This is a genomic window from Caballeronia sp. LZ001 (assembly GCF_031450875.1).
GTDB lineage: Bacteria > Pseudomonadota > Gammaproteobacteria > Burkholderiales > Burkholderiaceae > Caballeronia.
The window spans coordinates 223704-339046 of the sequence record NZ_JARTVX010000002.1 but is presented as its reverse complement, the minus strand read 5'-3'; the positions used below and the strand labels follow the sequence as shown (position 1 = coordinate 339046).

The 115343-nt window shown below is 58.7% G+C and carries 91 protein-coding genes and 10 pseudogenes (2 of these 101 cut by a window edge); 40 read left to right on the top strand and 61 right to left on the bottom strand.

Annotation, left to right across the window (positions count from 1 at the left end):
• Window positions 1-146, top strand: partial view of a DUF3150 domain-containing protein gene (locus tag P9292_RS04020; protein ID WP_244797578.1) — the 3' portion only. Its footprint begins 934 nt before the window's first position; 146 of the gene's 1080 nt are visible here — the last part of the coding sequence; its start codon lies off the left edge, out of view; its stop codon occupies window positions 144-146.
• 83 nt (window positions 147-229) lie between these two features.
• On the opposite strand, the gene P9292_RS04015 is transcribed toward P9292_RS04020, so the two are convergent.
• The 3 genes from P9292_RS04015 to istA (P9292_RS04005) all read right to left on the bottom strand — a co-directional run bounded on the left by P9292_RS04015 (window position 230) and on the right by istA (P9292_RS04005) (window position 3437).
• A complete protein-coding gene (locus P9292_RS04015) occupies window positions 230-865 on the bottom strand; it encodes an XRE family transcriptional regulator (RefSeq protein ID WP_244797579.1) in 636 nt (211 codons plus the stop codon).
• A 259-nt stretch (window positions 866-1124) separates the two neighbouring features.
• Window positions 1125-1913, bottom strand: a complete 789-nt coding sequence (gene istB, locus P9292_RS04010; RefSeq protein WP_244797580.1) for an IS21-like element helper ATPase IstB — start codon at window positions 1911-1913, stop codon at window positions 1125-1127.
• 6 nt (window positions 1914-1919) lie between these two features.
• The gene (gene istA, locus P9292_RS04005; protein ID WP_244797688.1) at window positions 1920-3437 is read right to left on the bottom strand and encodes an IS21 family transposase; all 1518 of its coding nucleotides are present in this window, start codon (window positions 3435-3437) and stop codon (window positions 1920-1922) included.
• 341 nt (window positions 3438-3778) lie between these two features.
• Here istA (P9292_RS04005) and P9292_RS04000 point away from each other — a divergent pair, with 341 nt between their 5' ends.
• From P9292_RS04000 to P9292_RS03965, 8 genes are all read left to right on the top strand, one after another.
• Window positions 3779-4753, top strand: a complete 975-nt coding sequence (locus tag P9292_RS04000) for a hypothetical protein (RefSeq protein ID WP_309958091.1) — start codon at window positions 3779-3781, stop codon at window positions 4751-4753.
• Between the two features lie 228 nt (window positions 4754-4981).
• Window positions 4982-7663 (top strand): DNA topoisomerase, encoded by a 2682-nt coding sequence (locus tag P9292_RS03995; protein ID WP_244797582.1) that lies wholly within the window; start codon window positions 4982-4984, stop codon window positions 7661-7663.
• Window positions 7660-10251, top strand: coding sequence for an HD domain-containing protein (locus P9292_RS03990; protein WP_244797583.1), 2592 nt, complete (start codon window positions 7660-7662; stop codon window positions 10249-10251). Before P9292_RS03995 ends, P9292_RS03990 begins: the two co-directional genes overlap by 4 nt.
• Before the next feature lie 4 nt (window positions 10252-10255).
• Window positions 10256-10495 (top strand): hypothetical protein, encoded by a 240-nt coding sequence (locus tag P9292_RS03985; RefSeq protein WP_244797584.1) that lies wholly within the window; start codon window positions 10256-10258, stop codon window positions 10493-10495.
• A gap of 49 nt (window positions 10496-10544) precedes the next feature.
• Window positions 10545-11084, top strand: a complete 540-nt coding sequence (locus P9292_RS03980; protein ID WP_244797585.1) for a hypothetical protein — start codon at window positions 10545-10547, stop codon at window positions 11082-11084.
• Between the two features lie 77 nt (window positions 11085-11161).
• Window positions 11162-11803: an HAD-IB family hydrolase gene (locus tag P9292_RS03975; protein ID WP_244797586.1), complete on the top strand. Its 642-nt coding sequence runs from the start codon at window positions 11162-11164 to the stop codon at window positions 11801-11803.
• 590 nt (window positions 11804-12393) lie between these two features.
• On the top strand, window positions 12394-12708 hold the full coding sequence (locus P9292_RS03970; protein ID WP_244797588.1) for a hypothetical protein: 315 nt from the start codon (window positions 12394-12396) through the stop codon (window positions 12706-12708).
• Window positions 12709-12933: 225 nt separating this feature from the next.
• The gene (locus P9292_RS03965; RefSeq protein ID WP_244797589.1) at window positions 12934-13098 is read left to right on the top strand and encodes a hypothetical protein; all 165 of its coding nucleotides are present in this window, start codon (window positions 12934-12936) and stop codon (window positions 13096-13098) included.
• Between the two features lie 932 nt (window positions 13099-14030).
• Here P9292_RS03965 and P9292_RS03960 read toward each other — a convergent pair.
• Complete coding sequence (locus P9292_RS03960) at window positions 14031-14477, bottom strand: hypothetical protein (protein WP_244797590.1); 447 nt, start codon at window positions 14475-14477, stop codon at window positions 14031-14033.
• Window positions 14478-14931: 454 nt separating this feature from the next.
• Window positions 14932-15375 (bottom strand): CreA family protein, encoded by a 444-nt coding sequence (locus P9292_RS03955; protein WP_244797591.1) that lies wholly within the window; start codon window positions 15373-15375, stop codon window positions 14932-14934.
• Between the two features lie 233 nt (window positions 15376-15608).
• On the opposite strand from P9292_RS03955, the gene P9292_RS03950 reads away from it, so the two are divergent.
• Window positions 15609-16070 carry a carboxypeptidase regulatory-like domain-containing protein gene (locus tag P9292_RS03950; RefSeq protein ID WP_244797592.1) on the top strand — a complete coding sequence of 154 codons (462 nt, stop codon included), beginning with the start codon at window positions 15609-15611 and terminating at the stop codon, window positions 16068-16070.
• 360 nt (window positions 16071-16430) lie between these two features.
• Window positions 16431-18722, top strand: coding sequence for a heavy metal translocating P-type ATPase (locus P9292_RS03945; RefSeq protein WP_244797689.1), 2292 nt, complete (start codon window positions 16431-16433; stop codon window positions 18720-18722).
• 181 nt (window positions 18723-18903) lie between these two features.
• On the opposite strand, the gene P9292_RS03940 is transcribed toward P9292_RS03945, so the two are convergent.
• The 7 genes from P9292_RS03940 to P9292_RS03910 form a co-directional block, all read right to left on the bottom strand.
• Window positions 18904-19854 carry a universal stress protein gene (locus tag P9292_RS03940; RefSeq protein ID WP_244797593.1) on the bottom strand — a complete coding sequence of 317 codons (951 nt, stop codon included), beginning with the start codon at window positions 19852-19854 and terminating at the stop codon, window positions 18904-18906.
• Window positions 19855-19948: 94 nt separating this feature from the next.
• Entirely contained in the window at window positions 19949-20428 is a 480-nt protein-coding gene (locus P9292_RS03935; RefSeq protein ID WP_244797594.1) for a hypothetical protein, read from the bottom strand.
• A 102-nt stretch (window positions 20429-20530) separates the two neighbouring features.
• Window positions 20531-21880: an ATP-binding protein gene (locus P9292_RS03930; protein WP_244797690.1), complete on the bottom strand. Its 1350-nt coding sequence runs from the start codon at window positions 21878-21880 to the stop codon at window positions 20531-20533.
• Window positions 21880-22551 carry a winged helix-turn-helix domain-containing protein gene (locus P9292_RS03925; protein ID WP_244797595.1) on the bottom strand — a complete coding sequence of 224 codons (672 nt, stop codon included), beginning with the start codon at window positions 22549-22551 and terminating at the stop codon, window positions 21880-21882. Before P9292_RS03925 ends, P9292_RS03930 begins: the two co-directional genes overlap by 1 nt.
• 24 nt (window positions 22552-22575) lie before the next feature.
• Window positions 22576-23304: a cytochrome b/b6 domain-containing protein gene (locus P9292_RS03920; protein WP_244797596.1), complete on the bottom strand. Its 729-nt coding sequence runs from the start codon at window positions 23302-23304 to the stop codon at window positions 22576-22578.
• Window positions 23276-23764, bottom strand: coding sequence for a diheme cytochrome c (locus tag P9292_RS03915; RefSeq protein ID WP_244797597.1), 489 nt, complete (start codon window positions 23762-23764; stop codon window positions 23276-23278). Before P9292_RS03915 ends, P9292_RS03920 begins: the two co-directional genes overlap by 29 nt.
• 46 nt (window positions 23765-23810) lie before the next feature.
• A complete protein-coding gene (locus tag P9292_RS03910) occupies window positions 23811-24170 on the bottom strand; it encodes a DUF1924 domain-containing protein (protein ID WP_244797691.1) in 360 nt (119 codons plus the stop codon).
• A gap of 370 nt (window positions 24171-24540) precedes the next feature.
• On the opposite strand from P9292_RS03910, the gene P9292_RS03905 reads away from it, so the two are divergent.
• Window positions 24541-25038, top strand: coding sequence for a hypothetical protein (locus tag P9292_RS03905; protein ID WP_244797598.1), 498 nt, complete (start codon window positions 24541-24543; stop codon window positions 25036-25038).
• Window positions 25039-25167: 129 nt separating this feature from the next.
• Here P9292_RS03905 and P9292_RS03900 read toward each other — a convergent pair whose 3' ends face one another.
• Window positions 25168-26121: a cation diffusion facilitator family transporter gene (locus tag P9292_RS03900; RefSeq protein ID WP_244797599.1), complete on the bottom strand. Its 954-nt coding sequence runs from the start codon at window positions 26119-26121 to the stop codon at window positions 25168-25170.
• 200 nt (window positions 26122-26321) lie between these two features.
• On the opposite strand from P9292_RS03900, the pseudogene P9292_RS03895 reads away from it, so the two are divergent.
• Window positions 26322-26648: pseudogene (locus tag P9292_RS03895) on the top strand (transporter substrate-binding domain-containing protein); the annotation flags it as partial.
• Between the two features lie 593 nt (window positions 26649-27241).
• Here the strand turns inward: P9292_RS03895 and P9292_RS03890 are convergent.
• The 3 genes from P9292_RS03890 to P9292_RS03880 are packed head-to-tail and all read right to left on the bottom strand — an operon-like array spanning window position 27242 to window position 28943.
• A complete protein-coding gene (locus P9292_RS03890; protein WP_309958078.1) occupies window positions 27242-28120 on the bottom strand; it encodes an ADP-polyphosphate phosphotransferase in 879 nt (292 codons plus the stop codon).
• A 57-nt stretch (window positions 28121-28177) separates the two neighbouring features.
• A complete protein-coding gene (locus P9292_RS03885) occupies window positions 28178-28546 on the bottom strand; it encodes a universal stress protein (RefSeq protein ID WP_244797602.1) in 369 nt (122 codons plus the stop codon).
• Window positions 28518-28943, bottom strand: a complete 426-nt coding sequence (locus tag P9292_RS03880) for a hypothetical protein (protein WP_409015119.1) — start codon at window positions 28941-28943, stop codon at window positions 28518-28520. Before P9292_RS03880 ends, P9292_RS03885 begins: the two co-directional genes overlap by 29 nt.
• Before the next feature lie 67 nt (window positions 28944-29010).
• On the opposite strand from P9292_RS03880, the gene P9292_RS43120 reads away from it, so the two are divergent.
• Window positions 29011-29430, top strand: a complete 420-nt coding sequence (locus tag P9292_RS43120; RefSeq protein WP_342346307.1) for a hypothetical protein — start codon at window positions 29011-29013, stop codon at window positions 29428-29430.
• 810 nt (window positions 29431-30240) lie between these two features.
• Here the strand turns inward: P9292_RS43120 and P9292_RS03870 are convergent.
• The 6 genes and pseudogenes from P9292_RS03870 to P9292_RS03840 all read right to left on the bottom strand — a co-directional run bounded on the left by P9292_RS03870 (window position 30241) and on the right by P9292_RS03840 (window position 34618).
• Window positions 30241-31473 (bottom strand): molybdopterin-dependent oxidoreductase, encoded by a 1233-nt coding sequence (locus tag P9292_RS03870; protein ID WP_244797604.1) that lies wholly within the window; start codon window positions 31471-31473, stop codon window positions 30241-30243.
• Window positions 31474-31693: 220 nt separating this feature from the next.
• Window positions 31694-32494: pseudogene (locus tag P9292_RS43115) on the bottom strand (sulfurtransferase); the annotation flags it as partial.
• 27 nt (window positions 32495-32521) lie between these two features.
• Complete coding sequence (locus P9292_RS03855) at window positions 32522-33340, bottom strand: sulfite exporter TauE/SafE family protein (RefSeq protein ID WP_244797605.1); 819 nt, start codon at window positions 33338-33340, stop codon at window positions 32522-32524.
• 54 nt (window positions 33341-33394) lie between these two features.
• Window positions 33395-33850, bottom strand: coding sequence for a YeeE/YedE family protein (locus tag P9292_RS03850; RefSeq protein ID WP_244797606.1), 456 nt, complete (start codon window positions 33848-33850; stop codon window positions 33395-33397).
• A 1-nt stretch (window position 33851) separates the two neighbouring features.
• A complete protein-coding gene (locus P9292_RS03845) occupies window positions 33852-34286 on the bottom strand; it encodes a YeeE/YedE family protein (RefSeq protein WP_244797607.1) in 435 nt (144 codons plus the stop codon).
• 14 nt (window positions 34287-34300) lie between these two features.
• On the bottom strand, window positions 34301-34618 hold the full coding sequence (locus P9292_RS03840) for a metalloregulator ArsR/SmtB family transcription factor (protein ID WP_244797608.1): 318 nt from the start codon (window positions 34616-34618) through the stop codon (window positions 34301-34303).
• Window positions 34619-34701: 83 nt separating this feature from the next.
• Between P9292_RS03840 and P9292_RS03835 the strand changes: the two genes are divergently transcribed.
• Window positions 34702-35562 (top strand): MBL fold metallo-hydrolase, encoded by an 861-nt coding sequence (locus tag P9292_RS03835; RefSeq protein WP_244797609.1) that lies wholly within the window; start codon window positions 34702-34704, stop codon window positions 35560-35562.
• An 83-nt stretch (window positions 35563-35645) separates the two neighbouring features.
• Complete coding sequence (locus tag P9292_RS03830; protein WP_244797610.1) at window positions 35646-37316, top strand: bifunctional protein tyrosine phosphatase family protein/NAD(P)/FAD-dependent oxidoreductase; 1671 nt, start codon at window positions 35646-35648, stop codon at window positions 37314-37316.
• Between the two features lie 435 nt (window positions 37317-37751).
• Here the strand turns inward: P9292_RS03830 and P9292_RS03825 are convergent, their stop codons facing one another.
• Entirely contained in the window at window positions 37752-38315 is a 564-nt protein-coding gene (locus P9292_RS03825) for a cytochrome b (RefSeq protein ID WP_244797611.1), read from the bottom strand.
• Window positions 38316-38349: 34 nt separating this feature from the next.
• A complete protein-coding gene (locus tag P9292_RS03820; RefSeq protein ID WP_244797612.1) occupies window positions 38350-38724 on the bottom strand; it encodes a cytochrome b562 in 375 nt (124 codons plus the stop codon).
• A 151-nt stretch (window positions 38725-38875) separates the two neighbouring features.
• On the opposite strand from P9292_RS03820, the gene P9292_RS03815 reads away from it, so the two are divergent.
• The 10 genes and pseudogenes from P9292_RS03815 (at window position 38876) to P9292_RS03770 (ending at window position 52770) form a co-directional block, all read left to right on the top strand.
• Window positions 38876-39538, top strand: a complete 663-nt coding sequence (locus tag P9292_RS03815) for a response regulator transcription factor (RefSeq protein WP_244797613.1) — start codon at window positions 38876-38878, stop codon at window positions 39536-39538.
• Entirely contained in the window at window positions 39538-40887 is a 1350-nt protein-coding gene (locus P9292_RS03810) for an ATP-binding protein (protein WP_244797692.1), read from the top strand. Before P9292_RS03815 ends, P9292_RS03810 begins: the two co-directional genes overlap by 1 nt.
• Window positions 40888-41568: 681 nt before the next feature.
• Window positions 41569-42020, top strand: a pseudogene (locus tag P9292_RS03805) (acetyl-CoA C-acyltransferase); the annotation flags it as partial.
• A gap of 272 nt (window positions 42021-42292) precedes the next feature.
• Window positions 42293-44059, top strand: coding sequence for an arsenical pump-driving ATPase (gene arsA, locus P9292_RS03800; protein ID WP_244797614.1), 1767 nt, complete (start codon window positions 42293-42295; stop codon window positions 44057-44059).
• A 549-nt stretch (window positions 44060-44608) separates the two neighbouring features.
• Entirely contained in the window at window positions 44609-47545 is a 2937-nt protein-coding gene (locus P9292_RS03795; protein ID WP_244797615.1) for a Tn3 family transposase, read from the top strand.
• A gap of 458 nt (window positions 47546-48003) precedes the next feature.
• Complete coding sequence (gene tnpB / locus P9292_RS03790; protein WP_244797616.1) at window positions 48004-48357, top strand: IS66 family insertion sequence element accessory protein TnpB; 354 nt, start codon at window positions 48004-48006, stop codon at window positions 48355-48357.
• 31 nt (window positions 48358-48388) lie between these two features.
• Window positions 48389-49972: pseudogene (gene tnpC, locus P9292_RS03785) on the top strand (IS66 family transposase).
• Between the two features lie 113 nt (window positions 49973-50085).
• A complete protein-coding gene (locus P9292_RS03780) occupies window positions 50086-51111 on the top strand; it encodes a MerR family transcriptional regulator (RefSeq protein ID WP_409015123.1) in 1026 nt (341 codons plus the stop codon).
• A gap of 128 nt (window positions 51112-51239) precedes the next feature.
• Window positions 51240-51701, top strand: a complete 462-nt coding sequence (locus P9292_RS03775; RefSeq protein ID WP_280519449.1) for a GNAT family N-acetyltransferase — start codon at window positions 51240-51242, stop codon at window positions 51699-51701.
• 127 nt (window positions 51702-51828) lie between these two features.
• Complete coding sequence (locus tag P9292_RS03770; protein ID WP_244797694.1) at window positions 51829-52770, top strand: IS5 family transposase; 942 nt, start codon at window positions 51829-51831, stop codon at window positions 52768-52770.
• A 274-nt stretch (window positions 52771-53044) separates the two neighbouring features.
• Here P9292_RS03770 and P9292_RS03765 read toward each other — a convergent pair whose 3' ends face one another.
• The 3 genes and pseudogenes from P9292_RS03765 to P9292_RS03755 form a co-directional block, all read right to left on the bottom strand.
• Window positions 53045-54247, bottom strand: coding sequence for a PLP-dependent aminotransferase family protein (locus P9292_RS03765; protein ID WP_244797618.1), 1203 nt, complete (start codon window positions 54245-54247; stop codon window positions 53045-53047).
• 38 nt (window positions 54248-54285) lie between these two features.
• Window positions 54286-57238, bottom strand: a pseudogene (locus P9292_RS03760) (FAD-binding and (Fe-S)-binding domain-containing protein).
• The gene (locus P9292_RS03755; RefSeq protein WP_244797620.1) at window positions 57235-58269 is read right to left on the bottom strand and encodes a DUF1338 domain-containing protein; all 1035 of its coding nucleotides are present in this window, start codon (window positions 58267-58269) and stop codon (window positions 57235-57237) included. The pseudogene P9292_RS03760 and the gene P9292_RS03755 overlap by 4 nt, the downstream one beginning before the upstream one ends.
• 119 nt (window positions 58270-58388) lie before the next feature.
• On the opposite strand from P9292_RS03755, the gene P9292_RS03750 reads away from it, so the two are divergent.
• On the top strand, window positions 58389-59324 hold the full coding sequence (locus P9292_RS03750) for a LysR substrate-binding domain-containing protein (protein WP_244797621.1): 936 nt from the start codon (window positions 58389-58391) through the stop codon (window positions 59322-59324).
• A gap of 385 nt (window positions 59325-59709) precedes the next feature.
• Here the strand turns inward: P9292_RS03750 and istB (P9292_RS03745) are convergent, their stop codons facing one another.
• The 3 genes from istB (P9292_RS03745) to P9292_RS43110 all read right to left on the bottom strand — a co-directional run bounded on the left by istB (P9292_RS03745) (window position 59710) and on the right by P9292_RS43110 (window position 62595).
• Window positions 59710-60498 carry an IS21-like element helper ATPase IstB gene (gene istB, locus P9292_RS03745; RefSeq protein ID WP_244797622.1) on the bottom strand — a complete coding sequence of 263 codons (789 nt, stop codon included), beginning with the start codon at window positions 60496-60498 and terminating at the stop codon, window positions 59710-59712.
• A 2-nt stretch (window positions 60499-60500) separates the two neighbouring features.
• A complete protein-coding gene (gene istA, locus P9292_RS03740) occupies window positions 60501-62027 on the bottom strand; it encodes an IS21 family transposase (protein WP_244797695.1) in 1527 nt (508 codons plus the stop codon).
• A gap of 229 nt (window positions 62028-62256) precedes the next feature.
• Entirely contained in the window at window positions 62257-62595 is a 339-nt protein-coding gene (locus tag P9292_RS43110) for a transposase (RefSeq protein WP_244797696.1), read from the bottom strand.
• Between the two features lie 842 nt (window positions 62596-63437).
• On the opposite strand from P9292_RS43110, the gene tnpB (P9292_RS43105) reads away from it, so the two are divergent.
• The gene (gene tnpB / locus P9292_RS43105) at window positions 63438-63638 is read left to right on the top strand and encodes an IS66 family insertion sequence element accessory protein TnpB (protein WP_409015122.1); all 201 of its coding nucleotides are present in this window, start codon (window positions 63438-63440) and stop codon (window positions 63636-63638) included.
• 375 nt (window positions 63639-64013) lie between these two features.
• Here tnpB (P9292_RS43105) and P9292_RS03725 read toward each other — a convergent pair whose 3' ends face one another.
• From P9292_RS03725 to P9292_RS03690, 8 genes are all read right to left on the bottom strand, one after another.
• The gene (locus P9292_RS03725; protein WP_309958060.1) at window positions 64014-64958 is read right to left on the bottom strand and encodes a tetrahydrofolate dehydrogenase/cyclohydrolase catalytic domain-containing protein; all 945 of its coding nucleotides are present in this window, start codon (window positions 64956-64958) and stop codon (window positions 64014-64016) included.
• Window positions 64959-65034: 76 nt separating this feature from the next.
• Window positions 65035-65562, bottom strand: a complete 528-nt coding sequence (locus tag P9292_RS03720) for a hypothetical protein (protein WP_244797623.1) — start codon at window positions 65560-65562, stop codon at window positions 65035-65037.
• Between the two features lie 127 nt (window positions 65563-65689).
• Window positions 65690-68377: a DUF2169 domain-containing protein gene (locus tag P9292_RS03715; RefSeq protein ID WP_309958058.1), complete on the bottom strand. Its 2688-nt coding sequence runs from the start codon at window positions 68375-68377 to the stop codon at window positions 65690-65692.
• 3 nt (window positions 68378-68380) lie between these two features.
• Window positions 68381-71203, bottom strand: coding sequence for a type VI secretion system tip protein TssI/VgrG (tssI, locus tag P9292_RS03710; protein ID WP_244797625.1), 2823 nt, complete (start codon window positions 71201-71203; stop codon window positions 68381-68383).
• A gap of 39 nt (window positions 71204-71242) precedes the next feature.
• Window positions 71243-71638: a DUF4150 domain-containing protein gene (locus tag P9292_RS03705; RefSeq protein ID WP_244797626.1), complete on the bottom strand. Its 396-nt coding sequence runs from the start codon at window positions 71636-71638 to the stop codon at window positions 71243-71245.
• Window positions 71639-71648: 10 nt separating this feature from the next.
• The gene (locus P9292_RS03700; RefSeq protein ID WP_244797627.1) at window positions 71649-72317 is read right to left on the bottom strand and encodes a DUF3540 domain-containing protein; all 669 of its coding nucleotides are present in this window, start codon (window positions 72315-72317) and stop codon (window positions 71649-71651) included.
• 20 nt (window positions 72318-72337) lie between these two features.
• Window positions 72338-73345: a pentapeptide repeat-containing protein gene (locus P9292_RS03695; protein ID WP_244797628.1), complete on the bottom strand. Its 1008-nt coding sequence runs from the start codon at window positions 73343-73345 to the stop codon at window positions 72338-72340.
• A gap of 101 nt (window positions 73346-73446) precedes the next feature.
• Entirely contained in the window at window positions 73447-74394 is a 948-nt protein-coding gene (locus tag P9292_RS03690) for a hypothetical protein (protein ID WP_244797629.1), read from the bottom strand.
• A gap of 1139 nt (window positions 74395-75533) precedes the next feature.
• On the opposite strand from P9292_RS03690, the gene P9292_RS03685 reads away from it, so the two are divergent.
• The 4 genes from P9292_RS03685 to P9292_RS03670 all read left to right on the top strand — a co-directional run bounded on the left by P9292_RS03685 (window position 75534) and on the right by P9292_RS03670 (window position 79429).
• A complete protein-coding gene (locus tag P9292_RS03685) occupies window positions 75534-76319 on the top strand; it encodes a hypothetical protein (RefSeq protein ID WP_244797698.1) in 786 nt (261 codons plus the stop codon).
• 223 nt (window positions 76320-76542) lie between these two features.
• Window positions 76543-77403, top strand: a complete 861-nt coding sequence (locus P9292_RS03680) for an AAA family ATPase (RefSeq protein WP_309958053.1) — start codon at window positions 76543-76545, stop codon at window positions 77401-77403.
• A gap of 24 nt (window positions 77404-77427) precedes the next feature.
• Window positions 77428-78276 carry a hypothetical protein gene (locus tag P9292_RS03675; protein ID WP_309958051.1) on the top strand — a complete coding sequence of 283 codons (849 nt, stop codon included), beginning with the start codon at window positions 77428-77430 and terminating at the stop codon, window positions 78274-78276.
• Entirely contained in the window at window positions 78263-79429 is a 1167-nt protein-coding gene (locus tag P9292_RS03670; RefSeq protein WP_309958049.1) for a UvrD-helicase domain-containing protein, read from the top strand. The genes P9292_RS03675 and P9292_RS03670 overlap by 14 nt, the downstream gene beginning before the upstream one ends.
• A 289-nt stretch (window positions 79430-79718) precedes the next feature.
• Here P9292_RS03670 and P9292_RS03665 read toward each other — a convergent pair whose 3' ends face one another.
• Both P9292_RS03665 and P9292_RS03660 read right to left on the bottom strand, forming a co-directional pair.
• Entirely contained in the window at window positions 79719-80315 is a 597-nt protein-coding gene (locus P9292_RS03665) for a hypothetical protein (RefSeq protein WP_244797630.1), read from the bottom strand.
• A gap of 269 nt (window positions 80316-80584) precedes the next feature.
• The gene (locus P9292_RS03660) at window positions 80585-81085 is read right to left on the bottom strand and encodes a hypothetical protein (RefSeq protein WP_244797631.1); all 501 of its coding nucleotides are present in this window, start codon (window positions 81083-81085) and stop codon (window positions 80585-80587) included.
• A gap of 519 nt (window positions 81086-81604) precedes the next feature.
• Between P9292_RS03660 and P9292_RS03655 the strand changes: the two genes are divergently transcribed.
• A complete protein-coding gene (locus P9292_RS03655; protein ID WP_244797632.1) occupies window positions 81605-82042 on the top strand; it encodes a hypothetical protein in 438 nt (145 codons plus the stop codon).
• A gap of 308 nt (window positions 82043-82350) precedes the next feature.
• On the opposite strand, the gene P9292_RS03650 is transcribed toward P9292_RS03655, so the two are convergent.
• The 5 genes and pseudogenes from P9292_RS03650 to P9292_RS03630 all read right to left on the bottom strand — a co-directional run.
• The gene (locus P9292_RS03650) at window positions 82351-82632 is read right to left on the bottom strand and encodes a hypothetical protein (protein ID WP_244797633.1); all 282 of its coding nucleotides are present in this window, start codon (window positions 82630-82632) and stop codon (window positions 82351-82353) included.
• A gap of 1909 nt (window positions 82633-84541) precedes the next feature.
• Window positions 84542-85288: a hypothetical protein gene (locus P9292_RS03645; RefSeq protein WP_244797634.1), complete on the bottom strand. Its 747-nt coding sequence runs from the start codon at window positions 85286-85288 to the stop codon at window positions 84542-84544.
• Window positions 85289-86151: 863 nt separating this feature from the next.
• Window positions 86152-86520: pseudogene (locus P9292_RS03640) on the bottom strand (hypothetical protein); the annotation flags it as partial.
• A gap of 92 nt (window positions 86521-86612) precedes the next feature.
• Window positions 86613-86885, bottom strand: a pseudogene (locus tag P9292_RS03635) (transposase); the annotation flags it as partial.
• Between the two features lie 73 nt (window positions 86886-86958).
• Window positions 86959-87827 (bottom strand): annotated as a pseudogene (locus P9292_RS03630) (IS630 family transposase); the annotation flags it as partial.
• A gap of 973 nt (window positions 87828-88800) precedes the next feature.
• On the opposite strand from P9292_RS03630, the gene P9292_RS03625 reads away from it, so the two are divergent.
• A complete protein-coding gene (locus tag P9292_RS03625) occupies window positions 88801-89331 on the top strand; it encodes a transposase (RefSeq protein WP_244797635.1) in 531 nt (176 codons plus the stop codon).
• A gap of 187 nt (window positions 89332-89518) precedes the next feature.
• Here P9292_RS03625 and P9292_RS03620 read toward each other — a convergent pair whose 3' ends face one another.
• On the bottom strand, window positions 89519-90568 hold the full coding sequence (locus P9292_RS03620) for an IS110 family transposase (RefSeq protein WP_244797636.1): 1050 nt from the start codon (window positions 90566-90568) through the stop codon (window positions 89519-89521).
• Window positions 90569-90573: 5 nt separating this feature from the next.
• Between P9292_RS03620 and P9292_RS03615 the strand changes: the two are divergent.
• The 4 genes and pseudogenes from P9292_RS03615 to tnpC (P9292_RS03600) form a co-directional block, all read left to right on the top strand.
• Window positions 90574-91536 (top strand): annotated as a pseudogene (locus P9292_RS03615) (IS3 family transposase); the annotation flags it as partial.
• A gap of 41 nt (window positions 91537-91577) precedes the next feature.
• Window positions 91578-92000 (top strand): IS66-like element accessory protein TnpA, encoded by a 423-nt coding sequence (gene tnpA, locus P9292_RS03610; RefSeq protein WP_244797637.1) that lies wholly within the window; start codon window positions 91578-91580, stop codon window positions 91998-92000.
• A complete protein-coding gene (gene tnpB, locus P9292_RS03605; protein WP_014194162.1) occupies window positions 91997-92341 on the top strand; it encodes an IS66 family insertion sequence element accessory protein TnpB in 345 nt (114 codons plus the stop codon). Before tnpA ends, tnpB (P9292_RS03605) begins: the two co-directional genes overlap by 4 nt.
• Before the next feature lie 30 nt (window positions 92342-92371).
• Window positions 92372-93956: pseudogene (gene tnpC, locus P9292_RS03600) on the top strand (IS66 family transposase).
• 173 nt (window positions 93957-94129) lie between these two features.
• Here tnpC (P9292_RS03600) and P9292_RS03595 read toward each other — a convergent pair.
• From P9292_RS03595 to P9292_RS03550, 10 genes are all read right to left on the bottom strand, one after another.
• Window positions 94130-95074 (bottom strand): electron transfer flavoprotein subunit alpha/FixB family protein, encoded by a 945-nt coding sequence (locus tag P9292_RS03595; protein ID WP_244797638.1) that lies wholly within the window; start codon window positions 95072-95074, stop codon window positions 94130-94132.
• On the bottom strand, window positions 95071-95823 hold the full coding sequence (locus P9292_RS03590; RefSeq protein ID WP_244797639.1) for an electron transfer flavoprotein subunit beta/FixA family protein: 753 nt from the start codon (window positions 95821-95823) through the stop codon (window positions 95071-95073). Before P9292_RS03590 ends, P9292_RS03595 begins: the two co-directional genes overlap by 4 nt.
• Window positions 95824-95863: 40 nt before the next feature.
• Entirely contained in the window at window positions 95864-97642 is a 1779-nt protein-coding gene (locus tag P9292_RS03585) for an acyl-CoA dehydrogenase (RefSeq protein ID WP_244797699.1), read from the bottom strand.
• A 73-nt stretch (window positions 97643-97715) separates the two neighbouring features.
• Window positions 97716-99359, bottom strand: a complete 1644-nt coding sequence (locus tag P9292_RS03580; protein WP_244797640.1) for an acyl-CoA synthetase — start codon at window positions 99357-99359, stop codon at window positions 97716-97718.
• Between the two features lie 99 nt (window positions 99360-99458).
• Window positions 99459-100463 carry an NADP-dependent oxidoreductase gene (locus P9292_RS03575; protein ID WP_244797641.1) on the bottom strand — a complete coding sequence of 335 codons (1005 nt, stop codon included), beginning with the start codon at window positions 100461-100463 and terminating at the stop codon, window positions 99459-99461.
• A gap of 60 nt (window positions 100464-100523) precedes the next feature.
• Window positions 100524-101681: an iron-containing alcohol dehydrogenase gene (locus P9292_RS03570; protein ID WP_244797642.1), complete on the bottom strand. Its 1158-nt coding sequence runs from the start codon at window positions 101679-101681 to the stop codon at window positions 100524-100526.
• A 104-nt stretch (window positions 101682-101785) separates the two neighbouring features.
• On the bottom strand, window positions 101786-103285 hold the full coding sequence (locus tag P9292_RS03565) for an NAD(P)/FAD-dependent oxidoreductase (RefSeq protein WP_244797643.1): 1500 nt from the start codon (window positions 103283-103285) through the stop codon (window positions 101786-101788).
• 9 nt (window positions 103286-103294) lie between these two features.
• Window positions 103295-104182, bottom strand: coding sequence for an alpha/beta fold hydrolase (locus P9292_RS03560; protein WP_244797644.1), 888 nt, complete (start codon window positions 104180-104182; stop codon window positions 103295-103297).
• A 145-nt stretch (window positions 104183-104327) separates the two neighbouring features.
• Window positions 104328-105824, bottom strand: coding sequence for a cytosine permease (locus P9292_RS03555; RefSeq protein WP_244797645.1), 1497 nt, complete (start codon window positions 105822-105824; stop codon window positions 104328-104330).
• Window positions 105825-106273: 449 nt separating this feature from the next.
• Entirely contained in the window at window positions 106274-107638 is a 1365-nt protein-coding gene (locus P9292_RS03550) for a TetR/AcrR family transcriptional regulator (RefSeq protein ID WP_244797646.1), read from the bottom strand.
• A gap of 285 nt (window positions 107639-107923) precedes the next feature.
• On the opposite strand from P9292_RS03550, the gene P9292_RS03545 reads away from it, so the two are divergent.
• Window positions 107924-109024 (top strand): AraC family transcriptional regulator, encoded by a 1101-nt coding sequence (locus P9292_RS03545; RefSeq protein ID WP_244797647.1) that lies wholly within the window; start codon window positions 107924-107926, stop codon window positions 109022-109024.
• A 1027-nt stretch (window positions 109025-110051) separates the two neighbouring features.
• Here P9292_RS03545 and P9292_RS03540 read toward each other — a convergent pair.
• From P9292_RS03540 to P9292_RS03520, 5 genes are all read right to left on the bottom strand, one after another.
• Window positions 110052-110912 (bottom strand): NAD(P)-dependent oxidoreductase, encoded by an 861-nt coding sequence (locus tag P9292_RS03540; RefSeq protein ID WP_244797648.1) that lies wholly within the window; start codon window positions 110910-110912, stop codon window positions 110052-110054.
• 112 nt (window positions 110913-111024) lie between these two features.
• Complete coding sequence (locus P9292_RS03535) at window positions 111025-111318, bottom strand: hypothetical protein (RefSeq protein ID WP_244797649.1); 294 nt, start codon at window positions 111316-111318, stop codon at window positions 111025-111027.
• A gap of 19 nt (window positions 111319-111337) precedes the next feature.
• Window positions 111338-111676, bottom strand: a complete 339-nt coding sequence (locus P9292_RS03530; RefSeq protein WP_244797650.1) for a multidrug efflux SMR transporter — start codon at window positions 111674-111676, stop codon at window positions 111338-111340.
• Between the two features lie 146 nt (window positions 111677-111822).
• Window positions 111823-113262, bottom strand: a complete 1440-nt coding sequence (locus tag P9292_RS03525; RefSeq protein ID WP_244797651.1) for an aldehyde dehydrogenase family protein — start codon at window positions 113260-113262, stop codon at window positions 111823-111825.
• Between the two features lie 69 nt (window positions 113263-113331).
• On the bottom strand, window positions 113332-114204 hold the full coding sequence (locus tag P9292_RS03520) for a phytanoyl-CoA dioxygenase family protein (RefSeq protein WP_244797652.1): 873 nt from the start codon (window positions 114202-114204) through the stop codon (window positions 113332-113334).
• 348 nt (window positions 114205-114552) lie between these two features.
• On the opposite strand from P9292_RS03520, the gene P9292_RS03515 reads away from it, so the two are divergent.
• Window positions 114553-115343: the 5' portion of a flavin monoamine oxidase family protein gene (locus P9292_RS03515; RefSeq protein WP_244797653.1), read on the top strand. 571 nt of this gene lie beyond the right edge of the window; the window shows 791 of its 1362 coding nt (coding positions 1-791); its start codon is at window positions 114553-114555; its stop codon lies off the right edge, out of view.

Sequence of the window (115343 nt, the reverse complement as noted above, 5' to 3'; positions counted from 1 at the left end):
TGATCGGCGACGCAACGCCTAAAATTGAGGCAGCCCAAGCCACCGACCAAGGTGACGCTGAGCAACCTGCTTCGGAACCGGTGACCGCCGAGCCCGTTGCTGAAGCCCCAGTCGAGCCGCAGACCACGCTGGAACTGGTCCTGTAAAGTAAATCGCCCCAGTCTTCTTTCGAGAAAACTGGGGCGCTTTTTTTTGTACGGGACTGATCGAGCGACTACTTATCCACAGACTACTCCACAGTTTCTGTGGATTCCTGTTCTCCCGGCGGACCAGCCAACTCGGGCACTTCGATCTGGGCCTTCTTCGTCAGCACCCTGTTGAATTCACGTTCATACAGCGCAGCAAAACCGGCCCGAAGCTTGATCGGGAGCGCGTGCCACTCCTCCTTCGTCGGGGCGTATGCGGTCCACTGCGTGTCTGCGGTCATCTTGACGATGGAGAGCCACATTTGATCATCCAGCGCCTTCGAATTCATGAAGTCCGATGGATCGAAGAAGTCAGCCAGAATGTAGACCTGAATCGTGGGGAGCCCCAAGAATTCTGCGACCTTCGAGAGCTTGTCCTTCCCGAGAGATTTGATCGTCCGGTTCCCGTTGGTCATCGAGTTCCAGTAAATCGGCGTGACACCCATGATGTCGGAGATGGTGCGCTCTGGGAGGTCACGTTCGACGAGCGTCTTCTTGATCAAGCGGATCAATCGGAGGCCCTCAACCTTTCGCTTATCGACTGCGGGCTGCGACTCCGCCTCTGCCAACTCGAGTTGCTCCGGGGCCTTCGAACCTCGCCCTTTGACCGTTTTGGCCGAAACTCGACGCTTGGGAGAGGGCGTGTTGGCCGCCGATGCGGCTTGCTTTTTGGTGGTCATAGCTCGACTCCAGGAAGGCTACGGCTCGTTAATAGGGTCCGGGGTCTTTGTACACCTTGAGTCGGATGCATCTACCCCGCATTTTCTTAGCAATTCGATTCTACACACATAACAACAAGATACAAGCACTTTTGCCGCTGAAACAAGTGGCTTTTTCTTACGTTACGCCACCTATGTCACGGATCGTCGTAATGACGCCGGGGATGATCGCCGTAATGGCGCCAGTTTGAAGTGGAGTAAAACGCGGATTCGAACGTACTCAAGGATGCGTTTTTTTAGCCGATTTCGCAAGCCGCATCTGGTCGGGTTCGGGCATTGGTCTGGGCGCCCGGAAACTGTCACCATCAAGCACGATGCGATAGGCGCCGTGTCGTAGGCGATCGAGTGTCGCAGCGCCCAGGATGCGGTTGCCGGCGAACGCATCGCCCCATTCGCTGAAGTCGAGATTACTCGTCAGGATCGTCGCGGCGCTCTCGTACCGTTCCGCGATCAGGTCGTGGAAGTCTTCATCCTGCGGCGAGCGCAGCGGCTTGAGCGCGAAGTCGTCGACGATCAGGACCGGTACGCCTGCAAGCTGCTTCAGTTTGCGCTCATAGGTACCGGTCGCGCGCGCTGCCTGCAGACTGTTCAATAGCCTAGTCTGCGTGGCGAACACGACATCACGCCCCTGCCGGGCGGCGCAATTGCCGAGCGCCTGGGCTAAGTGCGACTTGCCGGTACCGGTTGGCCCGGCAATGAGAATCGCGACCTTCTCATCGATATAGCGACCGGTAGCGAGGTCGTGGATATGGGCTCGATTCAGGTTCGGCAGCCGGTCGAAGTCGAACGTTTCCAGGGTCTTGCCCATTGCGAAGCCAGCACGGGCCAGACGGGTGCGCAGCTTCTTCTGGTCACGTCGGGCGACTTCATCGTGCAGCAGCATGGCGAGGAACTCCGTGTAGGCGAGCTGGCCGTCAATGGCCTGCCGGTTGCGTTGCTCAAGGGAATCGAGCACGCCAGACAGGCGCAACTGCTTGAGGGTCGTGTTAAGTTCAGGACTGGGATTCATGCGCGTTTAGTGGATCAGCAGGGATTGGAGATTGCGACCGAAGCGGCCACCGTTGACGTAGGTATCGGTGAGCGTTTGCGGGGACTCTGCGATGGGCTCGCTCTCCAGACCTTTGTCCAGAATCGTCTTGACGGTTCGCCACCTCGGGCTGGCATGCGCTAGCGCCCGTTCGCATGCAGCATCCAGCCGGGTGTCACCAACCTTGCCGCGAAGCCGGATGATGCCCTGCGCGCCGCGCAGGTTGACGAGCACCTCATCGTTGAAGAGCGCTAGAACCAGCGCGTGGCAGGACGGACCGATTTCTTTGGCCTGCGCCAGACACCATTGCGGATCGTGTTCGAGCCACGCCTGTGCTGCCGGCGGCTGATGATCGCGAACGGTTGAGCGCGCACCGGGTTTGCGCAGCCGGGGATGGGTGGCGACGAGTTCGTGCTGATGGAACAGCTGCACGACCGTGTCTGTTGCCTTCACCCACAGCGTCTTGCCGACCAGGGCGAACGGCACCGAGTAGAGCGCCTTGTGATGCTGGATGTGAGCATCACGATGAACGGTGACCGTGGACCATGCTGCGAGCACCGGCGGCACATCGGGCAACGCCGTCAACAGCGGCTTCTCGATGGCGAAGCGTGCCAGCGGCTGTTCGCGTGTCGTGCCGTGTTCACGAACGCTGGCTTCCCGCATGATCCATTCGCGCAGTTGCCGATTGGCATCCGGAAGATCACGAAACGCGCGCAGCGGCATGAAGGACTTCTTGACGTATTTGACGCCCGATTCAACGACGCCCTTCTTCTGCGGGTCGTGCGGGGGACAGGCATCGATCCTGAAGCCATATCCTTCAGCGAGGCCCGCGTATGAGCGCTGGACCTCGGGGTCGTACGTGCATGCCCTGATGATCGCGCACTTCGCGTTGTCGATGATGATTCGCCCGGGGCAGCCGCCGAACCACTCGAAGGCGCGCCGGTGGCAGGCCAGCCACGTCTCGACGGTCTGATCGAACACAAGTTCGACATACTGATGACGCGACCAGCATAGCGTCATGACGAAGAACCACGTCTTGAGCGTGTGACCTGATTCGTGGATGAGCGCGGGACCGGCGCCGAAGTCAACCTGCGCGGCATCGGCCGGCGGGAAGTCCAGAATCGTCGTCGCGGTGACACTGCGTTCGGCCTCCAGATGCTTGAGGAAGCGGCGCACAGCCGAGTAGCTGCCGGTGTAACCATGGTTACGTTTGAGTGCACTGTGAATCGTCGTGCCCTGCACGTCAGCCGCGAACCAGTTGCGGATCTGCTCGCGAAAGGGCTCGAGGGTCGACACGCAGGTGCTGGGCAGATGCGGCGTGCGGCCGAACTGACCGGCGATCACAGTGTCTTGCGGCAGCGGCAGCGCCGGATCGAGCCAGCCGAGCTCTTGCGCGGTGCGCCTTACGGCGGTGAGCTTCTTGCGGCCCATGAGCCCGGCGCGCGCTATGTCGCGGTCGGAATCGCCTTGCCGCATACGGACAAGGACTTGGCGGTACTCAAACAATTCGAACCTCCGGTTGGCCATGGGCGCTCCGCTCAGAAAAGAGCGAAGCGTACCCAGCTGGGAAAGTTCGAACCGCGTTCTGCTACACGGCGCAGGTGGCGCCTATACGCCGATCATCGGGTGGCGCCATTACGGCGATCATGGACTGGCTCCATTACGCCGATCCTGCGCTGGCGCCTATGCGCCGATCATCAATTGGCTCCTATACGGCGATCCGTGACAACCTATGACAAACGATTGGTATAGCTTTGTCGTTTCGTTGTATTATCGATACGTGTTCAGTATAATTTCTGTGCGCGAACGTACCGATCAACTCAATCAGGAGATTCTCCATGCTGCCCATGGACGCCAAGAAGAACGCCGACTCCTATTCGTATCCGAACGGGATGCTGAATTCGGGGTATATCGGCGGTGTGCTCCGCAAGCCGGGTGATGGCGTGTGCTACATCCAGCAAACCCGCAGTGAAAACCACATGCTTCCGATCGAATTCGATCCGAAGAAGACGCCGCTGCCCCGAAACCTCCAGGAAGGCGATCTGGTCTTTGCGATCTGCCACGCCTTTGGAGACAAGGAAGGCGACCAACGCGTCGTGCGGCTTCGCAGTATTTCGTTCGAGCAGCCGAACACCATGCATATGGACAAGCGCTATGCAGAAGACCTGCTGCGCAAGTGGGGTACGCTCGTGCACGAAGCGGCGAAAGACTCTGGGGTTCCCAGCTCGATCAAGCGCCTCGAAGAGCAGTTCGGACGGCCGGAAGACACTCAAAAGCGACTCGACGCAATCGACTGGCGCGTCATGGGGCTGAACCGCAACGCGACCAACAACGTGCGTGTTGCTGGCTTCATCCAAGCGAAATCGCTTGAACGCAATCGCGTCGGCCCCGAAGGCAAGCCGCTCAACGATCGACTCGTGGTGCTGTTGCGCCAAACCAAGGACGCCGACAAGTGCCTCTCGATCCGCTGGTACGGGAAGAACCTTCAGCCGCTCGCCGACAAACTCCAGCGCGGATTTGCGGTCAGCGTCAGTGCTGAATTCCGGCTCGACGTGAAGGCCATTGGCGCCCCCGATCCGGAAACGAAGATCGCGCCAGTGTCGATCATTCCTTTTCTCCAGGCGAAGGATTTTCCGGCTCCCGTTCCTCCGGGTTCGGAATTCATCAAGGTCATCCCCGCGTGGGCCGTCGAGCTGTTCGAGCGCGAAGCACGTCCGGTCCGCGAAGCCGCAGCAACGGCCACGAGCGCGGAAACGCCCGCCGGCGGGGATGTGGATCGCACGGCACTTTTCGCCTCCGCCTTCAACCAGCCCGAGCAGTAAAGCGCGGAAGGCCCCTGTAAGTCTTGAGGGCGCAGGGGCCAACGCAGAAGCGGAGTAGGCTGCGCTCGCTGTAAGAACAGGCGCCGCAAGCCGATGTGGGCTGCCACATTCAGCAGCCTTGAACGGAACACCCTATCTTGCCCGGTGGCCGGCCGGCAAATTCAGCCACCCTGCGGCTGGCCCCCTGAGCAGTAATCACACACCCAAATTCAGAGGGGAACACAGTCGATGGGGAAAACTCTCATCATTGCCGAAAAGCCTTCAGTTGCTAAGGACATCGCTCTGGCGCTGGGGGGGTTCGGGCGCGTCGATAATTGGCTTGAAAGCCCGGATGTCATCATCTCATCGGCGCAAGGCCATCTGGTTGAGGTTTTCTCGACGTTGATGGACACATCCGGCAAGGATCTCCAGTCACTCCCTGTCATCCCGCCTTCATTCGATCTGCGCGTGATCGACGGTGCCAACAGGCCTCAACTATTTGCGCAACTCAAGCGTCTTATGTCTCGCCAAGACGTTGACGCCGTAGTTAACGCTTGTGACGCGGGGCGGGAAGGTGAACTGATCTTCCGCCTGATTTACAAGCTGGCGGGCTGTACGAAACCAATGAAGCGCATGTGGTTTCGATCAATGACCCCCGAGGCTATTCGGGAATCGTTCCACTCGATGAAACCTGGCGCGGATTTCGACGGGCTATCAGACGCCGCGTTCTGTCGCACCGAGGGCGATTACCTTGTCGGGATCAACGGGTCACGTGGCGTAACTCGCCTGTACGAACGACAGACGGCATCTGTCGAGAATCGTTCGGTTGGTCGCGTCCAGACGCCGACGGGTGCGCTGGTCTACGATCGGGAAATGGCTATCCGAACCTTTAGAGCCAAGGACTATTGGGAAGTCCATGGTCATTTCGGCGTCGCTGCCGGAAACTATGTCGGAAAGTGGTTCGATCCTAATTTTAAGGCCTCCGGCGAACAACAAGAGCTGGGTGAGGGCGGCGGCAGCGGAAAATCGGACGAGACCGCTAACCGGTTCTTTGAGAAGGACAGGGCGGACGCGATTGTCGCAAAGTGCAGCGGGACGAACCCAACCGATGTCCGCGAAGAGTCGAAGCCGACTGCGAAGGGATCACCGCGGCTATACGACCTGACGAGCCTACAGCGCGAGGCCAACCGCAAGCTGGGCCTTTCGTCCAAACGCACTCTCGACATCGCGCAGGCGCTCTACGAGAAGCACAAGGTCACAACCTACCCTCGCACTGACTCCAGCTTCCTGCCGGAGGATTACGTCGCAAAAGCGCAATCCACGATCGAGTCACTGGTGGGCACGACATACGAACCGCACGCGAAGCGCGTGATCGATGGTGGCTGGGTAAAACCGGACAAGAAGATATTCGACAACGGCAAGATTAGCGACCACTTCGCCATTATTCCGACGGGCAAGCGTCCCGAAGGCCTCACGCCGGAAGAGGGAAAGGTGTACGACATGATCGTGCGCCGCTTTCTCGCCGTGTTTCACCCGGCGGCGCAATACCAGGTCACAACCCGAATCACGGTCGTCGCTGGCGAGCATTTCAAATCATCCGGCCGCGTGCTGATCAGCGAAGGCTGGATGGCTGTCTACGGCGCAGATGTCGACGATGAAGATAAGAAGACGCCAGCCTTGGTGAAGTATGAAGCGGGCGAGGCGGTAACGACAGTCAGGATCGAGCTGAAGACGCTCAAGACGAAGCCGCCTCTTCGGTACACCGAGGACACGCTTCTTGCCGCCATGGAGAGCGCCGGCAAGTTCGTCGATGACGACGAGTTAGCGGATGCCATGAAGGAAAGGGGGCTCGGCACCCCCGCGACGCGTGCAGCGATTATTGAAGGGCTGCTCGCAGACAAAGACGGAAAGGGTAATCCGAAAGAACCGTATCTGAAGCGCGACGGCAAAAGCCTGGTGCCCACGCCCAAACTCATCAGCCTGATCGAGTTCCTGCGTAATAACGGGATCGAACTGCTTGCGTCGCCAAAGCTGACTGGGGAATGGGAGCACAAGTTGCGTCTGATTGAGCGGGGCGAATATCGACGCGATGCGTTCAACAACGAGATCGGTGATTTGACGCGCCAGATCATCGACGCAATTCGCAAGAAAGCAGCTGAGGTCGTAGTAAAGAAGCTCGACGCCAAATGCCCTCAATGCGGCGGCGAGATCGCGATCGGTGCAAGAACGTTTGACTGCGAATCGGCCTGCGGCTTCCGACTGTGGAAAGAGATTGCAGGGCGTCAACTGAAGCCATCAGAGGCCAATACGTTGCTGACCACGCGCGTGGTCATGAACCTCAATAACTTCATCAGCAACAGCAAAAAGAAGTTCACCGCGTGCCTGCGTCTCAATGACGAGCACAAGGTGGAGTTCTTCTTTGACGAAACTGTAAACACCACCGATGCATCTGGCAATCCGGTGCATTGCCCCGTCTGCGAGAAGCTGATGCGTCGGATTTCCGGTGCTAATGGTCACTTCTGGTCGTGCACTGACCGTGAAAATTGCAAGACGACACTGGATGACAGTGCGGGAAATCCCGTGCCGAAGGTGGCCGCTCAGCCTTGCCCCAAATGCAGCTCAGACATGAACCGCGTCCGGGGAAAGAAAGGTTACTTCTGGTCTTGTACAGATCGGGAAGGCTGCAAAAACACGATGGACGACAAGGACGGTGCCCCGGTGACCAGGCCCGATCCAATTGCGTGTCCGGATTGTGGAGCGCAGATGTTCAGGCGCGAGCGCCGCGATAAGAAGGGCTACTTCTGGGGTTGTAGCGCGTTCAAGAAGGATGGCGGTGGATGCGGCTGCATTTTGCAAGATGACAACGGCAAGCCGGTAATGAAAGCTGGTGCTAGTGCTACCGGTGCCACGAGCGAAGGAGCATTCCTGTGAACTCGAAGAACCGGATCTTCCGGGCCGCACTCATGGTCTTCGGCTTCTGGTGGATCATACTGACCCTGGTCGAGTTCGGCGGCTCGCCGCTCGAAGTGATTCAGAACTGGGGCTACGTGTCCTACTCCCTTGGGTACTGGTTAGCCGGCACCTTGGGCGGCTTCGGCATCGGCGTCTGGCTGATCTGGTTCGAACGAGTTCAGGCGATGAACCGGCTCTACAAGGGCCGGGGCGGCAACGCCGTCAACGGGATATGGTCGACACTCGGTCATGTCCCCATGTTGGCGCCCGCGTCCCCGCGCGTCCCGACTGCTTCTCAGCGCCTTCCGATTCAAAGCAAGATCGTGTCCGGCTGGGTAGAGAAGACCAAGGTCGAACACCCCGAGCATGCGGCATTCTTCCTTGCAGTATGGGATGTGTACTCTGCTCACAAGGGGCACCCGGCAACCCACCGGAAGGGCGGCCATGCAAATCGCCGGTTGTGGGAGCATTGCCTCGCGGTGACCGAGATGGCTCTCCAAGAGGCTGGAGCTTGGACATACGAAGGCGTGCACGCGAAGAAGCGCGGGAAAGCCAAGCGTCTCATCATCGCCAAGCGCAATCCGGAATATGTGTTTGATGCGGCAGACCCGCTGGTGCCGATCATCGCGCTGGCTCACGACTTCGGCAAACTCGAAGCCTATACGATCAACGAAGACGGCAGCATCGCCACGCGCGAAGAAGGGTCGAGTACCGACCACGATGACGACCGCATCTTTCATGACTCGTTGGGCGCCCGGATGCTCGCGCGTCTCCCGGAATATTGGAAGCTGTCTGCACGCGATCGCCGTGCCATCAACCTCGTGATTGGACATTACCATCATCCGAGCGCCTTTCCCGTGGATGAAAATGGCCTCGCAATAGATGACCGGATGTCGGCGTTGATGGAATTCCTGATCTATGTCGACAAAAAAACTGGGCTGATCGAGAGCGGCCGTGATGCCGCGGACGAGGATGACGAAATCACGGAAGAGCAAGCGACCTCTATCTACAACGCCTTTGTTGAAGTGGTCACGGAATTCGGCCGCGTCAACGGCACTGGCGACAAAGCGCGCGATGCCACGTTCAAGATCGGGCAAAAGCACGACGGGCTGATTGTCGTGAAAGAGCTTGAACTCCGGCGCCTCATTCTCGCGAAGCTTGGATGGTCTCTCGACGAGGGCGAATCCCGTTATCGCGTGACCATGAACCTTCTGTTCACGCTGGGCGAGAAGGGGTTGCTCTACGACCAGCACAACGGCATCGATTTTGCGCGCTACCACCCAATGTATGCGGTCTCTTTCCGCAGTAGCAAGAACGGGCAGCATATTTCGACGTGGGAACCTGTCGTCATCTTCAAACCGCTGACGACAACGCCTGAATTTGCGGAGCTAGGTGGCTTGCCGAATTTCGGCTCACGAATGGTGATCAATAAGCCTATCTATACGCACAATCCGGGCATTCGTGATCCCGAGGTGCTTCGTGACCTCGTCCGCCGCGCGTTTGGCGACGACGTAGCCCGTGGTATCAAGATCAGTGGCAGAAGCGAGACCAAGGCGCAAACGAAGTTGCGGCTTGAGAAGGGCCCGGTCGCGACCACCACAGAGCCTGCGGTGACACCTGCCCCAGCCGCGACACCTGCCGCGTCCCCCCCTGTGAACCAGTCTCCGGCGGCTGTTTCGGCGGCTGTTCCGGCTGCTGTTCCGGCCACCGCAGCGGTGAAGACGGCAGCGAACAGCGTATCCGAGAACTCGAGTGCCAACGTCAAAAACCCGGATGCGAGCGCAGTCGCGGCGCCGGTGGACGTGCCTTCCGTCCCAGTGAATGATTCTGAGGCACTCTCAGTAGCCGCGGATGCAGATGAGGATAACAACCACGAGCTCGACGCATCCGATATACCAACGATCGGGGGCGATTCAGACTCCGCTGTTGAGGGTGATTTGCCGACGATCGGACCCGTCGAAGCATCGCACGCTGAAGATCCGTTCGACGATATTCTGCCCAAGGCTGGCGAAGGCGCTGAAGACATGGGCTCGATATTTGATGGCGGAGACTTCGCTGACTTCCCGTCATCCTCAGTGGGTTTAGACGGCACTCCGCCACAGGCCTCAGTGCCAACGGTCGAGGTTCCGCCGGCGCAGCCCGCCGCTGAAGACTTTACCGCTAGCCAGGCTTCGGAACAGCCGCTGATCGTTGACCGGCCGGGGATCGCCATACCCGACGCCGATATGCCGAACGTCCGGAAGAAACAGTCACCCGAGAAGGAGGCTGCCGCGCTCGAAGCCCTGTCTGCGCTAGGAGCGATGACCGATCCGCTGTTATTCAGCAAACGAACACCAAAGGTTAAGCCAGTCAAACGTACCGCGACGAAAACGCTCGAACGGTTGAAGGATCTTATCGCCTCGAAGCAACTGGTCGTATGCGGCAACAGAAATGGCTTCAACTATGTTCTCGCCACTGACATCCCGAAGGTCGCGAGCGACATCGATATCGAGGAACTCGCCAAATCCGCCAAACTGCCAAGCATTGAGCCTCAGCCTGGCGCAATGATGGTCGGCATCCCGGAGTGACCACATGGATACGTTGCTGCGTAGGCCGACAAACGCTCGTGAGCAGATGCCGGAGACCACGGCGTTTATCGATGCGCTTCGCCAGGCATTCGGACGCGAGACCATCGACGACGCGTATAGCAAGGGTAGAAAGAACGGGGAGTTCTGGGCGATCGAAGGGGAATTTGTAGTTGGCCTGCCGCCGACCAGTGTGATCGAAAGGCATTCTCATCGGCTTGCGGAGAACAGTTCGCTTGTCGAGTAGATGCGGCTGTTGTGCATCACACGCACACGGTCAATGAGGAGAATCAACCATGCACTACGCCAGTGAAATCCAACATCTTTCCCGTTTCCTAGCGGCGCGGGGCTTTAAGGCCGAAGTTGTGCCCGGGTCAGTCCCGGGAGAGAGCGCGTCTCTCATTGCTTCGAATGGCAACGTGATCGAGCCGGACGCCGCTCCCGAGGGGGTAGCGGCAGCCGCACATCTGTGGTCCCTACTGCACGATCTGCGCGATAACGTCATCACCAAAGAGGCATTCGACAGTTTCGGCGGGAAGCGCTGCCGAGATCTCGTGCGGAGAGAATGGTCACTGTCGCCCAAGGCGCCGAAACCACAGAAACTGTTAGAGAGTCTCGCGGCGAAGTTGCACGGTGCGAGATTCAAGCTGTCACAACGGCGTACACCGCTTGTTGTGGTCGGAACGCGCAGCATCTGTTGGTTTGGAACGAACCGTGTCTATCGGGTATTCGACGATCACGGTGTTTTCACAACGAAGCAAAAAAAACGTGATTTCCCGTCGGAAGAGGAAGTGTTGAGCTTCTTCGAGTCACAGGGTATCTCTGTAACCCGATGAACCGCCATGCCCCGATGCGCGTCATAGCGCGCTCGGGGCTTTTCTTTTTTTTATCCCGCAAAACTTCCATTGCCTGAATGCCATCAGATCAGACAGTAGCCGCGTTCGACTTCGACGGCACCATCACCACCCAGGACTCGCTCAAATCTTTCATACGTCACACAGTGGGACGCACGCGCTTCGCATTGGCCGTTGCTGCCGCGCTGCCGTGGCTAATAGGGGTGCCATTGGGTCTCACCGATCGCGGCAGCGCCAAGGCCCGATTCCTCCGTCATGCTCTGCACGGTGTCTCTGTTGGTGCCTTACAAAGCGCGGCTGAACGCTTCTGCTCGACGCGGCTGTTGGAAATCGTCCGGCCAGAGATGCTTGTTCGAATCCGCGATCATCAATCTCTCGGACACACCGTGGTTATCGTAAGTGCCTCTCCATCGCTTTACCTAGAGATCTGGGCGAGAACCCACGATATCGATACGGTGCTGTCCACAGAGCTCGAGATCGGTGAGCGAGGCTTTTCCGGCCGGCTACTCTCGGCCAATTGCTGGGGACCTGAAAAGGTTCGGCGCCTGACGCGATGGTGGAATTCGATGCCTCCCTCGACACTATATGTGTACGGAGACAGTAGAGGGGACCGAGACATGGCCGCGATCGCTACGTTCGCATGGATTAGAGGAGAGCGGCAGTTACCTGCACTGGCCAACTGGACACAAACGTCGCGTTGACACCCGAAAAGAAAGGCCCGCCAGAAGCAGGCGGGCCGAATCCATATCAGGAGGAGACATGGAGGAGACGGAGTAAGTATAAACCCTCATGCCGACAATACAAGCTACATTTCGCGCCTCATTGATGTTTTGGGCGATACTGTTTATATTTACAGCACTGTGTTTACGTACAGGATAGCGCGAATGGAGCACCTTATCCGTGTGCAAAACGAGCGAGATCGAAAGCTCATGTGCTGGCTGCGGGAACGGGTCAGCGACGAATCGATTACCGCTGCTGCAAAGCGTTGCGGCGGTAGCTCGAAACCATATCTTTCTGCTGTCTGCCGCAAACTCGGACTGACGGCGCCTTCATATCTCTTGCACCGTCACGCAAACCCGAGTCCGATTGCCGAGAAATCGCTTGCAGCGATCCGGGAAATTCTTGCCGCGAAGACGAACGCTCCCGGCCGATCACCTTATTGATCGACTCGACTCGCCGATCTGAGGCTGCCTGGGACCACCGCATTTCCGTCGGGGCAAGCAAACTTTCCTCTAGTTGCCGCGAGTGCTCGTTTCCGCCCATACTCTCCAAAAACGATGAAGGAGAGCGTATGCGCCCCGAACAAATGCTGCCTGCGGAAAAAGAGGCCCTCGAACGACTTTTGGCAATCGCGTCCGGCTACACCGACCAGAGTCGCCGCGTCGCCGATTTCCTGCTGGCATGGTGGAACCCAGCGAACTGCGGCAGCTATGACATTACATCTGGCTGGGGTCTCGACGAGGACATTACAGAGGACGTGTGTACTGTGTTTCGGCTTGCTACGCGTGCAAATAGTTACCCAGACACCCTGGGATACGAATCGCAGTTCGAATCGGTGGTACGCGCATGGCGCCCCGAACTCGTTGACAATAGCGAGGCCGTGTAGACCTTTGCGCACAATCTGGGCGCAAACACCTTGTTTTAGCGAACGCTGCCTGCCCCAAAACGCTACACATCGTTGCTGTTGATTCTTGGCACTTATGGCGTGGTGTTGCGCGCGATCTACCGGATAATATGCTCGTCTATATCTCAGGAAGGCTCTCGGCGCGGTAGCGTCTACCAGAGGAGGTTTCAGCATGTCGCGCTATCTAGAGACGAGCGTAGCGCCATCTTGGCGAAAAAAGTAAAGCAGTTCCGCGAAGATCTAGGCGAGCTGGGTTTCGAGTCCTCGTTTTTTTATCGCTCGCCAGGATCAGCAGAAGCTCCCGTCGCCTATCTGCTGATTGGAGAAACTTCCGGCGACGTAGAGGAAGCGCGCACCGAGAAGGCCCGGTAACGCTGAGTAACAAACGCCGATGAGGTGTTGCGTGGTTCGACGGTCGGTTTCTGTTGCGCGAATTCTGGCCGTGCGCCTTGATCGACCGTCACCGGACGCCCGAAAAACGCAACAGCCCCAAACATACCAACAGCGGTGATAATTTATATTATGTCAAATTAATCAGGGCAATTGTCAAAAACCGACAGCCGAGTCGGCTTGGGCAACCAGACAGGTGTGACTTTGATTTCTGAGCAATTTTCCGGTTAGGGGCATCTAGGCATGGCGGGGGTCTGCCTTGTGGACCTGTATAAATTACCTTTGCAATCAAACACGTGCTGACTAACTGTTTAGTCTCGACAGCAGACCTCCAGATCGTGGAAGTGACAGCGACGTTACCGCTACTTCGAACTGGCATCGATAGCTGCGACAGGCGGCTCGGCCCCGTGGCGGTCTATGGTATCTGCGCGTTTCATGTTTCGCGGGGCATGTGCTTGATGTGGCAGGCGCCGACGCAATAACGACTGTGCACCCGAGGAGCCACCTGTGCTTTTCAAGTCCCAGGCTTCCTGGCGGGGTGCGTCCGATGCAACTGGAGCCTTGCACGGATTCCTGAATACTTATCCCGCGCCCGGGTCAATGGAGCGGACAGACCGCTGAGGCTGGCGATCTGCCTGCGAAGGCTTGGATGAATGCAGGCCAGTCCCAAGACGAAGAAGGCTCCGGGTAGCATCAAAAGGCCAACGATTGCTGCGCTTTTCAACATAACTCCTCCAGAAACCGCATTTGTGTCGCCATGGACCCAGCATAGGTTTCGTGTGTCCTGACAGATTGACGTGTGTCAAGACCATCGTAACGCGTGTGCTGTTCCTCGCATCCGATTCTCGTCGTCTGATGGAGCCGTTCGTTGAAAGTGAAAACGGCATCCCATTGGAGCATCATGAGTGGTCCAACTACATGAGGAGAGCAGGCTGACGCAGATGATTTGTAGAGAGTGTTATAAGAAGGGCGACGGCACCGATGGTGACACCGGTGACGATCAACCATATAGAAAGCACGTAGCCGATCCGCTTCCAAAACTCGGCAACGCGTTCTAGGAGAATCAAACTTGTATAGGAAGTTGTGTCGCCGGCGGCGTTGTGTCCTGTCGCCCGGTAGAAAAAGTACGAATGACGGGCGTCGTCGTCGGTCAGGGATGCGAAAAGCACGGAGCCCGGCGCTATGCGTCCGACTCTCCCGCACTCAGATGACATCATTCTAGTCACAATTGCGTTTTCCGTTGGATGATTGACGACCGCGCTCAGCCAGGTCGTGGCGATCGCCAACAACGTCTTCACAGCGGTCGCATATACGAATCCGGTTCGCCGATTTTGCCGGCGGCGATCGCTTTCGAGTTTCAACGCGCTGCTCCGTGACTATATTCACCCGGACTTTCTCGCTGGCAAGGGGCACATGACCCGGCTCAAGCGACGCGTAATATAGAGCCCTTGGACCTGGCATGGGCAGAAACAGGCGTCTCCCTCCTGGCTTGATCTGAATCAATAATTCAAATAATTCGCGCGACGCGAGTGATAGTTTGAATTCGACCGGGGTCATCCATGTTGTGATGCACCGGATTCAGTCTCGGTGCGTCTTCAAGGGGGCGACATGGTCAGGTGGCTTCTTATCGGATTTGCATTCATTGCATTGATCGCCATCGCGGCGTTTGCGGTGATGCAGTACGTCATCTGGCAGAATGCGGATTGAAGCGATAGCGGTCGCTATGGCAAAAATGGCAGCTTGAAGTCGACGGCTAACGGGAGTCGAGCAGATACGTTGCATCTATTCCGCAGTCGGCTTGCCACGCGCTGGCAGTCAGATGACGTCAACATGACCGGGCAGATCGCCGGCGAGTTCACTTTCCGTGTAAATAAGGTAAAGCATCACCAGCCGCTCTGAATCGAGGATGCGGATCACGTGCAGGGCTTTGAAGATCGGGGCTCGCGACTCGTCAAACACAATAGCCTGTTTTGGCACTTGCCCCGATACACTCAATTTCCCGACCTGATGACAGGAGACGTCGGCTTGGGACATTGACCTTGTTTGGGCGTTCCCGGACCGGTTGTCTTCGTGATTCCTGGAAAGGTAGCAGGTTACGCCCTTCAGGAGGGGATCGTCATATGCCGATATTTCTACTTCACCACCATAGCGTTGCGAATGGGTCGAAATTCTGGCGAGTTCTTCGCCGTGCGCAGCCTGGTTCGCGAATAGCGCTACCGCTATCACCAGGCTGCGCTGCAGCACAAGGTATCGTGTCATGAAGTATCTCCTCACCAGCGGTTGGACGCCGACATAAAGTCGTGAACATCTTTCGCGCGCCACTGGCATCACACTACGTCGACTCATCCATCAGAGCTTGACGCACGTCAAACGATTATTGGTCCCGGGCACCATGCTGGTGTGGTGAACACTCTTTTCTCTGGGCCAGCGCTTCTTCTGTATATATGCGTGGCAGTTGCCACGCGCCCGAGAAGCGGGGCCGGGAGGTATCCATGTTGATCTTTCTTGCTCGAGTATTTTCAACGTCGCTTCTCTTTAGCGCAATAGTTTGCGCCAACGTGTCGGCGCAGCCGCTGCCCGTGCCTGCAGAGCACAACGGTATCCGATATGTAACGGGCGGCATCGGAGAAGATGAAGTCAAGGCCTTTCGTTCAGTCGCACCCAGATACAACGTGCGAATCACGCTCTCGGCCAAGTCTGGTCATTACCTGTCCGATGTCGATGTGAAAATCTCGGCGAAAACACGATCTCTTCTGTCGGTGCGGACGGCAGGCCCATTCCTCTTTGTGCATTTGCCCGCTGGCCAGTATCAGATCTCTGCGCGTGACAGGCACGTGACAGAAACAAGGAAGATCGTGGTTCCGCCACGAGGCGGCATCGACGTTCATTTTTCCTGGGAGGATCCGGACAGGCATGACGTCATGCAGATATGTACTGGATGCCGCGCTCCTTGATCACCAGGTATTCTCCTTGGCGAACAATTCGTGCTCGCTACGGCATCAGCGCCTATCGGTCTGTTGCTCGGATATGGCATCTGCGCGTTGCTGATACGACGCCTGCCACCGATCTGTACCGTCTGCCGCTTGTTAGTGTTGTGCGCGGGTCGGTTCGATTATCCGCGCAATCAGTTTCAAGCTCGTCACATCGACGTTCAATGTTTCGCGATGAGCCTGCAGTCTGATCTTCCCGGAAATATCGGTTCGACGCAGGCCGCGTACCGCACGGATGCATTCATACCTTATGCTGAAAGCAGCGATTTCAAATCAGCTCCAGCTTTTTCATTTGAAACTCGAACCCCTTGTGATCTTTCCGCCATGCCACGTCCGTTTCACTCAGTCGAGCTTGTCCTGCTGGCCGTCTCGGCCGGAAGCCTCGTAACGGGCATCGTGCTTGCCGCGCTCGGACACGTCGCGCTCGCGCAGGTACTTTGGGCCGTTGGAACCTTGCCTGTCCTGCTGGCGCTGCTGGTGTCGACCGTCAAGGCGCTGCGGCGGCATGAAGCGGGCGTCAATGTGCTCGCGCTTCTTGCCATCGGTTTCGCACTAGGCCTCAGCGAGTTTCTCACCGCCGCCGTGATCTCGCTGATGCTGGCGAGCGGACGGGCGCTCGAAGCGTACGCGCAGGAGCGGGCACGCCGCGAAATGACTGCCTTACTAAGCCGCGCTCCGCGTCACGCCAACCGCTTTGAGGGCGGTGAGTGGCGCCGAGTCGAACTGGATGCGGTACATCCCGGCGATCGTCTGCTGGTCCGAAGCGGTGATCTCGTTCCTGTCGATGGCTCGCTAATCGGCCACGCTCAACTGGATGAGTCCACGCTCACCGGGGAGTCCATCATCCAGCAACGCTCACCCGGCGAACCGGTCAATAGCGGCGTCGTAAGTGTCGGTGCGGCGTTCGAGATGGTCGCTGCGGCGAGCGCGGCAGACAGTACGTTCGCCGGGATCGTGCGAATGGTGCAGTCAGCGCAGCGCGAGCGCAGTCCGGCAAGCCGTCTTGCCGATCGCTACGCGCTGTGGTTCGTGTTTGCCGCCCTTGCCCTTGCTGCAGGTAGCTGGCTGATCTCCGGAGAAATCACCAGGGCGCTTGCGGTGCTTGTCGTTGCAACCCCGTGCCCGCTGATTCTTGCGGTTCCCGTGGCCATTGTTTCCGGCATGTCGCGTTGCGCGAAGCGCGGCGTGCTCGTCAAAGGTGGGGCTGCATTGGAAAGGCTCGCGCAAGCGAGCGTGCTGTTCTTCGACAAAACGGGAACGCTGACGGGAGGGCACGCGCGCCTCGTCGCAATTGAAGCCGCTACCGGCACCTCTCCCGAGACGGTCCTGCGCCTTGCTGCATCTCTTGGCCAAGCGTCTGCGCACGTCATATCCGAAGCGGTGACTGTGGCTGCACGCGAGCGCAATCTCGTCTTGTCACTACCTGGCCGGGTCGAGGAGCAGCCCGGTGCCGGGGTAAAGGGCGAAGTGGATGGCCATTTCGTCGCGATCGGCTCTTATGTCTTTGTGGCGTCGCTCGCGACGCCAGCACCCTGGAGCGAAGTTTTCCTTCAACGCCTGACGTACGAGGGCGCTTCCGCCGTGTTCGTCGGGGTGGACGGCAGCATGGTCGGGGCCCTACAGATGGCTGATCAGATCCGGCTTGAAACCCCACGCGCGCTGCGGCTGCTCAGGCACGAGGGCATCAAACGGCTTGTCATGCTCACGGGCGACAGACGCGATGTGGCCGAAACGGTGGGGGCAATGCTGGGCGTCACGGAGGTGCGATCCGAGCTGTCTCCGGCGGACAAGCTTGCAGCGATCCAGGCGGCACGCCGTGAAGGGCCCGTTGTCATGGTTGGCGATGGCATCAACGACGCGCCCGCGCTTGCAGCTGCGGACGTCGGCGTTGCGATGGGCGCACGAGGCGCGGCGGCGTCCTCCGAGGCGGCGGACGTGGTGCTGCTGGTCGACCGGCTGGACCGGCTTGTCGAGGGGTTTCGGGTGGCGAAACACACGCGGCGAATCGCCGTCCAGAGCGTGATGGCGGGCATTGCACTGTCGGTGGCGGCAATGATCGTCGCCGCGTTCGGGTTTCTGCCGCCCCTGCCGGGCGCGTTGCTTCAGGAGCTAATTGATGTGGCTGTCATCGCGAACGCGCTACGGGCGTTGCGGATTCGTTCCACGGCAATGGTGGGCAGCCTTGCCCGTGACGACGAAGATCGCCTGAAGACCGAGCATGTTGAACTCGGCCCAGTAATCGAGCAGATCAGGGAACTCGCGGACAAACTGCCCGGTTTGCCGGGACCATCTGTGGCGGGCGCCCTGGCCAGCATGAACGATTTGCTGGCACACAAGCTCGTTCCGCATGAACAGCACGACGACCTGGAAGTCTATCCGGGCCTTGCAGCCCTTCTCGGCGGAGAAGACCCGATGGCGGCGATGAGTGCTATGCACCGAGAAATCTTCCGGATCTCCCGCTTACTTCGGCTGATGACGGACACAGTACCAGCCGCGGGACCCGATCCCGATTGCATCCGCGAATTCCAGCGCCTGCTGTATGGACTCGATGCGATCGTACGCCTGCATTGTGCCCAGGAAGAGGAACTGTTCCATACGCTCGGGGAAGGAGCGTAAAGACCGATTTCCTGTATGTGTGCGCTGGTATCGATGCGGGCAGCGAAATACATCAGGGTCGATTACCCGGCATCCTGACCGCGAATATAGGAATTCCGTCTGAGTTCAACGGCACTGTCGCGGCAGTGCAGGTTTGGTCCCACGATAATTGAAATTGCAATCGGTTTATGTGCGCTGCGGCTCAGGCGTCCTGTGTGCCGACGAGCAGTAGTGGGGATTGCGCAAGATGCGCGACTCGCCCCGCAACGCTACCAAACAGCCAACGTGATATACCACGCCTGCCATGCGTGCCCATCACAATCAGTTGCGCGTGACAGTTGCTGGCTTCGCGAACGATGGTATGGGCCACATCGTCGCTGGTACGCCGCGTCTTGACAAGTGCGGTACTCGACCGTATCGACACATGCGAAAGAACCGGCTCCGCGGCCGCGAGTGCATGCCTGCCTTCATCGAAGAAAGCGTCCTCCAGTGCGTCGATGGGAACGAAGTCGCTCAGCCGTACCGCGCGATCGATCACATAGATGGCTCGCAAAGAAGCGTCGGGTGCCGCAAACCGCACACCAAAGCGCAGCGCGGTTGCCGCATGTGGACTTCCGTCGACCGCGAACAGGATGCGCTCCGGCAAGTGTTCGTTCTCGACGTTATAGCCTTCGGGTACTACAAGCAGCGGGCAGTGCAGAAGCTTTGACAACGCCTCGGAGACGGTCCCCTCAACCCAGCGCGTCAGCCCATGGTGGTGGCGCGCGCCTACGACCATCAGTTCGGCTTGCCATGCATTGGCTGCATTCACCAACGCTTGAACAACGACCCCGCCGCGCTTCGAGAGGTCAACCACTTCCGTCTCGATGCGTACGTCACATGACGCCAGTACAGCTTGGGCCTGTTCGAGCGCCGCGGCCGCATCCTTCAGCAGTTCTTCGCGCACTGAATCGAGCGTGTGGCTGACATGCCGACCGCTCGGAAAGAGTGTATGCGGATTCTCGGCCACGCTCACGAGCCGGACTTCGCCACCGTGCGGCAGGAGGTGACTCGCGTACGCGAGCGCGTTCCGCGATGCTTTCGATGAATCAACGGCGATGAGTACTCGGCGTGGCAATGCAGGATTGATGTCGTCGGGTCCGTTCGAATTCATGGTTTACCCAGTAAGGTTATCGACCGCCATCCGTCAAGCCGGACGCTTTTGCCGCGGCTCGCTCAAGCCGGCATAGCCGGGAGACATACCAACTTCAGAAGCGATGGTCGTAGTTGAACCGGATCTTTGTCGGCTTCGGCTGATCCTTCTGCGTAACAGTCAGATCAACGTGATAAATGCCACTCCACGGCATCTGGAAGTCGTTGTCATAAGTGACGGCGCCGCCCACCTTGACGGCATCCAGACGCTTCTCCACAGGCTTCGTGTGAAAGTGTGTATCGTGGGCGCGGGGGCCTTTGACGCTGGCAAGTACGGTGGCGTCGCTCAAGCGTCTGCCCGTGGCCGCCTCAAAGATTGCGACGGTCAGATGGTACTGGTTGGGACTCGGAGCGGTGATGTTGCTTGCTGCGTTCGATCCGGATTCTCCCAGCTTGCTGGATGGAATCACGCCGTAGTGAACAGTGAGACCGTGTGCAGTGACACTGTGCGAGAGATCGTCTGCGTAAGCGACAGCGCATACGCCAAGAAGAAACGTCGTAAAAATCGCGCTGATCAGCTGTAGCCTGATTCGCATGTGCACCTCCCACCTGTTTGATCGTGCAGACTATGGATACCTTTGATCCAAGACTCCTCAATGGTATGGTCAGGCCTTGTGGGTATGGCGCCTTGATTCAGATCAAGCATTGCCAGCATGCCACTTTACCTCGACTTCGAGACCCCCGAGGGACTTCGAGCGACGCACGTCGACGGTTGCCGCGTGAAGGTCGACAATTCGCTGGACGATCGACCAGCCAAGACCACTTCCGCTTTCGTTGGTACCCGGAACCCTGAAGAAGCGCTCGCCCAACCGCGAGCGATCCGCATCGGCGAGTCCTGGGCCGCTGTCTCCAACCGACAGGGATGCGGTGGCGCCATCTGTCGTCGTTCTGATCAACACGGATGCGCCAGACGGGCTGTAACGGATGGCATTGTCCACGAGGTTGCGCACCAGGGCCGCGAGCAACATTTCGTCGCCTGCGACGTGGCAGGGTCTTTCGCCTTCGAATTCCAGTGACAGCTGCTTCGCGATCGCCGTTGGCGCCAGTTCTGCGACGACGCGCTGTGCAAGCGCACTCAGGTCCACCTTCGTGAGTGCGAGGGTTGCCCCGGACTCGAGTCTTGAAAGCACCAGCAGCTGGCTCACGAGACGCGTCGCGCGATCACACCCTTCGAGAGTGGCGCGTAACGCGTGCTGACGAAGGGCGTCATCCGTTTCGGCCAGCGCAACTTGAGCCTGCGTCCGAATCGCCGCAATAGGCGTGCGCAATTCATGTGCGGCGTCCGCAGTGAACCGGCGTTCTGCTTCCCATACCGTCTGGATACGCTCGAAGAGCTGATTGAGCGCGTCGAGCACCGGGGACAGCTCGGCAGGGGGTTGGGGCATCACGACGGGAGCAAGATCATCCGGGCCACGCTGGGCAATGCTTCGGCCCAGTTTCTTGAGCGGCGTCACCCCTTGCCGCACGGCCCACCAGGTGGCAAGTCCAAGAAGGGGCAGGGCGGCGGCCATAGGCCATAACGTACCGCGCAATACCGCTAGCAGTATCGCGGTGCGCGAATCGATACGCTCTCCGACATAGATGCGTGTATCTTCATCCGTCCCGCGCACGGAAAACACACGCCACGCATTACCATCAATCTGCACGGTGGCGAAACCCTGCCCGAACTCACCACCGGAGGGAATCATGGGCTCAGCCGGTGCATTGGCCGAACGCACGATTGCCTGTCCCTCATGAAAGATCTGGAAGGCAACCTTAGGCGCATACGGATGCGGTACGCGTGTATCGATCTCATCATCATCGTCAATCGATTGCGTCTGCTGGACAATCAGCAACGCCGCTGCCTGAGCAAGGTGGCTATCGAGCAGTTCGTCGAGCTCGCTGCGGGCGTCACGCCAGATGAACACCGCGGTAACCATCCATATGCCGATCACGCTCCCGATCACCAGGACCAGCAGACGCCCCTGCAATGAGCGCGGCAGGAGCATCACGTAGCGCAACCCTCTCGCATCAGTACGTACCCGACCCCACGAACTGTCCTGATCAGATCGCTGCCGAGTTTGGACCGCAGGCGATGGATGTGCACTTCAACTGCGTTGCTCTCTACTTCCTGACCCCAGCCGTACATGGCCTGTTCCAGCTGTTCGCGCGACATCACACGGCCCGCATTCAGCATCAGCACGTACAGGAGGTCAAACTCTCGGGTGGAAACGGACACGGTTTCTCCATTGCGGTAGACAAGCCTCGCTGCCGGTTCAAGTGTGACGTCCTGCACTTCCAGCTTTTCCTGCGGCTGGCCGTGCGCGCGGCGCACGAGCGCTCGCAGGCGGGCGGCAAGCTCCAGAAGGTCGATGGGCTTGACGACGTAGTCGTCGGCGCCGATGTCGAGTCCACGGACGCGATCGGGAACCGTGTCGCGTGCGGTCAGCACCAGTACGGGCATGGTCACGCCCGCGTGACGTACCGACGACAGGACGTCGATACCATCCTTGAGCGGAAGTCCGAGATCGAGCACGGCCGCCGCGTAGGACCGGGTACGCAGTTCCGTTTCGGCAGCCTGACCGTCGCGAACCCAGTCGACCTGAAACCCCGCTTGCCGAAGGCCCGCGCGAATTCCATCGCCAAGCAACAGATCGTCTTCGACGAGCAGGATACGCATTATGTCCTTGACCTTTGAGGGGCATCAATCGGCATCATCGCGGTCGGTCTGGTGTGAAGTCGCTGCGTTGCTACCGGGCGCTATTGGCGCAGGTGCGACTTGCCACTGCCACCACCAGAACGCAAGCACACTGGCGAGCACAATCGCCGCGACGCTTCGCCACACGCGCTTGATGCCTGCGTCGGGGTGCCCGGACTTATGTCCGCTCAGCATCGCGCCGACCAGGTTTTCCCGATGAAGCCAGCTGCTCACGACGACGCCGGCCACATGTACGCCAACCAGCGCAAGCATGATGCTGGCCAAAGCCTCGTGCACTTCACCTGGCCAGTTTCCTCCGACATCGTTATAGGTCGCCCAGCCCGTCATGGTCAATGCGCATGCCAAAGCTAGCATGGCGACGATGACGACGGCGCCGGCCGGGTTGTGTCCGACATGGCGTTGCGGGTGGCCACGCAATATCCCCAGGAGATACCTCCACACGGAGGCCGGGCCGCAAACGAAGCTGGAAAAACGGGCGTATTTCGTTCCGACCAGCCCCCATGCAAGTCGAAAGATCACGAGACCACCTGCCGTGTAGCCTAGCGCGACATGGACGAGCCGCCAATGCTCGCTTTCCGCGGTCAGCCATGCACCGGCAAAGCAGGCCGCGAACAGCCAGTGGAAAAGCCGTACGGGCGCATCCCAGACCAGAATGCGACGTTGCTTCGTATCGCCTGCGCTGCTGCTATTGCGGTATGCGGATGAAGTGTTCATTGAAGTTTCCTTGTTCGGCGCGGGTATGGCACGCCGCGCAATTTGACGCACTCTTGATCATGGGACGTTTCCACACAGCGGCGGGCACTTCTGCATGCTCCTGCCGGAACCAGTTCGCGCGGGTGATGCGATCTTCGGGCAGGAGAGCGTGCGCGGCCGCGTCTCCTGCCGAATTTGCGGCGAGCCACGTTGAGATCTGCCTGACCGAGTCTGCGTCGAGTGACGCATCGTTGCCGAAATGGTGCTGCAGGTTGTCGAGAATGCGCTGCCATGACGCGGCAGGCAGCATGCCCGGCGGATAGGCAATATGGCAGGTTGCGCACTCTTGCCGATACCTGGGCAGCACATTGACCTGACCAGGCGTCACTTCAGATTCGGCGGCGGCGATCGAGGCCGTCAGGGCAGCCACAAGCGCGACGGCACAAACATGAACAGGGCGGGGCACAAGGTGAAAAAGCATGGGAAGCGCTCCGGCGGAAAGAACCTTCGATAGTGGAGAAAGGCGCCTACGGCTTCAGCGTCAAAAGCCACGCAAGCAGATCCGCCTTCTCGGCTGCGCTGCACTCACGTCCGACGACGTCGTTGCAATTGCGACGGAACCATTTCTCGGTCTTGGAGGCGTCCGTAAAGCGCTCCGGGTTGAACGCAGGGGCCAGAGGTCCAATCGATTTACCTGTTACAGCATGCCTGCCAGCCTGTGTGGGCACTGCGCCGTGGCACGAAGCGCAACGCCACTCATGGCCATGTGACGCATTGAAGAACTGTTGCCCACGCGACGGGTCCGCTTCCGCATTGCCCGACTGGTTACGGTAAGAGACGAGAAGATCCGATGGCGTGGCAGCGTTGGCTGTCGACATTGAAGTCATGGCAAGGACCAGCAGAAGTGCCCCGTACAAACCCTGCGGCAAGAGAGGCGATTTGCTCACGAGAATCTCCGGTAGATGCTGATCATCCTGGGCGAACTTCCTTACCGGAGTCTTAACGCTTCAATCTCGCCGTTTGCTCACGATGCGATTGCTGTAACAGCGCATCGGCTCCGACTTCGGCTTTCCGAAGTCCGTTAGCGGCACGCGCATAACGGCGGAAATCACGCCTCCTCTCACCTTTTTGCGGGAGGTGCAGACCGTGCTCGCAGCGCGTCAATCCTTTGATGCGCGTCAAGGGGCGGCGCCGATCGGCGGGTAATGTTGAATAAAGACAGCTTCAATCCCGCTTGCCGCCACCGCGGAAACTTCCATGAAAAAGCTTCTGTTTCCTGTCGCAATCTGCATTGCGTTGAGTTCGCCGATGCTTCATGCGGCGTCAAAGGACGCAACTGCCGCACAAAGCACGTCAAAGGCCCAGAGCACGGATACGGCGGCATTCGACAAGAATCTGGCTCAATTCCAGGAGCAGATGAAGACGATGCAGGCGCAGATGAACCAGATCCGACAGGCGCAGGATCCGAAGGAACGCCAGAAGCTTCTGCAGCAACACTGGGCGACAATGCAAAGTGCGATGACCACCATGCACGGGATGTGGGGCTCCGGCACGATGGGGCACGGAATGATGGGGCAGGGGATGATGAGCGGCGGCTGGGGCCATATGGGAGGGTACTACTCCAGACTCAGTCCCGAGCAACTGCGGCAGCGTCAGTATATGACCGACCAATACCTGCAGATGCAACAGGAAATGATGAACAACATGATGTGGCAACAGCAGTATTCAACGCAGCCTCCCGCCTCGCCGCAGTGAAGTGCACGACGGCCGGTGGTCGGATTACCTGCAGGACTGGTAACTGCCGCCGATAAGCGCGGTTGTTCCCGGACTCCGCAAATCAAAAGGTTTGCTGTTTGAAGAGCGCACCGGGCGTAGTTTGGGTTGTCACACACCCTGTTGTATAGCGGCGCCGTCAACCCCGTTCAACTTGCGCGGATCCACATGGGTCATGACATTCAGCACGCGATGGCGGGCCAGCACATGCTGGCGCGCAGCGACCGCAATTTCGTGTCCCGCCTCAACCGAGATCGCAGCGTCGACCTCGATGTGCACGTCGACCACAATCATATCGCCCATTTTTCGCGTCCGAAGATCATGCACGCCGATTACGCCGGGCGTGGCGAGCAGCGTCTGGCGGACGGCGATTACCTCATGCTCGTCGGCCGAACGGTCCATCAGATCATGCAGGGCATCCCAGCCGAAGTGCCATCCCATCTTAACGACAAGCAATCCGACGATCAGTGCCGCGATCGGATCCAGTATCGGGTAACCAGCCAGATTTCCGACGATGCCAACTCCCACAACGAGTGAGGAGGCAGCGTCCGACCTGGCGTGCCATGCGTTGGCGACGAGCATGCTTGACTTCGCACGCGTCGCCGCCGCCAGCATGTAACGGAACAAGAGTTCTTTCGCAATCAATGCGCCAATGGCAACCCAGAGTGCGGCAATGTGAACGCGCTGTACGGTTGCGGGATCTTCGAGCTTGCGAACCGCGGACCAGAGCATGCCGATGCCCACTGCGGAAAGCAGGGCGCCCAGCGCCAACGACGCGCCAGTCTCGAAACGCTGGTGGCCGTATGGGTGCTTTTCGTCAGCGCCCTTCCCGCTATGATGGCTGGCGAAGAGCACCACGAAGTCGGCGACGAGATCGGACAGTGAGTGAACGCCATCGGCGATCAGGCCTTGAGATCCGGAAAAGATGCCGGCGATAACCTGGGCAAGCGTAAGGCACAGGTTGACGCCGACGCTCACCCACGTGCTGCGGGCAGCAACAGCGGATCGCTCGGCGGGGGAGTGTTCCGGATTCTCAGAGTCGTCGAAGAGTGCTTCGGATTTCATAAAGTAGGCCTTCCGGTGCGGTGAATGCTGGCCATCTCTCGCTGGGTGACAGCGGTCAAGGGGCAGCAGTTGTAGCGCCCCCGCTCTGGCACCGGGGAAGAAACGGCAGGACGCCGCCAGCAAGGTTCAAAGGTACAGCCTTCAATTTTGCTCGACGCTTCAGTTGCGTCAATGGCGAAACCCCGTTCCAAGGCAACGGCGCCGGCGACAGGGCAACAGCGCTGGCAGTCGACGACGTTCTGCTCTAAGGGCTGCGTGCGAACGCGAGCGATCCGCATACGTGGTAGGTCGTCGGTAAGACGGCGCAGATTGAACCGTATGCGTGCATGGTCCGAAAAGATGATCCGACGTTCAAGCAGCTCGTCGATGGTACGCTCGCAAGGCTGATGAAGAGCGGCGAATTCGCGCGTCTCTACGCAAAGTGGTTCGAATCGCCGATCCCACCGCGCGGCGTGAATCTCAAGATGCCGATGAGCGTCGAGTTGAAGGAGAACCTGACTGAACGCAGCGACCGCCCCACACAATGAGTAGAGGCGATCACCCGGACATGAGCGTGTCGTCGATCACTCGTTGCCCCGCGCTAAACCCTGCCATGAGTGCTGCCGCTTCTGTTCCAAACGGTTTCTGATTGTCATTCATCAGGCGAATAGGAGACAACAGCGCAGCAGGCAAGCCCTTTACTCCGATCGATACGATCGCGACATAGCCATCCAGTGGCGATGGAACGGCGCGGCGGGAGGATAACCATACGGGTTCGAGGGATACAGTTACTTCGAAGCAATTGTAGGGGTAAGTCCTTTGCATAGGGGGCGTGGATAGTCCTTCAACAGGGCCGAAGTGTACGCGTTATGCGTCATTTAAACCTGAAGGCGACATTAAGATACGCAGAATGCGTTTGCCGAAACGTCACCCGGACTACGCGCCGCGTTGCGAACTGATTTCAGAAATGCCGAATCAAAGAGTTGCTTTTCAAGCACCGATCTAGGTGGGCAGATTTAGTCCCATAATGTCACTCAGCTTTCATCATTGGGCGCCTCATAGGCTCCAAATGGCGTTCGCGAAGAGGAAGAACATAAACGTGTCTTCCGACTTTCGCCTGAGCGCGACTTCTTGGCGCTACCTATGACTGCTCCCGGTCGAGCCCCGCACGAATCTGGGCCAATTCATTGCGGCGCTGAGTCGTGGCTTCGGGATACCGAAGATTCAATTTCTCCAGCATGTTGAGAATGATCTGGGAAACTATTAGCCGAGCGTTTTCCTTGTCATCGGCAGGCACGACATACCACGGGGCGTTTTTTGTGCTGGTCGCACTGAGACACTGCTCATAGGCTTTCATATACTCCGACCAGAACTTGCGTTCTTCGACATCGGCGGTACTGAATTTCCAGTTCTTGTCGGGTTCGTCGATACGCGCGAGGAAGCGCTTTCTCTGCTCTTCCCTTGAAAGGTGCAGAAAGAACTTGACGATCCGCGTGTCGTTGCGATGAAGATGACTCTCAAGATCATTGATGGAGCGATAACGGCCCTGCCAGAGGGCCGCCTCCGCGCCTGGAGAGCCAGATAAACCCTCTGCGCGAAGTATCTCCGGATGGACACGCAGGATCAAGACCTCTTCGTAGTATGACCTGTTGAAAATCCCGATTTGTCCACGCTCAGGGAGGTCGCGCGTAGTACGCCAAAGAAAATCATGTTGAAGCTCAGTCGCGCTCGGATGTTTGAAACTGAAAACCTTGCAACCCTGCGGGTTGACGCCCGACATGACGTGCTTGATCACCCCGTCTTTTCCTGCCGCATCCATTGCCTGAAGTATGAACAGTACCGCGTAGCGGTTATCGGAATACAGGACGCTTTGCAATGCGCGCAACTGTTTGATGTGGTCCGCCAGCATGGCGTGATAGTGCTCTTTCGATCCGTATGCGGGTGCCACACGCGATGGCCATTTGGCCAGGTCAACTGCCGCACCTTCGTGGATGCGAAATGCATCTGAGTCGATCTTCATGCCTATCCTCCCGACCGGGACCGATTGAATACTTAAGCAATCCGCGTACCGGCCGGCTCAGACCGCTGGCGGTGAGACGACCGCACCAATCTCTCTTGAGCTTTCTGCATGGTTCCGCAGCGGCACAATGAGCACCGGAATGTCGGCGCTGCGCAAAAATGATTCGGCGGTACTGCCGAGCAGGATGCGCTCGACACCACTGCGGCCATGTGTGCCAAGCACCATCAGATCTGCGCCCCATGGCGTTCGGTTGTGCGCTGCAGGGTCATTGAACCCGGGGCCGGGCCAAACGATGTCCGGCGCGCTTTCGACCACGCTGACCGCGTGAATGGCAGCCCCGTCCATCGCAGCAAGACGGATCGCCTCGGCGAGTGCCGAAACAGCGATCTGACTGCCGTCAATTCCAACCGGGATGCGTCTGAACATAGGCGTTCAAGGGCGTGTGACCCTTCCTCCGAAGCAAGGCAATGATGGCGGCTTTGGCCGTCTCCAGCACACCAGCAAAAAAGAGCGTAGCAACAAGCAACGCCGAAATGGCCAACGGCCGCAGCGGCGCCATCATTACACCGCTGGTGGCCAAGCCAATCGTAAGTGCGATGTCGATTAGAGAGGACGCGACGAGCCATGCACCCGGACGTGAATGCAAAACGCCATACCGCTCGCGCGCCACATAGACGATCGCTTGGCTGCCGAATACCAGTGTGACGAAGGCGAGGGTACGCAGCGAGTCCAAGGTGAAATGGAGACCATAAAGCGCTGCAGCGATCACACCAGTACCCAACGTCAGCTGGCAGACGTCATATAGCGTTGCGAGCGGTGTCACGTATCGCGTATCCCATGCCGCTGGAGATGACGAGGGCGTCACTCGGTCGACTGTCAAGGCCATAGTAATGAAGTCCCCCGTCACGAGCAGCAATGCCATGAGCAGTGGCGTCAGGATAGCGTGGCCGGTCATCACAACGCCCGGCGGCGAGGAACAGCACCAGATGGAATTTTTTGGCGAGTGCATTCAGTACATAGGTTGTAAGTCGCTCAAACGCGCATCGCGCTTCGATAATCGTCGTGACGATTCAATTAAAACCAGGCTTCGCGAGGACAACCGCAGCGGCCGCTCTCGCGACATCGGTCGCTGTCGCCACTGCGATTCCTGCCTGCGCCTGACGAAGCGCGGGCGCATCGTTGAGCCCGTCTCCGCACATGGCGACCACGTGCCCGCGATCCTGAAACGTCCTGGACAGCCGGAATTTGTCTTCCGGATAAACCTCAGCATAGACGTCGGCGTCTTGCCACTGGCCGCCGCGATTTCTTGACCGACCGCCGGTGCGCACTCGAGTCCACCGCAGCGAGCATTCCAATACCCGTCGTTCAGTACGGCCACCTTTTGAACGTGCGCGTAACGGGCACCTCTGAGCCTTGAGCGTCCGCTTCAGGAACTCTCCTCGAATAGACCTTCTCGTGGATTGATCATCGTCAACCGGAAGGCGTTTATCACGAAGACGAGCGGTTCCATGAGAGTTGCACTCTCATACCGGCGGTGAGCCCCTTATCATTAACGGTGGCAGGGACGGGTTCCGTCGCACGCTGCGGGGTGTTGGGCACGTTCTCCGGACTGTTTGTCGACGAAGCCTGCGGGGCAGGCGGACGGCTCCCGACCGCCTTTGCGTGCGTGTCATCAGGTGGCGCAAGCGGAGTGTTCGGCGGCGTGATAGGACTATAAACCCAGGCGCCCGTGGGCTTGATACGGCGGCGACGGTGTGTGAAGTCAGCTACGGCTTCCCGTTGATCGCTGACAGGTACCGCGCTATCTCCTCGATCTTGTCGGCAGGAAGCGGCGCTGCATAGACCACCCGCATCTTGTCGACCTCAGCCTTCCACTCTCCGAACGACAAGGGCGGTTGTCGCAATACCATTCCGGGAGAGTGGCAAATTACGCAGTGGGCGTTGGCCAGTTCAGAGCCCGGGGCGGGCGGAAACGTAGTCCGACCGGTAGGCAGCGACACTTCGACCGTTTGCCGATCAGGGGCAGTCGGGGGCGGGGCGGCCCCCGTTGTCTCTGACACGGCGAGGCAAGTGAAAGTCGCCATGGAGAGAACGGCCATCTGAGCCTTCATACCATCTCCTCAAGCAGCAAACACATCAAGCTGTTCGACTGCATTACGCATGTAGCCGCCGGGGTTCCAGTTTGGCGTGTCCGGCTGGGCAATGCCTTCTGTGTTGGTCGCCTTCACCTTCAGTACGTACTGGCCGCCTTGTCGGGGTGAGAACTGCGATTCCCATCGGCGGAAGCTGTACTTGCCGAAGTCACGACCGAGTCGCGCAGGCGTCCACGTCGTCCCGTTATCGTGCGAAAAAAGGACCTCGCGCACACCGGCATCGCCCCCAAACGCGATCCCGCGCACTATCTGCGTCCGGCTCAGGTCGAGCACGGCGCCATCACCGAGGTTCGTGAAGAATGACCTCGGTACCATCGCGCCGATCGGAATCGTCTTTACGTTCGCCTGTCCTGGCGATACGTCTGCGTGAGGTGTATCCGGTATCTGGTAGGCCTTGGCCATCCAGAAGTTGGTATCCGGGGTGTCAATGACCTCGATATCCGCGAGCATCTTCATCCAGTACGTGGAGTACCATCCGGGTACGACGAGGCGAAGCGGGTAGCCATTCAAAAGCGGAAGGGGCTTGCCGTTCATGGCAAAGGCGACCATGACTTCGCCATCACGCGCGTGATCCACGCTGAGCGTCTTGACAAAATCGGGCGTGTCGGCAATGACGCCCGTGTCAAGGCCGTTGAAGCGTACCTGCACGGCGCCTGGCTTTACGCCGGCGCGGTCGAGAATGTCCCTGAGACGCACCCCTGTCCATATCGCGTTGCCCATTGCGCCGTTGGCCCATTCACCTCCCGCGACACGGGGCCTGAAAAACCCACGCGAGTTCCCAGCGCACTGGTTCACGGCAGCGATCTCGACGCGCTCGAATTTTCTCGACAGGTCGTCAAGACTGAGGTCTAGTTCACGGTTGACCGATCCCCGCACTTTCACGTGGAACGCCCGGGCATCAATGCGTGTAGGAATGCTTGCGAGGTGCCAGCGGACGAAAAAGCGATCGTTCGGCGTGAACACGCCTTCGTCGAAGACAGAGAATGGGGTCTCCAGGAGAGGCGGGCGGCTGCGGAGGAGCAGCATTTCGCCCTTTTGCGGAAACGCGGTTGTCAGTTCGCGCAGTCCGTTTTCGAAGGGAAGGGTGACCGCATTGGCGGCTTGCGTGAGCCTCGGCAGTCCCAATGCCAGACAACCTGCGCTTCCTGCCATGAGTGATTGCAGCACGCGGCGGCGCCTGGTATCGCATCGGTCGTTCATCACCGCTCCCTATCCTCTGTCCACATCCCGCTCTTGCGTCGGGACCTGACTCAATATATGCGCCGCGAAGCGCCTGCTCCATCAGGAATACCCGCAATCGCGCTATGCCGACAAGGTAGCCCGGCGGCCGGCGATGCACGACGGTGCAAATGCGAGGGTGGCGCATCGGTGCAAGCTTGCGGCTACCGAGTCGCGTGCCGGTTTCGCGGAAAATCAGGCCCTACGCCATGGCGACGACGCGATCGTCCTTGTACGGCAAACCCTGTTCGATGGGAAGGCGCGGGTCACGCGACCATTCGTTCCACGAGCCAAAATACAGCCTGACGTCTTTGATGCCCGCCTCCTCCAAGGCGAGGAAGGTATTCGAAGCACGGGCACCCTTGAAACAGAAGACAATGACAGGCGTGGCCCGGGAGATGCCGACGGTGGCGCATTCTGCAAGAATCTCCATGGGTGACTTGAACATCTGCCCCGTGGGTGTGGGCTTCATCATCCGGTACCACTCGATCCAGACTGAACCCGGAATACGCCCCTTGCGCGGGCAGAAGTCCTTGCCGTACGGTGAGGAACTTTCTCCAATCCACTCGTCGACGTCACGGACGTCAAGTTTGACCACGTCTGGCCTCGATACAGCATCTTTCATCGCAGTGAGATCCACAAGTATCCCGCTGCCTGCCGGATCGAATGGAAACGTCCCGGAATGCCTGGCAGGTACTTCGGTTGTGGCTGGCAAGCCTGCCGCGCGCCAGGCGGCAAAGCCGCCGTGCAGGACCTTGATCTTGTCCTTTGGATAGCAGAGATAGCGCAACAGCCCATAGCCGCGACATGACTGGCCGAAACCTGTTGCCATGGACTGTTCGTAAATGACAGCGGTTTCGTCTCCAGACAGGCCCGGGTCGCCGAATGCCCTCGTGAAGGTCTCGCGCAAGGCGGTCAACCCCTCGCGTGTCGATGTCGCGAGATACGTAAAGATCTCGTGGATGTTCACGGCGCCGGGCAGGTGTGCTTCGGCGTAGCTTGCCGCATCTCGCGCTTCTGATCGGAGAACTCAAACGGACATGGCGACCTTGGCGACCATGCCGACGGCAATGAGACCGGCGACGACCGCGAAGCCCTGTTGCAGCCTGTTGGCGCTCAACCGGCTGGCAACGAGCCGCCCGGCCAGCATGCCGCCCAGGGCGCCTGCAGCAAAGGGCACGCCCACTGGCCAGTTCATGTGGCCTGAGATCGCCGTCGAGATGACGCCGGAAGCGGACACAAGTGTGATGACCGCGAGCGATGTCGCCATGATTGCCGGTACCGGCGCATTGGTCGCTTTCCTCAGCGCAGGGACAATGACGAACCCTCCACCCACGCCAAGCAGGCCTGACAAAAAGCCCGCGCCGATACCCGCAAGGGCAAGTGCGCGTGTGCAGGCCGCGGTCCACACGAAACGGCCTGTGCCGCTATCGAGCTGACAGGGTTGTAAAGCAAAACCGCTGCGAACTTCAGGAGGCGTGACGACGGCAGCCTGTCGGAACATCCGGAGCGCGACGTACGCCAGCACGCCGGCAAAAACGAGCGTGAGAGGTCCGTTCGGCAGTCGATGGGCAAGCCACAGGCCGACGGGAGAGAACACCGTGCCTGTCACGGCCATCAGCGCTGCGGCGCGGTACCGCACGATGCGGGCCTGCAGCCCCATCAATGCACCAAACGCGGCGGAGATGCCTACGGCCAACAGGGCGATGGGCGCGGCCTCGGTGATGTCCAGATGCAGCACAAACAGCAGCAAGGGCACTGCAAGGATGGCACCGCCTGCCCCCGTGAGCGCGAGGATGAGGCCGACGACAAGACCGAGTGCGGCGCTGCTGGCAATCACGTGTTCCATCTGACAACCTCTGTTTATTCAACTGCGAGCCTTGGCAGTCGGCGCAGGCCGCACTCACGCGCGTTGCGTCGTGGCTTTCGTCCGCTCGATCAGTTCAAAAACGGCCATGCCGGCGACCATTGCCGCCACGAAACCGACGGCTTTGGGGTAGCCCGCGCCCAGCGCAACGAGCGCGGGACCCGGGCAGAAACCGGCCAGCCCCCAGCCGATACCGAAGGTGGCGCTACCCAGCACGAGTCTCGGCGTAATGGCCGTGCTGACGGGAAGTTGCATTGGCAACCCAAGGTATGACCTGTCACGGCGTCTGGCTGCGAAAAATGCAAGTGAGCCGACCGCGATGGCGCCAGCCATCACGAAGGCGAGTGATGGATCCCATCGGCCTGCGAGATCGAGAAAACCCAGCACCTTGGCCGGGTTCGCCATACCTGACACCATCAGGCCAACGCCGAAGAGAAGGCCGGCCAGCAATGCCGTAACCGGCGCGATGAGCGTTGTCTTGAGGGCTGCCATATCAGCCTCCGATCAGGTGACGTTGTACGAAAACAGTCAGAAATCCCGCGGCCATGAAGGTTGCGGTAGCGACGAGCGAGCGCACGGACCCTCGGGAGAGACCACATACGCCGTGGCCACTGGTGCAGCCGCTGGCATAGCGGGTGCCCATACCGACAAGAAGCCCGGCCGCAAGGATCGTGACCCAGCTCGCCTCGATCTCTGCCTGCGCAGGCTTGCCCAGCAGTCCTGCGATGACCGGCGCGCCCACGAGCCCAGCCAGAAACGCGAGACGCCAGTTGATGTCATCGCGCGGCCAGCCCAGCAGGCCGCCGAAGATGCCGCTGATGCCGGCGACGCGTCCGTTGACCAATATCAGCACAGCAGCCGCGGCACCGATCACGAGCCCGCCTGTCAACGAGAGGCCCGGTGTGAAATGTTCAAGATCGACCAGCATGATGAGCCTCCTTACTACTTCGGGCAGAACTGTTCATAAAGTACGGCCATCACGGCGAGCGCCTGCGGACTCGCCACCGAATAGAAGATGTTCTTGCCTTCCCTGCGAGTGGCGACGAGGTCGTTTTCCCGTAATACGCCCAGTTGCTGCGACAGCGTGGGCTGACGGATCCCAAGTTGCTCCTCGAGCTCACCGACCGACATCTCGCCTTGGGAAAGCTGGCACATCAGCAGCAGGCGGTCAGGATTGGCGAGCACCTTCAGCAGGGCGCACGCATTCGCGGCGCCGGCCTGCATCGTGGCGAGATCGATGGTCAAACGAGGTTTTTTCATGGGCGATGTTCAATCTATGTCAACATAGTATATTGCAAAATAGATTGTATGTGAATAGAATGATTTCATTCCCGGAGATAGCCATGCGGCCGACCATTCATCCTTTCTTTGACCCAGCCACCTGGACCGTGACTTACGTGGTGTTTGCCGAGGGCCATGCCGGGTGCGCCATCATCGACCCGGTGCTGGACTACGATCCCAAGGCTGGACGGACATCGACAGCCAGTGCCGACAAGGTGATCGCTTTCGTACGTGAGCGTGCGTTGCGTGTCGAATGGATTCTGGAGACACATGCCCATGCCGACCATCTTTCTGCTGCCGCGTATCTCAAGCGGGAACTGGGTGGTCGGGTCGCGATCGGCCAGCACATCCGGCGTGTGCAGGGGGTGTTCAAGACGCTCTTCAACCTCGAGCCGGCGTTCCGTCTGGACGGCTCGCAGTTCGACCACCTTTTCGAGGACGGCGAGACGTTTGCCATTGGAGAGCTGACGGGCAGGGCGATGCATGTGCCAGGGCACACGCCGGCCGACATGGCGTACCAGATCGGGGACGCTATGTTTGTCGGGGACACGCTTTTCATGCCCGACGTCGGCACCGCGCGGTGCGACTTTCCAGGCGGTGATGCGTATGAGCTGTATCGCTCGATCCGCAAGCTGCTGGCCCTGCCGGCCGACATGCGGCTATTCATGTGCCATGACTACCCGCCCGAGGGACGCGAACCGGCATGGGAAACGACGGTCCGCGCACAGCGGGAACGCAACATCCACGTGCACGACGGTGTAAGCGAAGAGGAGTTCGTTGCCATGCGCCAGGCACGCGATGCGACCCTCGCGATGCCGACGCTGATCCTGCCCGCGGTGCAGGTCAATGTTCGCGCGGGCGAGTTTCCACCACCTGAGGCGAACGGATTGCGGTACCTCAAGATCCCTCTGAATGCTGTCTGACGTACCACAGATCGTGCGCGTCCGGCAGGTGAGGGCGCATCCCGGTGTGATGTCCACAGTTCAACTGTTTCAGGAAGCAGGCCATGGATGTACATTCCCTCACTCCAGATGTTTCGGTCTCCCCGCAGATTTCCGTCGCTGACGTCTCGACGCTACATACGCTAGGATTCAGATCAATCGTTTGTCATCGGCCGGATGCGGAAGCTCCGGACCAGCCTAACTTCGATGTAATTGCGCAGGCGGCAAAGACCGCCGGACTGAAGGCAGTTCATCAGCCGGTGCCCGCAGGCCAAGCCTCAGATAGACAGGTGGCCGCCTTCGCAGCGCTTCTCGCGGAACTACCCAAGCCGGTGCTGGCTTATTGCCGCACGGGTACGCGGTCCGCGACGTTGTGGGCGTTGTCACAAGCGAACACGCTGAGCGTGGCGGAAATTGAGCGAACGGCGGCGAAGGCGGGCTACGAACTCGAGGCAGTGGTGCGGCGTATTGCCAATGCCGGAAAAGTACCGCCAGGCGTTGTCGAGGCAGAACATACTGTAGTGATTGTCGGTGGCGGTGCAGCCGGTATTGCCGTGGCCTCCAGCCTGCGCGCCCGCGATCCTTCACTGGATATCGCGATTCTCGATCCCTCCGACGTGCACTATTATCAGCCCGGCTGGACGCTCGTGGGAGCGGGAGTATTCGAAGCGGGGGACACCGCGCGCACGATGGCGTCGCGTGTGCCTCGCGGCGTGCGTTGGCTCAAAGCCGCGGTGGTGGCATTCGAACCGGACAGTCACGTGGTGGTGCTTGAGGGGTGCCGGAGCATACGCTATCAGCGGCTCGTCGTTTGCCCGGGCATCAAGGTTGACTGGCACGGTGTCGAGGGCCTCGTCGAGACGATGGGGCAAAACGGCGTGACGTCGAACTACCGTTTCGACCTCGCGCCGTATACGGCGGAACTTGTCAAGACGCTCCGCGGTGGCAAGGCACTGTTTACGCAGCCGCCGATGCCAATCAAATGTGCCGGCGCCCCGCAGAAGGCCATGTATCTCTCGTGCGATACGTGGCGCAGAAACGGTACCTTGCACAATACGCAGGTGCAGTTCTTCAACGCGGGCGCGGCGCTGTTCGGCGTGCCTGACTACGTACCGGCGCTGATGAAGTATGTGGAAGCGTACGGCGTTGACCTGCGTTTTGGCCATACATTGAAGAGTATCGATGGTCCTCGCCGGCGCGCTGTATTCGAACGCGCGTTGCCTGACAGCCGCAGGGAAACAGTCGAAACCGACTTTGACATGATTCATGTGGTGCCGCCACAGACGGCCCCGGATTTTGTTCGCGCGAGTCCGCTTGCCGACATTGCTGGCTGGATAGATGTTGACGCTGGCACATTGCGCCACAAGCGGTACGAGCACATCTATGCGCTGGGCGATGCCACCAGCACAACGAACGCCAAGACGGCGGCAGCTGCGCGCAAACAGGCACCCGTCGTTGCCCATAACGTGCTGGCGAGTCTTGGTCGCGCCAGCGGATTGGCGACCTACGATGGCTACGGTTCGTGCCCGCTCACGGTCGAGCGGGGTAAGGTGGTACTGGCCGAGTTTCTTTATGGCGGCAAGGTCGCGCCCAGTTTTCCCGCGTGGCTGCTCGACGGCACACGGCCGTCGCGTCTTGCCTGGTTTCTCAAGGAGCGGATCCTGCCGTCGCTCTACTGGGACGGCATGCTCAAGGGGCGCGAGTGGCTGGCGCGACCCGCACTTGATGATCGATAGCGCGACGGAAAGAAACCGTCCGATGGGAAGAATCGCGGCAGCATCGCGGTCAATGCCGAATCGGGCCTGGCCCACTGCCGCAAGTAGCTGTGTGAACAATCAAGGAAGGTGCCGTGGTCAGCCTGACCGAGATTTTTGACGAAAACAAGCTCTATCGGGTCTCTAAGGTGAGCCGACGGTCGAAAGCTGGTTGCGCACTATCAAAATCGTCGTCAGCGTTGCCCTTACTCCGTTTAACTGAATTTGCTTTCCTCGTGCTTTGAATTATCAGAGGAGTTCGTCGAAGACCGCTGCTCGTGACCGCGGGTACTCGTACCATGCCAAGAGCGAAAATGACCTTCGAAAAAGGCAGCGAGCAGTCGTTGCTATTTTCTGAATGCAGAGCGTGCCAGCGGCTTGTCCAGTCGCATTTGATCTGATTACCGCGCGGACGACTCAACCTCGATCACTTGTTGGCATCTTCTGCTCGACACGCCTGGGCAAAGGCAGGATCCGGGGAAGAATGTTTTCCGACTTGAGTACCCGGTGCGCCAGCGCCCCCAACACGTGCAACCCGACGAGTGCAGCCAGCCCGTAGGCCGTCAGCGCATGCAACTCCCCCAACCAGTGCGACAGATCGCGGCTTTTCGATACCAGCGTTGGCAGCGAGAAGAGTCCGAAGCAACTTGCCACGTGTCCTGCAGCATTGGTCTTCAGCCAACCGAGCAGCGGAATAGCGAGCATCAACACGTAGAGGAGGTGATGAACGGCCTTCTCGGCGAGGTAAGCGGGCGTACCGGGCCGGTTGGTCGACGGCGGCAGCCGTCGCCGCATCCGCAACCGGTTCGCGACGCGAACCGAGACCAGAAAGAGGATGACGATGCCGATCGACTTGTGGAGTGTTAGCAGATCCTCGTTGTCGTCGAGCATCCAGCCGATGATCAGATTGCCAAGCAGCGCGACCGTCACCAGCCAGTGCAGCAAGCTGATCGAGAAGGGGTAGCGGGACGTGTGTTTCATGTAGGGATTCCTGTGCAAACGCGTTTCAGGTTTGTCAGCCCAGCAGGTCGTGATAATGCTTCCTCGTACCGTTAATCCGGCGCAATGCGCGCTTGGCGGCGTCCATGTCGTCTGCCTGGATTGCACGGTCGACCTCGGCCAGTTCCTGCTGCAGCGCCTGCATGCCCTCATCGTAGGTGGATGGGTCGCTGCGATAAGGCTGATGGCTTGCCCGCTGCGCGTCGCTTTCGAGCCTGGTCACGTAGCCGCGCAGCTCGGGTATCGTGGTGCTGGACATCGCGCCCTGCATGGCCAATTTCATGTCCTTCATCAGTGTTTTGATCTCGCCTGCATGGGCCAACGGCGCGGCCACAAGCAGCGAGACGCACAGCAACGTGCGGAAATGTGGGGGGAACGGCAGCTTAGCCATGGGCATTGATCCTGTAAGGACGGTGAATGCCCGCGAGAATAAGCAGGTCAGGTTAACGGAATCTTAACGAACCGCCATGGCGGCGCACGGGCTTGATACACGCCCGTTTAAGCGGTTATCGTTGCCGCCTGGAACGAACAGGAGCACCACGATGCGCGTATTACTGGTCGAGGACGACAGGCTGATTGGCAGCGGCGTGGAAGACGGCCTGATCGAGGCTGGCATGACGGTCGACTGGGCGTGCGACGGCAAGCACGCACAACTAGCGCTGGAAACCACGCCATACGACCTGGTCGTACTCGATCTTGGCCTGCCCCGCGTGTCGGGAACCGAACTGCTCGACTGGATTCGCAAGCGCCGTGATCATACTCCCGTGCTTGTCATGACCGCGCGCGACACCGTTGCCGACCGGGTGAGTGGCCTGAGCGCCGGCGCCGATGACTATCTCGGCAAACCGTTTGACCTGACGGAACTGGTCGCGCGTTGTCGCGCGCTCGTGCGGCGTTCGCAGGGCCGAAGCACGGATACGATTGAATACGGCGACCTGCTGGTTGATCCCGAGCGCCTGACGGTTATGCGCGGAAGCGAGCGCATCGCGCTCAGTTCGCGCGAGTGCGCACTGCTGGTCGAACTGCTGGCGAATCAGGGCCGTCCTCTTTCTCGCGCGCGTCTCCAGGACAGCCTTTACGGCTGGAACGAGGAGATCGAAAGCAATGCGATCGAGGTGCATATCTCGAACCTGCGCAAGAAGCTTGGCGCCCAGTTGATCCGGACGATCCGCGGCGTCGGCTATGTGGTGGAGAAGGCAACGTGATGCGGTCGATCCGGCGACGTCTGACCTTGCTGGTGTTATCTGCCATCGTACTGGTGTGGTTGTACTCGCTTTATTCGAGCTATCACCAGGCAATCCATGAAGTCGAGGAATGGGACGAAACACGCATCGAACAGGTCGCCCGTGCGCTGCTCGTGCTCGACGTGCGCGATCTGCCGGCTTTTGCGGGCGCGAGCCTCGCGCCTCGCGACGACGACGGAGACAACGATTCGTCAATGCGGCTGCTGTATGAGGTGACTGCTGCAGATGGACGGTTGCTGGCCGCGAGTCCCGGTCTATCGTCGCTTGGCCTGCCGGCACGGCCTGCCCAAGCATCCGGCCTGCTACGGGTCGACGATGCGAAGTGGCGTGTCTACGTGCTCGGCGATACCGCGCGCGGCCGTACCGTGCGAATCTTCCAGCAGCGCATGCATCGCTCGGAGCTCTCCTCGATGGTCGCGCTGCGCATCGCCCGTCCACTCGCTTTGGTGTTGCCTGTGCTGGCCATGCTTGTCTGGTTTGCGATCGGCCGCAGCCTGACACCCTTGCGCACACTATCGGAAGCGATCGAGGCACGATCACCCGACAGTCTCGACGCCGTCGCGGACAAAGGCGTTCCAGACGAGGTCTTTCCGCTCGTCGCTGCGCTCAATACGCTGTTGCAACGTCTGCGCCAGTCGCTGGATCGCGAGCGCGCTTTTACCGGTGACGCGGCACACGAACTCAAAACCCCGCTCGCCGCTATCAAGGTCCAGGCACAAGTCGCGCTCACCGCGCGCGATCCGGAACGTCAGCGTCGCGCCATGCAGCGCGTCGTGGAAGCGGTGGACCGGAGCACGCACCTGGCCGATCAGTTGCTCGCGCTGGCGCGGCTCGAGGAAAGCGCGCCGCTTCCCAGTGCGCGAGTCGATCTCGCGAACATGGCCAATGCATGCATCGTCGACCAGCATGCCTTTGCGGATCACAAGCAGATTTCGCTGACGCTGCAGGCCGATGCAGCGACCATCGTGCGTGCGCCGCCCGCGCTGGTGCGCATACTGCTAGACAATCTCGTCGACAATGCAATCAAGTACGGGCACGCGCAGGGGCGCGTGGAAATTGCTATCTGGAGCGATCCCGACGCGGTGTTTCTCGAGGTGCGCGACGACGGCCCCGGTGTCGCGCAGGAGAACCTGCCACGTCTGCACGATCGCTTCTTTCGTGCAGCGAATCACGTCGAGAAAGGAAGCGGGCTGGGCCTGTCGATCGTCGCACGCATCGTGGCCAAATTGCGCGGGAAACTGGCGTACACGTCAGGAATTGATGGGAAGGGGTTCGGCGTGAGCGTCGCGCTTCCTTTGCATATGCCCTAGTCGACAGAGAGGCAGGACCAGACGGTTCGTGACATTATCGTTGACGAACTCTTCATCGACGCCCCGACAGAGCCGATTGGTCATCCGCGTATCGAATATCTCGTGAACAGCTGCCGCACACGTCGGCGAGTCTCCTACAGCCGGCATTGCTGCCTGAAGTACGGTCATCATCGCGTCCGCCTGCGCCTGCATGAGACTGATCCGTTTCCACAGTCCGCCGATTTCCCGCTCGAAACCTTTCAACTCGGCTTCCTTGCTCTGTTGCAGATGCTGTGGCCCAACCTCGTCGTGTCAGTTCGCCCATCGGCGTCGGTACAGGCATTGACACACGTCAAAATGAATCGAACTCCCGCAGGCATGATGAAAGGCCATCCGATGCAAGACCACGACACGTCATCGTGATGAGGCCCGGCCATGTACCCGATGCAATGAGGCGCTCCCGGTCAACGGACACATATGCTATGTCGAGATGCATCTCGTGAAGTCCGCCAGGACCGCCCCCACGTCTCGAATCAATCGACGAAGATTGTTGTCGACACTGACGAGACCTATCGGTAAGGGAATCGCTGCACCTGAACGTAGAGAAAGATCGGGTGGTATTCGATACATCCGCTCCCACATTGCCAGGCACGGTCCGCCGTGCCACGTCGTTCACGCGTCATTCCTGTCAGGAGCAAAGTCATAAGCAACGTCGAAGTCGTCTTGTGCAGCCCGGTGCGCACCGCGATAGGCACCTATGGAGGAGCACTCAAGGACCTGCCCGCGCCAGCGCTGGGAGCTCCGTTATCCGCGAATGCCTCAAGCGCGCCGGATTGCCGGCCGACAAAGTGCAGGCGCTGGTCATGGGAAATGTCATTCAAGCAGGCGTGAAGATGAATCCGACGCGACCGGCCGGTATCTCCGGCGGAATGCCGATCGAGGTCCCGGCGCTCACGGTTAACCGCGTCTACGGATCGGGCACGCAGGCGATCGCCAATGCTGCTACCGAAATCGAGGCCGGCATGATTGATTGCGCGATCGTGGGCGGCATGGAAAACATGGAACGTAGCCCCTACTTACTGCCGCCGGGGCGCTGGGGAGCACGAATGGGCGATGTGACGCTGTTCGACAGCATGCTGCTCGATGGGCTCAACGCGGAAGGCGGGGCGGTCATCCGATCGGCGCGAGCTGTGCGGTACTGACCACACGGTTGCTGCAACCAGATGCAGCGCGGCGGAGGCCGACGCGGAATCGTGACGCTGTGCTTCGGCGGAGGGCAGGGCATAGTGCTGGCGCTTGAGACGCTGTGATACGCGCACTGATTCTTCCTCGGAGCGCCCCGGCCATAGCGTTATTGTTGCGGTGAATCTCAGACGGTGACAACCGAATGCAAGATGATTAAAGGTCAATCAGAACGGGAAACCACATGCCATCACGACTCGCGTTACTGGAAGCACCGACCAGATACATGTTCTTCACCGGAAAAGGTGGAGTGGGAAAGACTTCGGTTTCCACCGCCGTGGCTATCGCGCTGGCCGACGCCGGCAAAAAGATCTTGTTGGTTAGCACAGATGCCGCGTCCAATCTTGGCGAAATGCTCGGTATTGAATTGATCAATACTCCGGTCCCGGTACCGGGCGTGGTCGGACTGCGCGTACTGAACATCGACCCAGACGTCGCCGCGGAGAACTATCGCGTTCGCGTTGTCGAACAGATGGACCCCGAGGCGAGTGCCGACGAAATTGCGACCGTGCGAGAACAGCTATCAGGTGCCTGCACCACCGAGATTGCCACGTTTGATGAGTTTTCCAGCTTGCTTTCTCACGGCGCCTCTGACTTTGATCATGTGGTATTCGACACAGCCCCCACCGGGCACACGCTGCGGTTGTTGAGCCTGCCCAAAGCGTGGAGCGGGTTCCTTAAGGGTAATGACCGAGGGGCGTCCTGCCTGGGGCCGCATTCCGGCTTGAAAATGCAGGAGAAACTCTTCAATCAGGCGTTGGCGGCACTTAACGACGCGAGTATGACAACCATCGTGCTGGTAGCCCGGCCCGAAACTGGCGCATTGGAAGAGGCCGCGCGTACGTCATCCGAGCTACGAGATCTGGGGCTGGCAAATCAGCGCCTTGTCCTGAACGCGGTTTTCCAGGCAAGCCAATCCCATGACCGCATTGGCGACGCTCTTGATGCCTTGGGAAAGAAGGCTCTCGCAGCCATGCCGGAAGCGCTGCGCCGGCTTCCTACGGATTATGTGCCGCTGCGCGCAGTGGACTCAGTGGGCTTACCTGCGCTCCGAGCCCTCTTGGCCCCGGAATTGACATGGGTAAGCAATGTTCCTCGCGGCGTGCCCACGCACCTTGCACACCACCCGATGTCGGAATTGGTTAAGGAATTGGCCCACGCCGATCGGGGGCTGATCATGGTCATGGGCAAAGGTGGCGTCGGCAAGACAACTATCGCGTCCGCTATCGCCTTGGGGCTGGTTCGCTGCGGGAAGTCGGTGCATTTGACCACTACTGATCCAGCTGCGCATCTGGCGATGACCCTTCAGGGAAATGTCCCGGGACTCACTGTGGGGCGCATTGACCCCGAAGTGGAAACCAAGAAGTATGTGGACAAGATCGTGGCTGCACGTGCGCCCCGAATGACAGAGGACGAGAAGGCACTGCTCATTGAGGACCTACGATCCCCCTGTACTGAAGAGGTCGCTGTGTTTCATGCCTTCTCGCATGTCGTGTCTCAGGCTGGCAGCTCATTCGTGGTACTGGATACCGCTCCGACCGGTCACTCTCTGTTGCTGATGGACGCCGCGGGCGCCTACCATCGTCAGATGGTACGCGCGTTTGACGACAAGGCTCCCGGCCGGATCGTGACACCGTTGATGCGATTGCAGGATACTAACTACACGAGGATCATCTTGGTCACGTTGCCAGAAACGACGCCGGTGTCACAGGCAGCGGCATTACAGGAAGATCTACGCAGGGCCGATATCGAACCATTTGCATGGGTGGTCAACCGGTCATTGCTGGCCACGGATACTAATGACTCAGTGCTGCTGGCGCGTTTGAACAGTGAAAGAAAGCAAATGGAGCGGGTGGCAACGCTATCGAAACATGGGGTCTATGTGGTTCCATGGCGAGCCGATCCACCGGTGGGAATCCTTGGGCTTGAAAAGCTACTTGAAGGCGACTGACGGCCGAGGCTGCCTTTGAAGCATATACACGCGCCTTGGCTCGGGTGACAGTCGCGAAAGGGTTCGCACTGTTCGCCGTCACATTCGTGCCAGCGACATCGGTCGGCCGCTCATCGCAGCCGCCCGACACGTGGACCGACGAGTCGGTCATACGTCAGAGATCGCGTGATGAAGAAGCATAGGGCGTGGCACACCCAAGCGAATCTTGAATAGGACTCTACGTATTTGACATAAGCTTTATTATCAATTTTTAATAGGAGTCCTATATTTTGCTACGACACCTCATCGACGAAAAAATTCGTTGTATTGGATGTCAGCTGCGGATTGGAAATCTCGGGCGTGGCCACTGAGCCATCCGGCTAACGCCGCGCGTCACGCGATCCAAATGAGAAACGATCAAACGTGCAGAAGCGCCGATCAACCGACGCCGTGTTCCGGCACCATCCTTAGTCGTTGCGCTCAGGACAGCCATCCCGATTTCTACTGTAGCGCAACTGATTTTGCCTCGCTACGCTTGGTCGCTCTCATCGTCGATGCGGAGCACTCGAGATGGATCACTGGCGAATGGCATATCTCGGGATCCGGCAGGTGCCGCGTGAACTCAGCGAATTCGAACTCAATACGTTCTTCACGTTTTCCAGACGCGAACTTGCGAGCATCGACTCCCGGCGCTCCGATCTCTACCGTCTGGCCATGGCATTGCATGTCGGGTTTATACGGATGACCGGTAGGACACTCGACTCGTACAAGCAGATCCCCACCGTCCTCCTGCGACACCTCGGCCGACAATTGGGCATACAGTCGCCGGACGTCGGGACGCTTCGATCGATCTACGATGGCAACCTGAAAACGTTGTCTGATCACCAGAGGTTCGCCCAGACCGTCGTCAATTTCCGGTCGATCGCAGAGCATCAGCGTCGATACGTCATCAGATGGCTCAAGGAACAGCTCACTGGCCGTCCGGAACGCGGCCAGCTGATGAGTGAGCTCAAGCGCTGGTTCTACGAGCACCGGATCGTGATACCACCCGATCGCATGCTGAGACAGTTTATCGTTCAGGCAGTGCATGATATCGAGGCACTCCTGCACGAGACGCTTCAGCAGTCGCTCGGTGAGGAGAGGCTGGACAGCTGGGCGCGCCTTCTCCCCCTGCCGCATGGAGACCATTCCAGTTTGCAACGCTGGTTGTGGGCTGTGCCTCTTCGCGGATCGACTCACCAGATGGGCGAAGTGCTCGACAAGGTCAATCTGCTCACCATGTACGGCGTGGCCGCGAACTGGCCGGCTGGGTGTAACGATGCGATCGTTCGTCACTACGCGCGCCGTTGCGCCAGCCGGCCACCGTCGATCAGCAAGCGGATCGAGCCGCACGGCCGAAGGCTGGAGGCCGCATGCTTTATGCGATATGCCCTGTGTACATCGACAGACCAGGTGCTTTCAATGCTGCGACGCTGGGTACAGAAAGCCGTCAACGACGCATCTCATACCGTCGACGCTGCAAGGGTAAAGGCCGCGGACCAGCTCCACGAATTTGCTGTCGCCGTGAAAGCATTGGCCACCGACGATTCGCTGTCGCATGAAACCCTGCGTATAGAGCTTTGCGTGTTGGCCGATCAGGTTCTGCAACCCCATACGCCAAACAGGCGCAGCCAGATCCGTCAACGCCTCATTCTTAGACGTCATTCCGCGCGCAATCTGCTCATGCGTCTTGTGCAATTGCCGTTCGAAGCGGAAGCGGCACATCCGGTCCTCGACGCGATTGTCCTGCTGCGAGGTCTCTATCGACGTCATGTTTATCTGCTGCCCGATGGCGTGAACGTCCGGCTCGGTCGGGCATGGCGCGAAGCGATCGACGGCTACGACCGCCTCAAGGCAATGATCGCTTTTGAATGGGCCACGCTGTTTGCCCTCCGGGTCGCGTTGCGCAATGGCACCATCTTTGTCCGGCACAGTTTCTCGTTCCGCAGCCAGACTCACATGCTGATCCCTGCCGACGAGTGGCCAACGAGGCGGAACAATCTGTACGGGCATCTCGGCCTACCTCAGGACCCCAAGGAATTTCTGGATCCGATCCTGGCGCACCTTGACCAGCGCCTTGAGTTGCTTCGCCACGCAGTGGACGACGGTAAGGTGCGGATCGACACGGCGGTACATCTGGATCCGTTGCAGGCCCAGCCCGAAAGCGCAGAGACCGATCACCTGCGGCGCGCAATCTTCGAAGCCCATCCGCCCGGCCAGTTACCAGAAATCATTCTCGAGATTGATAGCGCGACCCGCTTCAGCTGGGTCCTGCTGGGACGTGAACCCCGATCGCGGATCGAATTGCTGATGGTTTATTCGGCTGTACTGGCGCACGGAACTTCGCTTTCGGCCGCAGATATCTCCCGGATGGTTCCGGAGGTCTCGCCCGCCGCGATTCGCCAGATGATGAAGCGACTCGAGGATGAAAGGATGCTTCGTCTTGCAGCCGATGCCGTTCTCGAGTTCATGCATGAGCATCCTGTCGCTGCTCATTGGGGGCGGGCAGATCTCGCATCATCCGACATGATGTCACTTGAGACAACGCGCTCTGTCTGGCAGGCCCGCGCTGATCCACGGCGTCGTACAGCATCGATCGGAATGTATACGCACGTGCTCGACCGTTGGGGCATCTTCTACGATCAGCCCATTGTGTTAAATGAGCGTCAAGCCGGCGCGGCAATCGAAGGTGTCGTGCGTCAGAGCGCAACCACCGATATTGCGCAGCTTGCGGTCGACACGCATGGATACACTGATTTTGCGATGGGCATGGCGCGGATACTCGGCTTTGATCTGTGCCCTCGCCTGTCGCATCTTCGCGACCGTCGCCTTCACGTTCCCCGCAGGCACAACGTCCCGCCGCAACTTGCATCGATTACTGATCGCGATGTCAGAGTCGATCTCATCGCGGAAGTCTGGGACGAGTTTGTGAGGATCGCCGCCTCCATACGTTCGGGAAAGTGCACAGCAGTCGACGCCCTCACCCGCTTCGGCTCGGCAGCGCGTGGACAGACCGTGTACGAGGGTGGCGTTCACATCGGCCGTCTGTTCAGAAGCATCTTCCTGATCGACTACTTCACCAACATGGCGTTCAGGAGCGAGCTGCAGCATGTGCTGAACCGGGGAGAGGCAGTGCACAACGTCCAGCGTGCGATCCATATCGGCAAGATTCCTGTTGAACTCGCTCGACGTCAGGAATCACTGTCTGCGGTCTCCTCCGCACTTACACTTCTTTCGAATATCCTGATGGCGTGGAACACCACGCACATGCAACGTGCCCTAGATGAAATACAGATTGCCACGGGTCAGCCACTGGATTCTGAACAGTTAAGGCGGATTGCCCCGACGCACCTCGAGGGCATCAATCTGCGCGGGACATTCAATTTCCCGGTGGCTCGGTACGCGCGACGAATCTTGCCAAGTCTCGCGAGTGATCCGCGCGCCTCTGCCGCTAGTCGCCAAGCGTAATCGATCGAATCCTGCGCGCTGAACCGATATTCCAGACAGCGTCTGGAATTTCGCTCATTTACGCCGCACGCAAACTGGAGGGCTTCGACCGGGTAGTCAGCAGGTGCTTGATAGAAAGATGAATTTATACGGGGACACAAGGCGGAGCCGCGTCTGGCTTGGGCAGCCCTACCCGGAAAAATGCACCGAAATCAAGGGCACCCCTTTACGGGAAACCAAGGCAATCGACAATGTGTCGATCGACATGGCACCCGCCCGGTCACGAGCGATCGATCCTCCGCAGCAGCCTTTTGTGCCGGTTATTGCGGCACCACCACCGATATTTCCTTCACCGGCGCCACCGTCGATGACGCTCGCGTTGCAGGTTCGGCTGCCCAACGGTGTCGAGCTCGAACTCGGCGGAACGATTGCAACTCAGGACGAACTGAGACACTCGTCCAGATTCTGGGGAGGTTGCCGTGTTCCGGTTCGACGAAAAGCTGAAAGTGTATCTGCATCGCGATCCGGTCGACTTCCGCTACGGGATGAACAACCTGTCGATACTCGTTGAGCAGGCGATGCACCTCAATCCGATGGACTCCTCGCTCTACATCTTCGGAAACCGGCGTCGCGACAGAATCAAGATCCTTTGCTGGGATGGTAGCGCGTTCTGGCTTATGACGAAACGCCTTGAAACAAGCCGCTTCTGCTGGCCTGACAACAAGGCGGAGGTCGTGACGCTGACAACCAGCGTATTGCACGCACTGCTCGACGGTGATGACATCACGACGATTCGCCGACACCCGAAGCATGACTATCTACGTGTGAGCTGAACAGCCGGTCGGCATCATGGTCTAATGCAGCATGTCGGTCAACGTCACGATCACCGCCGAGGAACTGAAAGCGCTGCTCGCCGAGCGCGATGCTGCTCGCGCATTGCGCGAAGAGCAGGAGGCGTTGCGCGGGGCCTTGCGGTTGGTGACTGCGGAGCGCGATCTTGCCGAGGAGCGCCTGCGTGCGTACCGCCACGAGTTATTCGGCGCCAAGAGGAAGCACGGAATTTCGATCAACCCGGCCTGTTCAACGAAGCTGAAACGCTCGGCTTGAATGCAACGCCTGCGCGGGAGCACACTCCGGCAACGACGGTGGCCGCACACACGCGCAAGAAGCGTGGTCATCGCAAGCCACTCGATCCTAACCTGCCGCGCGATATCGTGCGACATGAACTGCCAGAATCCGAACGTTTCTGCGCCAACGACGGGCACGCACTCGTCGAGTTTGGCGTGGAAATCAGCGAGCAGCTCGACGTAATACCTGAACAGCTTCGCGTGATTCAGCATCAGCGCGTCAAATACGCCTGCCCGTGCTGCGATCTCGGTATCAAGGTCACACCCGCGCCGGCACGCATCATCCCGCGCGGACTGTTGAGCGAATCGGCGCTCGCGTGGATCGCCACGGGGAAGTATCAGTTCGGCATGCCGCTGTATCGTCAGGCTGGTTTGCTGCGTCGGTTCGGCGGGGACATCTCGTCGAACACGATCGCAGCCAGCATGGTCCGTGTCGGCCTCGCAGCACAGCCGGTGGTGAACCTCATGCGCGACGTGCTGCTTGATGCCGGGCTGATCTACTGCGACGAGACGACACTCCAAGTGCTAAAGGAGGAAGGTCGTCGGCCACAAACGAAAAGTTACCTCTGGGCGCAGATGACCGGTTCGGGCGTTCCCGTTCGTTGCTTTACCTATACCCCGGGGCGAGGCACGAAGCTGGCCGACAGGCTGTTCGCCGGCATTCGCAGGGGAACAGTCCTGATGACGGACGGCTACGAACCCTATAACGACATCGCCCATCGCCACGGACTGGAACACCTTGGATGTTGGGTTCACGTTCGGAGGTACTTCGTTAAGGCTGAAGACAGTGTGCCGAAAAAAGCGCGCACGCCCGACCTGCTCGCCACGCGTTTCATCAAGCTGATCGGAAAACTGTTCGCTGCCGAGGCACGCAGTGAAACGTGGTCTGCACAACGACGACAGCGGCTACGACGACGATACACACGTGTGCTCGAAGCGATCAACACTCTGATGATAGAGCAATCACCAGGTGTAGTACCCAAAAGTCTGCTTGGCAAAGGGCTGACCTACCTACGCGCGCAGTGGCCCAAGCTAATTCGTTACGTTGAGAACGGGGACCGGCCGCTTAGCAACAATCCTTGCGAAAATGCGATTCGTCCATTCTGTGTTGGACGCCGCAGCTGGCTGTTCAGTGCCACCGTCGACGGCGCAAACGCGAGCGCTAACCTTTATACGCTCGTCGAATCGGCAAAGGCCAACAGCATCGACCCATATCGTTACCTGACCTGGTTGTTCGTGCGACTCCCACTGGCAAGCCGCCGAAGACTACGACGCGTTGCTGCCTTGGAACATGCCCGAGTCAACCAAGGCGACTCCGTAATGGTGGTGAGGAAACAGGCAGTGTCTCGGAAAACAGTCCGATAATGTGTTGACTCGGCCCTTGGGGCCGCCCTCATGCTGGCTGCACTTGGTCAACACAAGGACGACGGACTTATGTGCTCTTCTAATTCGTGGCTGAACGCTTCGGAAGCAGCCAGACGGCTTGGCGTATCGATCAAGGCTTTGCGCATATACGAGCAGCAGGGCTTGATAAATCCCGGGCGCACACCGGCAGGGTATCGGACGTACAGACCTGACGATATAGTCCGAGCTGCCGAGATTGTGACTCTGCGCACGCTCGGACTCAGCCTGGCTCAAGTTGCGCGCGTATTGGACGGTGACCCCGAAAGCCTAAACGCGGCGTTGTCGACACACGAAGCGGCACTCGACAATGAAATCCAAGGGCTTATCCATAAACTGGACAAGCTTCGAAGTATCCAAGCTGATCTGGCTCGCGGCCAGATGCCGTCCGATGGAGAGTTGACCGGTTTGCTGAATCGATCCGCCGAAATCGGTGCGGCGTTTGCGCTCCCATGGCCTTGGGATGGTGAGTGGTTCGAAGTTCGGGATATTCGTCCTCTGAACTACATCATTGGCTCGCTAGGCAGCGGAAAGACCCGGCTAGCCCATCGTCTCGCGGAGACTCTGCCAAACGCAGCTTTCGTTGGTCTGGATCGGCTCGACAATGGATGCGCCGCAGCGAAGACCTTGCTGGAAACTGAGCCTGCTCGCAGATTGCGCATCACCCAGATCATGGACTGGCTCGTTGACGAGGGGACAACAGAATCTGATGCGCTGACTGCGTTGCTTGTTGCTCTCGAAACGGAAGGCCCCGCTGTATTGGTGATCGATATGGTCGAACAGGATCTCGACCAGTCATCTCAGGAAGCCTTGATGGTCCACCTTCGTCAACGTGCGAAGATCGGAGGACGGCCACTGTTCTTGATGACACGTTCATCAGCAATCCTGGATCTTGCGGCCGTTGGACCGGATGAGGCAATCCTGCTTTGCCCCGCAAATCACAGTCCTCCGAGCCGCGTAGAACCGTACCCTGGCGCGCCGGGGTACGAGGCTGTTGCGACATGCCTGGCATCGCCAGAAGTACGTGAGCGGATAGCGCGACGCCGCGAGCCGGCCTGACCGCGCGTATTACCTCGAAATTCGGCGACGCCAAGCGCTCTCGCTAGGTTGGCCTCGCTGTTTAGGGCCTTATCGAAGGCAAACTCTAAGCGACTACGAAGATCTTCTACCTTGGAACTCTGTACGTGATGAAGACCTCAGGCATTCTCATCCGTGAATCGCGATCATCGGATCACGTAACAATCGCGCTCTTGCTGCAGCAACTAGGCTACCAGACAACCCCGGCCCTAGTCCTCCAGAGGATTGAAGCGATGCTTCTGAGCCCGATGGATAAAATCATTGTGGCATCTGTACGAGAACAAGTCATCGGTAGTATCAGCCTTCACGCCCTACCGTTGTTCCACGTGGCGGGCAGTCTCGGACGCATAACTAGCATGGTCGTTGACGAGCGATATCGAGGAAAGGGAGTTGGTAACGCACTGATTGACGCTGCAGAACACTGGTTTCGGCAGGTCGGATGTGTAAAGTTGGAAGTGACGAGCGGAGACCACCGACAGGCTGCTCACCACTTCTACGAGCGCCATGGTTTCTTGAGAGAAGGCCAGCGACTCTCCAAGACGGTCCCTTCATTGAGGGGCGTCATTACCTGACCGCATACGATCTATCAGTATTCGCCCGCTAGAACGGTTGCATGAAGTTCGGGAACCTCTGCATAACCCCCACCATTGAGCGAAGATGAGAGAAGATTGAATCATGCTCAACGAACGAGGTGTGATGATGACGCAACTGGATCTGGGCTTGAATCTGTCGACCAAACGCACCCGCAAGCGTGAATTTCTCGATGAGATGACCCGCGTGGTGCCGTGGCAAAAGCTGATTGCGCTCATCGAGCCGTACTACCCCAAGGGTAAAACGGGGCGTCCGCCGTTTGGGATCGCGACGATGTTGCGCATTCACTTCATGCAGCAGTGGTTCAGCCTGTCGGACCCGGCGATGGAGGAAGCGCTGCATGACATCCCGCTGTATCGGGAGTTCGCGCTGCTGGAAGGGGGCGTGAGGAGGCTGCCTGATGAGAGCACGATCTTGCGGTTCAGGCATTTGCTCGAAGCACACGCGTTGTCGGGCGCAATGCTCGCGACGGTCAACGAGATCTTGCAAGCGAAGGGGTTGATGCTCAAGGTGGGCTCGGCGGTCGATGCGACCCTGATCGCAGCACCCAGTTCGACGAAGAAGCCCGGCACGCGAGACCCTGAGATGCGCCAGACGCAAAAAGGCGGCAGTTGGTACTTTGGGATGAAGGCGCACATCGGAGTCGATGCCGATTCGGGCTTGGTGCACACCGTGAAGTGCACGTCGGCGAACGTGCACGACATTACGGTGGCGCATGAGTTGCTGCATGGCGAGGAGCGCATTGCATTTGCCGATGCGGGCTATCAGGGCATCGAGAAGCGAGGCGAGACGGGCGCGCTTGAGTGGCACGTGGCGATGAGGCCGAGCAAGCGTCGCAAGCTGGACAAGAGCAAACGGCTCGATGGGATCTACGAGAAGATCGAGCGTTTGAAGGCGAGCGTGAGAGCGAAGGTGGAGCATCCGTTTAGAGTGCTGAAATGCCAGTTTGGATATTTGAAAGCGCGGTATCGCGGCTTGGCGAAGAACACGGCTCAGATCGAGACGCAGTTCGCGCTGGCCAATTTGTGGATGGTGCGCAAGGTGCTGTGACGGTCGAAGAAGATCGAATGCACAGCGCCAGCGCGCGGCTGCACTTATCAAAGCGCGCGCAGCAGCAGTCCAAGCGATGCGGATGGCAAACCGATCTTCATGTCGAATGCGTTCAATTAGAGATCCAAAGCAGAAAATGGGTTGTTCAGAGGTTCCTTCGCTTTTTACACAATGCGTTAGCAGTTTTCTGCCGCTTGAACAGATACTAGTCGGCTTCAGCCGGAGGAAAATCGGCACGCCCGTAGCTCGTCTCCTATGTTTTTAGCCGACGCGATCAGCGACTAATATCCGCGAACGCCGCGGTAAGTCGATTCACGCCTTCTTTGATGTCGGCGACCGACGGAGCCGCGAAGGACAGTCGAAGTGAGGATAATTCAGCGTCGCTTGCGAAGAACGCAACGCCGGGTACAAAAATCACGCTGCGATCAATCGCACGCTTCAGAAGCTCGCTTGCATCAATCCCGCTGATGAGCCTGGCCCACACGAACATGCCTCCCTCAGGTCGAAGAAACTCGATTCTCCCATCCAGTAACCCCTGAAGTTCATTGCACAATGCGTCGCACTTCGCTTTATACGCATCACTGATGAAATTCAGATGTCCGGGCAACCGACCGCTCTGCAGATACTTGGCAGCCGTCAACTGGGTCCAAGGAGTGCTGCACAAATCAGCCGTTTGCTTGGCAATCGTGCATCGTCTCGTTACCTCTAGCGGTGCGACTGTCCAGCCCACTCGCAAGCCCGGGGCAACAACTTTTGAGAGGCTCGAGAAGTGCACTACCCAGTTCTTGGACCCGGGAACGTCCTCCGTCATAGCCAACAATGAGGGAATGGGTTCGCCCGCAAACCGCAGGTCGCCGTATGGATCGTCCTCGACGATGAAGAGCTCATAGCGAGTAGCGATTTCCAGAAGACGAAGGCGACGCTGTTTCGAGAGTGTCGCGCCAGTGGGATTGGCGAAGTTGGGTACCGTATAAAGAAATTTTGGCCGCTCGGTCTTCGGGAGCGTGCTCAAAAGCTCTTCTAGCGCGTCCACGTCAAGCCCATCACGATCAATGCCTACGGCTCTCACCTTCGCTCGTTGCAATTTGAGGGCTTGGAGCGTTGCCGGGTACGCCGGCTGCTCGACGACAACGGAGTCACCCGGTTCCAACAGAACGCGAAGAAGGAGATCAAGGCCTTGCTGAGAACCGGTCGTGACGAGAAGTTCCGGCCCAGCGACCTTAGCTCCTCTACAAGCCATCAAGCGGACCAGTTCATCCCGCAGTTCTGGAATGCCATCCGTTGGGCCGTACTGTAGACATACGTTGCTCCGTGCGTATGCCGCTTCGGCGGCCACGCCGAGACCTTCGACGTCAAAAAGATCCGAGGCCGGATAACCACCGGCGAACGATATCATTCCCGGCTCGCTCAAGTATTTAAACAGTTCTCGAATGGGGGAACCGATCGGGTTGGTAAATGGGGCACTGAATTTATACATGTAGATTTCTCGGAGGGTGGCGTATCAGTTGTTCGCCCTTAGGCACACACAGGTTCAATTTGAGGAAAATGAACGTCTCTCGCACTAAGCACTTCGAGAACGAACTCGGCAATGTGCATGACGCGCCTGCCTGTGCCATCGTGAATTTGTTCACGGCAACTGAAGCCGTTTGTGATCACGACCGTGTCGCTGTCCGTTTCACGAATAGCCGGAAAAAGGACGTTTTCTCCGATTTTTTGCGACAGGTCGTAATGCTTTGTGTCGAAGCCGAACGATCCTGCCATGCCGCAGCATCCGGAGTCCAAAACCGTGAAGTTAGCTCCGATCTTCTTCAAAATGGCAACGTCGCCGGCCATTCCGAAAACAGACTTTTGGTGACAGTGCCCGTGAAGAAGTACGCGCGTCTCGACCCTAGGCCAATCGATGTGGGCAGTACAGAGGAATTCAGAAAAAAAGATGCGTCTGCGACGCCAGCCTGCGGGCCAGCAAGTCGTCCGGTAACTGCTTGAGGAGCTCATCTTTGAACACTGAGAGGCATCCAGGCTCCAGTCCGATGAGCGGCAGCCCCGCCCAGATCTCTTGACTTAGGTTTGTAAGGACCCGCTTCAATTGCTCTTTTGCTTTCTTCAAGAGCCCGAAATCATAAAGTGGACGTCCGCAGCAGAGCCCCTCCGAGGGAATGATGACCTCATAACCCAGCCGCACAAGAACCGTAAATGCAGCACGGGCGACTTCGGGCGTGAAATTGTCGTTGAAGGTGTCGACCCAAAGGATGACTTTCCTTTTAGCCCCGTCGGAAACTGCTGCCCTCTTCGCCGGCGCCACGCCCCTTCGGAACGTCGTCGTGGCGAACCGCGGGAGATTTCGCTGCGGGGCGACTCCGGCGATGCGCTTGCCGATAGACGCTAAGACAGGCGCAGAAGTCAGAAAATTCATCAAGCGCGGAAACTTCGAAGCTATCGGTGCCCATTGTCCGATCCGTCCCATGAAAGCCGCTTGCCGTGGGCGCACATGAGTCTCGTAGTAATGTGAAAGAAATTCGGCCTTGTACGATGCCATGTCTGTGTGCGTCGGGCAGTCAGATCGGCACCCCTTACAGGCGAGGCAGGCGTCAAGTGCCTCCTTCACTTCTTCACTTTTCCATCCGTCGACGATGACGTCGCCTTGAAGCATTTCCCAAAGCAGGTGAGCCCGGCCTCGAGTCGAATATCGCTCCTCTCGCGTCGCTCGGAAGCTGGGACACATGGTGCTGCCTTCTAGGGAGCGGCACTTACCCATCCCTATGCAGCGTTCGATTCCACGTTGGAGGCCATCCCCTTCTCGGCTTTTGAAATCTAGTTGAGTGGTCAAGCTGACCACCTTGTACGCCGGTCCCATACGAAGGTTTTCGTCGGCGCGATAGGCTCGTACCACCTTGCCGGGATTCAACCGGTTCTTGGGGTCCCAGATCGATTTGAACTCTTCCATTGCGCGCATCAGGTCCGGACCGAACATGATGGGAAGAAACTCAGCTTTTGCTTGGCCGTCTCCGTGCTCGCCCGAGAGTGAGCCACCATACTCAACGACAAGCGTGGCAGCTTCCCGCAAGAAATTCCGCCACTTCGCGACACCGTCGGCGGTTCGAATATCAAAGGTGATTCGTGCATGAACGCAGCCATCGCCGAAGTGACCGTAGAGGCACGTCTCATAGCCGTAACGATCGACTAACGCTTGGAAGCCACGAAGGTAGTCCCCCAGCCGAAGGGGATCGACGGCTGCATCCTCCCAGCCGACGATCGGGTCCGGCTTGTCAGGATCGATCGTCAAAGCGACAGCCGAGGCGCCCGTCTCCCTGATCGACCAGATTTTTCTCTGAGATGCTGCGTCAGCGAAAGCTCTCGTCGATATAGGGCTTTCAGCTGCCTCCCTTTCGAAATATTCCTGTGCCTTCTCTGCGCGTTCGACAGCTTCCACGAGTGTGTCGGCGCCGAATTCAAGAACGACCCATGCATCTCCTTCTGGAAGAAGCGAGATCTCTTCTGCTTTCAGCCCTCGCGCTTGCAGACCCCGGATAATGCCACGATCAAGTCCCTCAATCGCGATTGGTGTCAGACGCATGAAATGCGAGACGGCGTCGGCGGCCACGAAGATGTTGGGAAAGCTGACGACGACAATTGTCCTGTGCTGCGGGCTCTTCACGAGCCTTACTTTCGCGTTTAGGACGACAGCGCAAGTGCCCTCGCTGCCGACCAGTGCGCGGGCGACATTGAAGCCATTCTCAGGCAGCAACTGATCGAGGTTGAATCCCGACACCCGCCGCTTAATGTTTGGAAACTTACTACGGATTAAAGATGCATACCGATCGCGCAGAGACAAGAGTTGCGCGTAGATTTGACCCCGGCGGCCACCGGACGCGATGATTGCGCGGAGTTCCTCCTCACTCGTCGGACCGACCCAGAAGCGTGCTCCGTCATACGTCAAGATTTCGAGGGCTTCGACGTTCTCTACTGTTTTGCCTGCCATAACCGAATGCGCGCCGCAGGAGTTGTTCGCAATCATGCCTCCTAGCGTGCATCGACTATGCGTCGCAGGGTCCGGCGCGAACGTCAAGCCGTGCTTCTCGGCTTCATCGCGGAGTGTGTCGCAGATGGTGCCCGGCTGGACGATCGCGTAGCCCTCGTCAGGAACCAGATGGGTCACTCTGTTGAGGTATTTGCTGGTATCCGCAACGACGGCGACATTAACGCCCTGTCCGTTCTGAGATGTGCCGCCACCTCGTGCGAGAAACGGTACGTCATGCTTGGCGCAAAGCGCCACCGTCGAAACCAGGTCGTCGACAATTTTCGGAATAACCACACCAATCGGCACCTGCCTGTAATTCGACGCGTCCGAAGAATACAGAGCCTGACTTGCGCGGTCGAATCGGACCTCACCCTGAATCACGCGTGCAAGATCCGACGTGAGCGCTGTTAAGACCCCGGCCTCGATGCGAAATGGCGTGGCATTGCTCATTGGGTACCTGCCTGACCTGCCGTCATCTTGAAGATTCCTTGCGCGTTTGCAGCATCGAACCGCAGATCGACTTTCCATGCTCCAGTAGTGCGATCGAGCTCCCGACGACGAGTGATGAACTCGTAGAACGATCCGGGAACCTTTCGCGCAATCCGCGTTCCGCCAGCATCGATGAGTTCGCGCTCTACGATGTCTGCACGGTAAGCCGTCTGGAACACTCGGCCCGATCGTGAGCGCTCTACTTCCTCCTTCATGGGCCGGCCCTTGCGTTTTTCCGCATCGCTGAGCGCGAATACATCGGTGACGCGATCGGTCGCATGATTGAACGCGTTCCCTTCGGTCGCGATCCACGCCATTTCGGGGGACTCCTGGAGCAGCATTTCGTAATCGGAGACAGTTGGAACGTCATGCTGCCGATTGAAGCTTCTGACGAGGACCGGGAGCAACGCGGCGGCCACTTCCAACGGCAATGTTCCGTCCCGCTGTAACTCAAGCAGTTGCGACTGCGCGAGGGGAGTGAGCGGGTCACGCGACGATTTCACGACGTTCGTTACAGCATCCTGGAACTTCGTCGAAAAGCGCTCGGGATGTAACTCGCTAACGAAGAATTGAGCGATTTCTTCCGGGTCGTCGATGTGTGCATAGGCGCGCCCCGTCATTCCAAGCCGATCGAGCGGATAGCGGCCATTCAACTTGAAGCCGAGAGGAAGCAAGATGCGAGTAAATGCCGCTTCGCCCGGTGGCAACGCGCCGTTGTTGGCCCATCGCACCGTACGAATTGCACCGTGATCGAAAAATACACCGCCGCCCTGGGCAACGGCGTCCTTGGTGTACTCACGACCCTGCGGCGAGCGTTCGACGAGATCGTCGAACAAAGCCATATTCATAGCCTGAGCGAGTTCTGCGCGGGTAACGATTCCGGGCTCGAAGTCGCGAAGGGATTTCGGAAAGTTGAGGATGGACGTCAGATACTCGGCCTTCTCCGGGCCGACAGCACCGTCGAGGAGCCGCTGGATATTAGGGTTGTACATGGGACAAGCTCCGCTATGAGATAAGAAGGAATCGTCTCGATGTATCTATTCTCGACCCCTCCGCATAGGGCGTAAAGCGAGTTAAACTTGCTAGTTAATGCGTTTTTGGAACAGGCGACGTGAGACGTTATCGAATTCCGAGCGTGGGGGCGCTGGTCGCTTTTGAGGCGGCCGCTCGCCACGAGAGCTTCACGCTGGCTGCCAAAGAGCTCTCGCTTACTGAAAGCGCAGTGTCGCGCCAGATCAACGGCTTGGAGGACAGTTTGAACATACAGCTGTTCGTTCGCGTCAAGCAGCGCGTGGTCTTGACGAAAGCGGGACGCCTCTACAGCTCTCAGGTCCGAGACGCGCTACAGACATTGGATCGAGACACTCTCTCGATCGTCGCCCACGGTTCAGGCGGAGGCTATTTGGAACTGGCAGTACTTCCGACGTTCGGTTCCGAGTGGCTCATCCCTCGGCTATCTGACTTTTACAACGACCGTCCTGACATCCGGGTAAACATGGGCGTCCGGACCAATCCATTTTCGTTTGACGAAGCGCACTTCGAGGCTGCCATTCATTATGGTCAACCTACGTGGCCGAGGACGACGGCTGACTTTTTGTTCGGCGAGCGCATGATCCCCATCGTCAGTCCTGCGCTGGTCGCTGATGTCCGCAAGCCCGTGGACCTACTGCGCTATCCTTTACTGCACTCGACCACTCGGCCAGAAGCTTGGACGCATTGGTTCGACGTCGCGGGCGTCGAGGACGAGCGCACGACAAGAGGCGTGCGATTCGAACTCCATTCAATGCTCATCCGCGCTGCCGAGAGCGGTTTAGGCGTTGCACTGGTGCCGGAATTCTTAATACCCGCCTACCGCAACGAGGGAAAATTTGTGCAGCCGTTCGACTTCGCGCTGACGAGCGAAGACGCCTACTACCTCGTCTATCCCACGGACTTGAGCCACAGTGCCCCTTTGCAGGGATTCCGCGAATGGATACTCAAAGCGGCTAAGGAATTTGAACAAGCCCCGCACAGTGACGACCTAAGGAACGGCTTATTGACATTGTGACGAACTGCATCGTCATAAGCGCATCTTTTACGACGAAGACGGGCACTCTGCAGTTTTTGTGTGGCACACTCGTCGATACGCTGCTGATAAAAGTCGTACAGCGCAAGCGCCTGCTTCAAAGCGAAGACGTGCTCTGGCTGGGTAGTTACCCACCAGCGCGCTGCGAATGGTCTCAAGGCTTTCCTTGCAGCGGACGTCGCGCATCGCGGCCAAATTGTCTGGATCGCGTTCACCGGCGACGATCGTGCGGATGATGCGCATTCCAGTGAAACCTGTGATGTTCGTGATCACGTGTTGCAACTGTTGCTTTTCGCCGTAAAGGAGCCGGGTGTTTTCGGCGTAATGGCGCCAGCGAAAGGCGCCTGATTCGGGGCTCGAACGGGGATCAAGAATCCTTGTTTTTACCTCCTTTCGCAAGTGTTGATTTGTTGCTCTCGGGCATCGGGCGTGGAACACGGTAGCTCTCGCCGTCGAGCACGACGCGGTATGCCGCGTGTCGCAGGCGATCAAGCGTTGCGGCGCCGAGCATTTTGTTGGTCGCGAATGCGTCACCCCATTCCGTAAAATCCAAATTACTCGTTAAGACAGTCGATGTACGCTCGTACCTCTCGGCAATCAGATCGTGGAAGTCTTCGTCTTCGGGCGTGCGCATGGGTTTCAGTCCAAAGTCGTCAATGATGAGCAACGGCACCTTGGCAAGCGCCTGGAATCGCCGTTCAAAGGAGCCCACGGCTTGCGCGTTGCGTAGCGTGCTGAGAAGCCGGGTCTGAGTCACGAACAGGACATCGTGACCTTGCCGGGCAGCGGAGTGGCCCAGTGCCTGCGCCAGATGGCTTTTGCCCGTTCCGCAAGGACCGGCGATTAGCACGCTGACCTTCTCATCGATAAAGCGACAGGTCGCGAGATCATGGACGACGGCGCGATTAAGATTGGGTAGACGGTCGAAGTCGAAACCTTCCAGTGTCTTCTGTCCACGGAAGTTCGCGCGGCGCATGCGGGCGTCGAGCTTTCGGTGATCGCGCCGTGCGATCTCGTCCTGGATAAGCAACGTCAGGAAATCGGTATAGGCGAGCTTACGGTCGATGGCTTCACGGTTGCGTGCTTCGAGCGTGTCGAGGATGCCGGACAGTCGCAATTGCTTAAGAGAAGACGTGAGTTCGGGAATTGGATTCATGTTCAATGGATCAGGAGAGTCTGAGTATCGCGGCAGAAGCGGCCGCCGTGGGTGTAGGTGGTCGCGCCTGATTCAACAGGTTCAATCGACAGCCAGGTCTGATCGAGGCCTTTCTGCAAGATCAGCTTGACGGCTTTGTAGCTCGGCGTGCCGAAGTGATTCGCGCGACGGCAGGCCGCCTCCAGGCGCGATGCGCCGAACTGCTGAGCGAAGCGCAGCACGCCCTGGACGGCGCGCAGCTTGATGAGAACCTGATCGCCGAAGAGCGCGTGAACAAGCGCGTGGCATGATGGCCCGATACGTTGTGCTTCTCTCAGGCACCATTGAGTGTCGTGCATTTGCCAGGCCTGTGCTGCTGGCGGCATGTGATCGGCCACGGTGATACGCGTTCCCGGCGTAGTCTGGCGGACATGCGATGCCGACAGTTCGTGCTCGTAGTAGAGCTGCACCATGTTGGCGGTCGCCTTGAGCCACAGATCTTTACTGGCAAGCCGGAACGGCACAGAATAGTAGGCGCGCTCGAATTGCACATGGGCGTCGCGATGGACCTTCACGCGCGCCCAGGTTGCCAGCTCGGGCGGCACATCGGGAAGCGGCTGCAACAGCGCCTGTTCGACATCCTCGAAACGCTTGAGCGGCACTTCGCGCGTCGTGCCATGCGTCCGGGTGCTGGCCTCGTGCATCACCCAGGCTCGTGCTTGCCGGTTGGCGTCGTCAAGGTCACGGAATTCGCGAAGAGGAAGGAAGCTCGACTTCACGTATTTGACGCCCGACTCGACAATTCCTTTTTTAGCCGGGTCCCTCGGCGGACACGGATCGATCTTGAACGAATACCCTTCGGCGCATTGCGCATAGGCCCGCTGGACTTCGGGTTCGTAGATACAGGCCTTGACGATGGCACACTTGGGGTTATCGATGATGACGCGCCCCACTACGCCGTTGAACCATTCGAAGGCGTGACGGTGACATAGCAACCATGTGTCGACGCTCTGATCGCGGACAAACTCAACGTATTGATGCCGCGACCAGCACAACGTCATCACGAAGAACCACGTCTTGTGGACCTCGCCGGTGTGTGCATCGATGATGGTCGGACCTGCGCCGAAATCAACTTGCGCGGCTTCTGCAGGTTTGAACTCAAGCCGCATCGGAACATCCGGCGTGAGCTCCGCCTTCAATTGCTGAAGTAGCCTGTAGACGGATGAGTAGCTTCCCGCGTAGCCGTGGTTGCGCACCAGCGCGCTGTGAATCGTCGTGCCGGGGACGCCCGCGTCGTGCCACTGGGCAATCTGTTCGCGCCACGGTTCGGCCGACGAGATACAGCTCGCGGGCAGGAACTCCTTGTGGCTGAACGCTGTAGCAAGCTGCGCGTCATCCGGCAGAGCGTTGTTCGGAGAAAGCCACCCGCGCTCGGTTGCGATCTCCCGCACGGCTGCCAGCTTCTTACGGCCCATGATCTTCGATCGGTCGATATCCCGGTCGGAGTCACCCTGGCGCATTCGCACCAGAACCTGTCGATATTGGTACATCTCGAACTTCCTCTTCAAGCCACCCTCCGGAGCAAATGCGTGCCGGGAGGGTAGCGGTTGGCGGAGTTCGAGCGCCCGACTCAGACGCCAGTGGCGCCTTTACGGCGAAAATCTACTGGCGCCTATATGCCGAAAAACTTGCGGCGCCTAAACGCCGAAAACTCCCTGGCGCCTTTATGCCGAAAACGGTTTGGCTCCTTAACGGCGAAAGTTCACAGCAACTGGATATTTATGAAGGTAAGCACCCTTTGCATGTGCTGAATTTGGGCAGCAGCATAGTCGGTGTGCTTTTCGCGGCAGCGCAAGTACCCGCGTAATTCCGTAATTCCGCTATATCCCGGCCAGGCCGGAAACTCGCCCGTAGTAGCCCACACGCGTGCAATCGCTGCAGCCACTGAGCGTCGTTGACATCACTCTTCCTTCCAGGAACTGCGCGCGCCTCGCGCGCATTCGCAAGAACGACTTCAAGCCCTCGGGACTCCAGCACCTCGTACGCGGCGACCCAATCCATGCCGGTCGATTCCATCACAACCGTCTTCGTGCCGGTCGAAACGAGCCAATCGGCCATGCGTTGCAAATCAGCGGTAAAAGCCTGAAACGTCTGCACCTGCTGGCTCGTCGCTCAAATCCGGACGACGGCGACCACGTGGATCCGTGGACCGATATCAATACCGGCCGCAAACGGATGAATGATCGGCAACCCTGAGGGCTCCGATCGGGTTCGGACTTCTGGCATCACCCACCTCCTGATAATCAGGCGCAGAACGGGGTCTCGGAATAGATCAATTTCCTGAACGGGGTTGCCCAAAGACGCTACTACAGATGAGTCCGCAGCTTCCTCTGGGCCAGGTTTTTTGACGGGGTTCAAACCTCCAAGAAGCTTATGGGCACGGTCTCTGCGTGAATCGAGTGTACTCCTTGAGAGTTTCTACTCACGAGGGAGGCGCGCAAGCGCCTGGGGCGGTTTATTAGAACGTCACGCTCCATCGTGACTGCTGCGAGCTCTCGCTTCACCCGTGCCAATTCCGCTTTGAGTTCGCTTTGCGGCTTTTACGTCTCACCAACTTTGGCCAGCGTCCCCTTGCGCTCAGCAACCACCCAGGCGCCCAGCGTCTTGACCGACAACGATGAACGGCTGGCGGCTTCCCGCTGCGTGAGTCCATCACAACCACGAGTCTCACCGCCTGCTCGCGACATTCCTTCGTGTAGGTGCCCTTCGGTACCCGATTCATTTGATCTCCGTTTTCGCTAATTCTGCGAAACATTGATCTCTACTTTCGTCAGCCTATCTCAAGTGTCCACTGATTCGAAACAGTGGACATAGCCTGCACGCTCAGATCAACGAGTTCCAAACGTCCATTTCTTCGCGCTTACGGTACGCGTATCTGGCAAGCGGCCGGCGTGACCGACATGCGCTGCGGGTTCCAGGGGCTGGCCGCGAAAGTGCAGACAGCACTCGAAGAGAATCCGCTGGGCGGCCACCTGTTCATCTTCCGCGAGCGTCGCGGTGATCTCGTAAAGGTAGTGCATGTCTTGAAGCCGCGTCGCCGGCTATTGCAAGGGAGGCGGATGCGTTGGCGCCTTGAGTCTGCGCGCGCTACATGTCTGTAACGCCGCGTCTGGCGGCCAGATCTTCGAGTTGGGTCTCAAGGGTAAGCGTGGGCTTTCCGCCGGGGAATACTCGCTCACCGACTCTACCGTATCTCGTTCGACCAATAACGATCATGGCAGAAGCGAAGCTGACCTCACTCAATTACGGCGATAGCTGGCGATGTCTTGCTGCGGAGCGCGCATTGCCAGCGCACGACCGCGCCCTTCTGCCGACGCGATTCTCATTGCCACTGCGCATGAACAGTCAAGACCATATCCGGTGCAGCGTGGACGTGCACTAGCCGGGCAGGCCGTTCACGGCGACCACGGTTTATCTTTTGCGACTTTTTCTTTAGCCCCCCGCGCGATGTGGCCGCCGTGACGCTTAAAGGGAATCTACTGAGCGGCCTGCCAGGCATTCTTGGCTGCTTGCACCGTCTGGGCGATCAAGGTGATGATGGTCATTGGACCGACGCCGCCTGGCACGGGCGTATATGCGGCAGCTCGTGCTGGCAGCTGACTTGGCTCGACATCACCGTAACCACCCGGGTGAAACCCTGCGTCGACGACAATCGCGCCTTGCCTCACCCAGTCGCTTCGAATAAAATGAGGCTTCCCAACTGCAGCAACTACGATTTCGGCACGTCCCACCTCCTCGGGGAGGTCAATGGTTCGCGAGTGGCAAACTGTCACCGTTGCATTCGCATTGGTCAGCATCTGCGCCATCGGACGACCGAGGATCGGACTACGACCAATCACAACTGCACGGCGCCCTGCGAGTTCGATTCCGTACGCCCCCAGTAGAGACATTATCCCCGTCGGCGTCGCGCTGCCATAAGCACGCTCACCTAGCGCCACCAGCCCGAACCCTTGGCTCGTCACACCATCGACGTCCTTTGCCAGCGCAATCCGATCGAAACAGAGCCGCTCGTCTATCTGTGCCGGCACCGGATGCTGCAGCAAAATCCCATGCACCGATGGATCAGCATTGAGGTCGTCAATGCTTGCCAGCAGTTGCGCGGTCGTAGTATGTTCCGGCAGGACAATCGCTTTGGACTCGAGTCCGGTTCGCTGACAGGCATTGCGTTTCATCCTTACATAGGTAGCCGATGATGGATCATCACCGACCAGGATGGTTGCGAGAACTGGAATATTGAATCCCGGCTGTTGCCGTAGCAACGCTACTTCGCGTGCAAGTTGTTCAGCCCATTGTGTAGCGACGGCTTTACCGTCGAGCACGGCTGCTGCAGATCTGTTCATGATCGGACGGGCATAAAAATTTAGTCGGGAAAAACCACCGTCTTTTTTTCGTTCAGCATTACGCGAGCGCGTAAATGCCACGCTACTGCTCTGGACAAGACTCGTCTCTCGATATCGCGTCCTTTCCTGACAAGCATGTCCGGACTGTCGACATGTGTCACACGTTCGACATCCTGCTATTGATGAAGCGCCGCGCCGACGTGTAGTAGACCCACGTCGCGCCCGGCAGATTCGCCATGATCGTCTTGAACGGTCCGTTCAGGCTCAGCGCCATTTGCAGTTCGCGATCGAGCGCCGGCGTGCGCGGACCGACGAGGCCCGTGAGATTGCCGGCGTCGGCGGGGGTCCACGGCACGGGCAGCGCATCGAGCTGGATGCTGCCCGGCTCCTTTCCCGGCATGAGCGCGTTGAGCAACGCCGTATCGGGCGCGCCTTGCGGATGCAGCCGCAGCCATGTCTCGCCCTGGATCCGCATCGCGTTGACGGAATTGGTGCTGCTGCGCACGAGCGCGTCGAGTGCGATCGCCTGTTCCTGCATGCGCTGGCTCACGCCGGAGGTCTGCGCCTGCAGCGTCATCCGGTATCGCAGATACACGAGCGCGCACGCCACGACGAGCACGCCGACGAGCGCAATGCGCATGACGCGGTTATAGCGGGCGAACAAGGCCGCCGTCAGATCGGACATACGCTGTTTGAGTTATCGGTCGGAATTTGGCAACACGAGTGTAACGACGCACGGCGCGCCCGATATGCCGAAACAAGCGCCAAAAAAGGCGACTGTTCGCGGCTTTGGACGCGCCTTCACGCTACGTTCAGACGGCCGGCGGACGGTACTTGAGTATCGTGCGCTCGATGTTCGAGCCTTCGACGGTCGCCAGCGTCGGCCGCGTCTCGTCGAAATTGACGCCGTACAGGTTTGCGTGCGTGAGCAGCGTGCCGTCGAGTCTGGCCTTGCGCAGCGATCCCTTGAACAGATTGATCGCGCTCAGATCGGCGCCGCTCAGGTCGGCCTTCGCGAACTTCGCGCCCTGCGCCGATGCGCGGCGGAAGTTCGCCGTCACGGCTTGGGCTTCGCTGAAATCGGCGTCGTCGAGCAAGGCACTTTCGAAGTTCGCGCCGTGCAACTGCGCGCCCTGCCAGTTCGCACGCACGACGTTCGCGCCGCCGAATTGCGCGCCGTCGAAACACGCCGTCTGCGCGCGCGACGCACTGAGATTCGCGCCGATGAACACCGCCTTTCGCGCCTGTGCGCCATGAAAGACCGCATGCTCGCCGCGCGCGCCTTCGAAGTTGCCGCCATCGATCACGCTTTCGCGGAACGTCGCGCGGTCCAAAGCCGCCTCGCGGAAGTTCGCGCCGGTGAGATCGGCGGCATCGAACTGGGTTTCGTGCGCATGGCACGCCGATGCATCGACGCCCGCCATCTTCGCATTGCCGAACAGCGCCCGATCGAGCCGTGCACCGCCGAGGCGCGCGGCGCTGAAATCGGCTTTCGAGAAATCGCCGGCCGCGAGGTCCGCGGCACGCAAGTCGGCATCGGCGAATAGTGCGCCGCCGCCGCTCGTATCGATCAGTTCCGCATGCTGCAAATCCGCGCCGCTGAAGTCCGTCTCCTTGAGCAACGCCTGGCTGAACTTCGCGCCTTTCAGCGTGCTCTTCGCGAACGAGGTCTTTTCAAGGAGCGCCGTCGCGAAATCCGCACCGGACAAATCGAGTTCCGACAGATCGACGCCCGACAAGTCGTACCCGGCGATGCTCTCGCCTGCCGCGTGCCGCGCGATCACCTGCTCGCGCGTCAGCTGCGCCGTGTGCGGTTGCGGCATCGCCGGCTCGGGAAACGGCGGCGCATCCGGCATCGCGGGCGCGGCCAGCGCGGCCAGCGCGGCGAGCGCGGACGGATCGACGGCGGGAAGCGGCGAGGCCGGCGGCAGCGCCGCGAGATCGGCGGTCGACGGATTCGACGCCAGCCATCCCGACACTTCGCCCTCGCTCATGCCGGCCTTCTTCAACATCTCGCGCGTGGCGTCCTGCATCTTCGCCGCCATCGACGGCAAATTGGCGAGGCTCGGCTCCGGTCCCGGATCGGCCGCCTTCAGCAACGGCGCGAGATCCGCGTCGCTCAGACCGTGCGTCTGCATGAACGCCTGCGTGCGCGCGTTCTGCGCCGCCGTCATCCGTTCGATCTCGGCAAGGCTCACCGGAGCGGGCGGCTCGTCGACCTTCAGGAACGGTTCGAGATCCTTCCCGGTCAGTCCGTGCCTGCTCATGAACGCGCCGGTCTGATTGTTCAGTTCCGCGGTCATCGACTCGACCTGCGCCAGTTCCTTCGCCGCTTCGTCGGAGACCGGCGCGGGCATCGCTGGGACGGCGGGGAGAGCGGGCATGTCGGGCGCGGTGGCTGACGTCGTCGCCGTAACCGGCGCGGCGGGCGCGGCGGGCGCGGCATCGGCCGGCTTGGCGAGGCTGCCGAGCAACTCATCGCGATAATGCTCGAACGGCAATGGCGTCGACGTCAGCGTTTCCCATGCGGCCAGCATGTGCGTGACGTCGCTCGCATCCGAATCCGTGACCGCCGCGAGCGCGCGATACAGCACGATGCCGAATCCGAGTTCGGGAAAGAGCCACACGGTATCCGCGCGCGCTTCGACCTCGCGCACGAGCGGCGCTGCCGCCCCCGTCGAATCGATCGCCGGACCGTACACGAAGCAGCGCGCGCGCAAGCCCGGCAGACGGCCTTGCAGCGCCGGACGCCGCGCATCCATGCCTTGAAGCTCGAAGGTCTCGTCGCCGCTGAAATAGCCGGACGCGAGCCATTGATCGGAAGGCGCGCTCATGAAGAATTGCTGGCGCGTATCGGCGGGCAGATGCGGCCAGTCGGTCGCGAGCCAGCGCTCGTCGCACGTGCCGAGGTATTGCCGGCGCTGCGGCGACATCGGTTCGAAGGCCCAGAAGCCCGCCGTCTCCGGACGATCGCTACGGCCGATCATGCGCCGCGCTTCGTATTCGACGTTGGGCAGCGCCTGCCGCGCGCCGCCGTCCTGCCCGGGCGACACCCAGCCCTTGCCCGCCGGATTCGCGGCCCAGTCGGCGCCGCCGAACGCGGTCGCGGGAATGATCGGCATACGCGTGTACGGCGCCGCGCGCGTCGGTATGCCGCCGATGCCGAAGTGCCGCTCGCCGCTGACGACGAGCGTCTTCGCAAGCCGCCCCACGCGCACGCTCACGCGCATCTGTTCGACTTCGGTGCCGTGCGGCGCGCAGGCCGCGCCATAGACGAGATATTCTCCCGACGGCTTCGGATAGCCCTGATCGAGCAAGCCGTTCTGTCCGAGCGCCTGTTCGACGAGCGCCCAGACTTCGTTTTCGCAAACGAGGCCATCGACGCCGCCTGGCGCATCGAAACGAAAGCACGCCATCAGGCTCAGTGCGAGCGAATCGCGCCGCGCAAAGCGCAACGTGCGATAGAGCAGCGCCATGTCGAGCGGTTTCAGGACTTTCATCGATCAACCCAACTGAATCAGTTTGCCGGTGCAGGCGACCCACGCGTCGGCGTACAGGAGCACCGTGGCGCCGCTCACGGTGGTCGGGCCGAGGCCTCGCAGCACGGCCTTGCCCGCGGCGTTGATCTCGACATCGGTCACCGCATCGAGCGAAACGGACTTGCCGGCGCTCAGGCTCGCGTCCGCGACAGCCTTGAGCGACAGGCTTCCCGCCGCCTCGACGGTGACGGCCGGCGCCTTGATCGTCGCCGTGGCGACGCCGGTGATCGCGACGTCGCCGCCCGTCGCGCCGAATTTCGTCGGCGTGTTCATCGCGATGCCCGCAGCCGACATCGACAGCTTCGCGAGCGAGCCCGCCAAACCCACGGTCATGTCGACGCTGGCGTTCGCGCCGGAATCGGGCGTCGACATCGCGAGCTTCGCGCCCGCGCCCGCTACGCCGACGCTGAGATTGACGCCACTGCTGTCGAGCGTGGCGTTGCTCACGTAGGCGACTTCGGTGTTGAGCGTCGTGGCGAGCGATCGCGCCGCGTACTGCATGAAGCCATACACGCCGAGCGCCTCGGCACCGGCGAGCGCGTACTGCGCGTCCAGCAGCCCGGTCGTGTTCGGCGTCCACGCGCCGGCTTTCGCGCCGTCGCTCTGATAAGCCTTGTAGGTCGAGGCGATCGCGAGCGCCGCCTGCGCGGCGAGCGCCGTGCTGGCCGCGATCTTGACGCCCAGCTTGACCTTGTTCACGGTCTCTTTGACGACCGACAACTGCCCTCCGGAAAGCGTCACTTTGTCCACCGCGCGCTGGTTCTGCTTCTGGTTCAGCGTGATGCCGGTCGAATCGTCGATCGTCAGCGACTGCACCGAAGGCGACAGCCACGAGCCGACGCCCGCTGCGCCCGCCGCCGCGCCGATCAGACCGCCGACCGCCGCACCCGCGACGGCACTCGGCGCAACCGACGATCCGCTGTCCGATGTCGCGGCGATCGCCCCCATGCCCGCGCCGCCCGCCGCGGCGCCCGCGATGCCGCCGACCACCGCCGCGTTGGGAAGCCCGGCGAACACGCCGTTCCACGTCACGCTCATGCCTGCCGACATCGCGAGCGTCGCGCCGAGCGTCGCGTTGTTGTTGACCGCCGCCGACAACGTCGTCGCCGCGCCGACCGTCAGCGTGTTCTTTCCGCCGACGCTCGTCGCGTTGGTCGTGCCGAGCGTGACGGTTTCGCTGTTGCCCGCCGTGCTGCTCCAGATGCTGCCGCCGCCCTTCGGATCGATCGAGCCCAGGCCGATCGTGCTGTTATGGAACGGTGAATGCAGCCACATGACTTCCTTGCCTTCGCTGTCGCCCATGTGCAGCATGTTGCCGCCCGCCGTGCTGATGCGGTTTTCGTGCGCGCTCGCCTGTTCGACGACGCTCGGATTCTCCGAATTCGGCACCGCGCCGACGATCACGGGCCGGTCCGGATCGCCGTCGGAAAACGACAGCAGCACTTCGGCGCCCTTGTGCAGCGGGAAATGCATGCCGTGATCGCTGCCCGCGTAGGGCGTCGCCATGCGCACGCGCGCGGAGCCCTTGTTCGGATTCTTGTCGGTCAGATCGAACGGCAACTGCACCTTGTACTGGCCGAATTCGTCGAGTTCGGCGTACTGGCCCGAGCCTTCACTGTCGATGAACGCGGTCATCGTGCCCGCGACACGCGGCTTCGATGTCGTGCGCGGCGGACGGAACTGCACGTTCGCGGGAATCGCGCGGAAGCTGTTGCGATACGACGTCGCGCCGCTCGCACCGCTTTCGCCCGCGAGAAGCGCGCCCGCCTGCGTGCCCCGGTGATGAATCTCCGTCACGAGATAGGTGTCGTTGAAGTCCTGCCGGTAATGGCCCGCGAGACGCGCGAAGAAGCCGCTGCGCAAGCCGACCGCCGTCGCTTCGCCGGAAAACACCCGGCCCTGGCAGACGAGCGCCTGCGCGCGCACCTTCGCGTAGCGCCGGCCTTCGGACTCGCCGCGAAAATTCTCGCCGTAGAGCATGACCTGCCCGAGCCCGTCGCCGGATACGGTTTCGACGATCTTCAGCGGCACCGCCGCCTTGCGATGATTGAACTCCTGCAGGATCACTTCCTTCGGCAGCGGCTTCTGGCGGCTCACGAAATCGCGCACGGAGCGGCCGGAAACGCCGGTGTCCATCTCGTCGTCGGGACGATAGTCGACCTGCACCGCGTTCGCGTCGTGCATCACGCGGTCGTCGACCACGATCAGTTGGCCGCCCGCGTCGTGATCGAAGTAGTAGTACATGCCTTCGTTTTCGAGCCAGCGCGACAGAAAGTCGAGATGCGTCTCCTCGTACTGGCAGACGAAACTGCGCGGCCGGTATGCGCCGTTGCGCTCGAAATCGCCGCTCAGCCGGAACGCGTAATCGCTGTCGGTGAACTGGCTGTCCTTCAGCACGCGTTCGAGCGTGGCGGGAATCGGCTGTTCGTCGAGATACACCTCGGAGATGCGATACAGCGACAGCCGCCAAAGACGCGGCACCAGCACGGCGCGATAAAACACGTAGCCGTCGGCGCGATGCAACTGGTCGAATTCGGCGAGCACGCCGTGATACGGCACGCTGTCGCGTCCGTCGGGCGGATAGATCAGGAACGTCGCCGGATGCTTGAGCATGGCGTCGGAATCGATCGACGGATCCTCCGACACGAGCGTCAGCGTGAAGCGGAAGGGCTGCGAGATCGCCTCGAAGCCTTCCATCTCGACGACGGCAAACTTGCCGTCATCCTGTGCGGCGGACCGGAAATCGAAGCGCCGGTTCGCCAGTACCTTGTCAGACAGTGCATTCACAATGCGTTCCTCGCAGGCTCTTCCTTGTTCGAACGAGCCTCAGCTCATCACCATGACGATCGCCTGGCTCGGGGCCACCACCGAGCCGACGATATTGCCTTCGTTGTGCTGCGTCATGTCGCCGAGGCGCACGGCGGGCGCGCCTTCGAGCATCACGCACACGCTGCCGAGCGGGAAAGCGACCGGCCCCATCACCCGATTCGATACGACGCCGCCCGCGACGCCCGCCTGATCTCCGTCGCTCATCGAGATCTGCGACGCGGTGGTCAACGCCGGCATGCCGCCGATCATCACCTTGGTCGTCGCCGGATTGCCGAGCATCGGCATGCCGATGTTTGGATACGGAATCGGCACGGGCGGCGCGGGCGGCGCCGGCGTCTTGCAGACATCGGGCGCGCCCATGCATTGCCCGGCCTGTTTGGTGACTGCGAACATGTGGGTTCTCCTAGCCGAGATCGATCTTTTCACCGTCGATACGCACGTGGCCTTCGGCCAGCACGCTCGCATGCTGCGCGGTGACGTGCAGCCGCTCCTCGACCTGCATCCGCACGCGGCCCGCGCGCGTTTCGTCGATGTCCTCGGTCCAGCGAAAGCTCGTGCGCGCTTTCTGCACGAGCCGCCCGACCGTCGACGTAACCTGCTGCGCGACCGTTCGCACGATGCCCAGGCGCGCCGCAGTTTCGCGGATCGACAGGTTCATGCGGTCGAAGGCGAGATCGCCGATCACGCCCTCCACGGCCACGCGCGGCGCAGCGATCGCGACCTCGGCACTGGCGTTCATGCGGATGCGCACGGCATCGATCGTCAGGCCGCCTTGCGCCGCGTGCAGCGCGACGCCGCCCGGCAGCACGAGATCGGCGCTGTCCGCAGCGGCGCGCGCGAGCACGGCCAGCACGTAGGCCGCGACGTTGGCGCCCGCGTGGCAGACCAGTACCGAATCGCCGCAATCCGGCTCGACGAGGCAGCTATCGGCGCGCAGCGCGCGTTCGAGCGAGCCATCGGCCGCGCTCAGGAAATACCATTGGCCCGCGCGCCCGGTCACGGTCGCATAAACGAGACTGGCGGCTTCGTCGTTGCCGGCCCGCATCATCGGGACAAGATTGTTGTGCTTCATAGTTCGCTCCACTGATCGTGTCATCGGGCACGCCACTGTTCGGCCTGCAGCAGCAGGTCATCCGTCGGACGCATGTGGTTCAGGTTCGCGCCGTCCCAGCGCGTGCCGTCTTGCTTCAGCGCATGTGCGTTCGAGCCGCTCAGATCGGCGCGGGAGCCGTCCGCGCCCGACACGTCCGCATGCGAAAGATCGCAGTAGACGAACCGCGCGGTCTTCAGCGATGCGCGCTGCCAGCACGTCTTCTTCAGTACCGAACGTTCCCACTGCACGCCATCGGCGCGCGCCGAGGAGAAGTCCGCGCCGCTCGCATCCGACATGTCGAAGCGCGCGCCCTGCAAGTCCGCTTGCGCGAGCCGCGCGCCGAGCAGCGCCGTGTACTGGCCGTTCACGCCCGCGAGAACCGCGCCGTCGAGCTGCGCGTCGATGAAGCTCGTGCGGTCGAGCGCGAGTCCGCCGAGATTCGCGCCCTGCAGTTGCGCGGCGTCGAGAATCGTCATGCTCAGGTCGCACGTGCGCAGATCGTGGCCTCGCAGATTCGCGCCCTTCAGATACGCATTGCGCAACGACGCGCCGCCCAGCTTCGCGCTGGCGAGATCGGTGTCCATCGCGGTCCAGCGCAACAGCACGGCCCTGGTGAAATTGGTTTCGGCGAACACGCTGCCATAGGCATCGGCGCGGACGAAACGCGCTCCGGCGAACGATGCGCCGCTGCAGTCGCACGCATTGAAATGCGCGCCGGAGAAATCCGCGTCCTGTGCGAGCGCCGTGCGCAGATCGGCTCGCGTGAACGTCGCGCCGGCCGCCTGCGTGCGCGTCATGTTCGCGCCGCGGAGATCGGCTTGCTGGAAATCCGCGTTGGCGAGCTTCGCGCCGGAGAGGTTGGCGCCGGCGAGCGATACGTTCGTGAAGCGGCTGCCGGACAGATCCTGCCCGGACAGATCGATGCCGCCCAGATCGAGATCGGCGATCTGCCGGTCGCGCGCGAGCGCCTGCTTCACTTCTTCCGGCGTCATGCCGCTTCGGTTCATCGCTTGCTCCATCGTTCTTGCTCGTGCATCAGTCTCGCTCGCCGGTGCTACCGCCGTGTTGCAATTCCCGCTTGCCGCGTTACGGATGTAACCGGACACGTTCACGCGGCGATACCCGGCAGGCTGTCGACGGTTTGGGTCCGCTCCTGCCGCGCGCCGCCGTGGCCGAGCAGCTCGAGGCGCTTTTGCAGCACGCTCGCGCTGGTCAGTTCGAGGATCTCGGAGAACGCCATGCGCGTCATGGACTTCGGGTCCGCCGCGCGCGCGCCCTGCTCCGCCTTCAACGTGACGATCACCTCGCAATAATTCTCGATGCCCGCCACCATGATGTCGAACCAGCTCAGCCACGCGGCCTCGATGGTCTCGTTCTGCATGAGCAGCTTGCACAGACGACCGATGCGCGTTGCCTGATCGAGCAGGATCACGTCGATCTCGCTCTCATTCGCGGCGAGACGCTCGCGCAGGTCCACGTCCCATCGGACGCTGATCTCGGGAAGAAAGATATAGCGCAGCCCCTGCACGATGCCGATGCGGCTGTCGGCCGAGGGAATCATCGTGAAGCCGTCGATGGCCCAGCCTTCGCCCGGAAAGCCGACGATCTGCCGCACCAGTTCGACCGTATCCGCGATGCGCGTGGGCGCCTTGAAGAGGATCGTGAGGCCGGGACGCGCGTTGTCGGTCCATTCGCCGGGCGGCAACACGCGGCCGACGAACGCATCGGTCTGCGACGCGCCGTTCGCGAGCGAGAACACGCTTGCGGCGAGGCGGGCGGCGTCGAAGCCGGTGTCGGCCTTCACTTCGAGCCCGACGGACAGCTCCTGGCTCGATCCATACCGGCCGAGCACGGGACGCAAAACGATCTCGCGCACGCGCTGATCGCGTTCGAGCAGCGTGACCAGCGGCTCGACGAAATTCCTGAAGCGCGCGCCGACCGGATACACGAGCGACGCGGGCATCGTGGGCGCGCCGTGACCGCGCAGGCGCGCGAGTCCGCCAGCCGAAACCTGCTGTGTCAGGCCCACGAAATAATGATCCACAGCGTCGGCCATCGCCGTTCCTTTCCTGTGTTTAAGCCGCTTCTTCGAGTAGGTCGCAGTGTAGCGATGCGCGGCGCGGCCAAAGCCCCGAGCAGAGCCCCAAAGAGGCGACTATTCGTGGCTTTGCCGCGCCGCTGGTTTTACTGCGCGCTTACCCGCAAGCGGAGCGGCGTGGCGTGGCTTACGGTAAGGTCCGCGCTTACGTTCGTGTCGGGTGACACAGGAAGTGAAATTCGCGCCAGCTAGGTGAAGAATTGGCGACGTGGTTAGTGAAGAGATCGGGGCGGCGCGCCCTTCCCCGACGGACAGTTGACTGCCAAGACTGACCACTCCGGTCAGACCGCCGTCTCTGAAGCGGTACGTTAGTCGAAGCGAGGGCTTGGGATTGGAGTGCCATGTAGCGGCCGTTGGCGAGCTGGCCTGATCGGCCATGAAAGGACGTTCGTCCGGTTCCGCGCTCGGACGTTGAGACGGCCGTTTCACTCATCAAACAGCCATTCGATCTACGACGGCTGGCGCACGGTCGTCGGCCTTTGCCGTCATTCGAGCATCGGCTCTCGTCAGGCGCCTGACCACCGCTTTCCGGCCGTTCGCATCTCAGACTGTCTCCAACGACCGGTCACGCCGTCCGCCAATGCGAACTCCCGACCCACTGCAGCCGCTCGAGTTCCGACCGCCAATGTCCGCTTGGTCACGAGCCGCGGCCGGTGAAATAATGGTCCTGCGCAAGGTTGCCGACGCCTGGATTCGCCGGCCCTGAATGGGGCACGCGCGCGAATCCCATCGGATCGCTGTGAGCTTTGATGTAATGGAGCGGGACGCCCTGCGGAAGGGGCCGCCGCTGCGCGGCACCGCCACCGTTGGCAACTCGCAATACTGCTGACGTTCAAGAAAGCCGCGTCGAACGTCCCGCAAAGGCCGAAGCTCGCACGCCGGTCACCCGACCGGGGTCGGCCATGAAGGGAAATTCCTTGCTTGCGGCGCTTCGCCATTCAAAGGTGGCTCAGTGTTCGTTATCCGCTGCTCGATGCGGATCTGGTCGAAGGCAACTCGGGGTCGGCAAGCGAAAGCGGTCTGGGTAATCGCGGCATCGCCGGCCCTCGCGACCCCACCACACGTTAGAATGCGGCTTTAAGCGCCTTGAGATCATGATGCTCGCGCTCAAGCTGACGCTGGTCCCGCTGTTTCTGCTTGTCGTTTCGATGTCGGGGAAGTGGTGGGGACCGTCGATCGCTGGCTGGTTGGCTGGATTGCCGGTGGTAGCTGGGCCGATCTTGTACCTCTTGACGCTTTCACACGGGTCTGCCTTCGGAGCCCGCGCGGCGAACTTATCGCTGGCGGCAATCCTAGCGTCCGAGGCGTTCAATTTCGCTTATGCGTGGACGTGCCGATCGCGCAGTTGGCCAATCGCGTTAATTGCAGGCGTCGTCGTCTGGTTCCTGTCCGCATGCGGTCTCTCGCTCCTGCCGACCTCGCCTTTGTGGGCCTCGATCGCTGCAGTTACAGCAGTTTGCTGTGGTCAGTCGTTCTTGCCGAGGACTTCGGCCGTTACGGCCGGTGCGCCTCTTTATCGGTTTGATCTGCTCGGCAGAATGACCGCCGGGGCCATTCTGACTTTGTGTGTCACATCGGTGTCGGCCTGGGTCGGCCCAACGTGGAGCGGGTTGCTTGCGGTCTTCCCGCTGCTCGGGATCATCCTTTCCGTTTCGTCCCATCGCGCGCACGGTCCGGCTTTCGTGATTTCGCTATTGCGAGGTATGGTGCTGGGGCGTTTCTCATTCGCGGCGTTTTGTCTGGTTCTGACGTTCGCGCTTCCGTTCCAACGACCCATCGTGGCGTTCCTCGAAGCGGCGTTGCTCGCGATGATTGTTCAATGGTGCACGAGGCGCATTGCAGCGAGGCAAGAACAGGCGTCAGTCGTCGTTGCCGCTGAATGACGCATTGCTTCCCGTGCCAGTTGAGCGTGGCGGATCGGGAGGCGAGCACCGGCCACTAAAAGATACAATCTGAGCGGCCGATTTAGGCTGCATGCGGTCGGCCGCGTCTAGATCCTCGGTGGCCGGTTCGCCTGAGACAGCTGACGTTAAGGGATACCTGACAAGTTATCCGTGCATCCCTTCGGCAGCTTCCGTCGGGATGCCAGACCAACTAAGAGGAAACATGACGCGCGTCCGTCGCCTTGAAATTCGCAATTTCCGCTCGATACAGATGCTCGACTGGATACCGTCCAACGGCGTGAACTGCCTTATTGGACCGGGTGATAGTGGCAAGTCGACCATTCTCGATGCCATTGACCTGTGCCTTGGAGCGCGGAGGAGCGCACCTTTCGGTGACACGGACTTCTTCGGCCTGGACGTCACCCGGACCATCATGATTGCGGTCACGCTCGGCGCACTACCCGACGCGCTGAAGAACATCGACACCTACGGAGAGTTCCTTCGCGGATTTGATCTCGGCACCGGGCTACTTGAAGATGAGCCGCGCGCGGGACTTGAAACGGTTCTGACGCTGAAGCTCGAGGTCAAGAGCGACCTCGAGCCGAGTTGGACCCTCTATTCCGACCGAGGCGCCCGCCAGCAACTGGAACGGCCTCTGGCCTGGAAGGACCGCAGCCTCCTAGCACCAGCCCGAATCGGCACCTACGCAAACACGAACCTTTCCTGGGCCAGGGGCTCCGTGTTGAACCGGCTCACGGAAGAGCGCGCGAACCTAGGCTTGGAACTCGCCGGCGCGACACGCGCCGCCCGGGTCACTTTCGGCGCGCAGGCTGGTCCTCAACTCGCCCAGACCCTGCAAGTGGTCACCCAGACAGCTACAGGCCTAGGCGTAGCCGTCGGTGCGAGCGCTCAGGCGCTACTCGATGCTCACTCGGTGTCGATTGGCGACGGTGCTATCGCGCTCCACAGCGAGACCGGCATTCCGCTGCGGTCGCTGGGCACCGGTTCGGGGCGGCTCCTTGTCGCGGGGTTGCAAAGGGCCGCAGCGGCGGCCGCCACCGTTGCCCTGGTAGACGAAGTCTAGTACGGACTAGAGCCGCACCGGCTCATGCGGCTGCTCGACTCACTCGGAGCGAAGGACGCGACCCAACCGCTGCAGGTCTTTTTGACAACCCATTCACCAGTGACGCTCAGGGAGCTCGCTGGCAACCAGCTTTTCGTCGTGCGCCAGCGTTCGGGTATCCATACGGCCACATGCGCCGGTACGGACGATGGCATTCAGGGCACACTGCGCAAGGCGGCCGAGGCCTTCCTGTCCAAGTCCGTCATCGTCTGTGAAGGCGCCAGCGAAGTCGGATTCGCTCGCGGGATGGACCAGTGGTGGGTCCACTGTGGCGCGACGTCATTTCTGGCCCACGGAGGCTCATACGTGGACGCAGGCGGAGGAACCCCCGTCCAATGCTTCACACGAGGGGAGGCGTTCCTCAAGTTGGGCTATCGCGTCCTCGTCTTCGTCGACGCGGACAAGCCCGTTTCGACCGTCGGACTCGTCGAGAGATTCGTTGCGGCTGGCGGTCAGTACCTCACGTGGCGGCCTGGTTTGGCACTCGAGGACGAGCTATTCCGCCATTCAAGCAATGACGCGGTGCACGCGCTGCTTAATAAGGCGGATGAGATGGTCGGCCGCGAGCTCATGGCCGAGCACATCAAGTCGAAATCAAACGGACAAGTCACCTTGGATGCCATAGAGGCCGAACGGCTGAATGGTGGCTTTACACCTGCGAGCCGAGCATTGCTCGGACTTGCCGCTCGCAACAACAAGAACGGCTGGTTCAAGTCTGTGAGCGGTTTCCAGGAAATCGCCAAGGACGTCGTCGGCCCTCATATACTGAATGCAGAGGCGGGCTTCGTCCAAATTACGAACCAGCTCTGGGGGTGGACCAGTGCCGCCGCCTGAAATCAACATCTTTCAGGCGCGCCTAGGCTCAGTTACCGCCCCAGCCGGATGCGGCAAGACTCAGCTCATCGCGGACGCGCTGGGTCAGCACACCCACAACAAGCCAGTCTTGGTGCTGACGCACACCAACGCTGGAGTTGCCGCTCTGCGTGCTAGGCTCCTGCGTGGCGGCGTCCCGAGTTCGGCGTACAGGGTATCTACCATTGACGGTTTCGCGATGCGGCTAGCGGGCAAGTTTCCGCTCCGCACGGGCCTCGACGCGCGCGTTCTCGAACTGGCCAACCCGAACGCCGACTACCCTGCTATCCGAGGTGCGGTGCAAGGGCTCCTACAGGCCGGTCACATCAGTGACCCCATAACCTCGACATATTCGCGCTTGCTGGTCGACGAGTATCAGGACTGCAACACCGCGCAGCACGCCATCGTCTGTTTCATCGCGCGGCTACTGCCCACTTGCATCCTTGGTGACCCGATGCAGGCGATATTCGGCTTTCGCGACCCACTGGTCCACTGGGAACGTGAGGCTCAAGCTGCGTTCCCGCCCATCGGTGCACTGCAGACGCCTTGGCGATGGCGACTCGCCGGCATGGACGCGCTGGGTGCCTGGCTACTTCAAGTCCGCGCGTCATTGCAGGCTGGCCAAGCTGTGGACCTACGTGGAGCGCCAGAAGGAGTCCAGTGGGTCCAATTAACCCAAGGCACGGAACTTCAGCAGCGACTAGTGGCCGCCCGGACGGAAGCGCCAAACCGAGATGGCCGCGTTCTCGTCATTGGCGCCTCCATCAATGTCAATGGTCGCCATCAACTCACCATGCAGACGCCGGGCGCTACCTCCGTCGAGGCGGTCGATCTGAAAGACCTGGTGAACTTCGCCCGCCAGTTCGATTTGACAAGTCCCAACGCGCTGCGACAAATCGCCGAGTTCGCGAGTTCACTGATGACCGGCGTAGGTGCTGCAAACTTCGTCACGCGAGTCGAAACGATACGAGGCGGCCGAGCCCGCACTACCGCGACGCCTGCAGAAGCCGCGGCAGTGGCGTTCATGGCGGCTCCGAGCCTCACGCGCTCAATTGACCTGCTCCATTCTCTCGCGGACCAACGCGGTGCGCGCGTCATCGACCCGAAGTACTGCACTGCTGTATCTCAGCGCTGAGAGCGGCTGGGGGCGAAGGTGGGTTCATTGGCGCGGCGATTCAGGCCCGCGAGCGAAACCGCCAGCTGGCTCGGCCGCTGGGCCGGCGCGCCGTTGGCAGCACGCTTCTTCTGAAAGGGCTAGAGGCTGACGTGGCGGTCATTCTTGAGCCCGAGCGCATGACTGCGCAACACCTCTACGTGGCTCTCACGCGAGGCGCAAGGCGAGTCGTGGTTTGCTCGTCGACGCATTTGCTCACGCCCGCTAGGGGGCGCTAGCGAACGCTCATTCAACGACCGAGCTCACCCTCTCAGTGGTGGCATTCGGGCCCTCGACGGCCGCTGTGCGCTGCGAATCGGACGTGTGTGCTACCGGGCACCGAGCTTCTTCTTCCGGTCAACATTGACACGCGTGGGTCGAGGTCGAGCGCGGATCGCGGGAAGACGAAGACAGCGAGCAAGTTTTCCACTTCACGGATATCGGCGACCACGACACCGAAACAGTGACGTACGAACGCGGCGTCGGCTGGGCGAAGGCGAGCTAGACTCGAACTACTGAAGTAGCGCAGACCCGGCAGGCGGGATCCTGCAGGGTCAGTTTCCGGTGTACTGATCAGCACGTTTTCTGAATGGATCACTGTCCATTCTTTGCCTTCATACATGGCCGCTTCTGCATGTGCGACGTCCTGTCCTTGCTTTCGCGCTACCGTGTACACGGCATCACCCATATCCGAACAGTACGCCGGCTGCGGTGTAGTGCGGCGAATATCATCACGATGGATCATAAATGCCACGCCTGCTCCAAACACAACGGCTGCGACCACGATAAACCCCAATGCTACTCGCCAGAACGCCACTAGTAGAACCAACAGGATTATCAGTAGAATTCCACCAATTAGTACTTGCATCTTCCGTTTCCAAAACGGTCGCGTGACCGCTGACCGAGTTCCGTTAATTTCTCTGCGTGCTTTGTCCAGCGCAGATCGGTGCGAGCGACCGGCGACCTATTCTTCTCGACTCCGGATCGTATAAGGCCCATCCGCCCGGGCAAGTATCATTTTTGGAACTAACGAACCTCGCGGTATCTCCACCAGCCACACGCCTGATACTTCAAAGGTGCGGATAACTGCTACGTGAAGTTCCAGAAGCCCATGCATTGCGTCTACCGTTTTAGCAATCAATTCAGGAAGGCCCTCGAGCGCATCGCCGGTATTCCACGGATTGTGACCGTGGAGATGCTTGCCCAGACGGTCATACACGCTGATAAATTGCGCTTTGGTAAGGCAGCCGGATTCCCTTCGCTCGAAATGGAAATGATTGCGAGGCGCCCCTTTGGAGCTATGTTCTTGCCGGGCAAAACCGCTACCGGATAAAAGTCTGGGTTGATCCTGCCTAGATCGTTGAATATCCGCTTTACATGATAGTCCTTGGTAAAGTCCTGATTGTTTTCCGCTTTCGCGCGATGCGCCGCGTATGCGGAATGATTCGGGGCTATAGCGGCGAAGGCCATCGCCTCTAGTGCTTTACGCAATTGCAGCGCGGACGCTTCCACATAGCCAACGCCCTTACCATCGCTGAACGATTCCAGGAATGTGGTCGCTGCGGCAAGCCGGGAAGCCGCTTCGCTAACCATCGCGGCGCATATGTCGGTCAGCAGTTGCGTCGAGAGAGTCATCATGCCGACCTTATTGCATTCCGCGAGAAAACTTCAGAGAAATGCAGCAGCTAAATCCTCGCCTTAATAGTCATCGTCGTCGCCTTTGTCAGTACTGGCTGCTGGATCTGATGACTCTTTGTCCTCCATGATCTTACGAAGGCCGGGGAAGTACACGTCGCATCTCACGTTCATCGACGCGCTTCGGCTTGAGCAGCGGTCACAAGCCAAGTAATTGTAAAAATATTGAAAGTCCTCTAAAACTGCGTATCCGCGCTAGTCGCGTACTGGCGGTCGAGCGCTCAAAACCTCCGCCAATATCGCGTCCGGGCTTCCGTAGCACATGCGCATTTCTCGGCAGCCGTTTGAGGGACATGTTTTACTGCTCGCATTGAACGGGCGGCAGGGGACGCCGCGCGGCGCGCGCGATCGCGGCGATTCTGGCGACCCGCTTCAAGGCGTACGCGCGTTCGATTTCGCGCCGCGGACTTGCCGGCGATAGTGTCTACCGAGTGCGATGGGGTCGCGGACGAGGGAACCAAAATGTCAGAGTTAACGGTGATAGTGGTCGCGGCAATCGGCGCTTACCTTGGTAGCGTCTATGCCTTTATGCGACATTCAGGCGGCGTGACAGCACCGGAGACGACCGCGCAGGCATACCGCGACGTGATCACGGTGCTCGTTGATCTCCGAAGTTCCGCCGTTACTGTAAGCTTGAACCCTAAGGAAAGGCCGCGCGAGCGGGAGGATAGGGACGAGGATTGGATCGCATACGACCACGCCTCTTTCCGGTTAGGAAGTCTCAAGGAGAGTACGAGATTTTTGCTTTCGCAAAAAGACTTCGATGCGATTTACGAAGTACACGAGGCGCTCTACGGCGTCCACCTTTCGAAAAACTACCACGACGCTATCGAACCGATTGACAAAGCGATCGAGGTGTTGCAGCAATCGGCGTTCCGATTATTCCCGCGTCGAGCTTGACGAGCGACGTCAACCGAGCGCGGTTGGACCGTGATGGCTTCCCTCCCCCACCGAGTAGCCTTGCCGGCCATGCGTGTCTATACCTGCGCACATGCGGGAGACTATACGTTTGAGAGCTGCAGCGGCGGCAGCAGCGCCGGCGTGCAGTCCAGTGGCTCCCCCCAACGACCTCGAGCAATACTCCAAGACCGACATTTTCGAGACGGCGACGAGCCGCGCCCCTGGATTTGCCCCCTGCATGACCGGTCAAGCGGTTACGCTTCGGTCGGGGACGCCCTCATCGGCGCTCTTTTCAGTCTGCTGACCCTTCATTCCCCCGTGACCAATGCCGAGTTGCCGGTCGTAAGGTCCGTCACGAGGTTCCCCGATCGCATCATTTGGTGCAGGTCGCCAGTCTGCATGTCCATTACCGTGTTTTTCCCGGTTTGCATGTACATGTCGCCAGTGCTCATGTTGGTGGTCATGTTGCCGTTCGTCGAGTATTGGTTAAGCTCGCCCGACTGCATGTCCAGCAACGTATAGTTGCCAGCGTATGCAGGCATCATTGCGACGAGAAAAGCTACCGCAAGTCCCGTTCTTGTCGTCTTCATTTTTCCCGTCCTTTTCGTTGTTTGTTTTATGGACAGTGTAGCTGCCTGTCGCCCGCCGTTAGGTACGGTGCCAAACCAATCGCTGCGACTGCATTTCCTCTATGTATCACCCCTTGCGTGGGCGAATCGGCGACCGCGGCGTTGCGTCCACCGGGGCTTTGCCGATCGTGGAAACCTATCCCTCGGGACTTGGCGCTAAGGCTGTAGTACTAAGGCGCTCAAAACGGCGGCAACGGGCGTCCTCGAGCGGCTGCCCGCATTGTCGTTCCAGGTCACCTCTCCCACCTCGTAGAATCTCATGTTCTCGTCTATTCGCAATCGCGAATCTTCGCAGCTTCCATTGCTGCCGTCGTTGGGGACTTCGCCATCAACACCGGAGTGCATCGCGCGTTCACCAATGGTGGGGCTTTCGCATGCCGACGTCATCCACAGATGGGCCCGCTGTGTTCGTTCGGGTACTGCACTACCCCGGTAGAGATGCGACTCTCGCACCTGCTTGGCACTCAGAACAATAACTACACATTGGAGCATATTGAAGATTATGCATATCTCCTGTATACGTTCCCTGCTGATTCTCGCCTCTATGGCTTTTTCCTCGCCAGCACTTCCAAATGACGCTTGCGTCGAGAAGCAGCTAATAGACCTTAACAAGTATGTTGGTGAAGTCCGAGCTAACTTGCCGCGAATCTCGAAATTCCAAGAGGCAACATTCTTATCAATTGTTCAAAGGCGTGCTACTCCTGATATTGAGGTTGCCTCAAGATCGGAACCCACGCGTAGTCCGTGGCTCATTTGGTACTTTTCAGACCGCGTAAGAGCAAGTTTCGAGGCAGCCTCGAAGGCAACGAAGATCACTAACAAAATTGACAACGTGGTCGGCGCTATCACCCTTTCAATTGCATTGAGGGCCAACCTCGAGGAGTATGATCGTCGGACAGACAACGTTGTCGCGCGGGATGTACTTTTCGTGAAACTTTCAGGATCACTAGCGCATCACATTGCGACTTCCGGCGTCGAACAGGCTGTCCGCTGTTATGTCGCCCTATTAGACAAGTAGCGGCTTACCACGTTCCGGCGAATAGGTCGTTGGGCTTGGGCCAATGAAGATTGAGATGGCAAGCTCCGGCAGCAAGGCCGGACGCGAGAAATAGTCTTCGTTGGTGTGTAGACGCTCTGACAACCCGCTGGACATTCGAGAATGTCTTGTTATCCCCAAGACTTTCTGACATGCGTCGATGCGCAGTTTCGACCCCTTGTCGTTAGAAGGACTCCTTTCGCTGCGCGGCGCCGTCGCTGTCAACGATCTGCCAAACTGCCGACTTTCAGAAGGCGTTCGTCGAACGTCCGCAAAGGCCGAAAGGATGCGCCTGCGTCGACTTTCCGGCAGGCCATCAGTCGACAGAGTTGACGGATGGGATGACCCCGCGCTACGTGCCTAAGATTCGTCTTCAGTTAATGTCGACATCGTTCTCAGTTTAAATGAGACTATTGTCGCGCAGATGTTGCCAAGACTGGATCGAACGCAGGCGTGTGCCTTTTTGCGTTCGTAGAAGCGTCTGGCCTGCGGGCAACAGCGCAGGGCCGCAGCCGCGGCTTCGATGAAGGCCAGGCGAGATAGCGGTTGCCATTCTTCGCGTTGCCCTCACCCTTCGTCCTGCCGTTCGACACGCGCCGGCTTTCGACGCAGCGGCAGTACGAGCTGAACTGGCCTGGACGGGGGAACCGCATGATGGTGCCGGTCTCCAGCCGAACGGTACGAGCAAACTATTGCATGAACCGGGGTTGACTCCGCCATAAACAGCCGGCCTCAGGCCAGCCTCCGATTCTTTCAAGAGCCGATGATCTGTTCTTCGGCGAATCGCTTCGGCCTGACACGGCGGCATGGCCACAGGCATCCGTGATCGATGAATCAACTATTCCCGCCGCCGGTGATAAACTTCACGAGTGCTTGAACCGGCTCGCTGAGAAGAAACGAACCTATATTGCCCGCGGCGGCGGCTACCTCTGCCGCTTTAAAGACAGCCTTCATGAACTTGTTGCCTGCTTCGGTGCCCTTGATGGCATCCCGGTAGCCGGGATCAATCAGTGCGTTCCCAATGGCACCATTCAGGGTGTCCATCAGTGAAAATATCCCGGTGATAAAGTATTCATCGATGCTGGCGATTATGAGGTTCAAATGGCGAACCATCTGCAACTTCACATCATCTGGAATATCGCCTGCTTCAATGATCTGCTTCCGTGCTTCCTCGAACGAGATCCGCTGATCGCGCAGCGTCACGCTTGGCGCCTGCATGCTCTCACGTTCGTTTAGCATCGTGACCATGAAATGCAAATGGGTGATCGTCTGCGGGTGAACGTGCGTGAGGAAAGTATCCCATTGGCCGTTAAGATTTTGCTTGGACACGGCGTCGATCAGCTGGTGTTGCACCCCTTTCATGTAGGAGAGGTACGCCGGGAAGACCCTGTTGGTTTCAATGACGACATCTTCCGCGAGCAACAACAGTTTAGCGAGGCGACTAAGCAACTCGTCTTCCTTGTCCGTCTGAAGCAGTTGCCGCCAATGATCACGGCAATTACTCTGCGGCGCAAGGGAATGAATCCCTTTCAAGATTTCGTAAAGGCGGGCTGCGGGATTATCTTTTACTTTTTCGGTCATTGGTAGGTTGTTCGCGATTTGCCCATCGAAGATTATATCGGCCCAAGCTGAGCGACGGGGCGGGCGAACGCCCTAGCCCCGCCATAGGTGCGGAAAACTTGTCACGACTCTCGCTCTGAGCTGGAAGTGGCCATCGGCCTCGGCTGGCCCGCGTCCCGGTCAAACACTTCGCATATTTCCAAGCGTCTGCATTCAGACACGTCGAACGTCCCGTGTGGGTCGTGATGTCTCATTCGCGCTTGCCGAGGTGTCGTTCTCCAGCGCGGGCCGGCGAACGACAGCAAACGAACGTGCAGCAGCCGCACAATCGGTGACCGGCCAAGGTCGGCTACGGCCGACAAGCGACCTGCATCAACAACGCGGCCGACGCGCCGATCGCGTCTTGATACCTTTTTACTGAGTACAGGTTCACCAGCTGCACATATCATGTTAGCGACGAAAATCGGTCCGTCACGACGCTGACACGAACGGCCTTGAACGCGAGCGTCCCTGGTTTGTGCTCAACCGGCAATTGGGATTGGGGTTCTGAGCGCCTGCGGTCCCGCTTCGACCCGGATACCTGGGAACCTTCCATGGCCATTCCGAAGATCGGCTCTGCAGAATGGGTTGAGACCCAGATTCGGCACTACCTCACGACCGGAGACTATGACGGCTTTTTCGTCGGCTGGCCAGGGAAGGCTTTGAATAACACTGCTTCGCGCGCCACACAGCAGTTGCGCGCTGCGCTCATCGCTGACACTCTGCTCCGCGCGAGGGATTTAATAGGAAGAGGCGCGACATGTGCCGGCGAACGTGCTGACCTCGGTGTTGCCCGCGGATTCCGCGCGCAAGATCGACACGGCATCGGCCAGATAAGCGTCGGGCTAGTGCGGTCGATAAGCATCGAGCAGGCCTTGCACGATGTCCGCCGACACGTAATGCGGCCCGTCGAAGAGATACGTCTTGTAGCCGCGATACGCATCGATCTGCGGCTTCAGCTCTTCGACGGTCGCCGAGCGGAAACCGCCGCCCATTTGCGGCCTGAACGCCTCCGCGATGATCCGCACGCGCTTGCGCCCGAGCTTCGCCGCAAGCTGATCCGCATATTCCCGCGCAATCTTCGGCTCGCGTGCATACACGCCGCATCCGTCCTGGAGCAACACGCCCACATCGCGCGGCAACCACTGATCGAGCCATTCCGCGATGGCCGCGCCGCCCACGTTCGCGCGGTCATACACGCTGACCCAGAGCGGGCCTGAACAAGCGTGCGCAGCAGCGCAACAATCTGTGCTGCCGGCACGCTCTCGCGACGTGGCTCGACAAGATGTAGTGCCAGCGACGCCGGTTCGGCCTTCTCGTCTGTCGGTACATCCGGCAGCGCGACGGGCAGCAACACCGCCGTGCCACGTGTTACGCCGTCAAACAGGCCCGCCCGCAGTTGCCGGCGCCACTTGAACACCATATTGGGATTCAGTCCATGCGCCTGCGCGAGCTTGGCCACAGAAATACCCGGCTCGCTCGCCGCCACTGCAACTTGCCGTCGGTACTCCGGTGCATAATTCGGTCGCCCCTTGCGGTTCGATGGTCTCGCATTCCGTGTGTCCAAAGTAGTCCCCACCACTTGAAGTAACGGACATCACTTTGGACACCGGGAACAGCTCTGTCCATGCGGCCTTCAAATGACGCTTACAAGACGTGTACGTCGGTGTGAATGCAACCGCACGTTGCGGTGTTGCTGCAGAAACTCCTGCACACGTGCGGTTTTGTGGCTGCTGACGTTGTCGCAGATCACATGAATTTCTTGCTTAGGCCGTTGGCTGGCGATCACGCCGGTGAGGAAGGCGACGAACTGCTCGCTGGTATGCCGTGGCGCGGTTTTGCCGATGACTTCCCCGGTCGCCGTGTTGAGCGCAGCGAACAGGCTCAGCGTGCCGTTACGTTTGTATTCGAAGCCATGGCTCTCGGCTCGGCCTGGCGACAGCGGCAACATCCGGTCCTTACGATCCAGGGCCTGAATGGCCGTCTTCTCATCCACACAGAACACCGCCGCATGAGCGGGCGGGTTCAGATAGAGGCCTATGACGTCTGCAGCCTTGGTCTCGAAGTCAGGGTCGTTCGAGACCATGTGCGTATCGAGTCGATGAGGGCGCACGCCATGCTTGCGCCAGATACGCTGTACCGTCGAGGCGCCCACGTCGCCCAATGCCGCAGCAAGCTTATAGCTGCTCCAATGCGTGGATCCGTCCGAGGGCCGGCGCGTGAGCGTGAGCTTTAGCACGCGCGCCTCGAGCTTATCAGGCGGATGCACGGGAGCTCGTCCAGGATGGCGCGCATACAGGCCTGCCAGCCGCTCGGCCAAGAACCGACTCGACCATCGCGAAATGAAGCGCGAGTCACATTGCAGCCGCTGCATGATCGCCTCGCGTGTTTCGCCGTTGTCAAGCATCAGAATCAGCCGAGCGCGCCGGGCGTCAGCTGCGCGCACCGTCTGGCTACGAGTTGCTGACAGCAATTGTTCGCGCTCGAGCGCGCTTAAATTCATCTTTTCCATGCGTTTCATTGAATACCAAATCGGGTGCTATTTCAATGACGCAACGGACTAGTCTGGGACGTCGTACGGCTTGATGGCGACCGGATACGGAGCTGCCTCGTCAGCCGAACCTCAGAAAATAGCGCTGAGCGGCCCGCTTAGCGCCTTGTATCTGGGAGCCGAAGCTGGAGCCGCTGCGATTGTACGGGAGAAGCTGCACTCACCACTCATTTCTATAGATACGCTGGACAGGATCCGCTTAGTGCTTGAAGACGCAAGTTATTTTTCGCGATGACAACCGAGCCCCCCGCTCGTGAAGCAAGCGTTTTGTATCCACACTGAACCGTTCGAAATATCGATGGCATCACACTCATCAACGGTCGAACGCCGGGCCAGTGGCAAAGCCCCAGGAATTGTCTTTTGCACCTGGCAATTTCGTAATGTTACCAGGCTTCGTATCAAACCACGGCACCGCTACCACTTTGCGCTCGTTTTGGATGTCCGACAGATAAACAGAACACGTTTGATTCGAAACGAAATTTATTTAGGGTTGCAACGGAGTGGTGCGCCAGGCTTAGGGGCGTCTAACCGGAACCATGCACGAAAATCAAAGGGATACCGTGGCGGACCTTCGTGGCGGCGACCGAACGCGGCTAAAGCTCCAGCTCAAGCCCGTTGCAAAAATCAAAATGCGGATTGCGGGGGCGGTGAAACGTTGTCATGCGTCTTTTCGAGCGGCGCGCCGCAACAACCGCCGGTCGGTTTCCCATTCATCGCGGGCTCCGGGCACGATTTGCGTGAAGTCTGGATGACTGGGGTTGAGGAGATAGTTTATTTCGGCAGGGACGACCGCGCTCGGCACCGCAAGCACCGCGCTCGTTCGCTTCTGCACCGTATGCGTCTCACGTCGGCCGTTCTCCGGGCAGCAGTGAACGGGGGTAATTTGGTTCCCACCAAATGTTTGAACTGAACCCCGAAGGTTGGACATCAACCAGAGGGGTTTATGGGAAAATATACGGAGCAAGTCAAGCTTGCGGCAGTCAGAGATTACTGCTCTGGCGAGGCCGGTCTGAAGACTATCGCTCATCGGCATAACGTCGGCGTTTCATCGCTGCGCCAATGGATCGCTGGCTATCGCGCACACGGTGAAGCTGGTGTAGCCGGGAAGAAGCGGGAGTTCTATAGCGTCGAATTGAAGCTTGCAGTTTTGAAGCGAACGCGTGACGAGGGGCTGTCGCATCGACAAGCCGCCGCATTGTTCAACATCCGGCGTTTCAACATTATTGGCCGCTGGGAGCAGCAATATAATCAAGGCGGACCGGAGGCCCTGTCGTGGGGTTCCAGGGGACGTCGCAAGAAGATGATGAAGAACGCTCCATTACAAAACAAAGCGCGGGAAGCCGATGATGCGAGAAGCCGCCAGGAATTGCTGGACGAGCTGTGCTGTCTCCGGATGGAGAACGCATATCTAAAAAATGTATGGTCCGCCCCGGTTTTGCAAGCAGGCACTTTTCATCCGAAGCAGTTTGCGTAAATGTATCCGGCCTCTCGCGAGTCAGCCGCTTTTGACGGCAAGGCCATGATGGGATATGCGCGTCCGGTTCCCGCTAAGCTTCGTCGGCCTCTGAGGCCGGTTTTTTTGAGCCGGGTTTACCGAACGCCGTCGCGCTGTTTCGTCATCAGGTGCAGGCAAGCAAACTATGAAGGGGTTGCAAAGCCTTTTATTGCTGCTGCGGTTGTCGCAGATACAGTGAGCCGTGTCGTGTGAGTACAGCCCAGGCAATGCGTGCGAGTTTGTTGGCCAGCGCCACGATCACCTTGTTCCGGTGTATTCCTTTCGCTTCCATCTGGTTCAGCCAGACACCGAGATGATCTTTGGTTCGATCGAGGTGCAGGACGCACGTTCGGGCACCATGCACAAGCAACTTGCGCAAATATGAGTTTCCGCGTTTGCTGATACCGAGTAGACGCTGTTTGCCGCCTGTAGAGAATTCGCGCGGCACGAGCCCTAGCCATGCAGCCAGATGGCGCCCAGACTTGAACTGCGTGCCGGTGCCCGCAAACGCGGTAATGGCCGTCGCTGTCAGTTGACCGATGCCGGGCACAGACGTCAACCGGGTGGCGACATCGTCGGCACTCGCAATAGATTCGATCTGATGCCGAAGCTGAAGCAGCCGCTCCTCGATGGCACGGTATTCCTGCCACAGTTGGTCAAGCAGACTGCGCATTGCGGGCGTAAGCCCGTTCTGGTCGTCTGACAAAACCGATGGCATGTCGCGGACGAAGTAAGCCGCTCCAGCCGGCAGAGTAAGCCCGTATTCGAGCAGGAACGCACGCGTCTGGTTAATGACGGCGGTCTTGTTGTAGACAAGCCTTTGCCGTACACGATGTAGCGCCTGCAGATCGAGCTGTGCTTCGGTCTTTGCTTGGACGAAGCGCATCGTGGGACGCGAAATCGCCTCAGCTATGGCTTCCGCGTCGACAAGATCAGTCTTGTTCGACTTGACGAATGGTTTGACAAACTGCGCGGGAACAATCCGGACCTCATGCCCTGCAACGGTGGCTTTCCTCGCTAGCCAGTTACTGCCGGGACAGGCCTCCATTCCAACGATAGTGGGCGATGCGCGCGTCAGAAATTCAATGAGACGCTCGCGCGTGAAGCGCCCCCTGAAAATCGGCTTCCCAGTGGCGTCGAGACCGACGACGTGGAATGCCGATTTGCCAATGTCGATGCCCATACGGGCCACGGCAGGTGTAACGCGCTGAGTCATGACACACCTCCTCGGAAGCTTCCGTGTCAGCCCTGATTATGCGACTACGGGAGGGGCGGACCATCCTATTAGCTGAAGGCCTTGGTTCAAGCGAACGAGCTGTCAGCGCGAGAGAGCGAACGCAAATCGTGCTTGAGCTAAGGCAACAATATCCGCTCGCAGGCCTCTTGAAGGTGGCAGGCCTTGCGCGCAGCACTTTCTATTACCAGCAGAAGACATTGCAGACGGCCGACAAGTATGCGGATCTGAAAGTGAAGATTCACACATTGTTCGATCTACATAAGGGACGGTATGGCTATCGGCGGATCACTGCCGCGATCCGGCGCGACGGTCACTTGATCAATCACAAGACCGTCCGACGATTGATGCTCCAGCTGCAATTGAAATCCTGCGTGCGGGTGAAAAAGTATCGCGCCTACAAAGGGCAGCTCGGTCACGTGGCGCCCAATGTACTTGAGCGAAGATTCGACGCGAGCCGGCCGAACGAAAAGTGGGTGACGGATGTCACAGAGTTCAACGTGGGCGGTCAGAAGCTGTATCTGTCGCCGATCCTGGATCTCTACAATGGCGAAATCGTCTCGTATGAGATGGCCAGGCGTCCGTTGTTGAATATGGTGAGCGCGATGCTAGGAAAGGCGTTCAACCGGTTAAATCCCGGCGATAAACCAGTCCTGCATTCTGATCAGGGCTGGCAGTATCGGATGCCCGAATATCGACGTCGCCTCGAAGAGCGCGCAATTGTTCAGAGCATGTCTCGCAAAGGAAATTGCCTCGACAACGCAGCCATTGAAAGCTTCTTCGGTACCCTCAAATCAGAGTTCTACTATCTCAATGAATTCCGCAATGTGGAGGAGTTACGAACCGGTATCGACAGCTATATCAGGTACTACAATCACGACCGTATCAAGATCAAGTTGCAAGGATTTAGCCCGGTGGAGTACCGAGCTCGGTTTGCCAAGGCTGCCTAGTCGTTCACTGTCCAACTTCTCGGGTTCAGTTCAGTTTTTTGATGGGAACCAAAGTGGCCGAGATTGTGGATGGCAAATGCGAGGCACCGGGCAAGCGCCCCAACTTTGCGCGCGAATTCAAACGACAACTGGTCGAACAGACGTTCGAGCCCGGGGCGTCTGTATCGCTGGTCGCGCGTCGCAACGACATAAACACCAACCTGCTGTTCAGATGGCGTCGCCAGTATCTTCAGGGTGCATTTGGGGCGCCGCGTCCTTTGGGGCCTGTCAGACAGGAAGCCGATGGTGACGTTGCATCGTTACTTCCAGTCAGCATTGTCCCGGAAGCCGAGGCCTCGATGCCGGCCCGCGAAGCCGTGTCGGAGGACGCCTGCGAGATCGAATTTGACCGTGCACGCTTGCGCATTCGCGGTAACGTGTCGCCGGATATGCTGCGGCTGCTGATCCGGGAGCTGTCCCGATGATCGGCCTGCCGCCTGGCACTCGCATCTGGATCGCCGCAGGCGTCACCGACATGCGTAGTGGTTTCCCGGCTCTTGCCGCGAAGGTGCAATCGGCACTCGAAGAGAATCCGCTCGGCGGCGACGTGTTCATTTTTCGGGGACGTCGCGGCGATCTTGTAAAAATTCTATGGGCAACAGATGACGGACTATGGCTTCTCGCGAAGCGGCTTTCGCATGGGCGGTTTATTTGGCCCCAGGCGGATGGCGGCAAGATCTTTCTGACGTCGGCGCAGCTGTCGATGTTGCTGGAAGGCATCGATTGGCGACAGCCCCGTCGCACGGCCGCATTGTCCATGTTGTAAACCGCATCGAAGGCTCGTAAACTGCGGTGCATGCCCGATCATGCTCCGCTTCCGGACACCATTGCCGAGCTCCACGCCTTGGTGCTCGAGCAGCAGGCATCGATGGCAAAGATGCGCCAGGAGATCGCCGAACGCGACCGGGAGATTGTTGAACGGGACCAGGAGCTCGAGCGCCTGAAGGCGCAGATCGACAAGCTCAGGCGCATGCACTTCGGTCGCAAATCCGAACAACTCGACCGGCAGATCGATCGGCTCGAAACCCAACTCGAGGATTTGGCAGCGGGCAGCGGCGTCGCCGATGTTCGCCGTGCGCGCGCTCGTGCATCGAGCTCGGGCGTATCTGCAGCATCCCCGAAGGAAGCCTTGGCGCCCCATCTGCCACGCGAAGAGCACGAGCTTGAGCCCGATTCCATCTGCCCGAAGTGCAACAACGCCATGGAGTTGCTCGGCGAGGATGTGTCTGAGCAGCTCGCGCGCGTCACGGCAATGTTCAAGGTCATCCGCACTATCCGTCGCAAGCGGATCTGCACCGGTTGCGGCCATATCGCGCAACCTCCTATGCCGGGGCTGCCGATCGAGCGCAGCATCGCGCATCCGAGCTTGCTGGCCGAGAACATCGTCGCCAAGTATGCAAATCACACGCCGCTCTATCGGCAATCCGAGATCGCAGCGCGCGACGGCGTACGTCTCGATCGGGCCACCATGGCACGTTGGATCGGGCAATGCGAAGAACTCTGCCGGCTGCTGACTGAAGCCCTGCGTCGCTACACAATGGCGACTGCCAAGCTCCACGCGGACGACACGCCGATCCCGGTGCTCGCGCCTGGGAACAAGAAAACCAAAACCGGTATTGTGGGTCTACGTGCGCGATGATCGCCGCTCAGGTTCGAACGAACCTGCTTCTGTCTGGTTCGCTTACTCGCCGGACCGCAAGGGCATTCACCCCCAGACCCATCTCGCCGGATTCAAAGGCATCCTTCAGGCGGGCGGCTATGCCGGCTTCAACGAGTTGAACGAAGGCGGCAAAGTTCGTCTGGCATTTTGCTGGGATCATGCGCGCCGATACGTATTCAACGTCCATGAGACAGCCCCGTCGGACACCACGAAGCAATGGCTCGACATGATTGGCGAGTTTTATGGAATCGAGGCTGATATCCGCGGCAAACCGCCGGATGAGCGGCGACGCGTCAGGCAAGAAAAGACCAATCCATTGCTCGCGGCCCTCAAGACGTCAATGAGGGAGAAACTAGCGACTCTTTGGCCGAAGGCACCGCTGGTCGAAGCGATCAACTACTCTTTGAACCGCTGGGACGGGCTCACACTGTTCTGCGATGACGGCCGCGTGGAGATCAGCAACGTGCTCGCCGAAAATGCTTTGCGCTGCGTGGCCCTCGGCCGGCGCAATTTCATGTTCGCTGGCTCTGACAGCGGTGGCGAGCGAGCCGCCGCAATGTATAGCTTGATCGGCTCGTGCAAGTTGAATGGCATCAACCCACGCGCCTACCTGGAATACGTCCTTACGCACATTGCGGATCACCAGGCCAACCGCATCGACGAACTGTTGCCCTGGAACGTCGCGAAGCACCTGCTTCCATCTGCACCTTCATCGGGTTGATCCCTTCTGTCTGCGGCAGGCTTAGCCTGCCGCATTCTCCAACGCTTGTCCAAAGAATTCTCAACGGCCCTGGCGCGACGCATACTCTGCACCCACGGTAAGCACCCAGGCTTTTTGGGCGGTAAGCGACAGCGGTTCCGGGCCGTCGGCGCTCATCCGTCACCAAAATCACATCAGAGTAGTTGTACAAACTCGGGGATGGCACTGAAAAGATCATCGACGAGACCGTAGTCCGCGATGTTGAAGATCGGCGCCTCAGGATCCTTATTGATCGCCACAATGACCTTGCTGTCCTTCATGCCAGCTAAGTGTTGGATCGCGCCCGAGATTCCAACAGCGACGTACAACTGCGGGGCCACTATCTTACCCGTCTGTCCGACTTGATAGTCGTTCGGCACGTATCCCGCGTCCACTGCCGCACGCGAAGCCCCCAGCGCCGCGCCCAACTTGTCTGCAAGCGGTTCGAGCGTCGCCGCGTAAGCCTCGCCGCTCCGCAAACCACGGCCTCCCGACACGATCGTGTGAGCGCTGGTTAGTTCGGGGCGAACCATTTGGATGATTTCTCGCGACATGAACGACGAAATGCCTCTATCCGCCGCCGCCTCAACTTGCTCAATTGGTGCATTGGCACCCTCAGCTGCCACAGGTTCAAACCCTGTTGTACGGACGGTGATAACCTTGATTGCGTCATTCGACAACACGGTAGCAATGGCGTTTCCCGCGTAAATCGGGCGCTCGAAGGTGTCGGTAGAAACGACTTTAATGATGTCGCTGATCTGCGCGACATTCAGTTGCGCCGCGATACGCGGCGCGACATTTTTACCGTAAGCGGTGGCTGGAACGAGGATGTGCGAGTAGTCGTTCGCTAGCTTCAGCACCGTTTGTTCGAGATTCTCAGCCAAACCTTCAGCGAGTTGAGGAGCATCAGCGAGCAGCACCTTAGACACGCCTGCGATCTTTGCCGCCGCGTTAGCTGCGCCCAGGGCGTTGTAACCTGCGATCAAAACATGGATGTCCCCGCCGCCGAACTTTATAAGTTCTGAGGCCGCCGCCACCGTGTTCAACGTTGCCGCTTTGATCGACGCGTTGTCGTGTTCCGCAATTAAGAGGCTTGTCATCGAATAACCCTCGCTTCGTTCTTCAACTTTTCGACCAGTGTGTTGACGTCTGGCACGATGGTGCCTGCGTCGCGCTTAGCAGGCTCGACGACCTTCAATGTCACCAAACGGGGCGTGACATCAACACCTAGGTCCGCAGGCATCATTGTCACCAGTGGCTTCTTCTTTGCCTTCATGATGTTCGGCAGCGTCACATAACGCGGCTCGTTGAGCCGCAGATCCGTTGTGATGATGGCAGGTAGCTTCAGCCACAACGTTTCGTCGCCGCCATCAACTTCACGTGACACGGTGGCTTCGCCTTCCCCGACCGTGACTTTCGAAGCAAACGTCGCCTGCGGCAGATTAGCGAGTGCGGCGAGCATCTGGCCAGTTTGATTCGAGTCGTCGTCGACTGCCTGCTTGCCAAGAATGACAAGCTCCGGCGCCTCCTGATCGACAAGCGCCTTCAGAATCTTGGCAACAGCGAGCGGCTGCAGTTCGTCTGCCGATTCGACTAGAATTGCGCGATCCGCGCCAATGGCGAGCGCTGTGCGAAGCGTTTCTTGACATTGCGTCACCCCGCATGATACGGCGATCACCTCGCTCGCGAAGCCCGCTTCTTTCAAACGCACCGCTTCTTCTACTGCGATCTCGTCGAACGGGTTCATCGACATTTTCACATTGGCAAGGTCTAAACCGGAACCGTCAGCTTTAACTCGTGGCTTGACGTTGTAGTCGAGCACCCGCTTTACTGCCACCATGATCTTCACAAATATTCCTTCTAACAAGGAGTGCGATGGACGCACCCAATTACAATTGTTCGTCTGCGAGTGCGAGCGTGCTGTCGGCGCCCTTAAGAACAATGTCTCGTTGGTGAAACGCCTCCCCTAGGAAGTGGGCAGCGTAATGTCCGGCAGTCACGAGCTTGGCTGACATGAAGACCGCGTCAGCACCTTGTTCGAGTTTGGTGAGGGCTGCCTCGCCCAATCTCGCTGAAAGCCATCCGCCGATGACCGTCCCTGAAAGACGCAAGAATGGAACAGCCCCCGCGGCACAACGACTGAAATCAGTTTGATTATCCAAGACCCAGTCCAAGGCTTCACGCAGCGCAGAGATGGCCGCTTGCAACCTCATGCCGATCTGGGACAACATCTCATTCTCTCGCTGGTTCATGCGTCGCGCGTCTTGACGCATCCGATGAATCAAAGCTTTCATCGTGGCCCCATTGTCGCGTGCTAACTTTCTTCTAATGAGGTCGTTGGCTTGAATACCCGTAGTTCCTTCATAGATGGTTGTGATTCGTGAATCGCGCAGGTATTGGGCCGCACCCGTCTCCTCGACGTATCCCATGCCTCCATGAACTTGGATGCCATCTGAGGTGATCTGCAGCGCACTATCGGTGCACCAACCTTTCACTACTGGAGTGAGTAGGTCGACCAATGCACCAGCTGATAAACGCTCGTTCGCATCAATGGAGCCCTTCGATTGGTCCATCAGTCCTGCACAGAAATACGCGAGCGCTCGCATGGCCTCGATACGCGCTTTCATGTCCATCAGCATACGTCGAACATCCGGGTGGCCAGCTATTGTGCTGCTTCCCTCGAGTGACGGGCGTCCTTGTTGGCGCTCAAGCGCGTAAGCACGCGCATGTTGATATGCACGCTCCGATATACCCACTCCCTCGAGGCCAACGTTCAGCCGAGCGTGGTTCATCATCGTGAACATGCAAGCGAGCCCCTCATTTGGCTCCCCAACCAGATATCCTATCGCCCCGTCCGCTTCACCGAAAGTCATTGATGCGGTCGGACTCGCGTGGATGCCCATTTTGTGTTCGATCGAAGTACACACTAAGTCGTTCTTTGCGCCCAGTGAGCCATCGCTATTAACAAGAAATTTCGGACATAAGAACAGCGAAATGCCCTTGACCCCCGGAGGCGCTTCGGGAAGCCGGGCAAGCACAAGATGCACTATGTTTTCCGCCAAGTCGTGCTCGCCCCAGGTTATAAAAATCTTGGAGCCGCTGATTCGGTAGTGGTCATCTTCGGGAACTGCGCGACTCGCGAGGGCGGATAGATCCGAGCCCGCTTGGGGCTCGGTTAAATTCATGGTTCCCGTCCACCGTCCTTCAATCAACGGCGCAAGAAAGCGGCTTTTTAGCGCAGCGCTGCCATGATGTGAGATGGCCTCAACAGCGCCCATTGTCAACATTTGGCATAGACTAAACGCCATGTTCGACGACTTCCACATCTCGAGTACCGCAGTTGAGACTAAAGTTGGTAATCCTTGACCGCCCCATTCGACGGGGGCGGGCATACCGTTCCAACCGTTTGCGCAAAAGCTCTCATAGGCCTCGCAGAATCCGTCAGCGGCAAACACGCGGCCTTCGCGCCACTTCGCGCCCTGAACGTCGCCAATGCGATTGAGCGGATCCAGGACTTCTCGGGCAAAGCGTGACGCCTCCTCCATAATGGCCATGACGACGTCTGGTGTCATATCCTCGTTGCCGCGATAAGCGCAAACTTCATCCAGCCTTCCAACCTCCTGCATGGTGAAAAGCATGTCTTGCAGTGGCGTGGCGTATGTTGACATCATCGATCCTTATGCCTATCGGTCTAATTGGTCGCGACCGGTGCTTGACTCTACAAATCCTTCGTGTGACTGCCTATGCGATGGCATTGACTGATTGGACGCGATCGCGCAACTGGAATTTCTGAATCTTTCCAGTTGACGTCTTGGGCAATTCACCGAAGCAAACCCGCTTTGGGAGCTTGAATTTAGCTAGTCTCGACCGACAAAACTCGACGATCTCTTGTTCGCTCACCTCATAACCATCTCTGAGTTCAACAAACGCACAGGGAACTTCGCCCCATTTATTATCGGGCAACGCGACAACCGCGGCTAGCAAGACCGCCGGGTGGCGGTGAATAACATCTTCGACCTCTATCGAGCTAATATTCTCGCCCCCGGAAATGATGATGTCTTTGCTTCTGTCGACGATCTTCACGTATCCGTCTGGGTGCAAAACGCCAAGATCCCCAGTGTGGAACCACCCTCCGGCAAGCGCTTGCGCAGTAGCGGTCGGATTTTTCAGATAGCCCTTCATAACGCAGTTGCCGCGGAAGAAGACCTCACCGATCGTCTGCCCATCTGCCGGCACAGCTTGCAACGTGTTGGGATCAAGTACCGTTACGGACTGCTGAAGTGGATAAGTCACTCCTTGCCGACCGTTGAGCTTTGCTCGTTCCTCCACTGAGAGGTCTTTCCAGTACTCTTGCTTAGCGCAAACCGCCGCTGGCCCGTACGTCTCGGTGAGACCATAAACATGCGTCAGCGCGATACCGTTTTCCTCGCAGCCCTCAATGACGGACGCCGGAGGAGAAGCGCCGGCGACAAGTCCGTGCATAGGATGGTCGATGCCGTTGCGATCTTCGCTCGAAGCGTTAAGTAGCATGCTGTACACGATTGGCGCTCCGCAAAGATGTGTGACTTTATGGCGACGAATAAGGGCCCATGTAACGGAGGGATCTACTCGACGCAAACAAACATTCGTTCCCGCAACCAGCGCTATCGTCCAGGGGAAACACCACCCGTTGCAGTGAAACATAGGGAGAGTCCACAGGTAGACCGGGTGATGCGGCAGAGCCCACGCAATCACATTGTTGATCGCATTGAGATAGGCGCCTCTGTGGTGCGTGACAACTCCTTTCGGATCACCGGTAGTACCGGACGTGTAGTTGAGTGCGATAGCACTCCACTCGTCGGTTGGCAATTTCCACTCATAGCAGGGGTCGCCGCCTTGTAGAAATTGCTCGTAAGCCGCTGCGCCCGCCAGCTCAACACTCGGCGCTGTCTCGTCCTCCACCGCAACGACGTACGGTTGTGTCCCTTCTAGCAATGCGAGCGCCGCAGTCAGTAACGGCGCGAACTCACCGTCTACCAGTACAACGCGTACGTTTGCGTGTGCAAGCATGAAAGCAATGGCAGATGCATCGAGCCTCGTATTGAGGGTATTTAACACTGCTCCGCACATGGGAACGCCGAAGTGTGCCTCGAACATCGCGGGTACGTTCGGCAGGAGCGTGGCAACGGTGTCACCAGCGCCAACCCCACAGCTTGCTAGTGCGCTACCTAAGCGTCGACACCGCTCATAGGTCGTCCGCCAGTCCTGCTCAATATTTCCGTAAATCACCGCGGTGCGTTTCGGATATACGATTGCTGTTCTTTCAAGAAAGCTTAAAGGCGAAAGAGCAATGTAGTTAGCTGCGGTACGGTCGAGGTCCACATTGTAGTGATTGAACTTCTGCATGATCTCCTCCTCAGGCGATGGGCCTCTCGGGGCCTTTGGCAACAAGTCCGCCCGTGCCGTCGGTCATTATTCGTTCCCTAAATACAATGGAATTGCGAACTAAGCGAGCTTTACTAGCTGTTTTCCGAAGTTTAGACCCCTAAGCAAACCGAGAAACGCTTCTGGCGCATTTTCAAGACCTTCTACGATCGTTTCCCGATAGACGAGCTTCTTGTTTGCCACGGACTCAGCTAATTCTTTTAGCGCCTGCGGCCATACGTCCATGTGCTCCGTCACGATAAAACCTTGAAGAGCGAGGCGTTGAGTAAGTAGCAGACGTGGCCAGCGTAAGGGCGCGGCGTCGCCCTGGTAACCGGAAATCATTCCACAAAGTGCGATACGTCCGTGAGCGTTCATGCATTGAAGAACGGCGTCGAGTACCGGTCCCCCGACGTTTTCGAAGTAGCCATCGATGCCCCCAGGAGCAGCGTTCTGCAAATCGCCCGCAAGCTGACCTGCTTTGTAGTCCACGCACGCGTCGAACCCGAGCGTGTCGACGACATAGCGGCATTTTTCCACACCGCCCGCGATGCCTATCACCCGGCAGCCAACAGCCTTCGCTAATTGGCCGACAACGCTTCCAACTGCGCCACTTGCAGCGCTGACTGCAATCGTCTCGCCCGCAACAGGAACGATTATCCTGTTTAGTCCATACCACGCGGTAACTCCCGGCATCCCGACGACCCCGAGATACGCTGAAAGCGGAACCTTACTTACGTCCACCTTTCTTAAGTCGCTACCATCGGACGTCCCGATTTCTTGCCACCCCGACATGCCCACAACATGGTCGTGGACCACGAAAGCGGGATTCAGCGACTCAACAACAACTCCCGCCGTGCCGCCGATCATCGCCTCGTTGAGCGGCTGAGGCGTTGAATACGATCTCGCTTCGCTCATCCGACCGCGCATGTACGGGTCTAACGACAGATATAGGTTTCTTACGCGCACCTCGCCAGCTTTTAAGGCTTCGAGCGGCCTTTCAACGAGTTTGAAATTCGAAGTCGACGCCTCTTTTTCCGGGCGCGACACAAGTAACACCTGCCGATTCATCTTCGTTCCTTTCATCCGGGAAGCTCCTTCTTCGAGCGCGCCACGACGGGAGTTTGTATCGTCTTGACGTCTGCGTCAGAAAGCTGACTGATAGATATTCAGGGCATCGCTCTCGGTGACCTGTCGAGGGTTGTTCACGAGTAGCCGCGTTTGCTTCATGGCATCAGCCGCTAGTTTGGCCAATGCCGTCACTGGGATACCGACATCACGCAATCGCGAAGGAAGTCCCAACTCCCCCGACAAAGCAGCTAAGCTTTCAATGAAACGGGACGCCCTGTCCGATTTGGTCACGCTTAGCAACTCAGGGAACGCATCAGCCGCGATCTCGCAATAGGCGGACGACGCAGCATCCAGGTTGAAACGTAAGACATGCGGAAGCACCAACGCATTCGAAAGTCCGTGGGGCACATGAAATTGGGCGCCGATCGGGTACGCAAGGGCATGCACGGCGGCAACCGGCGAATTTGCGAACGCTTGACCAGCCAACATTGATCCAAGCAGCATCGATTCGCGCGCCGCCACGTTTGTACCTAGGGACACTGCATCACGAATATTCGCGCCGAGAATTTGCAAGGCCTGCCGTGCAAGCCCTCGAGAGATTGGGTTGTTGGATGTGGAAGCAGACGAAAAGGCTTCAATAGCGTGGACCATCGCATCGATGCCCGTAGCGGCCGTAATGTGGGCTGGCAGGCCTAGCGTCAACTCTGCGTCAAGTACGGCGACGTCCGGTAGCAACAGTTTGGATACAATGCCTTTTTTCTCGGCGGCCCCGGTCGTCAAGATGGCGATAGGTGTCACTTCAGAACCCGTACCGGCCGTGGTCGGCACTAAGACTAAAGGAATACGCGGACCCTGTGCTACCCCGACGCCATATACGTCGCCCAAGGACGCTTTGCTACCAAGCAGTAGCGCGGCAACTTTTGCGACGTCCATCGGAGATCCGCCTCCGATGCCGATCACACCTGTCGCGTTAATGGACTGCGCCGCTGCCACGGCACTCATCACATTACTTTCGGGCGGGTCCGCATCGACACCGTCATACACAACGAGTTCATGGTTAGCTTCTCGAAACTTCGCAAGGATCGGGTCAAGTAAGCCAAGTTTCACCAGCCCCGCATCGGTCACTATCAGCAAGCGCTTACCAAGGCCGGGACCGAGTGTCGATGGCATTTTAACACTGCAGCCGCGACCACAGATTATCGACGGTGTTGTGTTGAAGGCGAAACTTGACATGGATTCGTTCCCATAGAGTCTGCGTAATTCCGGTGCCGATGCCGCTAAAAGCGAAAAAGCGTGCTGCACCGTCTCAATCGGGCGCAGCCAGGTAGGAAGCACATTTAGGCGAGCTGCTCGGCGTCAACGTGGAGTTTGTAATCGGCCGCGCGAAAGGGCGTAACCTCATCCTCGAACGTGTGTGAGTAATCGGGCCACAGCGTCGTCAGCCGGCCATTTCGCTCGTCGACGTACCACGCAGTGCAACCGCCAGTCATCCAGACAGTGGTCGCCGCACGCTTATCCAAACTGGCCCGGAACCTATCTTCAGCATCCGAACGCACTTCGATCGCTTGCGCCTTCGAATGATCGAGATACTGAATAACCTTAAGCACGTGTTGAATCTGGGCCTCGAACATGTAGACCTGGGAGTTATGACCAATGCCCGTGTTTGGACCGCCTAGGACAAAGAAATTAGGGAATCCGCTGACTGACGTCGTTGCGAACGCCTCTGCCCCCTGATCCCATCTTTTGGCCAGCGAACGACCTCCCAAACCAACTATGCGTTTCGCAATGGGCAAATCCGTGGCCTCGAACCCAGTGCTTAGTACGAGCGCATCAAGCTGGTGCCGCACACCATCTGTTGTCACGATCGCGTCCGAATCAATGTAGTCGATACGATCAGTCACCAGATCGACATTGGGACGGCATAGCGCTGGGTAGAAGTCACTTGACTTAAGGATTCGCTTACAGCCAATCTCATAGTCGGGGGTCAGCTTGCGGCGCAACTCCGGATCGGGTACTTGATCCTCCAGATGCTTAAGGGCAATGGCCGTGGCCTTTGCAAGCAACGATGGAACCGCTGCGCGTTGGGCATAACGTTCTTCGTTTTCCCAAAAAATAGCGGTGCGAAGCTCTTGCATCTTCTCTGGAAGCTTCCTAAACATACCCTTCTCTGCATCAGTGAAGTCGCGATCAGGACGCGGAACGACCCATGATGCAGTCCTCTGGAATACCGTCAGGCGAGATGCAACCTTTGCCACTTCGGGGATAATTTGAACGGCGGACGCGCCGGTACCGATGACACCAACTCGTTGTCCTTCCAGCGGAATACTGTCGTTCCATCGCGCCGAATGAAAGATTGCTCCTTTGAAGGAGGATAGCCCTTTAATATCGGGTAGCTTCGGCTCTGACAGTAGGCCCGCAGCGCTGACGAGTAGTCTAGCGGTAAACATTCCTCGTTCAGTCTTGACATCCCAACTCCTACGCGAATTGTCCCATCGAGCTTCTACCACTTCTTCATTGAAGCGGATATGCGAAAGCAGTCCTTCTTCTTTGGCGACGTTGCGCAAGTATTCGTGAATCGCAGGCTGCGCCGAGAAAACGCTAGGCCAATCGGGGTTCAGTCGAAAAGAGAAGGAGTAAAGATGCGAAGGCTGATCACACGCTGCTCCGGGGTACCGGTTATCGCGCCAAGTCCCGCCGACATCACTCGCGCGCTCAAGAATCAAGATGTTGTCATTTCCCCGACGCTTCAACTGCGCGGCCATGCCAAGTCCCGAGAAGCCCGTGCCGATGATGATTACATCGTAGACTGCACTGTTTCGTTCAATTTGATCGTTCATACTGACCTCCTACAATTGAAAACCGGCAAGCTGTTTCAGGCTTGGATCCGTGAAAACGGGGAACGAATCGCTTGTAGCGTTCAGACGCACAAATCGATCAATGATTCGGAATAGTTCCGCAGGTCGCTCAGTGACGGAGCCGTGGCCCGACTTCACTTCGGCAAGCAACGCGTTATCAATACCGCCTGCAAGTTCGAGGCTGTATTCGAGAGGTATGAGTTGGTCATATGTACTTCCAACCACTAAGGTCCGTGCCTTAACTAAACCCAGTCGGTCCACGATATCCAAGTTTAGGTTCAGGGCCATTTGTTTGTCGCTTCCGGGACCGACGACATAGTCGCTGCGCAGTTGCTCAATATCTTTCCAGCCGCGAGCATTCAAAAAGGCTCTGCCATAGACACTCGAGATCATGAATTCCGCGAGTGCAGCGCGGTCCTCAGAGTCGCGAAGGCGCTTCCAGAGCGACAGTCTCAACTTCAACGCATTGTCTGTTTTCGCCCAACCGTTGAGCAAGACCAAGTTGCTGACCTGTTGCTTTAGCTGCAGGGTGGCTTCTACTGCGACTGCAGCACCAAGCGAATACCCGATCAGATTAACTTTGCCGTCAGACACGAGATGTCTTATCGCGCCCGTCACCTGAGCACCGAGCGCCTCGACGGACAACTGCCGGGATGAACCCCTGCCACCGGGTTCATCCGACAGATCCAGACCAATAACGCGATGCCTCGATGCAAGCATCGGAAAGAGCGTGAAGAAGTGCGTCTCTGCCCTTCCGCCGGTGCCGTGCACCATGACGATTGGGGCGGCGCTACTGTCGACCTGACCGCCGTCACAAAACCGCACGGTGAACCCGTCGACATTGACGGTACCCTCGGTCACGCCGGGATAGATACTCATTGCCAAACTCCTCCACAAATCTCGGTTTGCTGATTCGCGCACTCGAATAAAAGCACCGCTTACAGCTACGATGTTAGTTGTCCTATAGGACTGTCGGAAAACCTCGGACGCGCTCTAGATCATTCTCGCAACCGGCGTCTAGCGACTACAGTGATACGGTTACAGAGCCCGACTCCGCAGGCCGCCCGACTGTGGCCCTGCTTAAAGGTCCGACGTCTTCGCGATAACCACCGAGTGCCAAAGGAACCAGTATCACTTTGGTAGCGATGTAATACACAAAGCCTGACAGAACTACGACGGGAATGGATGCTCCGAAATATTTGAACGGCTCGGCAGTCGCGCTAGTCACCGGGTTATAGAGCCACAGATACAGCAAGACCGAAAGCCCAGTGATAACTATCGCTATCCAGTTCACCCCACCCCAGAACGTATATTTACTTCCGCTGGAAGCGAAAAGGTGGGCAGGATCGATGCGTTCCTTCCGAAGGAAGAAGTAGTCGACCAAAGTAATACCTGTGATGCCAACGAACATTACGCCGTTATAAGAGAGCCAGCTCATGACAGCGGACAGCAACCATTCTGTCTTGAACGCAAAATAGATACCTGGCAAAAGCATGGCAGCAAGAAGAAGCTCCCATTTAATTCTCGCGAAGAGTGGGATCTGCTGCACCGAGACTCCAGCGAGATAAATCATGACGACCATCGTTGCGATATTCGCTAAGAGGACAACGCCCATAGTTACACTGCCGAATATCGGGCCGGCAAGTTTAATCATCCAGATCGTCGGATCATGGGTTCCTGCGCTGATCGCTGCAAGAGCTGCAACTGTCGAAACGAAGGCGGCGCCAAGCAAACCCACACCCAGTACAGAAGGACCCATTACGTGGGAACGTCGCTTAACAAGACGGCTCAAGCCGCCCATTACCGGCCACCATGTCAACGCGTTTGAGAATCCAAATTCGACGGCTAATGCAAGTCCACGAGTCTTGTCATGTGTGAGCATTTGGTCTGCGGGAAGTTGGTTCACCCACAACGCATGCAGTCCGAAGCGATAGACGAGAATGCCGAACATTCCAACGGTGATCAGCATATGTAACGGGCCGATGTATCCGTTTAACCGTTCAAAGAGCTTAGGACCTTTCGCAGCGATGAGCCAGACTATGACCAGGGCTCCAAGCGCGACGATTATGACGAGTTTCTCATGCGCCGCACTGGACGGACCCGTGCCGGTGATAGTGGCGGCTATGTTGGCCGCGCCTCGAGAGGTTAAAGCCTCGACAACAAAAGACCACCCAATGAGCGTCGCTAGCAAACCGATAAGTGGAACAATGATGCCCCGATAGCCAAAGGTCGCCTTTGCGCTATCGATGACGTCGGTGCCGTATTTAAAACTCGCAGCGCCGGAAGCCAGGGTGACAATCGACATACCGATGACTAGCCCAATGACGTACCCGGCGACGCCCAATCGCCAATCTCCAACATACGGAAGGAATCCGCCGATCAGGAACGCCCACGTCGCCGCACTGAAAGCGCAACAGGTCCAGAGGAATGATCCATACGACCGGTAGATCCGCTCATTGAACAGAACCGGTAACCGCCCTGCCAAAGCTTCCTGCTCGACGCTTTTCGCATTGTGTTCCATGGCACGGCTCCTAGGAGAAAAGATAGAGCGTTGCTACCCAAAGGGCTGCTCCGAACGCGCTCCAAATGGCGCCTTCAAGCAGCATTAGGCGGCCCGATTGCCAGCACTCAGATGATGCGTGGGCGCCACTGACCATCTCGTTTATCTGAGCGGCCAAATCTATGTTCAATTGGAGCCCGGAGTCAGTGAGATCTGACACCAGCTCGGCAGGGGACGTCGTCATTACTCGCTCCGCAAAGTTAGGAAAATGGCCCGCGCTTCAAGAGACGCTGTTGGCTAGCGCTCGTAAGTTCTTTGCAAGGAGCGCTCAACTGCACGGTGAAGCATCAGAGTAGTTGCCACACAATCCCTGAGGAATGTGATCGAAGGTCAAAATGTGTGTGGCGCATGGACACGGCATCGGACAAGTTGACAACGCTGGCGCGCTCGTCGTCAACAACCTCATGATTCTACGACGCGGAATCTTGGGGAAGACCCTGCCCGATAAGGACCGCCAGCGACGTCAGCACACGATTCACAGCTGCAAACCGACCCGGAGCGCCAGCGAGGCTTCTTCGATAGAGCATCAACCCCTCGAGCGTTGCGGCGATCAGCGTCGCCCGGGCGTAGCACTCCTTGCTTGATGCTGCAGGATCGAGCTCATGAACCAGCGACACGAAGATCTCTCGGTACGCCCGGTAGACGCGGATCAGAAGCTCGTTGGCAACCTCGTTGCGCTGTGCCAGAGCAAACATCTCCAGCGAAAAAGAGACGACATTTGGGTTCTTAATTTCTGAGACCAAATCAGTAGTTATTTCGTCCATACGCGTCACCGGAGATTTATTGGACGCGACGCTGATCGCGGAATAACGAACTAGGTAGGTGCTCATCAGAGCGTGTAAGGTCGCGTGGAGGAGTTCGTCGTGAGTCTTGAAATAGTGTTGCAAGTTGGAAGTCAGGATACCCGCCAACTTTGCGACCCGTCCCTGCGTGAAATTTGCGTACCCTTCCGTCGACAGGAGGCCGGCGGCAATTCTGATGATTTCACGGACCTTCTCCGCACGTCTGATGCTCTGCATCGTCGGCCGTCGATGTGCCGTGGCGCTTTCCGTTGATTGGGGGAAGCTAAGAGTAAGGGGTGCCTGGCCCGCGGTGCTGAGATCCGAATGAGAGGCTTCGGGTACTCCATCCTCGAATTCGTCGTGAATTTGCGGCGGCAGCGAAGCAAGATACCGCGCGCTCCGCTTCATCGTCCTTGCTACCTCAAGATTATCCTTCTCCGTGTCACCGCCGCGGAAAGCGAAGATCATCAGCCCCTCGGTTTGGGACGCGACAAGGGTCGCTCGAACAATGGACTCTTCTTGAGATAGCGCCGGGTTGATCTCCAAAATCAAACGCGCCAGGATCAATCGGTAGTGCGCGTAAGTGCGCTCAACGATTTCCAGCACCTCCGGCTCGTGTTGAGCTACCGCCCACGCTTCAAACATCAGCCGCGGCACGTTTGGCTCGTTCACGTCATCAAATATCTTTTGTAAGAGATCATTTAACTTGCGCTGTGGCAGCCCATGACCCTCAGCAATAGAACTGTAGGCATGTAGGTAAGCCTCAAGAAACGATTCCACCGTCTCCCGCAGCAAGTCCTCTCTGCTCGGAAAGTAGTACTGCACGGTACTTAACGTGGTTCCAGCCTTTGCCGCAACGCGACGCGCCGAGAAGGCCGCGTACCCCTCCTCACTAAAGACGTCTCGTGAGAACGCGAGAAGTTGATCGATCCGGCTTGCCCGGTTTCGCGTTTGCGTCGAGCCTTCCGTGCCAATTTTTTCATCAAGTTCCACTATCCGCCCCCAATTATCATAACAAACCACGCGCTTGGCGCCGTGGAATTATAGGTCGCTTAACCCGCTGACGATAAGAATACAGACCGCTTACCTGCAACAAAACTCATTTGCCCTCGCCACGGGGCGCCCCAACGTAGGGAATGTCCTGAGCCGAAAGTATTTTGACGCGCTGGAAATTCGGTCGGTTAGCCAATAAACTTCGGTCACGTAACCAAGTTGTCACTGTAACCGCACGAAGCCTGCTTGTCGACAATGTAGGCGTGCCTTTGGCTCGGAGCATCAATGCAACGGTTCGAACTTTCGTTAAACGCCCCCTTTGCGGCTTCACAGTTAGCAGAGGTGGCTGTAGTCACCGACGTCGCCCGCAAGCTTGGGGTGTCGCCCCTGTGCGTCTTGGACCGTACGGGGATAACCTTGGGAAGCCTGGAGGGCAGCGAACAACGTCTGGTCTCGATGGACCAATTCATCGGCGCCTTGACAAACGGAGTCGAGCGAACGCATGACAGATGCTTTACCGTTCGGGCAGGCAGCAGAGTGCACCTTTCAGCATTCGGGCTCGCCGGATACGCGCTATGGAGCGCGGCGTCGCTGCGAGCCGCGCTAGAACTCGCTTCCCGCTATAAACCTCTGCTTAACCTGAAATGCGGACCCACCTTATCGGTTGAAGATGAGGTGGCAAACCTATACTTCTCCGCGCCTCAAGGACTGACCCAAGACGAGGCCGATATGTGTCTTGAGTTTGAAGTCGCAAAAGTCCTGACGTTTATTGCAGACCTCCAGGTCCAAGCTTTTGATCCAGAGATCCATATTGCATCAAGCTCATTGCCCATCAAGGGCACAAGCTTGATGCTCATGGAACGCCCCGTTCACTGTTCTGAAGGGGTTACGAAGATCGTCTTCAAGTCGAGCCTCCTCGATCAACCGCTCGTGCAATTCAATCCGGTCACGAATAAGGCGTGTATCCGGTCATGCGACGAGACCCTCTTGAACTTCGATAGCTCGACCGACCTTGTTAGTAGAGTCCGCACGATACTCTGCGATGCGTCGTTGGGCGCAATACCTACGCTGCCTGAAGTTGCGAGCCAGTTATGCATGTCTGCACGCACGCTGAGACGACGTCTTGAAACAATGGAAACCTCGTATAGCGAAATACTCGACGGGGTGCGCCGTAGTCTCGCAATTCGCTACGTCTCAACCACGCAGATGACAACCGAATGCATCGCAGAACGGCTGAACTATAGTGACGCCGCAAACTTCAGCCATGCGTTTAAGCGTTGGACAGGACACGCTCCAAGAGCATACCGGACGCGTGCTGTAACCGAACAGCAAACTATCCATTCACGACATTCACCACCTGAACTCCTTGCAAGTGCCGTTGCTTGAGCAACTAAAGAGAAACTGCCTTCCAGTTCGCGGTTGCAACAGCCTTTCGGTTTAACCGCTCGCTGTTTACTCGCGCGGCAGGAAGCACCCTAAAATTACGGAATCGAATCCATTTGTCTTCGAGCGATGGGCGGAGCGGACGGCGGCGCCGAATCGACGATCATGGCGGCGAGTTTGTATGACCATCAAGGATGGTCGCACGCTGCGACCGATTCGGATGTGGGGAAACAAAACACTTGCCCGCTTGGACGCAGTATTCTCGCGCACGTACCAGAGCGACGCGGAATGAGGGTCGTGTAGGGTCGATCCTGAAAAGCGAGGCTCGCGCCCATCGTTGCGAGTGCGACAGGATCGAGACCATCGAGACGGCGCTTGTAGCGAACTCCCAGCATTCAGATTACAAATACGTTTCCAGCTCCCATCGGCAGCCTCCCAAATCCTGAACGCGAAAGCATATTGCATTTGACCACTTGGAATGCCTGAGTGGAAATTACGCTCCATCCATCTAACGGAGGTTCGTAAGACTCGCGCCATGGCACGACGCCTTGCCACACCTGCCGCGAGCTAGGTGAGCCGGAATGGTCTCGTGCTGGCAGCACAGGGGACGGAGGACCAAGGCATCGGCAAGCGGGATCACTGCTAGTTGCAAATGCTGCGTGACCCGCGGCCATTCTAATGCGCTCGGTGGCAAGAACTTTGAACTTCGACTCTGCCGGCTTCATGGCAAGGTGCCCATCAATGTGATGCCCAATTTGGTGCAAAACATTCTCGCGGGCACCTTGGCGATCGACCCACGAACCGCGCGACGGTCTAGTCACGCTATCAGTGAGCGGAAAACGTAGGAGTCGCATCAAAGTCAGCATCAAATCATCCGACACTATCTCGCTTAATTTCTTTCAAAAAATTTCGAAAAATTGGGCGTTTAACAATGAGGATTCGAACGCCTTGCCTAAGATTTTCTCGTATGTCGCCAGTCCGCCTGGTGGCGGAACTCAGCGATCGAACAATATTGCACGAAATCCGCTGCTCACAATACCTTGATTATCGAGGCCATTGTGTTGCCACCATGCCCTGCGGACGACGCTTTCGCGAGATCGTTCGCAATAATGCTCGCCAGAAGGGCTCGGCCAGGCAATGCCTTCTCCATGACCTTGCTCGCCATCTGCACTGCGCCCAAATGTACGTCGACAGTTGCCTGGTCGGTACTGAAGTCTTCTTTGCTGATCGCGTCGATCGCGACCGAGATTTGTTCCTCCAAGACGGGGATCAGCGCAGGAACGGCCCGCTTGATGCTATCAATGCTTACTCCTTCACGCAACGCATACGTTGCGGATTCAATGAAAGCCCCTAATGCCGTATGGAAGAAGCTGATGGCCATAGCCATATCAATGACAGCGGGTGCGCTGATCTTTTCCCCTGCGTACCATGTCGCGCCTCCGAGCGCACCAAGCACATCACGGATCTGCTCCCATTTTTGTTCGGGACCCGCGACGATGACTCCAGCGCCGGACTTTCCGATCTGGTCCGGAAACGCCGGAATCGTCCCGTCCAAGTAAGTCGCACCTACTTCGGTGAATAAACGCGCAGTTTTATTTGCATCCTCAGGCGTGCTTGTATTCAGATTCAACACCGTCTTGCCCCTCGCCGCTCTCTTTGCATTCTCATCCATAAATGCGTCGATAACGTCATTGTTAAGTACGCAGATTACGGTCAGCTCGCTCGCAGCGAAGGCGTCCGCGGGGCTTTCCGCAATGCGAGAAGCACCGAGCCCTTCCGATGCTGCGCGGGTGCGGTTCCACACGGTAACTTGATGTCCTTCTTCGATAAAAGCACGCGCAAGCGCTCGTCCCATGTTACCTAGACCAATAACAGATACTGCATACGACATAGTAGACCCCCAATAAAAATAAAGCCGCCGTGCGGATAATCGGTGCGATTAAACGCTAAACCCTCTATGCGCCCGGCAGCACGCTGTGGAGCGAAGCCGCGTGAGAAAACACCTACTCAATCGAACAGCGGAGAAAAACCGGCTTGCCGCTTGTCAATTCGTGCCCAGTCAATCGAATTGGTCGAGTCGCATTCGCTCGTGCAAGAGCTGCAGCCACCTCAAACACAATCGGCTGCACGCGCGCAAAAGCCTCTTGACGAGAGACGACATAACTAACATCTGCAGCCTCGATCAGCGCTTCCTCGCAAAGCTCGCACGGCACGACCTCGTCATCGATCTGCAGATCGAAGCGGATCGCGCCATTTTCTAATTCGATGTTTGTTACGTTTTCTCTATTCCGATTCATTTCGACTCCTGTTCACGGTTTAATGGGTGTTCATCTTTGAGAGACCATTAAGCACCATGACGCCCGTAACAATTAGTCCCATTCCGAGTACTGCAAATGCATCGGGCTTTTGCTTGAAGAGAAAAATTGCAATGAGTGTAATAAGCGTCGTTCCCGCTCCTGACCAAATTGCGTAAACGATCCCAACTGGCAACGTGCGAAGGGTCAAGGATAGCGAATAGAAAGATATGCCATAGCCAACCGCGACAATCACCGAAGGTAGTACGCGAGTGAATCCTTCAGATGCTCGAAGCGCGGAGGTCGCAATGACTTCTGCAGCGATCGCCACCGTAAGCAACAAGTAAGCGGTGGAACGCATTAGGATACTCCATTCTCAATTTCGCTACGGTAAGTGCTTTTCCAACTGCCGTGGGCACTGATTACACGAGCGACAGGTGCCGCGCTAACAGATGCTGCATCTAGGCGAGTAGACCCTCACGCATCCACTCGCCCACAAAGGCTTGGTCAAACGTTGAAACCCATGATCGCTTTGGTTTCCAAGAACTCTTCTAGTCCTGCGCGTCCCCACTCGCGACCGTTGCCGGATTGTTTATAGCCGCCAAACGGCGCATTGAAGTCGGGTCCCGCGCCGTTGATGTGGACCATTCCGGTGCGCATCCGACGTGCGATAGCGCGCGCCCGATCCAAATTCGACGAACTAACATAACCCGACAGTCCATAGACGGAGTCGTTGGCGATCTCCACTGCCTGATCTTCGGATTCGTAGCCAATGATAGTGAGAACTGGGCCGAAAATCTCCTCACGTGCAATGCGCATCGTAGGTGCAACGTCTACGAACACCGTTGGCCTAACGTAGAAACCCTTTACCAGCCCGTCCGGTCGCCCGGGACCTCCGGCGACGAGCCTTGCCCCCTCTTCGATTCCGATGTCAATGTAACGTTGAATCGAATCAAACTGCTTTCTCGACGCGACGGGACCTAACGCGACGTCGGTGTCGAAGGGGTCGCCCACGCGGATGTTCGCAGTTACTGTCCGCGCTACTTCCGCCGCCTCGTCCATGCGATGCATCGGAACCAACATTCGTGTCGGCGCGATGCAAGTTTGCCCAGAATTATTAAAGCAGGCGGCAACTCCAGCCGACACGGCACCCGCGAACGAATCGTCGTCGAGAATAATATTCGCCGATTTTCCGCCCAACTCCTGCGACACGCGTTTCACTGTCTCAGCGGCATTAATCGCTACTTGAATGCCAGCGTTTGTTGATCCGGTGAAGGAGACCATGTCCACCTCGGGATGCGAGGACATTGCGGGTCCCAACTCTCGACCCGAACCGTTGACCAGATTAAAGACGCCCGGTGGGAAGCCGGCCTCCTCGACACACTCCGCAAAGATCATCGCTGACAGAGGTGAATTTTCGGCTGGCTTGACGATCATCGTGCACCCAGCCGCGAGGGCAGGAGCGACCTTACACACTAGTTGATTAATGGGCCAATTCCAGGGGGTGATTATCGCGCAAACACCGATCGGTTCTTTGACGATGGTGGTAGTGCCTGCCTGCTGCTCGAATTGATAGCTCTTCAGTAGTTCGATCGCGACGCCAATGTGCCAAACTCCGCACATCGCTTGCAAGCCCTTGGAGAACTCATACGGCGCGCCCATCTCAATCGTGATGGCATAGGCGAGCTCTTCGTGCCTCCTTTCAAGAGCCGCAACGGTGCGTTGAAGCAACGACACTCTTTCGTCCTTGCTCACACCGGACCAATGGGCAAACGCGCGCCTTGCCGCGAGCACTGCTCGATCGACTTCTTGCGTCGTGCCTTGTGGGATGACCCCGACAATTTCCTCTGTCGCTGGGTTGACCACGTTTGTGCGTCTATCGCTGAACGGCTCAACCCATTGGCCGTCGATAAAATGCTTGGCACGCCCTGCAACCTTCAGTTCCATCGCTGTCTCCGTCGTCTACCTCAATGCTTCAGCCGGCCCGAGGGCGGTGCCAGAATGTCGAATGAGGAATTAGTAAAGGTTGGTGGCCGTGGCTACGCTGAAGTCTTCGTTCTCAAGCGTAATCGCCGGGCTTTGCATTTCGACCCAGCCACAAAACGGCGGGCAGACCGAGTAACCAAGGAGTTGCTGAATGTGTGGCGGATACTTGAGGACGGTTTCCTTTGGCACTACGAGATATTGGTTTTCTTCTTGTCGAAGGTAACCAAGCGTGAGCGAGATGGCGATAGCGGTACGCGTTTCGGCCTCTGTAGTATTGAGGCCGCCCGCGTGATAGGTCCCACCAAGATAGATCAGACCTGAACCTTTTTTCATCACAGCCGGTACGGCCTCCTCCATTTTCGGGAGGCGCTCGTTGTCCCATTTGTGACTGCCTGGAACGACGAGCGTTGCCCCGTTCTCCGCAGTGAAGCGGGTCCCCGCGTAAATGACTTGAACCTGCGACTCCGGCCCGGGATGCGGGCGGTGATGAATGGCGTCGTCACGATGCAAAGACTGTGCGCCTTGCCCTGGCCAAATCTGAATCGCTTGCGTAACGCTCAGCTGTAGTGTAGGCAGCATGCCTTCGCCGCTTACACCAACGAACTTATAGGGCTGTTGCAGTAGGATTTTCTCGGCGGCACCGTGAAAATGCTTCTGCGTAAGGAACTCAGCGGTGTGAAGGGACTTGGCCATCAACGCCGAGCACCGGCGAGTCTTATTACCAGTGAAGCCCTCCTCGCCATAGGGCGTGCGCTCTAGATACGGACCGATGTCCGCAAAAAAGCGTTCCAGCAACTCGGGGCTGAGCATGTCTTCAACAATGACGCCGCCGTCCCGATCAATAACTTCCACAACGTCATCTACGTTCGCACTCGCAGGGAGTGTCGTCAGACCTTTTGCCATGTTGAGCCTCACTTGTTCGTCAATGTGTGACACAGATGTGCCAGTGAGGCCAGATTAGTGGTTACAGAATCCCAGAACCATGTGTCGAAGGGTCAGCGTCTTTGTGTCGCAAGGACAAAAGCTTCGATGCAGAACCAGCAGCCTACGACTGTCGTCCGTCTTGTTACCAGCCTACGATGCGACGACCGGGGCCCTTAGCGGCCAAGACTGCTGCACTTTTGGCCTCCTGCAACATTTCCAATCGCACTGCCGCTCCGTATGCTGCGACTACGAATCGAAGCGTTGCTTTGCCCGGCAAAAAATTTGCCGAGGACAGACGACTGAACCAACTATCAGCAGGAGCCGACCATGCAGAAATTGGATTGCGACATCGTTATTGTGGGCGCAGGAATGTCCGGCCTTTCGGCCGCCCGAGCGGCCACACGTGCCGGTAAATCAGTGATAGTTCTGGAGGCCCGCGACCGCGTCGGCGGGCGTACCCTGAGCAAGACGCTTGACAACGGTGTCACTATCGACCTCGGGGGTCAATGGGTCGCGCCAACGCAAAAGAGAGTACTTGCACTCATCGAAGAGTTTGGGCTGAAAATCTTTAAAACTTACCAAACTGGCGATTCCATCGCGTATCTCAACGGAGAGAAGGTCCGCTACGAAGGCGTAATTCCGAAGCGAGACCCTGAAACGGACGCCGACATCGAGAACGGCATGGCGCTCCTAGAAGAATTGGCTGCGAGTATCCCACTGGAGGCGCCTTGGACTCATCCAAGGGCTCTTGAGTTAGATCGCCAAACCTTCGCCGATTGGATCAACGCAAATCTCAAGACGGAATTCGGACGCTGGGTGTATGACCGCTTGGCTCCCGGTGTATTCTCCGTCGAAGCGTGTGAGCTCTCGCTGTTGCATGTCGCGTTCTACTTCGGTGCTGCCGGAGGGGTCGACCGACTCACATCGACAGACGGCGGTGGCCAGGACAGCCGTTTCCAGACGGGTGCACAACAGCTTTCAATCAATCTTGCAAAAGAGCTCGGCGAGCGAATTAGACTCGAGCAAATTGTGACCAAGATTGAACAAGACTCCGTCGGCGTCACCGTCACGACAGAGGATCGCAAATACGTTGCTCGGCGCGTTATCGTCGCATTGCC

Bases quoted from the DNA above. Each gene is read 5' to 3' on its own strand.
- P9292_RS03925 (WP_244797595.1), bottom strand. From the start codon at position 22,551: ATGCGTATCCTGCTCGTCGAAGACGATCTGTTGCTTGGCGATGGAATT.
- P9292_RS03870 (WP_244797604.1), bottom strand. From the start codon at position 31,473: ATGAACGACCGATGCGATACCAGGCGCCGCCGCGTGCTGCAATCACTC.
- P9292_RS03625 (WP_244797635.1), top strand. From the start codon at position 88,801: ATGGGAAAATATACGGAGCAAGTCAAGCTTGCGGCAGTCAGAGATTAC.
- P9292_RS03585 (WP_244797699.1), bottom strand. From the start codon at position 97,642: ATGTCAACATACGCCACGCCACTGCAAGACATGCTTTTCACCATGCAG.
- P9292_RS03945 (WP_244797689.1), top strand. From the start codon at position 16,431: ATGCCACGTCCGTTTCACTCAGTCGAGCTTGTCCTGCTGGCCGTCTCG.
- P9292_RS03580 (WP_244797640.1), bottom strand. From the start codon at position 99,359: ATGCAGAAGTTCAATCACTACAATGTGGACCTCGACCGTACCGCAGCT.
- P9292_RS03970 (WP_244797588.1), top strand. From the start codon at position 12,394: ATGCGCCCCGAACAAATGCTGCCTGCGGAAAAAGAGGCCCTCGAACGA.
- P9292_RS03845 (WP_244797607.1), bottom strand. From the start codon at position 34,286: ATGCTGGTCGATCTTGAACATTTCACACCGGGCCTCTCGTTGACAGGC.
- P9292_RS03570 (WP_244797642.1), bottom strand. From the start codon at position 101,681: ATGTCAAGTTTCGCCTTCAACACAACACCGTCGATAATCTGTGGTCGC.
- tnpB (WP_409015122.1), top strand. From the start codon at position 63,438: ATGCGCTGCGGGTTCCAGGGGCTGGCCGCGAAAGTGCAGACAGCACTC.
- istA (WP_244797695.1), bottom strand. From the start codon at position 62,027: ATGTACCAATATCGACAGGTTCTGGTGCGAATGCGCCAGGGTGACTCC.
- P9292_RS03575 (WP_244797641.1), bottom strand. From the start codon at position 100,463: ATGAAAGGAACGAAGATGAATCGGCAGGTGTTACTTGTGTCGCGCCCG.
- P9292_RS03545 (WP_244797647.1), top strand. From the start codon at position 107,924: ATGCAACGGTTCGAACTTTCGTTAAACGCCCCCTTTGCGGCTTCACAG.
- P9292_RS43120 (WP_342346307.1), top strand. From the start codon at position 29,011: ATGAAGTCCCCCGTCACGAGCAGCAATGCCATGAGCAGTGGCGTCAGG.
- P9292_RS03535 (WP_244797649.1), bottom strand. From the start codon at position 111,318: ATGAATCGGAATAGAGAAAACGTAACAAACATCGAATTAGAAAATGGC.
- P9292_RS03920 (WP_244797596.1), bottom strand. From the start codon at position 23,304: ATGAACACTTCATCCGCATACCGCAATAGCAGCAGCGCAGGCGATACG.
- P9292_RS03755 (WP_244797620.1), bottom strand. From the start codon at position 58,269: ATGTACAACCCTAATATCCAGCGGCTCCTCGACGGTGCTGTCGGCCCG.
- P9292_RS04000 (WP_309958091.1), top strand. From the start codon at position 3,779: ATGGACGCCAAGAAGAACGCCGACTCCTATTCGTATCCGAACGGGATG.
- P9292_RS03890 (WP_309958078.1), bottom strand. From the start codon at position 28,120: ATGAAGATCGACTCAGATGCATTTCGCATCCACGAAGGTGCGGCAGTT.
- P9292_RS03595 (WP_244797638.1), bottom strand. From the start codon at position 95,074: ATGACAAGCCTCTTAATTGCGGAACACGACAACGCGTCGATCAAAGCG.
- P9292_RS03825 (WP_244797611.1), bottom strand. From the start codon at position 38,315: ATGAAACACACGTCCCGCTACCCCTTCTCGATCAGCTTGCTGCACTGG.
- P9292_RS03840 (WP_244797608.1), bottom strand. From the start codon at position 34,618: ATGAAAAAACCTCGTTTGACCATCGATCTCGCCACGATGCAGGCCGGC.
- P9292_RS03645 (WP_244797634.1), bottom strand. From the start codon at position 85,288: ATGACCGAAAAAGTAAAAGATAATCCCGCAGCCCGCCTTTACGAAATC.
- P9292_RS03765 (WP_244797618.1), bottom strand. From the start codon at position 54,247: ATGTATAAATTCAGTGCCCCATTTACCAACCCGATCGGTTCCCCCATT.
- P9292_RS03705 (WP_244797626.1), bottom strand. From the start codon at position 71,638: ATGTTCGCAGTCACCAAACAGGCCGGGCAATGCATGGGCGCGCCCGAT.
- P9292_RS03685 (WP_244797698.1), top strand. From the start codon at position 75,534: ATGCTCGCGCTCAAGCTGACGCTGGTCCCGCTGTTTCTGCTTGTCGTT.
- P9292_RS03700 (WP_244797627.1), bottom strand. From the start codon at position 72,317: ATGAAGCACAACAATCTTGTCCCGATGATGCGGGCCGGCAACGACGAA.
- P9292_RS03555 (WP_244797645.1), bottom strand. From the start codon at position 105,824: ATGGAACACAATGCGAAAAGCGTCGAGCAGGAAGCTTTGGCAGGGCGG.
- tnpB (WP_014194162.1), top strand. From the start codon at position 91,997: ATGATCGGCCTGCCGCCTGGCACTCGCATCTGGATCGCCGCAGGCGTC.
- P9292_RS03560 (WP_244797644.1), bottom strand. From the start codon at position 104,182: ATGAGTATCTATCCCGGCGTGACCGAGGGTACCGTCAATGTCGACGGG.
- P9292_RS03810 (WP_244797692.1), top strand. From the start codon at position 39,538: ATGCGGTCGATCCGGCGACGTCTGACCTTGCTGGTGTTATCTGCCATC.
- P9292_RS03720 (WP_244797623.1), bottom strand. From the start codon at position 65,562: ATGTCCGATCTGACGGCGGCCTTGTTCGCCCGCTATAACCGCGTCATG.
- P9292_RS03660 (WP_244797631.1), bottom strand. From the start codon at position 81,085: ATGATGACTCTCTCGACGCAACTGCTGACCGACATATGCGCCGCGATG.
- P9292_RS03950 (WP_244797592.1), top strand. From the start codon at position 15,609: ATGTTGATCTTTCTTGCTCGAGTATTTTCAACGTCGCTTCTCTTTAGC.
- P9292_RS03915 (WP_244797597.1), bottom strand. From the start codon at position 23,764: ATGCTTTTTCACCTTGTGCCCCGCCCTGTTCATGTTTGTGCCGTCGCG.
- P9292_RS03940 (WP_244797593.1), bottom strand. From the start codon at position 19,854: ATGAATTCGAACGGACCCGACGACATCAATCCTGCATTGCCACGCCGA.
- P9292_RS03795 (WP_244797615.1), top strand. From the start codon at position 44,609: ATGGATCACTGGCGAATGGCATATCTCGGGATCCGGCAGGTGCCGCGT.
- P9292_RS03815 (WP_244797613.1), top strand. From the start codon at position 38,876: ATGCGCGTATTACTGGTCGAGGACGACAGGCTGATTGGCAGCGGCGTG.
- P9292_RS03955 (WP_244797591.1), bottom strand. From the start codon at position 15,375: ATGACACGATACCTTGTGCTGCAGCGCAGCCTGGTGATAGCGGTAGCG.
- P9292_RS03900 (WP_244797599.1), bottom strand. From the start codon at position 26,121: ATGAAATCCGAAGCACTCTTCGACGACTCTGAGAATCCGGAACACTCC.
- P9292_RS03835 (WP_244797609.1), top strand. From the start codon at position 34,702: ATGCGGCCGACCATTCATCCTTTCTTTGACCCAGCCACCTGGACCGTG.
- P9292_RS03775 (WP_280519449.1), top strand. From the start codon at position 51,240: ATGAAGACCTCAGGCATTCTCATCCGTGAATCGCGATCATCGGATCAC.
- arsA (WP_244797614.1), top strand. From the start codon at position 42,293: ATGCCATCACGACTCGCGTTACTGGAAGCACCGACCAGATACATGTTC.
- P9292_RS03525 (WP_244797651.1), bottom strand. From the start codon at position 113,262: ATGGAACTGAAGGTTGCAGGGCGTGCCAAGCATTTTATCGACGGCCAA.
- P9292_RS03650 (WP_244797633.1), bottom strand. From the start codon at position 82,632: ATGAAGACGACAAGAACGGGACTTGCGGTAGCTTTTCTCGTCGCAATG.
- P9292_RS03975 (WP_244797586.1), top strand. From the start codon at position 11,162: ATGCCATCAGATCAGACAGTAGCCGCGTTCGACTTCGACGGCACCATC.
- P9292_RS03655 (WP_244797632.1), top strand. From the start codon at position 81,605: ATGTCAGAGTTAACGGTGATAGTGGTCGCGGCAATCGGCGCTTACCTT.
- P9292_RS03995 (WP_244797582.1), top strand. From the start codon at position 4,982: ATGGGGAAAACTCTCATCATTGCCGAAAAGCCTTCAGTTGCTAAGGAC.
- P9292_RS03830 (WP_244797610.1), top strand. From the start codon at position 35,646: ATGGATGTACATTCCCTCACTCCAGATGTTTCGGTCTCCCCGCAGATT.
- P9292_RS03695 (WP_244797628.1), bottom strand. From the start codon at position 73,345: ATGAACCGAAGCGGCATGACGCCGGAAGAAGTGAAGCAGGCGCTCGCG.
- P9292_RS03780 (WP_409015123.1), top strand. From the start codon at position 50,086: ATGTGCTCTTCTAATTCGTGGCTGAACGCTTCGGAAGCAGCCAGACGG.
- P9292_RS03820 (WP_244797612.1), bottom strand. From the start codon at position 38,724: ATGGCTAAGCTGCCGTTCCCCCCACATTTCCGCACGTTGCTGTGCGTC.
- tnpA (WP_244797637.1), top strand. From the start codon at position 91,578: ATGGGAACCAAAGTGGCCGAGATTGTGGATGGCAAATGCGAGGCACCG.
- P9292_RS03885 (WP_244797602.1), bottom strand. From the start codon at position 28,546: ATGTTCAGACGCATCCCGGTTGGAATTGACGGCAGTCAGATCGCTGTT.
- istB (WP_244797580.1), bottom strand. From the start codon at position 1,913: ATGAATCCCAGTCCTGAACTTAACACGACCCTCAAGCAGTTGCGCCTG.
- P9292_RS03565 (WP_244797643.1), bottom strand. From the start codon at position 103,285: ATGAACGATCAAATTGAACGAAACAGTGCAGTCTACGATGTAATCATC.
- P9292_RS03520 (WP_244797652.1), bottom strand. From the start codon at position 114,204: ATGGCAAAAGGTCTGACGACACTCCCTGCGAGTGCGAACGTAGATGAC.
- P9292_RS03985 (WP_244797584.1), top strand. From the start codon at position 10,256: ATGGATACGTTGCTGCGTAGGCCGACAAACGCTCGTGAGCAGATGCCG.
- P9292_RS03680 (WP_309958053.1), top strand. From the start codon at position 76,543: ATGACGCGCGTCCGTCGCCTTGAAATTCGCAATTTCCGCTCGATACAG.
- P9292_RS03690 (WP_244797629.1), bottom strand. From the start codon at position 74,394: ATGGCCGACGCTGTGGATCATTATTTCGTGGGCCTGACACAGCAGGTT.
- P9292_RS03715 (WP_309958058.1), bottom strand. From the start codon at position 68,377: ATGAAAGTCCTGAAACCGCTCGACATGGCGCTGCTCTATCGCACGTTG.
- P9292_RS03665 (WP_244797630.1), bottom strand. From the start codon at position 80,315: ATGCAAGTACTAATTGGTGGAATTCTACTGATAATCCTGTTGGTTCTA.
- P9292_RS03855 (WP_244797605.1), bottom strand. From the start codon at position 33,340: ATGGAACACGTGATTGCCAGCAGCGCCGCACTCGGTCTTGTCGTCGGC.
- P9292_RS03910 (WP_244797691.1), bottom strand. From the start codon at position 24,170: ATGACTTCAATGTCGACAGCCAACGCTGCCACGCCATCGGATCTTCTC.
- P9292_RS03930 (WP_244797690.1), bottom strand. From the start codon at position 21,880: ATGCTCCTGCCGCGCTCATTGCAGGGGCGTCTGCTGGTCCTGGTGATC.
- P9292_RS03905 (WP_244797598.1), top strand. From the start codon at position 24,541: ATGAAAAAGCTTCTGTTTCCTGTCGCAATCTGCATTGCGTTGAGTTCG.
- P9292_RS03935 (WP_244797594.1), bottom strand. From the start codon at position 20,428: ATGCGAATCAGGCTACAGCTGATCAGCGCGATTTTTACGACGTTTCTT.
- P9292_RS03540 (WP_244797648.1), bottom strand. From the start codon at position 110,912: ATGTCGTATGCAGTATCTGTTATTGGTCTAGGTAACATGGGACGAGCG.
- P9292_RS03770 (WP_244797694.1), top strand. From the start codon at position 51,829: ATGACGCAACTGGATCTGGGCTTGAATCTGTCGACCAAACGCACCCGC.
- P9292_RS03850 (WP_244797606.1), bottom strand. From the start codon at position 33,850: ATGGCAGCCCTCAAGACAACGCTCATCGCGCCGGTTACGGCATTGCTG.
- P9292_RS04015 (WP_244797579.1), bottom strand. From the start codon at position 865: ATGACCACCAAAAAGCAAGCCGCATCGGCGGCCAACACGCCCTCTCCC.
- P9292_RS03675 (WP_309958051.1), top strand. From the start codon at position 77,428: ATGCGGCTGCTCGACTCACTCGGAGCGAAGGACGCGACCCAACCGCTG.
- P9292_RS03530 (WP_244797650.1), bottom strand. From the start codon at position 111,676: ATGCGTTCCACCGCTTACTTGTTGCTTACGGTGGCGATCGCTGCAGAA.
- P9292_RS03980 (WP_244797585.1), top strand. From the start codon at position 10,545: ATGCACTACGCCAGTGAAATCCAACATCTTTCCCGTTTCCTAGCGGCG.
- P9292_RS43110 (WP_244797696.1), bottom strand. From the start codon at position 62,595: ATGGCCGATTGGCTCGTTTCGACCGGCACGAAGACGGTTGTGATGGAA.
- P9292_RS03620 (WP_244797636.1), bottom strand. From the start codon at position 90,568: ATGACTCAGCGCGTTACACCTGCCGTGGCCCGTATGGGCATCGACATT.
- istB (WP_244797622.1), bottom strand. From the start codon at position 60,498: ATGAATCCAATTCCCGAACTCACGTCTTCTCTTAAGCAATTGCGACTG.